Annotated in this window: 109 protein-coding genes, 2 tRNA genes and 1 pseudogene; 62 read left to right on the top strand and 50 right to left on the bottom strand. The window is 63.2% G+C overall.

Translation table 11 applies throughout. The annotated features are described in order from the left end of the window. Nucleotides 1-91 precede the first annotated feature (91 nt). Nucleotides 92-622, top strand: a complete 531-nt coding sequence (locus GSQ88_RS32275; RefSeq protein ID WP_159012214.1) for a GNAT family N-acetyltransferase — start codon at nt 92-94, stop codon at nt 620-622. Between the two features lie 176 nt (nt 623-798). Here the strand turns inward: GSQ88_RS32275 and GSQ88_RS32270 are convergent, their stop codons facing one another. The 4 genes from GSQ88_RS32270 to acnA all read right to left on the bottom strand — a co-directional run bounded on the left by GSQ88_RS32270 (nt 799) and on the right by acnA (nt 5,997). Further along, the gene (locus tag GSQ88_RS32270; RefSeq protein WP_159012212.1) at nt 799-1,170 is read right to left on the bottom strand and encodes a DUF2794 domain-containing protein; all 372 of its coding nucleotides are present in this window, start codon (nt 1,168-1,170) and stop codon (nt 799-801) included. A 447-nt stretch (nt 1,171-1,617) separates the two neighbouring features. Continuing rightward, on the bottom strand, nt 1,618-2,061 hold the full coding sequence (locus GSQ88_RS32265) for an NUDIX hydrolase (RefSeq protein ID WP_159012210.1): 444 nt from the start codon (nt 2,059-2,061) through the stop codon (nt 1,618-1,620). A 214-nt stretch (nt 2,062-2,275) separates the two neighbouring features. Further along, nucleotides 2,276-3,040: a DUF1223 domain-containing protein gene (locus tag GSQ88_RS32260; RefSeq protein WP_159012209.1), complete on the bottom strand. Its 765-nt coding sequence runs from the start codon at nt 3,038-3,040 to the stop codon at nt 2,276-2,278. Between the two features lie 236 nt (nt 3,041-3,276). Next, complete coding sequence (acnA, locus tag GSQ88_RS32255) at nt 3,277-5,997, bottom strand: aconitate hydratase AcnA (RefSeq protein ID WP_159012207.1); 2,721 nt, start codon at nt 5,995-5,997, stop codon at nt 3,277-3,279. A 235-nt stretch (nt 5,998-6,232) separates the two neighbouring features. Between acnA and ccmA the strand changes: the two genes are divergently transcribed. From ccmA to GSQ88_RS32230, 5 genes are all read left to right on the top strand, one after another. Then, complete coding sequence (ccmA, locus tag GSQ88_RS32250; RefSeq protein WP_159012205.1) at nt 6,233-6,838, top strand: heme ABC exporter ATP-binding protein CcmA; 606 nt, start codon at nt 6,233-6,235, stop codon at nt 6,836-6,838. Nucleotides 6,839-7,094: 256 nt separating this feature from the next. Further along, nucleotides 7,095-7,763, top strand: coding sequence for a heme exporter protein CcmB (ccmB, locus tag GSQ88_RS32245; protein WP_159012203.1), 669 nt, complete (start codon nt 7,095-7,097; stop codon nt 7,761-7,763). A gap of 102 nt (nt 7,764-7,865) precedes the next feature. After that, on the top strand, nt 7,866-8,597 hold the full coding sequence (locus tag GSQ88_RS32240) for a heme ABC transporter permease (RefSeq protein WP_159012766.1): 732 nt from the start codon (nt 7,866-7,868) through the stop codon (nt 8,595-8,597). Between the two features lie 4 nt (nt 8,598-8,601). Further along, a complete protein-coding gene (gene ccmD / locus GSQ88_RS32235) occupies nt 8,602-8,781 on the top strand; it encodes a heme exporter protein CcmD (protein ID WP_159012201.1) in 180 nt (59 codons plus the stop codon). Nucleotides 8,782-8,789: 8 nt separating this feature from the next. Beyond that, a complete protein-coding gene (locus tag GSQ88_RS32230) occupies nt 8,790-9,401 on the top strand; it encodes a DsbE family thiol:disulfide interchange protein (RefSeq protein WP_159012765.1) in 612 nt (203 codons plus the stop codon). Nucleotides 9,402-9,503: 102 nt separating this feature from the next. Here the strand turns inward: GSQ88_RS32230 and GSQ88_RS32225 are convergent, their stop codons facing one another. Both GSQ88_RS32225 and ftsY read right to left on the bottom strand, forming a co-directional pair. Then, nucleotides 9,504-10,106: a septation protein A gene (locus tag GSQ88_RS32225; RefSeq protein WP_159012199.1), complete on the bottom strand. Its 603-nt coding sequence runs from the start codon at nt 10,104-10,106 to the stop codon at nt 9,504-9,506. Next, nucleotides 10,107-11,054, bottom strand: a complete 948-nt coding sequence (ftsY, locus tag GSQ88_RS32220; protein WP_159012197.1) for a signal recognition particle-docking protein FtsY — start codon at nt 11,052-11,054, stop codon at nt 10,107-10,109. 28 nt (nt 11,055-11,082) lie between these two features. Here ftsY and GSQ88_RS32215 point away from each other — a divergent pair, with 28 nt between their 5' ends. Both GSQ88_RS32215 and GSQ88_RS32210 read left to right on the top strand, forming a co-directional pair. Beyond that, on the top strand, nt 11,083-11,805 hold the full coding sequence (locus tag GSQ88_RS32215) for an RluA family pseudouridine synthase (RefSeq protein WP_174248170.1): 723 nt from the start codon (nt 11,083-11,085) through the stop codon (nt 11,803-11,805). A gap of 136 nt (nt 11,806-11,941) precedes the next feature. Then, nucleotides 11,942-13,057: a DUF2336 domain-containing protein gene (locus GSQ88_RS32210; RefSeq protein ID WP_159012195.1), complete on the top strand. Its 1,116-nt coding sequence runs from the start codon at nt 11,942-11,944 to the stop codon at nt 13,055-13,057. Between the two features lie 73 nt (nt 13,058-13,130). On the opposite strand, the gene mtaB is transcribed toward GSQ88_RS32210, so the two are convergent. Together mtaB and dapF are read right to left on the bottom strand one after the other, a co-directional pair. Further along, on the bottom strand, nt 13,131-14,408 hold the full coding sequence (gene mtaB / locus GSQ88_RS32205) for a tRNA (N(6)-L-threonylcarbamoyladenosine(37)-C(2))-methylthiotransferase MtaB (protein ID WP_159012193.1): 1,278 nt from the start codon (nt 14,406-14,408) through the stop codon (nt 13,131-13,133). 3 nt (nt 14,409-14,411) lie between these two features. After that, nucleotides 14,412-15,284, bottom strand: a complete 873-nt coding sequence (dapF, locus tag GSQ88_RS32200) for a diaminopimelate epimerase (RefSeq protein WP_159012192.1) — start codon at nt 15,282-15,284, stop codon at nt 14,412-14,414. 209 nt (nt 15,285-15,493) lie between these two features. Here dapF and GSQ88_RS32195 point away from each other — a divergent pair, with 209 nt between their 5' ends. Further along, the gene (locus GSQ88_RS32195; protein WP_159012190.1) at nt 15,494-16,237 is read left to right on the top strand and encodes a GyrI-like domain-containing protein; all 744 of its coding nucleotides are present in this window, start codon (nt 15,494-15,496) and stop codon (nt 16,235-16,237) included. 8 nt (nt 16,238-16,245) lie between these two features. Further along, entirely contained in the window at nt 16,246-16,959 is a 714-nt protein-coding gene (locus GSQ88_RS32190) for an SIMPL domain-containing protein (RefSeq protein WP_159012188.1), read from the top strand. Between the two features lie 198 nt (nt 16,960-17,157). On the opposite strand, the pseudogene GSQ88_RS32185 reads toward GSQ88_RS32190, so the two are convergent. After that, nucleotides 17,158-18,220: pseudogene (locus GSQ88_RS32185) on the bottom strand (MBL fold metallo-hydrolase). A 1,378-nt stretch (nt 18,221-19,598) separates the two neighbouring features. Between GSQ88_RS32185 and GSQ88_RS32180 the strand changes: the two are divergent. The 10 genes from GSQ88_RS32180 (at nt 19,599) to GSQ88_RS36045 (ending at nt 27,831) form a co-directional block, all read left to right on the top strand. Next, nucleotides 19,599-20,264: a hypothetical protein gene (locus tag GSQ88_RS32180; protein WP_159012185.1), complete on the top strand. Its 666-nt coding sequence runs from the start codon at nt 19,599-19,601 to the stop codon at nt 20,262-20,264. A 263-nt stretch (nt 20,265-20,527) separates the two neighbouring features. Next, nucleotides 20,528-22,078: a signal recognition particle protein gene (gene ffh, locus GSQ88_RS32175; protein ID WP_159012183.1), complete on the top strand. Its 1,551-nt coding sequence runs from the start codon at nt 20,528-20,530 to the stop codon at nt 22,076-22,078. 209 nt (nt 22,079-22,287) lie between these two features. Further along, the gene (gene rpsP, locus GSQ88_RS32170; RefSeq protein WP_159012181.1) at nt 22,288-22,620 is read left to right on the top strand and encodes a 30S ribosomal protein S16; all 333 of its coding nucleotides are present in this window, start codon (nt 22,288-22,290) and stop codon (nt 22,618-22,620) included. A gap of 13 nt (nt 22,621-22,633) precedes the next feature. After that, nucleotides 22,634-23,164 carry a ribosome maturation factor RimM gene (gene rimM, locus GSQ88_RS32165; RefSeq protein WP_159012179.1) on the top strand — a complete coding sequence of 177 codons (531 nt, stop codon included), beginning with the start codon at nt 22,634-22,636 and terminating at the stop codon, nt 23,162-23,164. A gap of 73 nt (nt 23,165-23,237) precedes the next feature. Continuing rightward, nucleotides 23,238-24,335 (top strand): zinc-binding dehydrogenase, encoded by a 1,098-nt coding sequence (locus GSQ88_RS32160; RefSeq protein WP_159012178.1) that lies wholly within the window; start codon nt 23,238-23,240, stop codon nt 24,333-24,335. A gap of 9 nt (nt 24,336-24,344) precedes the next feature. Continuing rightward, nucleotides 24,345-25,103, top strand: coding sequence for a tRNA (guanosine(37)-N1)-methyltransferase TrmD (trmD, locus tag GSQ88_RS32155; protein WP_159012176.1), 759 nt, complete (start codon nt 24,345-24,347; stop codon nt 25,101-25,103). A gap of 105 nt (nt 25,104-25,208) precedes the next feature. Next, nucleotides 25,209-25,604: a 50S ribosomal protein L19 gene (gene rplS, locus GSQ88_RS32150; protein ID WP_159012174.1), complete on the top strand. Its 396-nt coding sequence runs from the start codon at nt 25,209-25,211 to the stop codon at nt 25,602-25,604. 371 nt (nt 25,605-25,975) lie between these two features. Next, nucleotides 25,976-27,382, top strand: coding sequence for a 3-isopropylmalate dehydratase large subunit (leuC, locus tag GSQ88_RS32145; RefSeq protein ID WP_159012172.1), 1,407 nt, complete (start codon nt 25,976-25,978; stop codon nt 27,380-27,382). A 103-nt stretch (nt 27,383-27,485) separates the two neighbouring features. After that, nucleotides 27,486-27,689 carry a hypothetical protein gene (locus GSQ88_RS32140; protein ID WP_159012170.1) on the top strand — a complete coding sequence of 68 codons (204 nt, stop codon included), beginning with the start codon at nt 27,486-27,488 and terminating at the stop codon, nt 27,687-27,689. 13 nt (nt 27,690-27,702) lie between these two features. Further along, entirely contained in the window at nt 27,703-27,831 is a 129-nt protein-coding gene (locus GSQ88_RS36045; protein ID WP_283810724.1) for a hypothetical protein, read from the top strand. Here the strand turns inward: GSQ88_RS36045 and GSQ88_RS32135 are convergent. Further along, nucleotides 27,828-28,022: a hypothetical protein gene (locus GSQ88_RS32135; protein WP_159012168.1), complete on the bottom strand. Its 195-nt coding sequence runs from the start codon at nt 28,020-28,022 to the stop codon at nt 27,828-27,830. The genes GSQ88_RS36045 and GSQ88_RS32135 overlap by 4 nt on opposite strands. Before the next feature lie 224 nt (nt 28,023-28,246). Next, nucleotides 28,247-28,585 carry a hypothetical protein gene (locus tag GSQ88_RS32130; protein ID WP_159012166.1) on the bottom strand — a complete coding sequence of 113 codons (339 nt, stop codon included), beginning with the start codon at nt 28,583-28,585 and terminating at the stop codon, nt 28,247-28,249. A 138-nt stretch (nt 28,586-28,723) separates the two neighbouring features. Here GSQ88_RS32130 and GSQ88_RS32125 point away from each other — a divergent pair, with 138 nt between their 5' ends. The 3 genes from GSQ88_RS32125 to GSQ88_RS32115 all read left to right on the top strand — a co-directional run bounded on the left by GSQ88_RS32125 (nt 28,724) and on the right by GSQ88_RS32115 (nt 30,744). Next, complete coding sequence (locus tag GSQ88_RS32125) at nt 28,724-29,131, top strand: metallopeptidase family protein (RefSeq protein WP_159012164.1); 408 nt, start codon at nt 28,724-28,726, stop codon at nt 29,129-29,131. A 142-nt stretch (nt 29,132-29,273) separates the two neighbouring features. Further along, nucleotides 29,274-29,879 (top strand): 3-isopropylmalate dehydratase small subunit, encoded by a 606-nt coding sequence (gene leuD, locus GSQ88_RS32120; RefSeq protein ID WP_159012163.1) that lies wholly within the window; start codon nt 29,274-29,276, stop codon nt 29,877-29,879. Between the two features lie 61 nt (nt 29,880-29,940). Next, the gene (locus GSQ88_RS32115; RefSeq protein WP_159012161.1) at nt 29,941-30,744 is read left to right on the top strand and encodes a hypothetical protein; all 804 of its coding nucleotides are present in this window, start codon (nt 29,941-29,943) and stop codon (nt 30,742-30,744) included. Nucleotides 30,745-30,920: 176 nt separating this feature from the next. On the opposite strand, the gene GSQ88_RS32110 is transcribed toward GSQ88_RS32115, so the two are convergent. Further along, on the bottom strand, nt 30,921-31,799 hold the full coding sequence (locus tag GSQ88_RS32110) for an HpcH/HpaI aldolase/citrate lyase family protein (protein ID WP_159012159.1): 879 nt from the start codon (nt 31,797-31,799) through the stop codon (nt 30,921-30,923). A 99-nt stretch (nt 31,800-31,898) separates the two neighbouring features. Here GSQ88_RS32110 and GSQ88_RS32105 point away from each other — a divergent pair, with 99 nt between their 5' ends. Further along, nucleotides 31,899-32,558: a carbonic anhydrase gene (locus GSQ88_RS32105; RefSeq protein WP_159012157.1), complete on the top strand. Its 660-nt coding sequence runs from the start codon at nt 31,899-31,901 to the stop codon at nt 32,556-32,558. 108 nt (nt 32,559-32,666) lie between these two features. Here GSQ88_RS32105 and GSQ88_RS32100 read toward each other — a convergent pair whose 3' ends face one another. Both GSQ88_RS32100 and GSQ88_RS32095 read right to left on the bottom strand, forming a co-directional pair. Beyond that, on the bottom strand, nt 32,667-33,209 hold the full coding sequence (locus tag GSQ88_RS32100) for a TIGR00645 family protein (RefSeq protein ID WP_159012156.1): 543 nt from the start codon (nt 33,207-33,209) through the stop codon (nt 32,667-32,669). A gap of 127 nt (nt 33,210-33,336) precedes the next feature. Then, nucleotides 33,337-34,371 carry an aspartate-semialdehyde dehydrogenase gene (locus tag GSQ88_RS32095; RefSeq protein WP_159012154.1) on the bottom strand — a complete coding sequence of 345 codons (1,035 nt, stop codon included), beginning with the start codon at nt 34,369-34,371 and terminating at the stop codon, nt 33,337-33,339. Nucleotides 34,372-34,535: 164 nt separating this feature from the next. Here GSQ88_RS32095 and GSQ88_RS32090 point away from each other — a divergent pair, with 164 nt between their 5' ends. Together GSQ88_RS32090 and GSQ88_RS32085 are read left to right on the top strand one after the other, a co-directional pair. Next, nucleotides 34,536-35,342, top strand: a complete 807-nt coding sequence (locus GSQ88_RS32090; protein ID WP_159012763.1) for a hypothetical protein — start codon at nt 34,536-34,538, stop codon at nt 35,340-35,342. A 199-nt stretch (nt 35,343-35,541) separates the two neighbouring features. Beyond that, nucleotides 35,542-35,952, top strand: coding sequence for a hypothetical protein (locus GSQ88_RS32085; RefSeq protein ID WP_159012149.1), 411 nt, complete (start codon nt 35,542-35,544; stop codon nt 35,950-35,952). A gap of 268 nt (nt 35,953-36,220) precedes the next feature. Here the strand turns inward: GSQ88_RS32085 and leuB are convergent, their stop codons facing one another. Further along, nucleotides 36,221-37,333, bottom strand: a complete 1,113-nt coding sequence (gene leuB / locus GSQ88_RS32080) for a 3-isopropylmalate dehydrogenase (RefSeq protein ID WP_159012148.1) — start codon at nt 37,331-37,333, stop codon at nt 36,221-36,223. Between the two features lie 230 nt (nt 37,334-37,563). On the opposite strand from leuB, the gene GSQ88_RS32075 reads away from it, so the two are divergent. Beyond that, a complete protein-coding gene (locus GSQ88_RS32075; RefSeq protein WP_159012147.1) occupies nt 37,564-38,754 on the top strand; it encodes a YbfB/YjiJ family MFS transporter in 1,191 nt (396 codons plus the stop codon). 66 nt (nt 38,755-38,820) lie between these two features. Here GSQ88_RS32075 and GSQ88_RS32070 read toward each other — a convergent pair whose 3' ends face one another. The 4 genes from GSQ88_RS32070 to GSQ88_RS32055 form a co-directional block, all read right to left on the bottom strand. After that, complete coding sequence (locus GSQ88_RS32070) at nt 38,821-39,606, bottom strand: molybdopterin-binding protein (RefSeq protein ID WP_159012146.1); 786 nt, start codon at nt 39,604-39,606, stop codon at nt 38,821-38,823. Between the two features lie 22 nt (nt 39,607-39,628). Next, on the bottom strand, nt 39,629-40,255 hold the full coding sequence (locus tag GSQ88_RS32065; RefSeq protein WP_159012145.1) for a cytochrome b/b6 domain-containing protein: 627 nt from the start codon (nt 40,253-40,255) through the stop codon (nt 39,629-39,631). Nucleotides 40,256-40,470: 215 nt separating this feature from the next. Then, nucleotides 40,471-41,049: a fasciclin domain-containing protein gene (locus tag GSQ88_RS32060; protein WP_159012144.1), complete on the bottom strand. Its 579-nt coding sequence runs from the start codon at nt 41,047-41,049 to the stop codon at nt 40,471-40,473. A 307-nt stretch (nt 41,050-41,356) separates the two neighbouring features. Then, nucleotides 41,357-42,142, bottom strand: a complete 786-nt coding sequence (locus GSQ88_RS32055) for an SDR family oxidoreductase (RefSeq protein ID WP_159012142.1) — start codon at nt 42,140-42,142, stop codon at nt 41,357-41,359. Nucleotides 42,143-42,241: 99 nt separating this feature from the next. On the opposite strand from GSQ88_RS32055, the gene GSQ88_RS32050 reads away from it, so the two are divergent. After that, nucleotides 42,242-43,783: a malonate--CoA ligase gene (locus GSQ88_RS32050; protein ID WP_246785176.1), complete on the top strand. Its 1,542-nt coding sequence runs from the start codon at nt 42,242-42,244 to the stop codon at nt 43,781-43,783. 245 nt (nt 43,784-44,028) lie between these two features. On the opposite strand, the gene hisC is transcribed toward GSQ88_RS32050, so the two are convergent. Beyond that, complete coding sequence (gene hisC, locus GSQ88_RS32045) at nt 44,029-45,102, bottom strand: histidinol-phosphate transaminase (protein WP_159012141.1); 1,074 nt, start codon at nt 45,100-45,102, stop codon at nt 44,029-44,031. A 308-nt stretch (nt 45,103-45,410) separates the two neighbouring features. On the opposite strand from hisC, the gene sdhC reads away from it, so the two are divergent. The 11 genes from sdhC to GSQ88_RS31995 all read left to right on the top strand — a co-directional run bounded on the left by sdhC (nt 45,411) and on the right by GSQ88_RS31995 (nt 54,983). Beyond that, on the top strand, nt 45,411-45,809 hold the full coding sequence (gene sdhC, locus GSQ88_RS32040; protein ID WP_159012139.1) for a succinate dehydrogenase, cytochrome b556 subunit: 399 nt from the start codon (nt 45,411-45,413) through the stop codon (nt 45,807-45,809). Then, complete coding sequence (sdhD, locus tag GSQ88_RS32035) at nt 45,806-46,207, top strand: succinate dehydrogenase, hydrophobic membrane anchor protein (protein ID WP_159012137.1); 402 nt, start codon at nt 45,806-45,808, stop codon at nt 46,205-46,207. Before sdhC ends, sdhD begins: the two co-directional genes overlap by 4 nt. A gap of 3 nt (nt 46,208-46,210) precedes the next feature. Next, nucleotides 46,211-48,052 carry a succinate dehydrogenase flavoprotein subunit gene (gene sdhA / locus GSQ88_RS32030; protein ID WP_159012135.1) on the top strand — a complete coding sequence of 614 codons (1,842 nt, stop codon included), beginning with the start codon at nt 46,211-46,213 and terminating at the stop codon, nt 48,050-48,052. A gap of 154 nt (nt 48,053-48,206) precedes the next feature. Continuing rightward, a complete protein-coding gene (locus GSQ88_RS32025) occupies nt 48,207-48,836 on the top strand; it encodes a class I SAM-dependent methyltransferase (RefSeq protein WP_159012133.1) in 630 nt (209 codons plus the stop codon). Between the two features lie 42 nt (nt 48,837-48,878). Continuing rightward, nucleotides 48,879-49,661 carry a succinate dehydrogenase iron-sulfur subunit gene (locus GSQ88_RS32020; RefSeq protein ID WP_159012131.1) on the top strand — a complete coding sequence of 261 codons (783 nt, stop codon included), beginning with the start codon at nt 48,879-48,881 and terminating at the stop codon, nt 49,659-49,661. A 36-nt stretch (nt 49,662-49,697) separates the two neighbouring features. Then, on the top strand, nt 49,698-50,630 hold the full coding sequence (locus GSQ88_RS32015; protein WP_159012129.1) for a glutathione S-transferase family protein: 933 nt from the start codon (nt 49,698-49,700) through the stop codon (nt 50,628-50,630). A 100-nt stretch (nt 50,631-50,730) separates the two neighbouring features. After that, complete coding sequence (locus tag GSQ88_RS32010) at nt 50,731-51,633, top strand: FkbM family methyltransferase (RefSeq protein WP_159012126.1); 903 nt, start codon at nt 50,731-50,733, stop codon at nt 51,631-51,633. 27 nt (nt 51,634-51,660) lie between these two features. Further along, nucleotides 51,661-52,044 (top strand): VOC family protein, encoded by a 384-nt coding sequence (locus GSQ88_RS32005; protein ID WP_159012125.1) that lies wholly within the window; start codon nt 51,661-51,663, stop codon nt 52,042-52,044. A gap of 95 nt (nt 52,045-52,139) precedes the next feature. Next, entirely contained in the window at nt 52,140-52,625 is a 486-nt protein-coding gene (locus GSQ88_RS32000) for a pyridoxamine 5'-phosphate oxidase family protein (protein ID WP_159012123.1), read from the top strand. Beyond that, entirely contained in the window at nt 52,626-52,865 is a 240-nt protein-coding gene (locus GSQ88_RS35900) for a hypothetical protein (RefSeq protein ID WP_246785174.1), read from the top strand. A 216-nt stretch (nt 52,866-53,081) separates the two neighbouring features. Then, a complete protein-coding gene (locus tag GSQ88_RS31995; protein WP_159012121.1) occupies nt 53,082-54,983 on the top strand; it encodes an OmpA family protein in 1,902 nt (633 codons plus the stop codon). A 328-nt stretch (nt 54,984-55,311) separates the two neighbouring features. Here the strand turns inward: GSQ88_RS31995 and argG are convergent, their stop codons facing one another. The 6 genes from argG to GSQ88_RS31965 all read right to left on the bottom strand — a co-directional run bounded on the left by argG (nt 55,312) and on the right by GSQ88_RS31965 (nt 61,464). Then, a complete protein-coding gene (argG, locus tag GSQ88_RS31990) occupies nt 55,312-56,649 on the bottom strand; it encodes an argininosuccinate synthase (RefSeq protein ID WP_159012119.1) in 1,338 nt (445 codons plus the stop codon). 129 nt (nt 56,650-56,778) lie between these two features. Next, nucleotides 56,779-57,555: a phosphatase PAP2 family protein gene (locus GSQ88_RS31985; protein WP_159012117.1), complete on the bottom strand. Its 777-nt coding sequence runs from the start codon at nt 57,553-57,555 to the stop codon at nt 56,779-56,781. 223 nt (nt 57,556-57,778) lie between these two features. Next, a complete protein-coding gene (locus GSQ88_RS31980) occupies nt 57,779-58,288 on the bottom strand; it encodes a hypothetical protein (protein WP_159012116.1) in 510 nt (169 codons plus the stop codon). Nucleotides 58,289-58,452: 164 nt separating this feature from the next. Further along, nucleotides 58,453-59,652 carry a dual-specificity RNA methyltransferase RlmN gene (gene rlmN / locus GSQ88_RS31975; protein WP_159012114.1) on the bottom strand — a complete coding sequence of 400 codons (1,200 nt, stop codon included), beginning with the start codon at nt 59,650-59,652 and terminating at the stop codon, nt 58,453-58,455. 173 nt (nt 59,653-59,825) lie between these two features. Continuing rightward, the gene (locus GSQ88_RS31970) at nt 59,826-60,449 is read right to left on the bottom strand and encodes an invasion associated locus B family protein (RefSeq protein WP_159012112.1); all 624 of its coding nucleotides are present in this window, start codon (nt 60,447-60,449) and stop codon (nt 59,826-59,828) included. Nucleotides 60,450-60,618: 169 nt separating this feature from the next. Then, nucleotides 60,619-61,464: an SDR family oxidoreductase gene (locus tag GSQ88_RS31965; RefSeq protein WP_159012111.1), complete on the bottom strand. Its 846-nt coding sequence runs from the start codon at nt 61,462-61,464 to the stop codon at nt 60,619-60,621. A gap of 226 nt (nt 61,465-61,690) precedes the next feature. On the opposite strand from GSQ88_RS31965, the gene GSQ88_RS31960 reads away from it, so the two are divergent. Next, nucleotides 61,691-62,665 carry an NADPH:quinone oxidoreductase family protein gene (locus GSQ88_RS31960; protein ID WP_159012109.1) on the top strand — a complete coding sequence of 325 codons (975 nt, stop codon included), beginning with the start codon at nt 61,691-61,693 and terminating at the stop codon, nt 62,663-62,665. A gap of 418 nt (nt 62,666-63,083) precedes the next feature. Next, nucleotides 63,084-63,590 (top strand): hypothetical protein, encoded by a 507-nt coding sequence (locus GSQ88_RS31955; RefSeq protein WP_159012107.1) that lies wholly within the window; start codon nt 63,084-63,086, stop codon nt 63,588-63,590. 3 nt (nt 63,591-63,593) lie between these two features. Here GSQ88_RS31955 and GSQ88_RS31950 read toward each other — a convergent pair whose 3' ends face one another. Continuing rightward, nucleotides 63,594-63,974 carry a YkvA family protein gene (locus GSQ88_RS31950; protein WP_159012105.1) on the bottom strand — a complete coding sequence of 127 codons (381 nt, stop codon included), beginning with the start codon at nt 63,972-63,974 and terminating at the stop codon, nt 63,594-63,596. Nucleotides 63,975-64,074: 100 nt separating this feature from the next. Beyond that, nucleotides 64,075-64,380, bottom strand: coding sequence for a 4a-hydroxytetrahydrobiopterin dehydratase (locus tag GSQ88_RS31945; RefSeq protein WP_159012104.1), 306 nt, complete (start codon nt 64,378-64,380; stop codon nt 64,075-64,077). Between the two features lie 259 nt (nt 64,381-64,639). Here GSQ88_RS31945 and GSQ88_RS31940 point away from each other — a divergent pair, with 259 nt between their 5' ends. Beyond that, nucleotides 64,640-65,989 carry a TAXI family TRAP transporter solute-binding subunit gene (locus tag GSQ88_RS31940; protein WP_246785204.1) on the top strand — a complete coding sequence of 450 codons (1,350 nt, stop codon included), beginning with the start codon at nt 64,640-64,642 and terminating at the stop codon, nt 65,987-65,989. Between the two features lie 92 nt (nt 65,990-66,081). Beyond that, on the top strand, nt 66,082-67,632 hold the full coding sequence (locus GSQ88_RS31935; RefSeq protein WP_159012100.1) for an alkaline phosphatase D family protein: 1,551 nt from the start codon (nt 66,082-66,084) through the stop codon (nt 67,630-67,632). A gap of 174 nt (nt 67,633-67,806) precedes the next feature. On the opposite strand, the gene GSQ88_RS31930 is transcribed toward GSQ88_RS31935, so the two are convergent. Next, a complete protein-coding gene (locus tag GSQ88_RS31930; protein WP_159012761.1) occupies nt 67,807-68,193 on the bottom strand; it encodes a response regulator in 387 nt (128 codons plus the stop codon). Between the two features lie 193 nt (nt 68,194-68,386). Between GSQ88_RS31930 and GSQ88_RS31925 the strand changes: the two genes are divergently transcribed. The 3 genes from GSQ88_RS31925 (at nt 68,387) to GSQ88_RS31915 (ending at nt 72,646) form a co-directional block, all read left to right on the top strand. After that, nucleotides 68,387-69,142, top strand: coding sequence for a Crp/Fnr family transcriptional regulator (locus GSQ88_RS31925; protein WP_159012098.1), 756 nt, complete (start codon nt 68,387-68,389; stop codon nt 69,140-69,142). A 268-nt stretch (nt 69,143-69,410) separates the two neighbouring features. After that, a complete protein-coding gene (typA, locus tag GSQ88_RS31920) occupies nt 69,411-71,234 on the top strand; it encodes a translational GTPase TypA (protein WP_159012096.1) in 1,824 nt (607 codons plus the stop codon). Nucleotides 71,235-71,392: 158 nt separating this feature from the next. Further along, complete coding sequence (locus GSQ88_RS31915; RefSeq protein WP_159012094.1) at nt 71,393-72,646, top strand: flavin monoamine oxidase family protein; 1,254 nt, start codon at nt 71,393-71,395, stop codon at nt 72,644-72,646. A 126-nt stretch (nt 72,647-72,772) separates the two neighbouring features. Here the strand turns inward: GSQ88_RS31915 and GSQ88_RS31910 are convergent, their stop codons facing one another. Continuing rightward, the gene (locus GSQ88_RS31910) at nt 72,773-73,207 is read right to left on the bottom strand and encodes a thiol-disulfide oxidoreductase DCC family protein (protein WP_159012092.1); all 435 of its coding nucleotides are present in this window, start codon (nt 73,205-73,207) and stop codon (nt 72,773-72,775) included. Further along, complete coding sequence (locus GSQ88_RS31905) at nt 73,204-74,112, bottom strand: alpha/beta hydrolase family protein (RefSeq protein ID WP_159012090.1); 909 nt, start codon at nt 74,110-74,112, stop codon at nt 73,204-73,206. Before GSQ88_RS31905 ends, GSQ88_RS31910 begins: the two co-directional genes overlap by 4 nt. 289 nt (nt 74,113-74,401) lie before the next feature. Between GSQ88_RS31905 and GSQ88_RS31900 the strand changes: the two genes are divergently transcribed. Next, nucleotides 74,402-74,911: a GNAT family N-acetyltransferase gene (locus GSQ88_RS31900; RefSeq protein ID WP_100384899.1), complete on the top strand. Its 510-nt coding sequence runs from the start codon at nt 74,402-74,404 to the stop codon at nt 74,909-74,911. Nucleotides 74,912-75,055: 144 nt separating this feature from the next. Next, entirely contained in the window at nt 75,056-75,592 is a 537-nt protein-coding gene (gene ppa / locus GSQ88_RS31895) for an inorganic diphosphatase (RefSeq protein WP_159012089.1), read from the top strand. A 160-nt stretch (nt 75,593-75,752) separates the two neighbouring features. Here ppa and folD read toward each other — a convergent pair whose 3' ends face one another. From folD to GSQ88_RS31880, 3 genes are read right to left on the bottom strand one after another with little or no spacing between them, the layout of a single operon-like run. Continuing rightward, a complete protein-coding gene (gene folD, locus GSQ88_RS31890; RefSeq protein WP_159012087.1) occupies nt 75,753-76,637 on the bottom strand; it encodes a bifunctional methylenetetrahydrofolate dehydrogenase/methenyltetrahydrofolate cyclohydrolase FolD in 885 nt (294 codons plus the stop codon). Between the two features lies 1 nt (nt 76,638). Next, nucleotides 76,639-76,971, bottom strand: coding sequence for a DUF167 domain-containing protein (locus GSQ88_RS31885; RefSeq protein ID WP_159012085.1), 333 nt, complete (start codon nt 76,969-76,971; stop codon nt 76,639-76,641). A 33-nt stretch (nt 76,972-77,004) separates the two neighbouring features. After that, the gene (locus tag GSQ88_RS31880; protein WP_159012084.1) at nt 77,005-77,295 is read right to left on the bottom strand and encodes a YggT family protein; all 291 of its coding nucleotides are present in this window, start codon (nt 77,293-77,295) and stop codon (nt 77,005-77,007) included. A 194-nt stretch (nt 77,296-77,489) separates the two neighbouring features. Between GSQ88_RS31880 and GSQ88_RS31875 the strand changes: the two genes are divergently transcribed. Continuing rightward, nucleotides 77,490-77,565, top strand: a tRNA-Ala gene (locus GSQ88_RS31875). Nucleotides 77,566-77,686: 121 nt separating this feature from the next. Here the strand turns inward: GSQ88_RS31875 and GSQ88_RS31870 are convergent. The 8 genes from GSQ88_RS31870 to GSQ88_RS31835 all read right to left on the bottom strand — a co-directional run bounded on the left by GSQ88_RS31870 (nt 77,687) and on the right by GSQ88_RS31835 (nt 86,920). Beyond that, nucleotides 77,687-78,499, bottom strand: coding sequence for an enoyl-CoA hydratase (locus GSQ88_RS31870; RefSeq protein WP_159012082.1), 813 nt, complete (start codon nt 78,497-78,499; stop codon nt 77,687-77,689). A gap of 90 nt (nt 78,500-78,589) precedes the next feature. Then, a complete protein-coding gene (locus tag GSQ88_RS31865) occupies nt 78,590-79,408 on the bottom strand; it encodes a glutamine amidotransferase (RefSeq protein ID WP_159012080.1) in 819 nt (272 codons plus the stop codon). A gap of 147 nt (nt 79,409-79,555) precedes the next feature. Further along, nucleotides 79,556-80,335 carry an SDR family NAD(P)-dependent oxidoreductase gene (locus GSQ88_RS31860; RefSeq protein ID WP_159012079.1) on the bottom strand — a complete coding sequence of 260 codons (780 nt, stop codon included), beginning with the start codon at nt 80,333-80,335 and terminating at the stop codon, nt 79,556-79,558. A gap of 234 nt (nt 80,336-80,569) precedes the next feature. Further along, nucleotides 80,570-81,076, bottom strand: coding sequence for a tellurite resistance TerB family protein (locus GSQ88_RS31855; RefSeq protein ID WP_159012077.1), 507 nt, complete (start codon nt 81,074-81,076; stop codon nt 80,570-80,572). Nucleotides 81,077-81,378: 302 nt separating this feature from the next. Further along, entirely contained in the window at nt 81,379-82,788 is a 1,410-nt protein-coding gene (locus tag GSQ88_RS31850) for an adenylate/guanylate cyclase domain-containing protein (protein ID WP_159012075.1), read from the bottom strand. A gap of 88 nt (nt 82,789-82,876) precedes the next feature. After that, nucleotides 82,877-84,265, bottom strand: coding sequence for a cytochrome P450 (locus tag GSQ88_RS31845; RefSeq protein ID WP_174248169.1), 1,389 nt, complete (start codon nt 84,263-84,265; stop codon nt 82,877-82,879). Between the two features lie 93 nt (nt 84,266-84,358). Beyond that, entirely contained in the window at nt 84,359-85,252 is an 894-nt protein-coding gene (locus tag GSQ88_RS31840) for a LysR family transcriptional regulator (RefSeq protein WP_159012067.1), read from the bottom strand. A 111-nt stretch (nt 85,253-85,363) separates the two neighbouring features. Further along, nucleotides 85,364-86,920, bottom strand: coding sequence for an FAD-dependent monooxygenase (locus GSQ88_RS31835; RefSeq protein ID WP_159012065.1), 1,557 nt, complete (start codon nt 86,918-86,920; stop codon nt 85,364-85,366). A gap of 55 nt (nt 86,921-86,975) precedes the next feature. Here GSQ88_RS31835 and GSQ88_RS31830 point away from each other — a divergent pair, with 55 nt between their 5' ends. After that, nucleotides 86,976-87,614, top strand: coding sequence for a TetR/AcrR family transcriptional regulator (locus GSQ88_RS31830; protein ID WP_159012063.1), 639 nt, complete (start codon nt 86,976-86,978; stop codon nt 87,612-87,614). A gap of 250 nt (nt 87,615-87,864) precedes the next feature. Here GSQ88_RS31830 and GSQ88_RS31825 read toward each other — a convergent pair whose 3' ends face one another. Next, nucleotides 87,865-88,854 (bottom strand): aldo/keto reductase, encoded by a 990-nt coding sequence (locus GSQ88_RS31825; RefSeq protein ID WP_159012062.1) that lies wholly within the window; start codon nt 88,852-88,854, stop codon nt 87,865-87,867. A 297-nt stretch (nt 88,855-89,151) separates the two neighbouring features. On the opposite strand from GSQ88_RS31825, the gene GSQ88_RS31820 reads away from it, so the two are divergent. After that, on the top strand, nt 89,152-90,840 hold the full coding sequence (locus tag GSQ88_RS31820; RefSeq protein WP_159012060.1) for an MFS transporter: 1,689 nt from the start codon (nt 89,152-89,154) through the stop codon (nt 90,838-90,840). A gap of 79 nt (nt 90,841-90,919) precedes the next feature. On the opposite strand, the gene GSQ88_RS31815 is transcribed toward GSQ88_RS31820, so the two are convergent. Beyond that, on the bottom strand, nt 90,920-91,147 hold the full coding sequence (locus GSQ88_RS31815) for a hypothetical protein (protein WP_159012058.1): 228 nt from the start codon (nt 91,145-91,147) through the stop codon (nt 90,920-90,922). Between the two features lie 269 nt (nt 91,148-91,416). Here GSQ88_RS31815 and GSQ88_RS31810 point away from each other — a divergent pair, with 269 nt between their 5' ends. Together GSQ88_RS31810 and GSQ88_RS31805 are read left to right on the top strand one after the other, a co-directional pair. After that, entirely contained in the window at nt 91,417-92,472 is a 1,056-nt protein-coding gene (locus GSQ88_RS31810) for a polysaccharide deacetylase family protein (RefSeq protein WP_159012056.1), read from the top strand. Between the two features lie 175 nt (nt 92,473-92,647). After that, nucleotides 92,648-95,146 carry a spermidine synthase family protein gene (locus GSQ88_RS31805; protein ID WP_246785172.1) on the top strand — a complete coding sequence of 833 codons (2,499 nt, stop codon included), beginning with the start codon at nt 92,648-92,650 and terminating at the stop codon, nt 95,144-95,146. A gap of 150 nt (nt 95,147-95,296) precedes the next feature. Here the strand turns inward: GSQ88_RS31805 and GSQ88_RS31800 are convergent. From GSQ88_RS31800 to GSQ88_RS31785, 4 genes are all read right to left on the bottom strand, one after another. Further along, nucleotides 95,297-95,372: transfer RNA gene (locus GSQ88_RS31800), tRNA-Thr, on the bottom strand. Nucleotides 95,373-95,470: 98 nt separating this feature from the next. After that, complete coding sequence (locus tag GSQ88_RS31795) at nt 95,471-97,195, bottom strand: heme biosynthesis protein HemY (protein WP_159012054.1); 1,725 nt, start codon at nt 97,193-97,195, stop codon at nt 95,471-95,473. 7 nt (nt 97,196-97,202) lie between these two features. Next, the gene (locus tag GSQ88_RS31790; protein WP_246785171.1) at nt 97,203-98,375 is read right to left on the bottom strand and encodes a COG4223 family protein; all 1,173 of its coding nucleotides are present in this window, start codon (nt 98,373-98,375) and stop codon (nt 97,203-97,205) included. 167 nt (nt 98,376-98,542) lie between these two features. Then, entirely contained in the window at nt 98,543-99,280 is a 738-nt protein-coding gene (locus GSQ88_RS31785; protein ID WP_159012052.1) for a uroporphyrinogen-III synthase, read from the bottom strand. A gap of 268 nt (nt 99,281-99,548) precedes the next feature. Between GSQ88_RS31785 and tsaD the strand changes: the two genes are divergently transcribed. The 4 genes from tsaD to GSQ88_RS31765 all read left to right on the top strand — a co-directional run bounded on the left by tsaD (nt 99,549) and on the right by GSQ88_RS31765 (nt 103,952). After that, on the top strand, nt 99,549-100,622 hold the full coding sequence (gene tsaD, locus GSQ88_RS31780; protein WP_159012050.1) for a tRNA (adenosine(37)-N6)-threonylcarbamoyltransferase complex transferase subunit TsaD: 1,074 nt from the start codon (nt 99,549-99,551) through the stop codon (nt 100,620-100,622). 275 nt (nt 100,623-100,897) lie between these two features. After that, nucleotides 100,898-101,878: an NAD(P)H-dependent glycerol-3-phosphate dehydrogenase gene (locus GSQ88_RS31775; RefSeq protein ID WP_159012048.1), complete on the top strand. Its 981-nt coding sequence runs from the start codon at nt 100,898-100,900 to the stop codon at nt 101,876-101,878. Between the two features lie 181 nt (nt 101,879-102,059). Continuing rightward, a complete protein-coding gene (locus GSQ88_RS31770; RefSeq protein WP_159012046.1) occupies nt 102,060-102,473 on the top strand; it encodes an EVE domain-containing protein in 414 nt (137 codons plus the stop codon). A 189-nt stretch (nt 102,474-102,662) separates the two neighbouring features. After that, on the top strand, nt 102,663-103,952 hold the full coding sequence (locus tag GSQ88_RS31765) for a GGDEF domain-containing protein (RefSeq protein WP_159012043.1): 1,290 nt from the start codon (nt 102,663-102,665) through the stop codon (nt 103,950-103,952). 1,046 nt (nt 103,953-104,998) lie between these two features. Here GSQ88_RS31765 and GSQ88_RS31760 read toward each other — a convergent pair. Further along, nucleotides 104,999-106,168: a DNA topoisomerase IB gene (locus tag GSQ88_RS31760; RefSeq protein WP_159012759.1), complete on the bottom strand. Its 1,170-nt coding sequence runs from the start codon at nt 106,166-106,168 to the stop codon at nt 104,999-105,001. A 461-nt stretch (nt 106,169-106,629) separates the two neighbouring features. Here GSQ88_RS31760 and acs point away from each other — a divergent pair, with 461 nt between their 5' ends. The 3 genes from acs to GSQ88_RS31745 all read left to right on the top strand — a co-directional run bounded on the left by acs (nt 106,630) and on the right by GSQ88_RS31745 (nt 109,779). Then, the gene (gene acs, locus GSQ88_RS31755; RefSeq protein WP_159012042.1) at nt 106,630-108,582 is read left to right on the top strand and encodes an acetate--CoA ligase; all 1,953 of its coding nucleotides are present in this window, start codon (nt 106,630-106,632) and stop codon (nt 108,580-108,582) included. Between the two features lie 27 nt (nt 108,583-108,609). After that, complete coding sequence (locus tag GSQ88_RS31750; protein ID WP_159012041.1) at nt 108,610-109,014, top strand: Kazal-type serine protease inhibitor family protein; 405 nt, start codon at nt 108,610-108,612, stop codon at nt 109,012-109,014. A 252-nt stretch (nt 109,015-109,266) separates the two neighbouring features. Then, nucleotides 109,267-109,779, top strand: coding sequence for a L,D-transpeptidase (locus GSQ88_RS31745; protein ID WP_159012040.1), 513 nt, complete (start codon nt 109,267-109,269; stop codon nt 109,777-109,779). Nucleotides 109,780-109,838: 59 nt separating this feature from the next. On the opposite strand, the gene GSQ88_RS31740 is transcribed toward GSQ88_RS31745, so the two are convergent. Beyond that, nucleotides 109,839-110,078: a DUF1674 domain-containing protein gene (locus GSQ88_RS31740; RefSeq protein ID WP_159012038.1), complete on the bottom strand. Its 240-nt coding sequence runs from the start codon at nt 110,076-110,078 to the stop codon at nt 109,839-109,841. Between the two features lie 181 nt (nt 110,079-110,259). Between GSQ88_RS31740 and GSQ88_RS31735 the strand changes: the two genes are divergently transcribed. Next, the gene (locus GSQ88_RS31735; protein WP_159012037.1) at nt 110,260-111,612 is read left to right on the top strand and encodes an RsmB/NOP family class I SAM-dependent RNA methyltransferase; all 1,353 of its coding nucleotides are present in this window, start codon (nt 110,260-110,262) and stop codon (nt 111,610-111,612) included. 302 nt (nt 111,613-111,914) lie between these two features. Further along, the coding region (locus tag GSQ88_RS31730) for a heparinase II/III family protein (protein WP_174248185.1) at nt 111,915-113,368 on the top strand (1,454 nt) is incomplete at its 3' end.

Below are 113,368 nucleotides of genomic sequence, written 5' to 3'. Positions count from 1 at the left end.
TCAAGCCCCGGCCTAACCGCCGGGGCTTTTCTTTTGCGCGAAGCAAAAATAGTCTGTCGCCATGCCTTCTCCCGAAACGTCTGCTCCCGAAATGTCCGCTCCCGAAATCAGGCCCGCCATCGAGGCCGACCTCGCCGCCATTACCGGGATTTACGAACACGCGGTCCGCCATGGCACCGCGACGTTTGAATTGACCCCGCCGGATCTGGCCGAGATGACGCGGCGCTTCAAGGCGCTGACCGACGGCGAGTTTCCCTATTTCGTCGCAGCGCTCGACGGCCGCGTGATCGGATACGCCTATGCCGGGCCCTACCGGCCGCGGCCGGCCTATCGCTTCACCGTGGAGAATTCGGTCTATCTGGAGCCTGCGATCCACCGGCGCGGCATCGGCCTGCAATTGCTGCGGCGGCTGATCACCGAATGCGAGGCGCGCGGCTATCGGCAGATGATCGCGGTGATCGGCGATTCCGCCAATGCCGGATCGATCGGCGTGCATACCAAATGCGGATTCCAGATGATCGGAACCCATCCCAATGTCGGTTTCAAGTTCGGCCGCTGGCTCGACACGGTGATGATGCAGCTCGCACTCGGCGACGGCGCCACGACGGTGCCGGCTCCGTAGCCCGGATTCAAAATCTCGAAAACAACCCCATGCAAAGTAGAAGACCGTGCCGGCGGATGCTTGAATCGTAGGGTTGGCAAAGCGAAGCGTGCCCACCATTCACGATGCCAATCTACGTGGTGGGCACGGCGCCAAGTGCGCCTTTGCCCACCCTACGATTCAAGAACTAACACCCGCTAAACCACCGCCAGCTTGCGGTCGATCACCAGAAGCACGCGATCGAGCTCGTGGCCGCGGCGCAGGATCAGCCCGGTCGCCGAGATCACGCTGTACATGCCCTGCTTGCGCGCCAGCCGCGGATCTTTTTCGATGCGATAGATCGGCACTTCGGAAGCGCGGCGAAACACCGAGAACACCGCGCGGTCTTTCAGGAAATCGATCGCATAGTCGCGCCACTCGCCATCGGCGACCATGCGGCCATACAGGTTCAGGATACGACTGAGTTCGAGGCGGTTGAACGTCACCCGGCTCGGTAACGGCCCCGCAGCGGTATTGCGCGCCGCCGCGCGGTTCTCGCTTGGATCGGCATCCTCCGACATCGAGCTCATGCTGCATCTCCTGTCATATCGCCGACATGATCGCGCCGACCGGCCGCCGCTGCAAGAGGTCCGTGTCAATGGAGGCAGGATTCGGGAGGCAGAATTCGGGAGCCGGAATTCGCGCAAGGTCCGGTCGCCGGCGGATTGGGGTTTCCGGCCGGAAATGCGTCGTCACGGGATCGTTAGCGGAATCATAATACCGCCCAAATTCCGCCCAGTGCCCGCCGTGCTGGATTGCGAGAAGATACTCCTGCGTTGACCCGGTCCTTTCGGTTCCGGATTCCTCAGCCCCCAGCCCCCCGGGGTCGTCAGGATCGGGTCTGTTCGCAGGAGATAGTTTATCCCCATACTGGGCCAACGCGAGTTGGTCCTTTTTCTTTTGGGGGCAAGATTCTTTTTGGGGCGAGGCGGACGTGTTTCGAGATGTCCCCGCTGCCGCCTCGGCGGCCCACGAACTTAATCGCGACGATGGGCGGACTTGCCGCAGAGCTGCTTGTGCAGGGGCAGCACGTAGTCATCCGTAAGCGGCGCAATCGGGAAGTCACGCGGAGCATCGGGTTCGAGCCAGATCGCCTGTTCGATTTCAGCCGCCGGTTGTACCGCTTGATCGCATTCGACCATGAACAGCGCCGCATCGACCATGACGCCGGCTTCATTGGCGGCCGGCGCCAAAAATTGCCCGAGCGGCACCAGCGACTGGATGTCGACGGAAATTCCGAGTTCTTCTTTCAGCTCCCGCACCAGCGCCGATTGGACAGTTTCGCCGGCATCGATCCTGCCACCCGGTTGCATGAAAATTGTCGTGTGACGCTTCCTGACCAAAAGCGTGCGTCCGTCGGCGCGGACCAGCATGGCGGCAGCGATCCTCAACACCGGCGGATCGATTTCTGGCGTCGGCATCAAAAATTCTCGAAATGAAAAAGGGAAAAGCCAGCGCTGAAATTATCACGCTTCGGCTGATTCGAAAGGGAGTCTGGCCACACGACCGCGCCGGTTGCATCAGCCCCGGTGCATCACCGCGCTGGATACCGGCTTAGACTCCAAGAAAACCTAGAGCGTTTTCGAGCGAAGTGGGTACCGGTTCGCGTCAAGAAAACGCGTCAAAACAAATGCTCTAGTGCAGCAGGGTATAGGCGGCGCCTAGCATCGGGCCGGGCTTTTCGCGATTGCCGTCCTGGACATAGACCGCCGCGGCATCGACGCCCTCACGGGAGATATTTTCCAGCGGCACGGTCCAACTGCTCTGACTGCCGTTCCAGTCACCCACCTTGAGCACGTTGCGCACGACGTTGTGGTAGGTGATCTCCTGGCCGCGATTTTCGCCGCGCGCGATCGAAATCGGCACCTCTTTCGAGACCGAACAAATCCATACCTCGCCGTGCATCGCGCCCAAACCATGGGGGGAAGCCGCGACCGAAACGTTGATTTGCTTGCCGGTCACCGTCATCGAAACCGGCACCGACATGACTTCACCGGCCCCATCGGTCTCGCCGATGGCGCCTTCGATGCCGGCGCGATCGCTTCCGATCACGTGAATGGACCCATTGACGACTGCCTGCGGCGTGTAGACGTCGCGATCGCCGCGCATGTGCGAATAGGCTTTCTGGCGTGCGCTGAACCGCGCATCCGCCAGGGTATCTTTCCAGCCGAGATAATCCCAGTAATCGATCGGCATGCTCAAGGTGATGATCGAGGGATCCCTCGCGAGTTCACCCATCAACTTGTCGGCGGGCGGACAGGACGAGCAACCTTGCGACGTAAACAGCTCCACCACCGCGCGCGGATCGGCCTCGGCTGGACGAATGACGGCGACAATCGCAACGATGCCAAGTGCACCGGACCATCGCGAAATACAATTAGTGGCTGCTATCGCTACCATGCTGGGAACCAGGAAACATCCACGCCGTCGTAACGGAGGCCGTTATTGCTAAAGTCGCTATTACCGAAGTCGCTATTGCCGAAGTCGTCGTTAACCTAACTCGCGGCAGCGCGACTGTCTCATACCGTGCGGACTTGATCGTATTGGCCTTCCTAACGCAAGAAGGCGGCCCTTCATAGGCCGCCTCTTGTTCACCCGCTACTCACTTCGCAGTGAGGCCCTGATCACATTCCGCGCTACGCCGCCAGTTTGCGCAGCACATACTGCAGAATCCCGCCGTTTCGATAATATTCGAGCTCGTCGAGCGTATCGATCCGGCATAGCAGCGATATGCGCTGCACTGCGCCATCGCCGGACGTGATCTCAGCCGTCAACTTCTGGCGCGGCTTCAGGTCTCCCTGCAACCCCCGTATTGTTACGGTCTCGTCGCCCTTCAGGCCGATCGACGTCCACGAGGCGCCTTCCTCGAAGGTCAGCGGCAGCACGCCCATGCCAACGAGATTGGAGCGATGGATGCGCTCGAAGCTCTGACAGATCACGGCGCGGACACCCAGCAACCGGGTGCCCTTTGCCGCCCAGTCGCGCGACGAACCGTTGCCGTATTCGGCACCGGCGAACACCACCAGCGGCACCTTCTCCTGCTGGTACTTCATCGCGGCATCGTAGATCGACATCTGCTCGCCGTCGGGCCAGTGCTTGGTCAAGCCACCTTCGGGAATATTGCCGTCGGCGCCCTTCAGCATGAAGTTCTTGATGCGGATGTTGGCGAAGGTGCCGCGCATCATGATTTCATGATTGCCGCGCCGCGTGCCGTATTGATTGAAATCGGCCGGGCGCACCTGATGCTCCGACAGATATTTTCCGGCAGGCGAGGTCAGCTTGATCGAGCCGGCCGGCGAGATGTGGTCGGTGGTGATCTTGTCACCGAACATCGCCAGGATCCGCGCATCGACCACGTCGACAATCGGCTCCGGCTCCATCTTCATGCCTTCGAAGTAAGGCGGGTTCTGCACGTAGGTCGAACTCATGTTCCAGCGATAGGTTTCGCTCTCGACGGTCTTGATCTTGCGCCAGTTGGTGTCGCCCTTGAACACATCGCCATAGCGCTTCTTGAAGATCGTGGCGGTCACGAACTTCTTCATCACCGCATTGATCTCTTTCGTGGTCGGCCAGATGTCCTTGAGATACACCGGCTTGCCGTCCTTGCCCTCGCCGATCGGCTCGACCGCGAGATCCTTGGTCACCGTTCCGGCCAGCGCGTAAGCCACCACCAGCGGCGGCGAGGCCAGATAATTGGCCTGCACATCGGGGCTGACGCGGCCCTCGAAGTTGCGGTTACCCGACAGCACAGCGGCACCGACGATACCGTTGTCGTTGATGGATTTGGAAATGTCCTCTTGCAGCGGGCCGGAGTTGCCGATGCAGGTGGTGCAGCCAAAACCGATCAGGTTGAAGCCGACCTTGTCGAGTTCGGCCTGCAGTCCGGAATTGGTGAGATACTCCGCGACCACCTGGCTGCCCGGCGCCAGCGACGTCTTGACCCACGGCTTTGCCTTGAGACCCCTCGCCGCGGCGTTGCGCGCCAGCAGGCCGGCACCGATCAGCACGCTCGGATTGGATGTGTTGGTGCAGGAGGTGATCGCCGCGATCACCACGTCGCCATGGCCGAGATCGAAATTGTGATTTTCGACCGCGAAGCGCTTCGAAGCTTCGCCGGGCTTTTTATATTCGCCCGCCAGCGCGGTACCAAAACCTTCGGCGACCGCCGGCAGCGCGACGCGGCCTTCGGGACGCTTCGGTCCGGCCATCGACGGCACCACGGCGGCGAGATCGAGCGTCAGCGTTTCCGTGAACACCGGATCGGCCGACTTGGCGGTGCGGAACAGGCCCTGCGCCTTGGCGTAAGCGGTCACCAGCGCGACGCGGTCGGCCTTGCGGCCCGAGGTCTTCAGATAATCGATGGTCGCGGCATCGACCGGGAAGAAGCCGCAGGTCGCGCCGTATTCCGGCGCCATGTTGCCGATGGTCGCCTTGTCCGCCACCGAGAGAAAATCGAGGCCGGGGCCAAAGAACTCGACGAACTTGCCGACCACGCCCTGCTTGCGCAGCATCTGCGTCACCGTGAGCACCAGGTCGGTCGCGGTGACGCCTTCCTTGAGCTGGCCTTTCAGTTTGAAGCCGATCACTTCCGGCAGCAGCATCGACAGCGGCTGGCCGAGCATCGCAGCTTCCGCCTCGATGCCGCCGACGCCCCAACCGAGCACGGCGAGGCCGTTGACCATCGTGGTGTGCGAGTCGGTGCCGACCAGCGAATCCGGATAGGCGATCTCGAAGGTGCCGGTCTTCTTGCCGACCGTCATCTTCTCCTTCTTGGTCCACACCGTCTGCGCGAGATATTCGAGATTGACCTGATGGCAGATGCCGGTGCCGGGCGGCACCACGGAGAAATTCGAGAACGCGCTCTGGCCCCATTTCAGGAACTCGTAGCGTTCCTGGTTCTGCTTGTATTCCTCGGCCACGTTCTTGCCGAATGCCTTGTTGTCACCGAAGAAGTTCACGATCACCGAATGGTCGATCACCAGATCGACCGGCACCAGCGGATTGATCTTCTCGGCATCGCCGCCGAGCGCCTGCATCGCATTACGCATCGCCGCCAGATCGACCACCGCCGGCACGCCGGTGAAATCCTGCATCAGCACGCGCGCGGGGCGGAACGCCACTTCATGCTCGAGCTTGCGCTTCTTCAGCCATTTCGAGACCGCGACGATGTCCTCTTTCTTGACGGTGCGGCCGTCTTCGTTGCGCAGCAGGTTTTCCAGCAGCACCTTCATGGAATAGGGAAGCTTGGAAATCCCCTTCAGACCATTCTTCTCGGCAGTGGGCAGGCTGTAATAGACGTAGGTCTTGGCGCCAACCTTGAGGGTCTTCTGGCATTTGAAGCTGTCGAGCGAGGTCATGTGAGGCAATCCCAATTTATCGTTGTACCCGGCAAGGGTATCTTGGTACCGTTGTCTTAGCTGGTCATGATGACTTGCGGCGCTAGATCGTGTGCGGCATCAAGTTCCGGCTTATAGAATCTTTTAGAAGCTTTCCAGTGGGGCCGCCACATCGACAAGCGTGTCGCGGCATCGCGCGACCGAAAAATTTGGCTGCGCTACCCACAGGATTCCTTAAGGGCTGTGAAGGGACAAGATGCGGCTCTCGGGGCGCGGTGTGAGATGTGTGCGAGGCGGCCGGGAGGTGCTCTCCGGGCTCGATTTCGAGGTCTCCGCTGGCGAGGCGCTGGCCGTCACCGGCCCGAACGGATCGGGCAAAACTTCGCTGCTGCGGATCCTGGCCGGCCTGCTCGCGCAAGCTGGCGGATCGATCGAACTCGAGGGCGGCGAGGACGAACTGACCCTGCCGGAGCAGTCGCATTATCTCGGCCATCGCGACGCGATCAAACCCGCCTTGAGCGCGCTGGAGAACCTGTCGTTCTGGCGGGATTTTCTGGGCGGCGAAGTCGGCAATCTTGAGCAAAGCCTGAGCCGGGTCGGGCTCGACCATGCCGCGCACCTGCCGGCGGCATATTTGTCAGCCGGGCAACGACGGCGGCTCTCGATCGCCCGGCTCCTGGCCGTGCGGCGGCCGATCTGGCTGCTGGACGAGCCGACCTCGGCGCTCGATGCCGCCGGACAGGCGTTGTTTGCGGATCTGACCCGCGACCACCTCGCGCGCGGCGGCCTTGTGGTTGCAGCAACCCATACACCGCTGGGGATCGAGGCGCGCGAGTTGCGGATCGGAGCAGTTGAGCAATGAGGCACTCCTCGCTGCACCCCCACCCCCGACCCCTCCCCGCAAGGGGGAGGGGAGATTACTCCGCGTCGCTTCCGCATGCTCCGTGGCCGAACGAGAAGTTTCTCCGCGCGAGGGAAGCGCTAAATCCGTTAACTCGAGACAACATTGCGTGTCTGGAGACGATGCCTCTGCTTCCCCCCTCCCCCTTGCGGGAAGGGGTCGGGGGTGGGGGTCAGCTTGCGATGGCGGCCAAGACCAAATCACGACGAGGCCGCGCATGACCACGCTCGCCGCGCTTGTCCGACGGGACATCCGGATCGCCTTACGTGTCGGTGGCGGGGCGCTGATCGGCGTGCTGTTTTTTTTGATTGTGGTGGTGCTGATGCCCTTCGCGATCGGACCCGATTTGGCGCTGCTGACCCGGCTGGGACCCGCGATCCTCTGGCTCGGCGCGCTGCTCGCAAGCCTTTTGACGCTGGACCGGCTGTTCATGGCCGACCACGAAGACGGCTCGCTCGACCTGATCGCGATGAGCCGGATGCCGCTGGAATTGACCTGCGCGGCCAAAGCGTTGGCGCATTGGCTTGCCGCCGGCCTGCCGTTGATCATCGCGACCCCGGTGCTCGGGCTGTTGTTGAATCTCGATGCCGGCGCGACCTTGGCCGTCGCGCTGACGCTGCTGGTCGGAACGCCGGCGCTGACATTTACCGGCATGATCGGCGCGGCGCTCGCGGTCACCTTGCATCGCGGCGGATTGTTGCTCGCGGTGCTGGTGCTGCCGCTGTCGATTCCGGTGCTGATTTTTGGCGTCGCAGCGTCGGAAGCCGCGATTTCCGGCCCATTGTCGTTTGGAACGCCGTTTTCGATCCTGTGCGCGCTCTCGCTGGTCAGCTTTGTCATAGGACCGTTTGCCGCAGCGGCAAGCCTGCGGCAGGGACTGGATTAAAATGGACTGGATTGATTGGACCCGACCGATCAAGGAATTGCGATGCCCAACCAATTGCCTGTGACGCCAGCGACGACTATCAGGATGCCCAAGGACTCCAATATGACGCTGATCGACCTCGCCAACCCCACCAGGTTCTTGTCGCTGACCGCACGTATCCTGCCGTGGCTTGCGGGAGCGACCGCGATCCTGCTCGCGATCGGCCTTTATCAATCCGCCATGGCGCCCGACGACTATCAGCAGGGCGCCACCGTCAAGATCATGTTCATTCACGTGCCCAATGCGTGGCTGTCGATGTTCGTCTGGGGCGTGATGAGTATCGCAGCCCTGGGCACGCTGGTGTGGCGGCATCCGCTGGCCGATGTCGCGGCCAAGGCCGCCGCCCCGATTGGTGCCGCCTTCACGTTTCTCGCACTGGTGACGGGCTCTTTGTGGGGACGGCCGATGTGGGGCACCTATTGGGAATGGGACGCCCGGCTGACCTCGGTCTTGATTTTGTTTCTGATGTATCTCGGCCTGATGGCGCTGTGGCGCGCGGTGGAGGACCCGTCCCGTGCCGCGCGCGCCGCCGCGATCCTTACGCTGGTGGGCGCGATCAACCTGCCGATCATCAAATTCTCGGTCGATTGGTGGAACACGCTGCATCAACCGGCGTCCGTATTCCGGATGGGCGGACCGACCCTCGACCGCGCCTTCTTGATGCCGCTGCTGGTGATGGCGGTGGCATTTTCGCTGCTGTTCATCACCTTGCATATCGCCGCGATGCGCAACGAGATTTTGCGCCGCCGGGTGCGCAGCTTGCAGATGATGCAAGCCAGCCAGCGTTCGGCGTGACGCGATGTCGCTGGGTCCCTATGCGTCCTTTATCGTGACTTCCTATGCACTGGTCACCGCGGTGGTGCTGTTGCTGATTGTCTGGGTCGCGATCGACTTTCGCCGGCAGAAGCAGCGCCTGCGCGAATTAGAGCAAAGCGGCGTCACTCGGCGTTCGGGGCGCACCGCTGCGGATATCAAATGACTGAACGAATGACCGAACCCACGACATCCAACGTCACGCCGTCCGAAGCGTCATCGCCGCGCCGGCTGTGGCTGATGGCTTTGCCGCTGGTCGGCTTTGTCGCATTGGCCGCCTTGTTCTGGTTCGGCTTGCGCGAGGGCGATCCGTCGCGAATCCCCTCCGCCCTGATCGGCCACGCCGCGCCGCAAACCGCGCTGCCGGCGCTGGACGGCCTCGTCAATAACGGCGCGCAAGTGCCCGGACTCGACCCCGCTTTGTTCAAGGGCAAGGTCAGCGTCGTCAATGTCTGGGCCTCATGGTGCGTGCCGTGCCACGACGAAGCGCCCTTGCTGACCAAGCTCGGCCAGGACAAGCGGCTGCAACTGGTCGGCATCAACTACAAGGACGCCCCCGACAACGCCCGGCGCTTTCTCGGACGTTACGGCAATCCGTTCGGCATCGTCGGCGTCGACGGCAACGGCCGCGCCGCGATCGAATGGGGCGTCTACGGCGTGCCGGAGACTTTCATCGTCGGGCGCGCCGGCACCATCGTCTACAAGCTGGTAGGCCCGGTGACGCCTGAGAATTTTGATGTCGTGCTGAAGGCCGAGATCGAAAAGGCGCTGAAGGCGGGTGGGTAGACGTCATTGCGAGCGCAAGCGAAGCAATCTAGGGCCGCACAGAAAACTGGATTGCTTCGTCGCAATGACGGCTTTAGCGCAAGCGCGGGACGACAGAGAGGCTCACCCCTTCGTCACGTCGCCCGCTTCGGCCTCGCTTGCCTCCAGCGACACCGGTTCCAGGCTGTAGCGCTTGATCAGCGGCATCTGGGTGATCGCAAACAGCATGACCAGCGGTGTCACGCCGAATACCTTGAAGTTCACCCAGAAATCGGTGGTCTGGGTGCGCCAGACGATCTCGTTCAGGATCGCCATCGCGAAGAAGAACAGCGCCCAGCGCAAGGTCAGCATCCGCCAGCCCTGCGGCGTCAGGTTGAACATCTGGTCGAACATGATGGCGATAAAGGATCGGCCGAACAACAGCCCGCCGCCGAGGATCGCGGCGAACAGGCCATAGATGATGGTCGGCTTGACCTTGATGAAGGTCTCATCGTGCAGCACCAGCGTCAGCGTGCCGAATACGATGACGATAACGCCGGTGATAACAGCCATGATCGGCACATGCCGCGTCACCATATAGGACGCGATCATCGCGACGATCACCGCGGCCATGAACGCGCCGGTCGCCACGAACAGATGGAATTTGGCGTTGGCGATGAAGAACACCAGCAGCGGGCCGAGTTCGGTCGCGAGCTTGAACAGCGGATGGGGCTGCTTCTTGTCCATTTAACTTTCAATCCCTGCGATCGCCTGAGCGAAATCCCTTGCCGTGAATGGCGCGAGATCTTCGATGCCTTCGCCGACACCGATGAAGTGTACCGGCAGTTTGAATTTTTCCGCCAGCGCCACCAGAATGCCGCCGCGCGCGGTGCCGTCGAGTTTTGTCATCACCAGACCTGTGACGCCAGCGGTACGGTGAAAGGCCTCGACTTGCGACAACGCATTTTGTCCCACCGTGGCGTCGAGCACCAACAGCACGGCATGCGGCGCCGAGGCGTCGACTTTTTTCAGAACGCGAACGACCTTTTCGAGTTCTTTCATCAGCTCCGCCTTGTTCTGCAACCGGCCGGCGGTATCGATCAGCAGCACATCGAACTTGCCCTGGCGCGCCTCGGTGAGCGCTGTAAAGGCAAGGCTCGCGGAATCCGAACCCTGCGCGCCCGCGACAACCGGCGATTTGGTGCGCTCACCCCAAATTTTGAGCTGCTCGATCGCCGCCGCGCGAAAGGTGTCGCCGGCCGCCAGCATCACCTTGCGGCCCTCCGCGCTCAGTTCGGCGGCAAGCTTGCCGATGGTGGTGGTCTTGCCCGAGCCATTGACGCCGACCACGAGGATCACGAACGGCTTTTGCGCGGCATCGATCACCAGCGGTTTGGCCACCGGCGCCAGCACCTTCTCCACCTCGGTCGCGACCACGGCTTTGACGTCGTCGGCCGAGATCGCCTTGTCATAGCGGCCGACGCCGACCGCGGCCGCGATCCGCGCCGCCACCTCGGTGCCGAGATCGGCACGCAGCAGCACGTCCTCGATATCCTCGAGCATCGCGCGGTCGAGCTTGCGTTTGGTGACGAGATCGGCGACCGCGGAACCCAGCGAACTCGAGGTTCGCTTCAGTCCGCTCGACAGCCGCCGCCACCAGCTCAGTTTGGTCTTTTCCGGAGTGGTATCGCTCATGTTGGGGGTGTGTTAGCGGTTTCGCGCCATGAACGAAAGTCACAACGAACGCCTTGATGTTCCCGCATTGACGGCGGAAGAAATCCAGGCCCGCGTGCTCCATCGCGACGGGCTGATGCTGGTGATCGACAAGCCGGCCGGGCTGCCGGTGCATCGCGGGCCCAAGGGCGGCGCCAACCTGGAATCCTCGTTCGACGCGCTGCGATTCGGCCTGCCGCGCCCTCCGGTGCTGGCCCACCGGCTCGACCGCGATACGTCCGGCTGCCTGGTGCTCGGCCGTCATCGCAAGGCGACCGCCTCGCTCGGCCTGCTGTTCAAGCATGGCAAAATTTCCAAAACCTATTGGGCGGTGGTCGAAGGCGGCCCGGCCGAGGACGAGGGCACCATCGACATGCCGCTCGGCCGCCTCAATGCCGAGCGCGGCTGGTGGCAGAAGCCGGACCCGGAAGGGCAAAAGGCCGTCACAAACTGGAAAGTATTGGGCCGTGGTAATGGCCTCAGCTGGCTCGCGATGGAACCCGTGACCGGCCGCACCCATCAATTGCGGGTGCATTCATCTGCCTCGGGCTGGCCGATTGTCGGTGACAATATTTACGGCAACGGTCCGCGCTTCGGCGAGCCGACCCTGCATCTGCATTCCCGCGGCATCGTGATCCCGATCTCGAAAAACAAGGATCCGATAAGCGTAGTGGCACCCGCGCCGGCGCATTTGCACGAACGGCTCAAGGCCTGCGGCTGGAACGGCCAGTAGTTCTACGGTGCAGTTCTCCGGTGCGGGTGCGACATCTGCGACCTCGCGACATTGCTAAACTTTTACCGAACCTTCAGGGGTTCGTCCTACACCAGAGCGTTGGCCGAGAACGGCCCCCAATGGCTCAGGACGAGCAATGCTGCACCCCGCGCGATCGATCGTCGATGAAGTCGAAGCCGCGATCAAAATCGGTTCCCCCGAAAAAGGCCTGGAGACCGTCAAGCGCGTCACCGAGCTTTTCCTGCTCTCCGCCGGCAGCCTGAACGCCGAACAGATCGAGTTGTTCGACGACGTACTCGAGCGCCTGATCAAGACCATCGAGCTTCGCGCCATCGCCGATGTCAGCGCGCGGATCGCGCTGGCCGAAATGAGCGAACAACTGGCGCCCATTGCACAGGCGCCGCCCACCGTGATCCGCCGCCTCGCGCATCATGACGAGATCACCGTCGCCGGCCCGGTCTTGAGCGAATCTCCCCGTCTGAGCCCGGAAGACCTGGTCGAAATCGCGCAGACCAAAGGCGAGCCGCATCTGCTGGCGATTTCCGGGCGCTGGTGGTTGCAGGAAGTCGTCACCGACGCGCTGTTGGCCCGCCATTATCCATCGGTGAGCCGCCGGCTCGTCAAAAATCCCGGCGCGCGGGTTTCGGCAAACGGGTTTGCCGTGGTGGTGGCGCAAGCTGAATCCGATCCCGAGCTCGCGGTCGAGACCGGGATCCGGGTCGATCTGCCGCCGCAGCTTCGTCATCGACTGCTGCGCGATGCGACGGAGGCGGTCCGGGCGCGGCTGTTGTCACGCGCACCGGCCCATATTTTCGAAGAAATTCGCAGCGCGATCGCCAATGTCTCGGCCGGCGTCGAGCGCGAAATGTCGGTGGCGCGCGACTTTACCTCGGCCAGGCGTTTTGTGGCGCAGCTCAAGGACAGCGGCAAACTCACTGAAGCGGCCGTGTTGGCCTTTGCCAAGGCGCGAAAATATGAAGAGACCGTCGCGGCGCTCGCCGTGTTGTCGAAATCCACCATCGAGGTCATTCGTTCCTTGATGCAAAGCCTTCGCGACGACGGTATCCTGGTTCCCTGCAAGGTCGCAGGGCTGAGCTGGGAGACCACGGGCGCGATCCTGGAGTGCCGCTATTCGACCGGCTCGATCGGGCTGCATGAACTGGCCAAGGCCAAGGCCGAATACGCCAAGCTCGCCGCCGACAACGCCCATCGCCTGCTTCGATTCTGGCAGGTCAAGTCGACCTCGCATTAGTCTTTTGTTTTGACGCGTTTTCTTCACGCGAACCGGTGCCCGCTTCGCTCGAAAACGCTCTGACCGGCGCGGCTTACGCCACCGCCGTCAATCGCGCGCCGTCGTTTCCGCTGATGGTCAATTTCCGTACCGCGCCCGGCGTCTCGCCGCTGATATCGACCGGAATGAAATGTTCGGTGCGGCCCTGCACCGCACTTTCGATCAACACGCTGCGCTGATGGCCTAGCTCCGACACCAGCCGCCGCGTCAATGCCGCCTCGCCTGCCGCCCGCAAGCGCCCGGCGCGCTGCTTGATGACATCGCCCGCCACTTGCGGCATCCGCGCCGCCGGCGTGCCCGGTCGTTTCGAATAGGGAAAGACGTGCAGGAAGGTGAGACCGCATTCATCGACCAGATCCTGCGAGCGCGCGAACATCTCCTCGGTCTCGGTCGGAAAGCCGGCGATGATATCGGCGCCGAGCGCGATGTCCGGCCGCAACCGCCGCACCTGCGCGCAAAATTCGATCGCATCGCCTCTGGAATGGCGCCGCTTCATCCGCTTCAGGATCAAATCGTCGCCGGATTGCAGCGACAGATGCAGATGCGGCATCAGGCGTTCATCGTCGGATATCACGTCGAGCAGATCGCGATCAACCTCGATGGAATCGATAGAGGAAATCCGCAACCGTTTCAATTCCGGCACATGACGCAGGATCTGCTTGGTCAGTTGGCCGAGTTTCGGCTCGCCCGGCAGATCCGCGCCGTAACTGGTGAGATCGACCCCGGTCAGCACGATCTCGGCATGGCCGCGCGCGACCAGCGCGCGGACCTGGTCGACCGCGGCGCCCATCGGCACCGAGCGCGAATTGCCGCGGCCATAGGGGATGATGCAAAACGTGCAACGGTGGTCGCAGCCATTCTGCACCTGCACGAACACCCGTGGCAGACCTGCCTTGAATCCATCCAGCAGATGCGGCGCCATTTCGGTGACCAACATGATGTCGGCGACCGCGATCTTCTCGCTGTCGCCGATGCCGAATGCCGGCGCACGCTCGAACACCGCGCGCGCCGCACGCCACGCCTCCCCGCGCATCTTGTCGTCATTGCCGACGACGCGATCGACCTCGGCCATGTCGGCAAACATCTGGGCCTGGGTCTGCGCCGCGCATCCGGTGACGACGATCCGCGCACCGGGCCGTTCGCGCTTGATGCGCCGGATCGATTGCCGGGCCTGCGCCACAGCCTCATTGGTCACAGCGCAACTGTTGATCACGACGGTATCGACCAGGCCCGCTCTCTCGGCCTCGCGCGCGATTACCTCGGATTCAAAGGCGTTGAGGCGGCAGCCAAAGGTAACGACTTCGACGCCCATCACTTAAGCGACGGACGCAAACAAAGCGGGATCGAAGCGGCCCTCATACTCAAAGGTCGCGGTGCCCGTCATCAACACATGGTCGTCACGCTCGCGCCATTCGATCGCGAGGTCGCCGCCGGGCAGCGCGATATTGACGATGCGATTGGCGCGCCTGAGCCTTGCCGCCGCCACCGCGGTCGCACAAGCCGCCGAGCCGCAGGCCTTGGTGAGCCCGGCGCCACGTTCCCAGGTGCGGATCGTGATGTGATCGCGGTCGACGATATGCGCCAGCGTGATATTGGCGCGCTCCGGGAAGATCGGGTGATTTTCCAGCAGCGGCCCAAACCGCGCGAGATCATAGCCGTTGACGTCGTCGACCCAGAAGATCGCATGCGGGTTGCCCATCGAGACCACCGATGGCGAATGCAGCAGCGGGGCATCGATCGGCCCAACCTGCAATTCGATATAGCGGGTGTCGCGAAATTCTTCGGCGAGCGGAATATCCTTCCAGCCGAATTTCGGCGGACCCATGTCGATCGTATAGAGATCGGCGGAGGGGCCCTGCCAGCAATTCAACAGGCCGGCTGCGGTCTCGAAGGTGGCGCTGGCCTGGCCGGTGTTCTCGAACAGCCGGCGCACGACGCAGCGCATGCCGTTGCCGCAGGCGCCGGCTTCCGAGCCGTCATTGTTGTAGATTCGGATGAAGGCCTCGGTGCCCGGCAGCCGCGGCGGCTGCAGCACCATCAACTGGTCGAACGGAACCCCGGCGGGCGAAGCAACCGCGCGCGCTTCCGCCGGCGTCACCGCGGCGGGCTTGTCACGCAGATCGACCACGACGATTTCGTTGCCGATCCCGTTCATCTTGGCAAACGCGTGGTTGGCGAGCGCGCTCATGAAATATCCCGATTTATGCCTGCCTTATATGGCCAGTGATGCCGAATTGGCCAGCCTCCGCCGCAGAGGCGCATGACGTATCTGTCATGGGACGAGAAACGAACTTGCGTGTTAGGTATGGCTATGCTTCGCGAGATTGGGCCGGGACAAGCCACGCAAAGCGGATATGCCATGTCAGATGTCATGTCAGATGCCTTGGAGAACATTGGATGAATTCGATTCGCCGTTTCCGCTCTGCCTTGGTCGCGCTGGTATCGGTAGCCGCGATTTCGCTTGGTTTCGCCCCCGCGCTGGCGCAATCGCCGCCGGCCGCGAGCCCTGCTGCTGCGAGCCCTGCGGCCACCCCGGCTGCTGCCGCGACCCCGACACCGGCCCCCACCCCGGCTCCCTCGGCAACGCCGGTCCCGCCGCCAGCCGAAAACAAATCGCCAGCCGATAGCCCCGCGGCATCCCAGAGCCCTGCGCCGCCGCCGGTCGCGCCGGTCCAGACCGCGGATCCGTTCGGCGAGGAAATCGCGCTGACGCCGAAAAAGGTCGTGATCCTCAAGGGCACCGCCAATTGGGATTCGGCGTTCGACACCTTGATGGAGTCGTTCAAGTCGCTAACGGCCCTGCTCGACAAGCAGAGCATTGCGCGATCGGGCAATCCGATGATCGTCTACACCTCGACCGACGATACCGGGTTCACTTACCTCGCGGAGATGCCGGTCGATCAGGAGCCGAAGAACCTGACCAAAGACATGAGCCTCGGCAAATCCCCCGAAGGCAAAGCGCTGAAGTTTGTCCATCGCGGCTCCTACGACAACATGGACAACACCTACGAGGCCATCACCAACCACCTCGACGACAAGAAACTCGAGGCCAAGGATACTTTCATCGAGGAATACATCACCGATCCCCTGAAGACCGCGGAGGACAGACTGGTGATCAACGTGTTTGTGCCACTGAAATGAGGACAATCATGAACCCTGCGCGACACACCGCATGGCTCGCCGCCGCCATCGGCGCCAGCGCGTTGCTGGCGACGCCGGCCTTGGCGCAGACCGATTTCCCACCGGCGATCACCGTCTCGGGCGAAGCCGCGATATCGGTGGCGCCAGATCTGGCGCAGGTCGAGGCCGGCGTCACCTCGGACGGCAAGACCGCGCGCGAGGCCTCCGAGGCCAACAACGTCACGATGGGCAAAGTGCTGCTGGCGCTGAAGGCCGCGGGCATCGATGCCAAGGATATCCAGACCTCGCGGCTGTCGCTGCAGCCGCAAAGCGCGCCGAACCGCAGCACCACCAATGCCATCGTCGGCTACCGCGCCAGCAACCAGGTCACGGTGCGGTTGCACGACGTCACCAGGGTCGCGAGCACCATCGACCTTCTGGTCGGCGCCGGCGCCAACGATATCGGCGGCATCAATTTCATGGTGTCGCAGGCCTCGAAGCTGCTGGATGACGCCCGCGAACAGGCCGTCGCCGACGCCCGCCGCAAGGCCGATATCTACGCCAAAGCCGCCGGCGTCACGCTCGGCGCGCCGCTCAGCATCTCCGAAGAAGGCTCCCCGGGCCCGGTGTTCCGCGGCAAGATGATGGCCGTAGCGCCGATGGCGATAACGCCCGTCGCACAAGGCGAACAGACACTTTCGGTGAACGTGAGCGTGTCCTGGACGATCAAGCCGGGGCAGTAGTTTTTATCGGTCGTGCAGGCGAAGAAGCCTAAGCAGCTATCTCGGACGTCATCCTGAGGAGCGGCGTCTTCGCCGCGTCTCGAAGGATGATGTTCAGCTCCGTGCTTGCTGCCATCCTTCGAGGCTCGCAAGAGCTCGCACCTCGGGATGCCGTCGAAATAGCTTCACAGCCTCGTTCGCCGGGACGACGAAGAAAAATTAGATCTCCAACACCTGCCCCGGCTTGAGCGCGACAAACCGCTCGCGAGGAATTTTGGCTTCATCGAGTGCGGCGCCCAACGCCTCGGCCGGCGCCTCGATCGCTTCATCGGTCAGTTGAAAGGTGCCGTGATGATGCGCCAGCGCCTGTTGCGCGCCGCAATCGGCCAGGGCCTTCACGGCATCTGACGGATTCATGTGCTGATCGCGCATGAACCAGCGTGGCTCGTAAGCCCCAATGGGCAGCAGCGCCAGCCGCAGCGGCCCATGGGCTTCCCGCACGTTGCGAAAATGCTTGCCGTCGCCATAGCCGGAATCGCCAACGATGTAGATTTTTCCCGCCGGCGTCTCCAGGACAAAACTCGCCCACAGCGCCTTGTTGCGGTCGAACAATCCGCGCGCCGTCCAGTGCCGCGTCGGCACCAAAGTCGCCGCAACGTGATGGCCGAGCTCGACGCGGTCGTGCCAATCGAACGCCTCGGCTTTGATCGCGCGATCAGCCGCGCGCATGGTGATGTCGTTGCCGAGCGGCGTGATCACCCGCGGCGAGAATTTCGCGGCAAGCTTCGACAGCGTTGCGAGATCCAGATGATCGTAATGGCCGTGCGACACCAGCACGATATCGATCGGCGGCAATTTGTCGAACGCGATGCCGGGATCGTTGTGACGCTTCGGCCCGGCGAAGGCCATTGGCGAGGCGCGTTCCGACCAAACGGGGTCCGCCAGGATATTCAGCCCCGCGGTCTGGATCAGCCAACTGGCATGGCCGACAAACGAGACCCGCATTCGCTCGCCCTCGACGCGCGGCGGCGGCGTATCGGCATACGGGCTCGGCACCCATTCTGGCCACTTTCCGCGCTTCCGGCCGCTACCAAGCTGCCAGCGCAGTACCTCCCTGAGAGATTTTGGCGGCGATCCATCGGGATCGAAGAAATGCGTGCCGTCGAAATGGTCGGAGACCGGGCCGGCGTAGGTTTTCATGGGGGAGCATCCAGAACGACGGCACGCCGATCACAACGGCGGCTCCAGCGAGCAGTCCGAGAGGGCGGCGGCGGGGCGAGATTCACAAGTGGGACGAGACTCGCTGCGTAAATTCAACGCAGATCTGCAGGAGCGCCCTGAACGTTTCAAAAACAAGCGAAGTCTGGTAGTACACCGATGCCCGCCTAGGCAGCATCCCTTCTGGAAGGGGACGCGCGGTGTACTAACCAGCTTCTCGGCTCGGGTTGGAATCTCCGCCGTGATCGTCGTGTATCATTGACCGCCGTCGTCCGCAAGGATGGCGGCGGTCTTCTTTTAGCCTGCACCAAGTAAAGTTGCCTGATTTTGGAATTTAGATAGCTATTTGGCCCAGCATATAAAGTTAGTGACCGCTCGGAGCTGAGAACCGCTCGCTCCAATATGATGGGTCGATGGGCACTGGGGCTCTGGTCTGGTCGACCGCCGCACATGAATGCAGGGCACTAACCAACTAGGCTGAGTCAGTTTCAGCTGATTTCAGAGATTTTTATCCGCCCGGAGTTCAATCTGGAGACCACGGCTGGGTGCTCGACGCCTGGCGCGGGTTCGGTGCGATGAGGCGTCTGAATTCTTACCTGCCTGGCGGCCGACCTCGACTGAGGCATCTTAGGAGTATAACTCAGTTTATGTACGTACATGCGCGAAATATAAGTCATATTAACAAGGAAGATAGGCCTACTTAAGAATCTGAGGCGGAGCGGCAGATCGCGGCGTCCGGCGCGATGCGGATGCTGGGCGCAGATCGGGCCGGACTGCAGCACCTGAATGTGGGGCGCCAACCAACTAGGCGAGTCGATTTCAGCTGAATTTAGAGATTTTCGTCGGCCTGGGGTTCAATCCGGAGACCATGGCTGGGTGCTCGACGCCTGGCGCGGGTTCGGTGCGATGAGGCGTCTGAATTCTTACCTGCCGGGCGGCCGACCTCGACTGAGGCATCTTAGGAGTATAACTCAGTTGATGTACGTGCATGCGCGAAATATAAGTCACATTAACAAGGAAGACGGGCCTACTTAAGAATCTGAGGCGGAATGGCAGATCGCGGCATCCGGCGCGATGCGGATGCTGGGCGCAGATCGGGCCGGACTGCGACACCTGAATGTGGGGCGCCAACCAACTAGGCGAATCGATTTTCGCCGATTTCAGGGGTTTTAATTGACCCAAGGTTCAACTTAGAGACCTATGGCTGGAAACTCGACGCCCACTGTCGGCTCAAGAGATTAGGCGGGGCGCGTCCGTTCTGCGCCTCGACGTCAAGTCGATGTAGCTATATAATGAGCTATCTATAGCCGTTTTAGCTAGACTTTTTGGGTCAACCCCTATATGTACCAATTCTTATCGAATATTGTTGGGAGGCTGCCTTGGCTGTTTCGAAGAAAAGGAGTCCTAGTTACCCTAGAATTAGCCTCACCCGAGCGCTCGATATGGTTGATAGAATTTATCAAGCCGCGTTCGATTCTGCCATCGATACTGAAACTTCCCTGAAATTAATGGGTTTTCAAGGGCAATCGGGGCCATCAACTGCGGCTCTGTCATCTATAAAGCAATACGGTCTAATCGAAGGACGGGATCAAGCTATTAAAGTCACACCTTTGGCAGTTAGGATTCTCCATCCATCGAATGACGAGGAAAAAAGCTCAGGTTTGAGAGAGGCCGCTTCGAATCCTCGATTCTATGCAGATATTGAGAAACAATTCGGCGGCCGAATACCGGGAGATCAGGTTCTAAAATCTCAATTGGTTCGTTCACACGGATTCAATCCGAATGGCGCCGACGACTTCATTCGGGTTTTGAAAGAGAACAGGGCATTCATGGAAATGCCGGAGCGTATTGAGGATGGACACACAACGGAACGGGAAGATTCGACGCCTCAACCAGCTTTGAGCAGCAGTCGACCCCTCCATAATTCGGTGAGAATGACATCGCCTCAATTGGGGTCGATCGGTGAGGAATCCTTGCGATTTCGAGTTTCTCCGGAATGTGTTGTCTCGATATTCTTTAGCGGACCCGTTTCTCGTCATGCCATTGAAAAATCGATACAATACTTGGAGTTAGCCAAGGAAAACTATTCAGACCCGCCTGACGATTGATTTGACACGTTGACAGTAATTTCCTAGGTCTCTGCTAATTCTCGAAAAGACGTTCTTTTCGACCCGCCGCCCGGCCCTTGAGGCCGGAGGTCAACGCCCGACAGCGCGATGCGCCCTCGGGCGCAAAAGTGTTTGGAATACCCTCATCCTGAGGAGCCGCGAAGCGGCGTCTCGAAGGATGAGGCCAAGGTGGTCGCCGCCACCTTTCGAGACGCAGGCTAACGCCTGCTCCTCAGGGTGAGGGCCGCAACAGGACGACGCAATTGTTCGACAATCTGTCGGAAAAACTTGGTGGCATTCTCGACCGTCTGACGGGCCGCGGCTCGCTGTCCGAGGCGGACGTCGATGCCGCGATGCGCGAAGTGCGCCGCGCGCTGCTCGAAGCCGACGTCTCGCTCGAGGTGGTCCGCAGCTTCATCGACAAAGTCCGCGAGCAGGCGGTCGGCGCCACCGTGGTCAAATCGGTGACGCCGGGCCAGATGGTCGTCAAGATCGTTCACGACGAACTGGTCGCGATGCTCGGCTCAGACGGCCAGACCATCGATTTCAACGCGGTACCGCCGGTTGCGATCATGATGGTCGGCTTGCAGGGCTCCGGCAAAACCACCACCACGGCAAAACTCGCCCGGCGCCTGACCCAGCGCGACAAGCGCAAGGTGCTGATGGCCTCGCTCGACGTCTATCGCCCGGCGGCGATGGAGCAGTTGGCGGTTTTGGGCCGCGACCTCGACATCCAGACCTTGCCGATCGTGGCCGGCCAGAAGCCGCCGCAGATCGCGCGCCGCGCGATGGAAGCGGGCAAGCTCGGCGGCTACGACGTGGTGCTGCTCGACACCGCCGGCCGCACCACGCTCGACGAAGAAATGATGAGCGAAGCGGCGGAAATCAAAGCCACCGCCAATCCGCATGAAGTGTTGCTGGTCGTGGACTCCCTGACCGGCCAGGACGCGGTCAATCTGGCGCGGTCGTTCGACGAGCGTGTCGGCCTCACCGGCATCGTGCTGACGCGGGTAGACGGCGATGGCCGCGGCGGCGCGGCGCTGTCGATGCGCGCGGTCACCGGCAAGCCGATCAAGCTGATCGGCACCGGCGAAAAGACCGATGCGCTGGAAGATTTTCATCCGAGCCGGATCGCCGGCCGCATTCTCGGCATGGGCGACGTGGTGTCGCTGGTCGAGAAGGCCGCGGCCAATATCGACGCCGAAAAGGCCGCGCGCGTCGCCGAAAAGATGCGCAAGGGTCAGTTCGACCTCTCCGACATGCGCGAGCAGTTGCTGCAGATGGCCAATATGGGCGGCATCAGCGGGCTGATGGGCATGATGCCGGGCATCGCGAAAATGAAGAACCAGATCGCCAATGCCGGGCTCGACGACAAAGTCCTCAAGCGCCAGGTCGCAGTGATCGATTCGATGACGCGCCAGGAGCGCAAGAACCCCGATGTCCTCAAGGCCAGCCGCAAGAAGCGCATCGCCGCCGGCGCCGGGCTGAAGGTCGAGGAAGTCAACAAGCTGCTGAAGATGCACCGCAACATGGCCGACATGATGAAGGCCATGGGTTCCGGCAAGCGCGGCCCGATGGCCGGCATCGCGCAGGCGATGGGTTTCGGCGGTGGCGGCGGCATGCCGTCGCCCGAACAGTTGAAGGCGCTGCAGGAAAAAATGCCGGGCGGCGCCGGTGGCATGCCGGCACTGCCGAAAGATCTTCCCGGAGGCTTGCGCGGCGGCCTGCCAAATTTGCCCGGGCTCACCGGCATCAGCGGCAAACCCAACCTGCCGGGTCTCGGCGGCTTTCCCGGATTGGGGAAGAAGAAATGACCTCTTCCGTCATTGCGAGCCACCGGGTCCGGCCTCTGGCCGGCCCGATGACAGGCTCCGCGAAGCAATCCAGGACCACGAAGAAAGACTGGATTGCTTCGTCGCGGAGCCTGTCATCGGGCGCGCATTTCGCGCGACCCGGTGGCTCCTCGCAATGACGCCTTCGAATTCCAATCGCTAAAATATTCAGACACTCACAGGAGAACCAAATGTCAGTCGTTATTCGTCTCGCCCGCGCCGGCACCAAGAAGCGTCCGGTCTATCACGTCGTCGTCGCCGATTCGCGTTTCCCCCGCGATGGCCGCTTCATCGAACGTCTCGGCCATTTCAATCCGCTGCTGCCCAAGGACAACGAGGCGCGGCTCAAGCTCGACATGGACAAGGTCAAGAGCTGGCTCGCCAAGGGCGCACAGCCGTCGGACCGAGTGACCCGTTTCCTCGATGCCGCCGGTGTCGTGAAGCGCGCCGCCCGCAGCAATCCGGAAAAGGCCGTGCCGCGCAAGGAGCGCAAGGCGGCTGCCGAAGCCGCCTCCAAGAAGTAAGCGTTAGCGCCGCGTGACGGTAGCAGCACCGATTTGCGTCGCCCGTATCGGCGCCGCGCATGGCGTGCGCGGCGCGGTGAAGCTATGGACCTTCACCGAAGATCCGCTGGCGGTGCAGCGCTATGGGCCGCTGTTGACCAAGGACGGCGCGCGTCAATTCGAAGTGACGCACGCCCGTGAGGCCAAGGACCATCTGGTCGCGACCCTGAAAGGCGTCGCGACCCGCGAGGACGCTGAACGCCTCAACGGCATCGAACTCTATATTGCGCGCGAGAAACTGCCCGATACCAGCGAGGATGAATACTACCACGCCGACCTGATCGGGCTCGCCGCGGTGACATCCGCAAATGAGCCGATCGGGCGCGTCATCGCGATCCACAATTTCGGCGCCGGCGACATCATCGAGATCGCGCCGCCCCATGGTGCGACCCTGCTGCTGCCGTTCACCAACGCCGTGGTGCCGACGGTCGATCTGGCGGGCGGCCGCGTGGTGATCGAACTGCCCGCGCAAGTCGACGGTGACGAGCCGGAAGCCTCCGGCTGAGCGGCCCGTTCCGATATTGATCCGCGGCGCCACGCGCTTACCTAATCGCCCACATTTATCGGGGATGATGGATATGGCTCCCACCCACAAGGCTCCCACCCACAAGGCTTGGCGGCTGCACGCCCACAATGATCTGCGATTCGAGGATGTCGAGACGCCGAGGCCCGCGGCCGACGGCGTTTTGGTTGCGATCGAAGCCGGCATGGTGCTGTCGTATACGAATAAGGTGCTGTCGGGCTCGGTGCCCTACAGCCTGCCGCCGATGCCGTTCGTGCCCGGCACCAACGCCATCGCGAGGGTGGTCGCCGTCGGCAATGACGTCACCCATGTGCGCCGTGGCGACCGGGTGTTTCTAAGCCCGCATCTGCGCGGCGATGTGCCGGATCCCGAGCCGCCGCAAATCCTGATCGGCCTGACCGCAACCGTAACTGGCCCGGCGGCGCTGGCGCTACAGGCGCGCTGGCGCGACGGCGTATTCGCCGAAATCGCGCACTGGCCGGCCGCCTGCGTCACCCCGCTGGTCGGGCTCGACGATAGACCCGCGACCGAGCTGATCGGGCTTGCCAAGTTGATCGTGCCGTTCGGCGGCCTGCAGCGCACCGGCCTGCGCGGCGGCGACACCATCATCATCAACGGCGCGTCGGGTTATTTCGGTTCCGGTGCGGTGATGCTGGCGGTGGCAATGGGTGCGGGCCGTGTGGTCGCGGTCGGGCGCAAGCAGACCGCGCTGGAATCGCTGCGCGACGCGTTCGGGCCGCGCGTGATTCCGGCGATAGCCAGCGGCGACGTGACAAAAGACCTCGCCGTCATCCGCCATGCCGCGGGCGGCGGCGCCGATGTCGCGCTCGATCTGTTGGGCGCCGCCAAGAGCACCTCGAGCACGCTGTCATGCTTGCGCGCCTTGAAGCGCGGTGGCCGCCTGGTGCTGATGGGCAGCGCCGAGGCGCCGCTTGAACTTTCGTTCCGCGAGATGCTGGCAAATGATTGGGAGGTGGTCGGCCAGTTCATGTATGCGCGAACCGCGCCGGGTCAGCTTGCAGCACTGGCCGCCTCCGGCCTGCTCGATCTGCGCAAGATCGTCGTGACCAAATTCAAGCTCGCCGACTTCAGGCAAGCCGTCGAGGCCGCCGCCTTGATGCAGGGACTCGATCTCACCGCCGTGGTGCCGTAACGGACAGCGATGACTTCTTCCTCGCCGATCTGGCGCACCACCGTACTGACGCTGTTTCCGGAGATGTTCCCCGGACCGCTCGGCGTCAGCCTCGCCGGCAAGGCGCTGGAATCCGGCCTGTGGGCGCTGGAGGCCCGGGACATCCGGGATTCGGCGACCGATCGCCACCGCAGCGTCGACGATACGCCGGCCGGCGGCGGCCCCGGCATGGTGCTTCGGGCCGACGTGCTGGCGGCGGCGATCGATGCCGCCGAAATGGTCCCGGATGCGCCAAACAGCCGACCCCGCCTGCTGATGAGCCCGCGGGGTCGGCCACTGACCCAGTCACGGGTCCAGGCGCTCGCCGCGGGCCCCGGTCCGCTGATCGTGTGCGGGCGGTTTGAGGGCATCGACCAGCGGGTGATCGAGGCGCGGCACCTCGAGGAGGTTTCCATCGGGGACTATGTGCTGTCCGGCGGCGAAATCGCCGCGATGGCCTTAATCGACGCCTGCGTCCGGCTATTGCCGGGGGTGATGGGCAAACTGGCCTCCGGAACCGAGGAGAGTTTTTCCGACGGACTACTGGAATACCCCCAATATACCCGCCCGCAGACTTTTGAGGGCCGGCCGATCCCGGAAATCCTCACTTCCGGCGACCACGCCAAGGTCGCGGCCTGGCGCCATGCCGAAGCCGAGGCCCTGACCCGGGAACGGCGGCCCGATTTGTGGGTCCAAAGGCCTGCGCCAAAGACTCGCCAAAAACGCCCAAAAAACACGACGGAAGGGTGACAACGCTCCGGGATTGCCGTATAGGAGCGCCAAATCCGTGCAGGATCGATGGACGTTTGCGCAGCCCGCGCTTGGCTGGGCGCGCCGCCAATGGAGATTTCTACAATGAACATTATCCAAGAGCTCGAAAAAGAGCAGTTCGACAAGCTGGCCGCCACCAAGGTCATCCCGGACTTCGGGCCTGGCGACACCGTGATCGTCAACGTCAAGGTGGTCGAAGGCGATCGCTCGCGCGTGCAGGCCTATGAAGGCGTCTGCATCGGCCGCAGCGGCGGTGGCCTCAACGAGAGCTTCACGGTTCGCAAGATCTCCTACGGCGAGGGCGTCGAGCGCGTGTTCCCGGTGATGTCGCCGATGATCGACTCGATCAAGGTTGTGCGCCGCGGCAAGGTGCGTCGTGCCAAGCTGTATTACCTGCGCAACCTGCGCGGCAAATCGGCCCGCATCGTCGAGAAGAAGACCGAGCGCGCTGCCCCGGCGGCGGTCGCCGCTGCCGAGTAATTTTCGGTCCCAACGCGGACTGGACGAAAAAGCGCGGGCTCACCCCCGCGCTTTTTTATTGCGCGTTTGCTGCGGCGCTCGTCGCAAGCGCGCTGGCAACAAACGCATATCGCGCTTAGATACCTCATGTGTTATGAGGCTAGAATGGTTCCAGACCCGACCAGTGTTGCAGGCCAACGCGTCGCGCCGTTCGTGATCGACGATCGCTCGCGGCTGCCTGGCCGTTTCTTCGGCCGGTTTGCGACCTCGGCAACGTCAGAGCTTAGAAGCGCGCTTTAACCGGCGCCGCTGTTTCACTTGCTCGCGCGTCATCGCGCCCACCCGCTCACACGAAATTTCGCTCAACAAAATATATCTTGGAGCTTACGCTCATGTCCAAACCAACCACGCTGTACGACAAGATCTGGAACGATCATCTGGTGCACGAAGCCGATGACGGCACCTGCCTGCTCTATATCGACCGCCATCTGGTGCACGAGGTGACCTCGCCGCAGGCATTCGAAGGCCTGCGCGCCAGCGGCCGCAAGGTTCATGCGCCGGAGAAAACCCTGGCCGTGGTCGACCACAACATTCCGACCACCGATCGCTCCAAGCCCAATCCGGACCCGGAGAGCATCGAACAGATGCGGGTGATGGCGGACAACGCCAAGGAATTCGGCATCGAATATTTCAACGAGTTCGACATCCGTCAGGGCATCGTCCACGTCATCGGCCCCGAGCAGGGTTTTACGCTGCCCGGCACCACCATCGTGTGCGGCGACAGCCACACCTCGACGCATGGCGCGTTCGGCGCGCTGGCGCACGGCATCGGCACCTCCGAAGTCGAGCATGTGCTGGCGACGCAAACTTTGATTCAGAAAAAAGCCAAGAACATGCGGGTCCTCGTCGACGGCAAATTGCCCGACGGCGTGACCGGCAAGGACATCATTCTCGCCATCATCGGCGAGATCGGCACCGCCGGCGGCACCGGCTACGTGCTGGAATATGCCGGCGAAGCGATCCGTGCGCTCTCGATGGAAGGCCGCATGACGGTCTGCAACATGTCGATCGAAGGCGGCGCCCGCGCCGGCCTGGTCGCGCCCGATGAAAAGGCCTACGAATTCCTGAAGGGCCGGCCGAAATCGCCGAAGGGCGAAGCCTGGGACGCCGCGATGCGTTACTGGGAAAAGCTGCGCTCCGACGAAGGCGCGCATTGGGACCATGAGCTGCGGCTCGATGCGGCCAAGCTGCCGCCGATCGTGACCTGGGGCACCTCTCCGGAAGACGTGGTGTCGATATCGGGCTTCGTGCCCGATCCCGACCAGATCTCCGACGAGGCCAAGCGGCTCTCGAAGCATCGCGCGCTGCATTACATGGGGCTCAAGGCCGGCACCAAAATCACCGACATCAAGCTCGATCGCGTCTTCATCGGCTCCTGCACCAATGGCCGCATCGAGGATCTGCGCGCGGCCGCCAAGATCGCCGAGGGCAAGACCGTCAACGGCCATGTCAATGCGATGATCGTGCCGGGCTCCGGCATCGTGAAGGAGCAGGCGGAAGCCGAAGGCCTCGACAAGATCTTCATCAAGGCCGGCTTCGAATGGCGCGAGCCGGGCTGCTCGATGTGCCTTGCGATGAACCCCGACAAACTGTTGCCGGAAGAGCGCTGCGCCTCGACCTCGAACCGCAATTTCGAGGGACGGCAGGGTTTCAAAGGCCGCACCCATCTGGTCTCGCCGGCGATGGCCGCGGCCGCCGCGATTGCCGGGCATTTCGTCGACGTCCGGGAGTGGAAGTAACTCGCGGCATGCGTAGAGATCGAAGCATTCTGGAAACGCCTCGTTAATGAGCGAGGCGCAGACTGGTCTCTTGCGGAGACAGACCTTTCGCAAGGAGCCGGTCATGGCCGACAAACCAGAATTCGTCGATATGATCAGCGAGGCGACGCGCCAGTCGCGCCGTCGCCCGCAGACGCTGATCATCGAGCCGGAGAGCAAGGAAACCTCGCGTCTCAGTCATTGGCCGCCGGATCGGGTGGTGCAGTGGCGGATGGAGAACCTGACGCCGTGGAAGCTCAAATCCTGGAAATTCAAGAATTGGGATTAAGCAGGAATTAAGATTGAAAGCGGCTGCGAAAATCGCAAGCCTTGAAAAATCGAAGTCTCGAAAAATCGAAGCCATGATGGACAAAAAAACAGGCCCGCACATCACGGGCCTGTTTGATGTTGAGCGCCAGCCGAGCGACTAGCGGCAATGCCAGCAGCGCCGATGCCAACGGTGATGCCAACGCACCTCGGTCGTCGCCTGCTTCGAGCTATCCTGGACGGTCGCCGCCGCGCCCGGATTGCTCAGCGACATCGCATTTGCACGCTCGCTCGGCGCGGCCAGAACCAGCAACGCCCCGACAGCCGCAAGTCCCAAAACTTTCGTCACATTCATATTTGTTCTCCATGGGTCCAGGATTTCACGTCCGCGCCGAACTGGCTGAGTAGATCAGCCGTTTCGGCGCGACGCAGGTCGTTGGGCCGAAGCTTGCGACGTGAATGTGAGTTGTCCCCTGCGCCGGGAAATCAAATGCGCGCTGCGCGGTTAGGTTCCCGCCGTACATCGCGTGACGCACAAAAGCGGGTTGGACTTTCGTCTCGCGAGAGAGGCTCTCGGAGCTAACCCGGACGCCAGAAGCAGTTCATCCGCGGCGTGATCACGGTGCCGCTTGGCCGGTGCTCCTCGACATAGGTCGCCGTGCAGTCCCGCACCGCATTGGGTCCCGGGTTGTAGCGCGGATAGACGCCATCGGGTTCGACCTGGTAGCGCGGATAGATCGGCACGCGCCGTGTCGGCCGTGTGCTGCGGCGCGGGATGGAGCGATCGACGGCCGCCGGAGGCTGCGCTTGTGCTACCCGTATCCCGGACGGCGCGGTCTGCGCCCTGGTGCCGGATGCCGGCAGCAACAGAGCTCCTGCAAGGGCGACCCCCATCGCCGCGATCCCGATCCGCGTCATAAGCCCACCCAACTTGTTATGCCACTGCTGTCCGCTTCTAGCATTCGCATCGCGTGGCAGCTAGCTCCCTTCAGCTAGCTCTCTTGGCAAGGGGCCGGCATTCCGATGCGCTCTCAGATCAGAGATTGGACCAACGCGATGTGGACTTCAGCCAAAGCACCCTCCCTGGCCGAAATGGAGGCCATGGCGCACGACATCTTCGAGCGCCTGCCCGCCGACTTTCGCGAGCTATGCGAGGGCGTGGTGATCCGCGTCGACGATTTTCCGACCGATGAGGTGCTCGACGAGTTGGAGGCCGAGAGCGAATTCGACCTGCTTGGCCTGTTCCAGGGCACCGGCCTGCCGTTCCGTAGCAGCCAGGATATCGCCCCACTGCCCAACATGATCTGGCTCTATCGGCGGCCGATCCTGGACTACTGGACCGAGCACGAGGAGACGCTGGGCCATATCGTTCGCCACGTGCTGATCCACGAGATCGGCCATCATTTCGGACTGTCAGACGCGGATATGGAGGCGATCGAGGAACAGGACGATTCCGAAGATTAGCATTGCCGGACGATTAGCCTTGCACAATTTGACCTTTGCCCAAGGCCCCGATGGGGGTAAAAGTACCCCCTGAAGTCGTAGGTTTGCGCCCTTTTGGCTGCAAACCTGTTAGCTGTTCCCTCGCACAGATGAAGATCGGGCCATGGAAAAATTCACCACGCTGGAAGGCGTCGCAGCGCCGCTGAAGATCATCAATGTCGATACCGACATGGTGATCCCGAAGCAGTACTTGAAAACCATCAAGCGCACCGGGCTTGGCAAGGGCCTGTTCTCGGAACAGCGCTACAAGGACGACGGCAGCGAGAACCCCGATTTCATCCTCAACAAGCCGGCCTATCGCAACGCCAAGATTCTGGTCGCCGGAGATAATTTCGGTTGCGGCTCGAGCCGCGAGCACGCGCCGTGGGCGCTGCTCGATTTCGGCATCCGCTGCGTGATCTCGACCTCGTTCGGCGACATCTTCTACAACAATTGTTTCAAGAACGGCGTGTTGCCGATCCGTGTGTCGCAGGAAGACCTCGACAAATTGTTCGACGATGCCGAGCGCGGCGCCAACGCCACCTTGAGCATCGACCTGGCCAGCCAGGAAATCCGCGGGCCCGACGGCGGCACGCTGAAGTTCGAGATCGACCCGTATCGCAAGCATTGCCTGCTGAACGGCCTCGACGATATCGGGCTGACGATGGAAAAGAAGTCGTCGATCGACGATTACGAAGCCAGGGTCAAAACCGAGCGCGCCTGGGCCTGATCTGACCAGCCATTGATCTCATCAGTTATCGATCTAACCAGCTATTTTGGTGACGTTGCGCATGCGGCCGGACGTCGTCACCTTCTGGCACGGTCCGCTCGATGCGCTGCGGCTATTGTGCCTGAGATCGCAGGTCGCCGCCGGTCATAAGGTCACCGTCTATAGCTTCGATCCGCTGGCAGGCTTGCCCGATGGCGTCGGCAATGCCGAGGCCGAGGCGATCCTGCCGCGCGCTTTTTCCGAACGGCTGCGCCCGCCGCAGCCGGATGGCTCGTGGCGGGATTGGACCCTTCTGCAATTTTCCGATTTCTTCCGGATGCGGCTGATGGCGCAGCCCACCGTCGCAGACGATGTCCGCTTGTGGCTCGATGCCGATGTGCTGTTGCTCAAGCCGGCCGCGATCGATCCCGCAAAACCTTACTTTGCCTGGGAGCGGCCGCGCCAGCTCGGCAATTCCGTGCTGTATCTTCCGCCCGGCGATCCGATCGTAGCCGCGTTCGAAGCCCTGATGAAGCAGGACGAACTGACGCCGGACTGGCTGTCGCTGCGGCATCGCCTGACATTTGCGATGCGCAAACTGCGCGGTGGATCAAGGCGCCTGTCGGATATCCGCGTTGCGATCTTTGGCCCCGCGGCACTGACCGCGCTCGCGCACCGCGCCGGCGAGTTACACTATGCGCTGCCGAAGAAATCGTTTTACGCGGTGCATGCCGAACCGAAACTGTTCTTCGAGCGCTCGGATTTTTCCGCATTGATCAATGACCCCGACATCATCGGGCTGCACATTTCGCCCAAGGGCCGCGGCAACACGCAGCCGGTCGCGGGCAGCCTGTATGCGTGGGCGGCGGAGAAGTTTGGGAGCTGAGCGGAACGTTGCTTTTCCCCTCTCCCCTTGTGGGAGAGGGTGGATCGAACGCGCATAGCGCGTTCGAGACGGGTGAGGGGTCACGGCCTCTCGTTATGCGGCGACCCCTCATCCGGCAGCCTACGGCTGCCACCTTCTCCCACAAGGGGAGAAGGGAAGAGACGCGAACTAAATTCTCAATTCCCCATCGCCGCGATGGCGTCCGCGATCGCAATCGTGCGGCGGGCCATGTCGGCGTGCAGGCGTTCCACCATCTGGCCGTCGAGCCGGATAGCGCCGCGCGCGGCATTCTCCGGTTGCTCGAAGGCCGCGATGATTTTGCGGGCCTGGGCAATTTCCTCATCCGGCGGGGTGAAGATGGCATTGCACGCCTCGACCTGGCCGGGATGGATCAGCGTCTTGCCGTCAAAGCCGAGATCGCGGCCCTGGGTGCATTCCTGCCCGAAGCCGTCGACATTGCTGAAATCGCTGTAGGGCCCGTCGAAAATTTCCAGCCCGTAAGCGCGGGTCGCCAGGATGCAATGCGTCATCATCGGAATCATCGCCGCACGGCCCGGCCGCATCAGGATCCGCGTCTCCCGCGCGATGTCGTTCGGTCCGAACACGAATCCGGCCAACCGTGCCCTGGGATCGCGCGAAGCCCCCGCTAATTTGTCGGCGTCGAGCACCGCGCGCGCGGTTTCGATCATCGCCCAAACTTTAATCGATGGGTCGGCATGGACGGCGGCCAGCCGGTCGCCGATCGCCTGGAGATCCTCGACGCTGGAAACCTTGGGAACCAGAATGCCGTCGGGCTTAGCCTGGCCTGCCATCGCGGAATCGTCGACCCACCACGCTGAATCCAGGCTGTTGGTGCGGACCCAGACTTCACGCTTGCCAAAACCCTTGGCGGCGATTGCCTGCGCGATCTGGTCGCGCGCAAGCCCCTTGGCATCCGGCGCCACCGAATCCTCGAGGTCGAGGATGATGACGTCGGCGGGCAGGTTGCGGGCTTTTTCCAGCGCCCGCGCATTGGAGCCGGGCATGAATAACGGGCTGCGGCGCGGACGGATCATGGCTGGGTTTCCTCAGAGATTTCGAACCCGAGGCGATATCACCTCAACGTCGGCTCCGAAAGTCTTGTTCCGGTCATCGGCATATGGTTAGCCTCGGATATGTCGCCATTTCCCCAGCACCTGCTTGAAGGCTACCGGACCTTTACCTCGCAACGCCTGCCGACCGAGCAGACGCGCTACCGCGAATTATCCGAGCGCGGCCAGGCGCCCGCCGTGATGGTGATCGGCTGCTGCGATTCCCGGGTGTCGCCGGAAGTGATCTTCGACGCCGGTCCCGGCGAATTGTTCGTGATGCGCAACATCGCCAATCTGGTGCCGGTGTACCAGCCGGACGGCGGCGCGCATGGCGTGTCGGCGGCCTTGGAATACGCGGTCAGCGTGCTGCGCGTGAAACACATCGTGGTGCTTGGCCATGCGCAATGCGGCGGCATCCGCGCCTTCATCGACGACATCGAGCCGCTGTCGCCCGGCGACTTCATCGGCCGCTGGATGGCGATGTTCGTCAAGCCCGGCGAGACGGTCGCGCAGCGCGGGCACGAGTCCCGGCAGGAGTTTACGACCCGGATCGAAAAGGCCGCGGTGTTTCGCAGCCTGGAAAACCTGATGACGTTTCCGTTCGTGCAGGCCGCGGTCGACAGCGGCGAATTGCTATTGCACGGGGCCTATTTCGGTGTCGCCGAAGGCTCGCTGTTCGTGCTCGATCCGGTGGCGAAGGAATTTCGCGGTGTTGGCGAATTGCGAGTGGCGAATAGCGAATAGAAGGAAATTCCGCTTTCTATTCGCTACTCCCATTCGCCATTCGCTCTAGTCTTTTGTTTTGACGCGTTTTCTTCACGCGAACCGGTGTCCACTTCGCTCGAAAACGCTCTAATGATCGCTGCCCCAGCGGTCCGACAGCGCCAGGATCAGCGCCGATACCACGAACACAATATGGATACCGACCAGCCAGCCCATCTTCTGGGCGTCGAAGGTCGAATCCAGGTTCATGAATGCCTTCAACACCTGGATCGCGGAAATCGCCACGATCGAGGCCAGCAGCTTTTGCTTCAGCCCGGCGAAATCGACCTTGGTCATCCATTCCGGCCAGTCCGGATGGGCGCCGGGATCGATCTTCGAGACGAAATTCTCGTAGCCCGAAAACACCACGATCAGGATCAGATTGCCGGTCAGCGAGACGTCGATCAGGCTGAGCACGCCGAGGATGATGTCGGATTCCTTGGCGGCGGCCGCATGCAGGATGAACTCCCACAGCATCATCATGAATTTCAGCATCAGCACCGCGAGGCTGACGACGAGGCCGAGGTAAAACGGCGCCAGCAGCCACCGGCTGTTGAACAGCACGCTTTCGAGCCCGTGCTCGACGCGCTTGAGATGCGGGTTGGGCCGGTAGGGAGCCGGTTGTTCGCTCATCGCAGTGCCGCCCCGTTCCTTCGCCGCGTAGGGTGGGCAAAGCGAAGCGTGCCCACCATGACATATCCGGACTAGAATGGTGGGCACGGCGCAAGAGCGCCTTTGCCCACCCTACGATGGCTGCTGCTTAGGCCGCCTTCTTCTTGGCGGTGATCAGCTTGCGGTTGATCAGGCACTCGGCAATCTGGATTGCGTTCAGCGCCGCACCCTTGCGCAGATTATCCGACACGCACCACAGCACCAGGCCGTTTTCCACCGTCGCGTCCTCGCGGATGCGGCTGATATAGGTCGCGTCCTCGCCGGCCGCCTCGTAGGGCGTGACATAGCCGCCCGGCTCGCGCTTGTCGATCACCAGGCACCCCGGCGCATTGCGCAGGATGTCGCGGGCCTCGTCGGCCGAGATCGGATTCTCGAACTCGATATTGACCGCTTCGGAATGACCGACGAATACCGGCACCCGCACGCAGGTCGCGGTAAGCCTGATTTTGGGATCAAGAATCTTCTTGGTCTCCATCATCATCTTCCACTCTTCCTTGGTGTAGCCGTCCTCCATGAACACGTCGATCTCGGGGATCACGTTGAAGGCGATACGCTTGGGAAATTTCTTGTTGACCAGATCGCTGTTGGTGTAGACCGCCTTGGTCTGCGAAAACAGCTCATCCATCCCGTCCTTGCCGGCGCCCGACACCGATTGATAGGTCGAGACCACGACGCGCTTGATCACCGCCTTGTCGTGCAGCGGCTTCAACGCGACCACGAGCTGCGCGGTCGAGCAGTTCGGATTGGCGATGATGTTCTTCTTGGTGAAACCGGCGACCGCGGCCGCGTTGACCTCCGGCACGATCAGCGGCACGTCCGGATCCATCCGCCAGGCCGACGAATTGTCGATCACGATGGCGCCGGCGGCACCAATCCTGGGCGACCATTCCTTCGACACGGAACCGCCCGCCGACATCAGGCAGATATCGACGTCGGAAAAATCATAATGCTCGAGCGCTTTGACTTTCAGGGTGCGGTCGCCATAGGACACCTCGACACCCACGCTGCGGCGTGAGGCCAGCGCCACCACCTCGTCAGCCGGAAATTTGCGCTCGTCCAGGATGTTGAGCATTTCGCGCCCGACATTGCCGGTCGCACCGACCACCGCGACTTTGTAACCCATCGTTCACTCTCCGAAGAAAAATGCCTCGCCCCCTCGTGCCACGGAAAGGGAAGAGGCAGCGCTTCTATGCGAGAAACGCCTTTAAGACAACGTAACAGCAGAACCTGGCCGAACTTGATGCCGGCCAGACTTATATCAGGCCATTTTGTGCGCGTGGGCGTTTGATGCAGTCGTTTTCGGGCACCCGTGCCGACCCTCACGATCCGAGCCGGATTCGCTCGGCGCTGACCAGCTTTGCCGACGAATGCTGTGGTACGCTGGCCCGCCTGATCGTCTATGTGGGGGCTCTGGCGCTGCTTGCCATCGTCGGCCTCCATTTCTGGAACGAATTGCCGGCTAGGGATATTGGGCCTACCGCCAAGGCGGCTTGGAGCCCAGCCACCCGCTCTTATCCGGCGTTCGCCGTCAGCCAGCCCGAATCGTTTGAAAAAACAGCATCTTACGAAATTCTTCGGCATCCGGGTGGCGGCCGCAAGGATGTCCTGCGCTGGGCCGCGGCAGCCGAAAAGCCCATAGCCGAGCTCGAAATCTACCGTCCCGGGGATGAGTTAAGCGAATCGGGTCCCGCGCTCGCCGAACTGGCCGACCGGATGGACCCCAATGGCGCCCGCGAGCTGGAAGCCGCAGGCATCATCGACAGCAAATTCGGCGCGGTGACCCTGCTTCGTCTGGCCGGCCTGGCCCGCGGCGACGCGCCAGCCTGTCTCGGCTTCGTGAAACGTCTCGATCAGGCCGATTTGCGGATTTCCGGCTGGTCCTGCCAGGGCGACACGCTGCCCGCCCGGCGTGCGGCGGTCGGCTGTATCTTGAACCGCCTGACCCTTTTGACCGCCGGGAACGACCCGAAATTGGCCGAAACATTCGCCCGCGCCGAGCTCAGGCGCGGGAGCTGCGCCCCTTCCGCGACCGCCGCTGCCGCGGCGAGCTGGGTGACGGAGAACGAAAATCCCCAATTGCGCGGCGCGTTCTGATCCGGCGCGGCTGCCAGGACGCCGGTCGCCGGGATGCTGGTCAGTGTGCCGATCAAGGCGCTGGTTTTCATGCAACTTTTTCACTTCCCCCGGCATTATTGTGAGCCAGTGTGGCCCGATTGACCTTGTGGCCGGATGGCCCCGGCAGTTAAATGACGGGTAAATCGGACACGACGCTCCGCCGGACCATGAGGACATGATGACCCCGAAATTCTCCGCTGCGAGCAAACTCGCGCTGTTGCTGGCCGCCGCCGCGGTTACTGTCGTTGGCCTCGGCCTGACGCCTGCGAGCGCGCAGTCCGCCCCGACGCCGCAGCAGAAGCGCCAGCAGCAATACGACAGAAACGGCCGCCCCTATTACGGCGCCCGCGGCCCCAACCAAGTTTATCAGCAGGGTCCGCATACCCGCGTTTACGTCACCACGCGCTCCTGGCTCGACGCCGGCGTCGAAGTGCTGCCGGGCGACCGCAAGTTCAACGACTACGCCTTCCCGCCGGACCTCGGCTACCCGTCGTTCGCGCGCGAGAACAACAACCGCCCGATCGATCGCGGCCCGATGAACCCGCCGTCGGACATGGGTGGATATCCCACGACCTTCCCGCTGTATTGAGCGGCGACACATTCGCAGACGAAAAATGCCCGGCTTTGGCCGGGCATTTTTTGTGATTGGGAGTCATTTGTGGGACCGCTACAACACTGACTGCGTCGTCCCGGCCTAGCGCGCAATTGCGCGTAAGGCGCCGGGATCCATAATCCCTGGCGCTGATGATTCCGGAAGGCCTCTCCTCACGGCCGAAACGAAAATCCTCGGCGTATGGGTCCCGGCCCCGTACGCGCAATTGCGCGCTAGGCCGGGACGACGGCGGATAGGCCTGCGCTTAGCTGTGCAGCGCCTGCAATTCTTTCAGGATCGCCTCGCCCATCTGCGTCGTGCTCACCACCGTGGTGCCTTCCGATTTGATATCGGCGGTGCGCAGGCCGGCGGCGAGCACTGCGGCGATGGCGGCGTCGAGTCTGTCGGCCAGCGCACCCATCTCGAACGAATAGCGCAGCGCCATGCCGAATGAGGCCAGCATCGCGATCGGATTAGCCAATCCACGGCCGGCGATGTCGGGTGCCGAGCCATGCACCGGCTCATACAGCGCCTTGCGCTTCTTCGTCTTGGCATTGACCGCGCCGAGCGAAGCCGACGGCAACAGGCCGAGCGAACCCGTCAGCATCGCCGCGATGTCGGACAGCATGTCGCCGAACAGATTGTCGGTGACGATGACATCGAACTGCTTCGGCGTCTTCACCAGGTTCATGCCGCCGGAATCGGCCAATTGATGCTCGAGCGTCACGTCCTGGTATTCGCGGGCATGGACCTGCGTCACCACCTCGTTCCAGAGCACGCCTGACTTCATGACGTTGCGCTTTTCCATCGAGGTCACCTTGTTGCGGCGCTGGCGCGCCAGATCGAAGGCGACGCGCGCGATGCGCTCGATCTCATAGGTGTCGTAGACCTGGGTATCGATAGCCCGCTTCTGGCCGTTGCCGATGTCAGTGATCGTTTTGGGCTCGCCGAAGTAAACCCCGCCGGTCAATTCGCGCACGATCATGATGTCGAGGCCTTCGACAATCTCGCGCTTCAGGCTGGAAGCATCCGCGAGCGCCGGATAGCACACGGCCGGCCGCAGATTGCCGTACAGGCCTAAATCCTTGCGCAAGCGCAGCAGGCCGGCTTCGGGCCGCACCTCATAGGGCACACTGTCCCACTTCGGACCGCCGACCGCGCCAAAGATCACCGCGTCGGCAGCCTGCGCCTTGGCCATGGTCTCGTCGGTGATGCTGACCTTGTGCGCGTCATAGGCCGAACCGCCGACCAATCCCTGCTCGGTCTCGAAATGCGCGATGCCTTGCGCGTTGAGCCAGTCGATCAGGCGCTGCACTTCCGCCATCACTTCGGGGCCGATGCCGTCGCCGGAGAGAAGCAGCAGTTTATGGGTCGCCATGGTCCGTTACCTCGGGATCATTGTTGGTTCGTCATTGCCGGGCTTGACCCGGCAATCCAGCATTTTTCAAGATGATGGATGCCCGGGTCGAGTCCGGGCATGACGACGGAGTAAACTCGCGCGCGGAGTGCTAAAACGGCATTGCGCGATTGGCAAGACACCATTGATGACCGCGGCCTGTGCAAGCCGGCCTGCCCCTGCCACAATGGGTTGTTGCTGGAGTATTTCCCTTGCATGCCCCCGAGCGTTCCCTGCCCGCCACGCATGCCGCGCGGCTGATTATGGTGCTGTCGCTGACACCGACGATCGGCCTCGGTATCGGCCGCTTTGCCTATTCGCTGGTGCTGCCGGACATGCGCGATTCGCTTGGCTGGTCCTATTCCGCCGCGGGCTTCATGAACACCATCAATGCCGCCGGGTACCTCGCCGGCGCCTTGATCGCCTCCGCCCTGGTGAAACGCTTTGGGCTGTCCGCGGTGGTGCGCTGGGGAACCGTCGCCGCGGTAGCCTCGCTGGCGCTCTGCGCGCTATCAGGCAATTTTGTCGTCTTGAGCTTTGCGCGCCTGCTCGCGGGCGTGGGCGCGGCGGTCGGCTTCGTCGCCAGCGGCGCGCTGGCGGCGACTATCGCGCAGTCGAAGCCGGAGCGGGCGAATTTTCTGCTGAGTTTGTTCTATGCCGGCCCCGGCTCGGGCATCCTGCTGTCCGGCCTGATCGCGCCCTTCACCTTGCAGGCCTTCGGGCCGGGATCGTGGTGGATCGTGTGGTGGGCGATGACGCTATTGGCCGCCATCATGATCCTGCCGCTGCTGCTGACCCGTTTTGGCGCCAACGCCGAGATCGCCGATCCGACGCCCGTCCGATTCGCAATCCGGCCGGCGCTGATCTATCTCGCCGGCTATTTCCTGTTCGGCGCCGGCTACATCGCCTACATGACCTTCATGATTGCCTATGTGCGCGATGCCGGCGGCGGCGCACCGGCGCAGAGCGCGTTCTGGTGCCTGATCGGACTGAGCGCATTCGCGACGCCATGGATCTGGCGCCGGGTGCTGGCGCTCGACCGCGGCGGCCGCTCGACCGCGATCATTCTCGCCGTCAATGCGGTCGGCGCGGCGCTGCCGCTGTTCGGCCATTCGGTCGTGCTGCTGGCGATATCGGCGCTGGTGTTCGGCGTTTCGTTCTTTGCCGTGGTCGGCTCGACCACCGCCTTCGTCCGCTTCAATTATCCGCATGCGGCGTGGCCGACCGCGATCGCGGCGCTGACGATTTCCTTTGGCATCGGCCAGACGCTCGGGCCCGTCGTCACCGGCGCCATCACCGACGCGTTCGGCAACCTGTCCTATGCGCTCAACGCAGGCGCTGCGATGCTGGCGATGGGCGCGGTTCTGGCGGCGTTTCAGGGAAGATTGGTGAATAGCGAATAGCGAGTGGCGAATAGGGAAGATGCGCGCGAATTTTTCTTTCTACTCGCTACTCGCCATTCGCCCCCATCAACTCCCGCTGAACGAATTATATCCCTGGTCTTCCCAGTAGCCGCCCTTGTAGTCGTTGGTGACTTCCATCGACATCACATATTTCGGATTCTTGAAGCCGAGCTTGGTCGGCACCCGGATCTTCATCGGAAAACCGTAGGCGCGGGGCAGAATCTCGTCGGCGAACTTGAAGGTCATCTGGGTCTGCGGATGCAGCGCCGTGCGCATGTCGAGCGGCGAGTTGTAGCCTTCCTTGTCGGCGCACTGGAACCAGACATATTTCGCGCTTGTATCCGCGCCGATCAGTTTGAGGAAGTCGCGCAGCGGCGTGCCGGTCCAGCTCCCGATCGCGCTCCAGCCCTCGACGCAGATATGGCGCGTCACCTGCTTGACCTGCGGCAGCTTGTAGAGTTCGTCCAGCGTCCATGATTTCTTGTTATCGACGAGACCCCGCACCTCGAGCTTCCATTCGTCGCCGCTGACCTCCGGCGCATCGTCGAGTTCGTAATAGGCATTGAACGGAAACGGTTTTGTAATCGCGCTCTCCGGAAAGGTCGGCGCCAGCGCGTCGGGATTGAAGATCGCCGCCTGTACCGCGTCATTGAATTTCGAGATCTGCGCCAGCAGATTGTCGGCCGAAAAACTGTCGGTGACGTCGCATCCGGTCAACAGCGTCAGCGCGCCGAGGCTGGCGCCGCCGGCGATGAAACGCCGGCGCGCCAGATCTGGCATCGCCCGGGCAGCGTCCTTGACCAACAGCTTCTTGTCGACCCCGGGAATTAAGAGGGAGCGCAAGCGACCCATGATATGTCTCCTCAAGAATGTATTAGCGGCCGATGATCATGGCGCGCAGACTCTTAGGCACCAGCAGCGCCAGCGCGACATGCACCACCAGGAAGGCGCAGATCAGCGCCATGCAGGTGAAGTGGACATAGCGCGCGATATCATAGCCGCCGAATAACGCGGTCAGATATTGCAACTGCACCGGCTTCCAGATCGACAGCCCCGACAACACGATCACAATCCCGACCACGATGATGCCGGCATACAGCAGCTTCTGCACGTTGTTGTATTTCGAGAGGTCGCCATGCGACAGCTTGAAGGTCAGCGCCGCCCTGGTATCGGCAATCACGCCTGACGGCGTGATCGGAAGCAGCTTGCGGCGGAAGCGGCCGGTGGCGAGGCCCGTGATCAGATAGAGCAGGCCGTTGACCATCAACAGCCACATCGCGGCGAAATGCCAGAGCAACCCGCCGCCGAGCCAGCCGCCCAAGGTGATCGACGACGAAAAGCTGAACTTGAACAACGGCGAGGCGTTATAGATTTGCCAGCCCGACATGATCATCACCACGATCGCCACGGCGTTGGCCCAGTGCATGGCGCGGACCCAGGCAGGCTGAATGACTTTCGCGGCCGGGGCCGGGCGGTGATCACTGATGGTCATACTGGACATGGTTGTTCGCTCGCTGGCGTGGATACCCCCCTTATACGCTGGGAACCGGCATTTAGTTACAGCGATGCGGTCCATGGGACCGACGGCGGGCGGCCGTCGACGTTCACAAAAAAGCGAGCCGGGTTTTCCCCCGGCTCGCAATGGCGTGTCCCGAAGGGGCACGTAGGATCAGGACACGTTAGATCGAGATACGTTAGATCAAGATACTTGGGGTCTTACGAGGGCATCAGGACGGTATCGACCACGTGGATCACGCCGTTCGACTGATTGACGTTCGGGATCGTGACGGTCGAGGAACCACCCTTGGAATCGATGATCATCACGGTGTCGCCCGAGCGCTTCACGGTCAGCTCTTCGCCCTGAACGGTCTTCAGCTTCTTGCCGTCGGTCAGGTCGGAGGCTTCAAGCTTGCCGGCAACCACGTGATAGGTCAGGATTTTGGTCAGGGTCGCCTTGTTCTCGGGCTTCACCAGGGTATCGACGGTGCCGGCCGGAAGCTTGGCGAAAGCGGCGTTGGTCGGCGCGAATACCGTGAACGGGCCCTTGCCTTCGAGGGTATCGACCAGGCCGGCAGCCTTCACCGCGGCGACGAGGGTGGTGTGGTCCTTCGAATTGACGGCGTTCTGGATGATGTTCTTCGAGGGGAACATCGCGGCGCCGCCGACCATCACGGTCTTCTCGCCTGACATTTCGCTCTTCATCTTGTCTTGTGCGCTAACGGGCGCAACGATCGTGGCAGTGATGGCGAACGCGCTGAACGCGACGGCCGAAAGCAGAGCAATACGCTTGGACATGGATCATCTCCCGATGAATGGATTGGGTGACCGGCGGGTTTGCCGGATTGTTGACGACCGCGTCGGATGCCTGGATCCGCCTGCGCTGTCGTTGCCCGAGTTACGGGAGGGTTTTGGCGTGGTTTCAGGGAATATATTTTCGACGGTGTGAAACTATTTTTGGGTGACGCCGTTTGCGGCGTCGCTCGACCGTAGTGTAACTCGTCATTGCGAGGAGCGAAGCGACGAAGCAATCCAGTCTTACTTTGTGGCTCTGGATTGCTTCGCTTGCGCTCGCAATGACGGCCTCAATGCTTACGGTTCGTCCTCACGACGCCTTCTGCGCCGGCGCGGGCTCACGATTATGCGGCATCTGAATAAAACCGCGATTGTGGGTCGGGCTGATCAGGATTTCGTTGACGCACACACGAGGCGGCATGCTGGCGACGAAGGCGATGGTGCGGCCGCAATCCTCGGGCTGCAGCATCTTGGCCTGCTCTTCTTCCGACGGCACTTGCGGCCGCAATTTGAGGATCGGGGTTGCGACCTCGCCGGGCGACAAACAGCACGCCCGCAAACCGTTGACGCATTCATCCATGTTGAACGAATGGGTCAGCGCCAGCACCGCATGTTTGGTCGTGGTGTAGGCCGGGCCCGGCATCTTCGAGACGTGACGGCCGGCCCACGATGCGACGTTGATGATGCAGCCATCCTTCTGTCTGCGCATCGCCGGCAGCACCGCGCGCATGCAATACAGCACGCCGTTGAGATTGATCTCGACCAGTTTGTCCCAGCCTTCCAGCTCCATGTCGGCCCAGCTGCGCTTGGGAACATTGATACCGGCGCTGTTAACCAACAGATCGATGCGGCCATGCCTGGCGAGGATATGATCGGCGGCCTTGGACACGTCGGCCTTGTGGCTGACGTCGAGCGGGATCGCCTCGGCCTTGCCTCCGCTTTTCGTGATCTTGGCCACCACCGTATCCAGGGCATCCTGGCGCCGCCCCGAAACCACCACGATCCAGCCGTCCGCCGCCAGCGCTTCGGCGCCGGCTTCGCCGATGCCGCTGCCGCCGCCGGTCACCCAGGCCACGCGTTTCCCGCTATTTGTCATGCAAACTGTCTCCGTTGCTTTGTGAAGGGCGTTTTTGCTAATGAACGCCTCATGATTTACGGCCGATCGGATGCGGCCGTCCGCCCCCTGCAATGATGCATGAACGCACCCCAGAAAACCACCATGAACGCCAACCTGTTTTCTCGCCTGTTTGACGACCTCGACAATCCGGCGCGCCTCGCGATCGAGATGCTCGACGGCACCCGCATCAGCTATGGCGATCTGATCGGTGAGGCCGGGCGGATCGCCAATGTGCTGGTGGCAAGCGGCGTCAAGCCGGGCGACCGGGTCGCGGCCCAAACCGATAAATCAGTGCCGGGCCTCGTGCTGTATCTCGCCACCGTGCGCGCCGGCGCGGTCTATCTGCCGCTCAACACCGCCTACACCCTCAACGAGCTGGAATATTTCCTCACCGACGCCGAGCCGTCGCTGGTGGTGTGCGATCCCTCCAAGGCCGAAGGCATCGCCGCGATCGCGACCAAGATCAACGCCCACGTCATGACGCTGGGCGCCGATGGCAAGGGATCGCTGACCGAGGCTGCGGCCAAGGCCAAGCCCGAGTTCACCACCGTCGCGCGCGCCAACGACGACCTCGCCGCGATCCTCTACACGTCGGGCACCACCGGCCGTTCCAAGGGCGCGATGCTGACGCATGACAACCTCGCATCGAATTCGTTCAGCTTGGTCGACACCTGGCGCTTCACCGACAAGGATGTGCTGATCCACGCGCTGCCGATCTATCACACCCACGGCCTGTTCGTGGCCAGCAACGTCACGCTGTTCGCTCGCGCCTCGATGATCTTCCTGCCGAAGTTCGATCCTGAAACGATCATCAAGCTGATGGCGCGCGCCACCGTGATGATGGGCGTGCCGACCTTTTATACAAGGCTGCTGCAAAGCCCGGCGCTGAACAAGGAATCCACCGCGCATATGCGGCTGTTCATTTCGGGCTCCGCGCCGCTGCTCGCCGACACCCATCGCGAATGGTCGGCGCGCACGGGATTCGCCATCCTCGAACGCTATGGCATGACCGAAACCAACATGAACACCTCGAACCCCTATGACGGCGACCGGGTGCCCGGCGCGGTCGGCCGCGCGCTGCCCGGCGTCTCGGTGCGGGTCACCGATCCCGAAACCGGCAAGGAAATCGCCCGCGACACCATCGGCATGATCGAGGTCAAGGGTCCGAACGTGTTCAAGGGCTATTGGCGGATGCCGGAAAAGACCAAGGCCGAATTCCGCGACGACGGCTTTTTCATCACCGGCGATCTCGGCAAGATCGACGCCGACGACTATGTCCACATCCTCGGTCGCGGCAAGGATCTCGTGATCTCCGGCGGCTTCAACGTCTACCCCAAGGAGATCGAAAGCGAGATCGACGCCATGCCGGGCGTGATCGAATCCGCCGTAATCGGCGTGCCGCACGCGGATTTCGGCGAGGGCGTCACCGCGGTCGTGGTCTGCACCAAGGACGCCAAGGTCGATGAAGCTTCGGTACTGAAAGCGCTCGACGGGCGGCTCGCCAAATTCAAGATGCCGAAACGGGTGTTCGTGGTCGACGAATTGCCGCGCAACGCCATGGGCAAGGTGCAGAAGAATATTTTGCGCGATACGTATTCGAAGATCTACGCGAAGAATTGACGTCCCCATCAAGTCTTCGGGACGCGCGAAAACGCGCTCCTCAGAGCCTATGAAGCTATTTCCGCCGTCATCCTGAGGTGCTCGCCATCTTCGGCGAGCCTCGAAGGATGGTGTTCAGCGCTGTGCTTGCGGCCATCCTTCGAGGCTCGCAAGAGCTCGCACCTCAGGATGACGTCCGAGATAGCTTCGCAGCCTCTCAGGATTTCGCGCGAGCGGTGAAGCCCACGAACAGCGACGCCGCTCCCTCAAGCAGCAGGCGCGCTGCCCAAAATGTCCGACAGCGCCGATAACAGCCGGTCAATTTGCCCGTCGGTGCCCACACTTATCCGCAGATAGTCGGAGATGCGTGGCGCGGAAAAATGGCGAACGATCACTGCGCGTTGGCGCAATGCGGTGGCCAGCGCCGCGCCCTGATGCGCCGGATGACGCGCGAAGACGAAGTTGGCGGAGGACGGCAGCACGTCGAAGCCAAGCCGGACCAATCCGCGGTTTAGCCGTTCCCGGCCTTCGATCACGCGAGCCCGGCTCTGTTGAAAATAGCTTTCGTCTTCGAGCGAGGCGATGGCGCCGGCCTGGGCGGGCCGGCCAAGCGGATAGGAGTTGAAGCTGTCCTTTACCCGGGTCAGCGCCTCGATCAGGTCGGCATCGCCGATCGCATAGCCAACCCTCAAGCCGGCCAGGGCCCGGGATTTGGACATGGTCTGGACGACCAAAAGGTTCGGGTGGGAGGCGACCAGCGGAATCGCGGTCTCGGCGCCGAAATCGACATAGGCCTCGTCGATCACCACGGGAGCGTCCGGATGTTGCTCCAGCAGGGTCACGATCTCGGCCCGCGACAGCGCAATCCCGGTTGGCGCATTCGGATTGGGAACGATGAGCGCGCCGGCCGGCCGGCGATAATCGGCAACGCGGATCTGCATCGCCTGATCGAGCGGCACCGTCTCATAGGCGATACCGAACAGACGGCAATAGACCGGGTAGAAACTGTAGGTGATGTCCGGAAACAGCAGCGGCGCATCATGCTTGAGCAGCGCGGCGAACGCGTGCGCCAGCACCTCGTCCGAGCCGTTGCCGACGAACACCTGTTCGGGGCTGACCTGATGGTAGCCGGCCAACGCCGCACGCAGCGCGATCGCCTGTGGGTCGGGATATAGACGCAGCGTATCGGTCGCCTCGCCGCGTATCGCTTCCAGCGCGCGTGGCGAAGGGCCCAATGGGCTTTCATTGGTGTTGAGCTTGACCAACTCCACCATGCGCGGCTGCTCGCCGGGCACATAGGGTCTCAGATCGTGGGTCAAACTGCTCCAGAAACGGCTCATCTGTCTCGTCCCGTTGTTCGGCTAACAATGACGCGCTGCCGTCTATTACCGCCCGTACAAGAGACCTAGCACAAAGGCCGCGCCTGCTCGCCCCACGTTCATGAATCGTGCTTCAGGCGTACCCGGCCGGGCCGCGCCCCAACGCTTGTCAATGCCTGCAATTGCAAGGCTCATCCGTAGGGATGAATGACGGTTCGCTATTGGTGATTTTGCCCGTTGCACTCGCTGTTTCGACTACGTAAATAGAATTACTCTATCGCGATCCCCGCCGGGCCTGCGCGGGCCCGCCAACAGTCAAAAAGCCGCCGATGACCGCCAGGATCGAACGTCCGCTTTCGCCACATCTTCAGACCTACCGCTGGACGTTGACGATGGCGCTGTCCATCATCCACCGCGCCACCGGCATGGCGCTCTATGTCGGCACCCTGCTGCTGGCATGGTGGCTGATCGCGGCGGCCACCGGACCGACCGCCTATGCCAATGTGCAAGCCTTTACGTCAAGCTTCATCGGACGGCTGATCGTATTCGGTTATACCTGGGCGCTGATGCACCATTTGCTCAGCGGCATCCGGCATTTCGTCTGGGACCTGGGCTATGGCTTCAAGGCCAATGAGCGCGAAGCGCTGACCTGGGGCGCTGCGATCGGCGGCATCTCGCTCACGGTACTGTTGTGGATCATCGCTTACGTGATCGGGGGTGGCCGATGAGTACGCCTGATCCGTCCAAGTCGATGCGCACGCCGCTCGGGCGCGTGCGCAATCTCGGCGCCTCGCATTCCGGCACCTCCGATTTCTGGCGCCAACGCATGACCGCGGTGGCGATGGTGCTGTTGATGGTGCCCGCGATCGTGATCGTGATGATGCTGCTCGGCCGCAATCAGGCCGGCGCGGCGCAGGTCCTCGGCTCGGCGCCAATCGCGATCATCATGCTGTTGTTCATCGTCGCCAGCACCTGGCACATGAAAATCGGCATGCAGGTCGTGATCGAAGACTACGTACATAGCGAGATGGTGAAGCTTGCGTGCGTGATGGCCAATAATTTCTTCTGCATCGCGGTGGCGCTGGCCTCGATCTACGCGATCCTAAAACTGTCATCGGGAGTGTAATCCATGGCCGAGGGCAACGGAAAAACCACGAACGGCGCGGGTGGCCCGGCCACCAACGGCAAGGCCTATCCGATCGAGGATCACACCTATGATGTGGTCGTCGTCGGCGCCGGCGGCGCCGGACTGCGCGCGGTGGTCGGCTGCGGCGAGGCCGGCTTGCGCACCGCCTGCATCACCAAGGTTTTTCCGACGCGCTCGCATACCGTAGCAGCCCAGGGCGGCATCTCCGCCTCGCTCGGCAACATGCATCCGGACGACTGGCGCTGGCACATGTACGACACCGTCAAGGGGTCGGACTGGCTCGGCGACCAGGACTCGATCGAATACATGGTGCGCAACGCACCGGACGCGGTCTACGAGCTCGAGCATTGGGGCGTGCCGTTCTCGCGCACCGAGGACGGCAAGATCTATCAGCGGCCGTTCGGCGGCATGACGCTGGATTACGGCAAGGGCCAGGCGCAGCGCACCTGCGCGGCCGCCGACCGCACCGGCCACGCCATGCTGCACACCATGTACGGCCAGGCGCTGCGGCATTCCGCGGAATTCTACATCGAATTTTTCGCCATCGACCTGATCATGGACGACCAAGGCGTCTGCCGCGGCGTGATCGCGCTCAAGCTCGATGACGGCACGCTGCATCGCTTCCGGGCGCAGACCACGATCCTGGCGACCGGCGGCTATGGCCGCGCCTACGCCTCCTGCACCTCCGCCCACACCTGCACCGGTGACGGCGGCGCGATGGCGCTGCGCGCCGGGCTGCCGCTGCAGGACATGGAGTTCGTCCAGTTCCACCCCACCGGAATCTACGGTTCGGGCTGCCTCGTCACCGAAGGCGCGCGCGGCGAAGGCGGCTATCTCGTCAATTCCGAAGGCGAGCGCTTCATGGAGCGCTATGCGCCTTCCGCCAAGGATCTTGCCTCGCGCGACGTGGTGTCACGCGCCATGACCATCGAAATGCGGGAAGGCCGCGGCGTCGGCAAGAAGAAAGACCACATCTTCCTGCACCTCGACCATCTCGATCCCAAGGTGCTGCACGAACGGCTGCCCGGCATTTCCGAATCGGCCAAGATTTTCGCCAATGTCGACGTCACCCGCGAGCCGATCCCGATCCTGCCGACGGTGCACTACAACATGGGCGGCATCCCGACCAATTTTCACGCCGAGGTGCTGACCAAGAAGGACGGCGACGACAACGCGGTGGTGCAGGGCCTGATGGCGATCGGCGAAGCCGCCTGCGTCTCGGTGCATGGCGCCAACCGTCTTGGCTCGAATTCGCTGATCGACCTGGTGGTATTCGGCCGCGCCGCGGCGCTGCGCTGCGCCGAAAAGCTGACGCCGAACGGCAAGCAGCCGGAATTGCCGGCGGGTTCGGCCGACAAGGCGCTGGGGCGGCTCGACCATTATCGATATGCCGCCGGCGGCACGCCGACCGCGAAGCTGCGCGACAGCATGCAAAACGTGATGCAGAATAATTGCGCGGTGTTCCGCACCGGCGAAATCCTCAATGAAGGCCAGAACCTGATCCACAAGGTTCATGGCGGCATCGGCGACGTGTCGGTGAGCGATCGTTCGCTGGTATGGAATTCCGATCTGGTCGAGACACTCGAATTCGACAATCTGATCGTGCAGGCGGTGGTAACGATGGACTCAGCGGCGAACCGCAGCGAGAGCCGCGGCGCCCATGCGCGGGAGGATTTTCCCAACCGCGACGACAAGAACTGGATGAAGCACTCGCTGGCGTGGATCGACGAGGCCGGCAAGACCTCGATCGATTATCGCCCGGTGCATGATTATACCATGACCAACGACGTTCAGTATATTCCGCCAAAGGCGCGGGTGTACTGATGACAGTTCGCCTTGAGGATGCTGTTATATGATTTTTCAGGAGCAACTTCCGCTCCAAAGGATCTTTATGGCACATCAAGATTATTCCTCGCTCACCATAAACAGTCCTAATCCGGTCAAGCGGTGGAGCCATCGAACGCGATTTAAGGTCGCGTTGGGAATCATCGATCCCCAGCCCAACGACAGCATCCTGGATTACGGCACCGGCGACGCCTTCACCCTCAAGCTGATCAAGGAAGCGCAACCCTCGGCGAAGTGTATTGGTTACGATCCGTTTCTGGACTCGGCCGCGCACGAGGTGAAGGCGACATACCCCGACATCGAGCTGTTGACGGAGTTCGCGCCGCTGAAGGGACAGAGCTTTGCCAAGGTGCTCTGCTTCGAAACGCTCGAGCATTTTGACGGCCGCTTTCTGGAAACCCGGCTCGACGAACTGACCGGCCTGGTGGCGCCACAGGGACGTCTCGTGATCTCGGTACCGATCGAAATCGGCCCGGCGTCGCTGTTCAAGAATGCCGTTCGGGTGCAGATGGGCAAGGTGCACCCTGGAACGACCTTGGCCAAGGTGGTGCAAAGCACCTTGTACCAACGCAATCTCGGACGATCGGCGGCCGACACCGGCGGCTACATCAATTCACATGTCGGCTTCGACTATCGCAGTCTGCTGCCTCTGCTGGAAAAGCGAAACTTTCGTCTGATGCAGACGTCGTTTTCGCCGCTGGCGGGTTTTGCGACGGATGCGGTAAATAGCCAGATATTCCTGCGATTTCTACGTAACACGTAGAAGCTCTGACAACGGACGGCCAAGGCGAGAAGGATTTGTTTGATGGTTGAATTCGCACTGCCCAAGAATTCGAAGATCACCGGCGGCAAGGCCTGGCCGAAGCCGGCCGGCGCGACCGAGACGCGCGAGTTCAATGTCTATCGCTGGAATCCGGACGACGGCAAAAATCCCAGTGTCGATACCTATCACATCGACACCAGCGATTGCGGCCCGATGGTGCTGGACGCCCTGATCTGGATCAAGAACCACATCGACCCGACGCTGACCTTCCGCCGCTCCTGCCGCGAAGGCGTCTGCGGCTCCTGTGCCATGAACATCGACGGCCAGAACACGCTGGCCTGCACCAAGTCGATGCACGACGTGAAGGACGGCGCGGTCAAGGTCAATCCGCTGCCGCATCAGCCCGTGGTCAAGGATCTGGTGCCGGACCTGACCAATTTCTACGCCCAATACGCCTCGATCGAGCCGTGGCTGAAGACCACGACGCCGACGCCGCAGAAGGAATGGAAGCAGAGCCACGAGGACCGCGAAAAACTCGACGGCCTCTACGAATGCATCCTCTGCGCATGCTGCTCGACGTCCTGCCCGAGCTATTGGTGGAATCCCGAGCGCTTCCTCGGCCCTGCCGCGTTGCTGCAGGCCACCCGCTGGGTCAAGGACAGCCGCGATGAAGCCACCGGCGAACGGCTCGACAATCTCGAGGATCCGTTCCGGCTCTATCGCTGCCACACCATCATGAACTGCGCCAAGGCGTGCCCGAAGGGCCTCAACCCTTCCGAGGCCATCGCCGAACTCAAGATGAAGATGGTCGAGCGCCGGATCTAAACGGATCGTCATCCCGCGCGGGCATGGAACAATCCCATGACGACCACATTCCCGATCATCCTGCACCATTTCGAGCAGTCGCCGTTCTCGGAAAAGATCAGGATCGTGTTCGGCCTGAAGAACATCGAGTGGCATTCGGTGCTCATCTCGCGGATCATGCCGCGTCCGGATTTGATGCCGATGACCGGCGGCTATCGGCGCACGCCGGTGATGCAGATCGGCGCCGATATCTACTGCGACACGCAATGCATCCTGCGCGAGTTGGAGCTGCGTTTTCCCGAACCCACGCTGCTGCCGAGCGGATATCGAGGCCTGGCATCGGCCAGCGCGATGTGGGCCGACCGCTCGTTCTTCCAGAACACCGTCAACCTGGTGTTCGGCTTGCTGGCGGACAAGGTCCCGCAGGACTTCATCGCCGACCGTGAAAAGCTGCGCGGCGCCAAGTTCGACGTCGCGGCGATGACGGCGGCGATCCCGCAGATGCGCGATCAGTTTCGCGCCCATGTCGGCTGGATCGAGACCCAGTTGGCCGATGGCGGACCCTGGCTGGGTGGCGACAAGGTCGGCCTTTGCGATGTGCACGCCTACATGAACCTGTGGTATGTGCGCACGAATCTTCCCAATGCCGACGCCATGCTCGCGGAATTTGGCCATACGCGCGCATGGGAGGCGCGACTACGCGCGGTCGGCCATGGCCGCCGCTCGGGCGAGATGTCGACCGCCGCCGCGCGCGAGATTGCCGCGGCCGCCGCGCCGCGAACCGTCGAATTGTCCGACCCCAACGATCCGAACGGCCGCAAGCCCGGCGACCGGGTCGAAGTCGTGCCCGACGACTACGGCAAGATCAAAGTGGGCGGCGAGATCGTCGCGCTCTCTTCGCAGCATATTGCCATTCGCCGGCATGATCCGCGGGCCGGCGAGGTTATCGTGCATTTTCCGCGCGCCGGCTTCCTGATATTGCCTGCCTAGGGGTCTCGCTTCCCCGCTGGTAACAGTGCAAGGCTTCGCGCAGCGGAGTGGCCTACGACGGCCCCGACCGATGGCGTTGGAGTCGCCGGCAAAGTCGGCTATGCATGCGGCGCTTTTTCGGAAAGCTTGCCGCGAGGACTTCTTGACGACACCGACGCATCCGCTCGCCCCTGCCGCGATCGCCGCCAACGACCTGGCCGCGTCGCCATTCGGGACGTTCACACCCAACGCGGTGCAAGCCGCGGTGATTTCGCTGGCGCAACGCTCGCGGTTGAAGCGCGGCGCCTTCCGTCCGATGTTGTCGCGGCTGGTCAATCTGCTGCGTGCGGGACCGGTCGACGTGCCGTACCAGGGCGCATCGTTTCGCTTCTATCACCAGGCCAGCGCCACCGAGCGCGGCGCCTTGTTCAATCCCGATTACAACATCGAGGAACTGGATTTCCTGCGGGCGCATACGCCCGTCGGCGGCGTGTTCGTCGATGTCGGTGCCAATGTCGGGACCTATGCGATGCCGCTGGCGCGCCACGTCGGCGAGAGCGGAAAGGTGATCGCGATCGAGCCGCATCCCGTCACCCATGCGCGGCTTTCGTTCAACCGCGCGGCGTCCGGCTTCACCCAGGTTGTCTTGGTGGCGGCTGCGGCCGGCGACGCCGACGGCGAATTGATGATCGAAACCGACGGCGACAATCTCGGCGCCAGCCACATCGTGTCGGGCGAACGTACCGGCAATGCCATCACGGTGCCGTCGCTGCGGTTGCAGCGGATTCTCGGCGACGCCGGCGCTACCCATGTCGATGCCCTCAAGATCGATGTCGAAGGCTATGAGGACCGCGTGTTGACCGGCTTCTTTCAGGAAGCGCCGTCGTCGCTATGGCCGCGCGCGGTGGTGGTCGAACACCTGTCGCGCAACGAATGGCTCGCCGACTGCATTGCCGACATGCGCGCGCGGGGTTACGCCGAGACCGGCAAGACCCGCAGCAATACCTTGCTGGTGAAACAATAATCGCATTGCAAAACGCAGGAGATTTCGATGCTCGACCACATCGGCTTTCCGGTTTCCGATTACGAACGCGCCAAGGCCTTCTATCTGAAGGCGCTGGCGCCGCTCGGCTACAGCCTCATCATGGAAGTCTCGCAACACCAGAACGACCACCCCGCGGCCGGCTTCGGCGCCGACGGCAAGCCTGATTTCTGGATCGGCGGCGAAGGCGGCCTGGACAAGCCGCTGCATGTCGCGATCCTCGCCAAAGACCACGCGACCGTCGACGCGTTCCACAAAGAGGCGCTCGCGGCAGGCGGGCGTGATAATGGCGCGCCCGGCATTCGCGCGCATTATCATCCTAATTATTACGGCGCCTTCGTGCTTGATCCCGATGGCCATAACATCGAGTCGGTATGCCACGCGCCGGAATGACCGGTTCCATGCCATCCCGGCCCAGGAACAGGAACATCGCCGCTTCCGGCCCGTTGTCGCCTCCAGAGCCGCTGTAAAAGCTGATGGAGCGAAACATGACCAATGACAATGCACGCGATGTAGATCGCGCCTGGGAACTAATGAAGAAGATCGGCTTCGCGATGCTGGTCACCCATGACGGCGACAAGCTTCGCGCGCGGCCGATGAGCGCGTTCCTGGAACGCGAAAATAATGCGATCTATTTTCTCACCGACGGGCGGCGTCACAAGGACGAAGAGATCGCGCGCAATCCTGGCATCAACCTGTCTTTTGCCAATGCCAGCGATCAGAAATATGTCTCGGTCACCGGTACCGCCGTGGTCTCCAATGATCGCGCCAAGATCAAGCAACTGTTTTCGACGCCCGCAAAAGCGTGGTGGGACAGTGCCGAGGATCCCAATATTCGCGTTCTGAAAATCGTGCCTGACGATGCCGAATTCTGGGACACGCCGGGCTCCGTTATCAGTTACGTGAAAATGGCGACCGCCGCCGTCACCGGTTCGCGGCCCGAGATTGGCGACAACCGCAAGGTCACGCTGTAGATGCCGATCGAGCCCCCCGAAATTCCGCCCGCGACGCCCGGCCATCCGACCGAACCGCCGCAAGAAAGTCCGCCGGGCAATCCTCGGCCGGAGATTCCGGTGCCGATACGCGAGCCCGGCGAATCACCGCGACCTGAGGAATTACCGGGCCAAATGCCGGAAGAGCTGCCGGTGCGCGGGCCGCCGGGGCCATCCGCGCCCAATCCTGCGGCTGACAAAATGTCGCAGGGGACGACGTAAGACTTCATGAAATCCTTCTTATGCAAGAAGTCCTTCTTATGAATGCGTCATGAATAATTGCGCATGCAAGCTGTTGCGCGAATGAAATAAATAGCGTCTGCGTTTTATCGTCCGCCACAATCCGGCCTAACGATTCGCCGTTGATCGGCACGCCGACGTTTTCGGCGAATGAAGAATCCTTACATCGCTCAGAACCTTTCCGGGGACTCACATCAAATGACACACCTTCGTCTCGTGCTGCTTGCCTCAACGGCGTTGACGGCGCTGCACTTCGTCAGCACGCCGTCGCACGCGCAAACCGCTCCGATCGTCGTTGCACAAGCTCAAGGCGAACTCGGTCCTGACGGAAAACCGAAGCAGCCGCCGAAGGGCGCGCCGCCACATGCCGCACCGCCCGCCGCCGCGCCACATCCCGCGCCGCCGCCGGCAGCCGCGCCGCATCCTGCGCCTGCTGCGCCTCCTGCCGCACGCCCCGCGCCTCCGCCTGCGCCGCCCCCGCATCCCGTGGCGCCGCCTCCGGCCGCGCCCAAGCCTGTCGCCCCACCCGTAGCCGCACCTCCGCCGCACCCGGCGCCGCCGGCCGCCCCGCCGCCGCACGCTCCGCCCCCTGCCGCAGCCCCGGTGCGTCCCGCGCCGCCCGCGGCAGCACCAGTGCCAGTTGCGCCAAAGCCGCCGATCGCCCCCAATGCGGCGCCCGCGGGACAGCCTCACGAGCACGAGCGGGAACGGCCCCCAGGAACCCCAGCAGCCCCAGGAACTCCGGGCACGCCGCCGAACGGTGTCAAAGCAGCGCCTGCAACGCCAAACGCTGCTCCCGCACCAGGTGCGGCACCAGCGGGTCAGCCGCACGAGCGCGAACGGCCTCCGGGAGCAGGTGCTCCGGGAACCGCTGCTCCTGCCGCTACGCCGCCAGTAGCCCCTGTGGCGCAGCCCCCGGCAGCCGCGCCGAACGCGGCCAGGCCTCCGGCCGCAGCCCCAAATGCGGCCCCCGCCGCGCCGGCGCCGAATGCGCCCGCAGGCCAAGGCGGACGCCCGCCTGGAGCCGGACCAGGACAAGGCGCTGGTGCTGGACCCGGCGGCGCGCCGTTCGCCCGTCACGCCCCGCCGACCGTCACTGCGCCTTTGCCGGCGGCGCCCGTGCCGGCCGCGGCCCTGACCCCGATTGCGCCGGGCGCCGCGCGCCAGGGGCCGCGCAACATGGATGGGTTCCGTGCCGACCGGCATGAAACCCAGGAAGGCGGCCGCACCGTCTTTACGGAGCCGGGCCGGGTCATTGTGGTCGATCCCAGCGGTCAGTCCTTCATCCGCCACGACGAGGATGAGCGCTTCCGTTACGGCGCGCGCGACATCCGGACCGAGCGGGTCGGCAACGAAAACCGCACCATCGTGATCCGTCCCGACGGCTCGCAGATCATCACCGTGGTCGGCGCCGACGGCCAGTTGCTGCGCCGGATCCGACGCGATCAGCAGGGCCGCGAGATCGTCATCATCGACAACAGCTACCGCGACCCCGGCGCGGTCGGCGGCTACTATGTCGACCTGCCGCCGCCGGTGATCAGCATTCCCTATGATCACTACATCGTCGACGCCGACGTAGCACCGCCCGACCTGATCTACGACACCATGGAAGCGCCGCCGGTGGAGCGGATCGCACGGCGTTATTCGCTCGACGAAATCCGCTACAGCCCCTCGGTCCGCCAGTTGATGCCGAGCATCGATCTCAACACCATCAACTTCGAAACCGGATCGTGGGAGATTCCGCCGGATCAGGCGGCGCGGTTGCAGTCGATCGCGGACGGGCTCAACCGGGCGATCCAGCGCAACCCGCGCGAGGTGTTCCTGATCGAGGGCCACACCGACGCGGTCGGCAACCCCGTCGACAATCTGTCGCTGTCGGACCGGCGCGCCCAATCGGCCGCCGAACTGCTGACCTCGCAGTTTGGCGTGCCCGCCGAAAACCTGACCTCGCAGGGTTACGGCGCGCAATATCTCAAGGAACAGACCGACGGGCCGAGCCGCATCAACCGGCGTGTCACCGTCCGCCGCATCACGCCTTTGCTCAACGGCGGAACGGCCTCGCTGCCGCCCCCGCCTCCCGGCACCGTGCCGCCGCGCTAAATTGCGGCGATCGACTGAAACGCAAAATGGCCGGGAGCAATCCCGGCCATTTTTGTTTGAGTTCGTCATTGCGAGCCAACGGGTCGGGCGAACGCCGCCCGATGACAGGCTCCGCGAAGCAATCCAGGGCTAAAGGCAAGGACTGGATTGCTTCGTCGCTTCGCTCCTCGCAATGACGGAATTCGTCGTCCCGGCCTCCGTGCCGGGACCCATACGCCGTGTCATCTCGTTTCGGCAGTGAAGCAAATGCCTTCTGCAATCACCAACGCCAGGGGTTATGGGTCCCGGCGCGCAGGCCGGGACGACATGCAGATGCGCCCCGCGCGCTTCAGCCCTTGTCGCTGTCGAGCTTGAATATCTCGGAACCTTCGCCGATCGAGAGCAAACCCGTCTGCGAATAGAGATCGAGCTTGGTGCGGGTGTCGGCGATGTCGAGGTTGCGCATCGTGAGCTGGCCGATGCGGTCGGCCGGTGTGAACGGTGCATCCTCCACCTTCTCCATGCTGAGCCGTTCCGGCGCATAGGTCAGATTGGGGCTCTCGGTGTTCAGGATCGAGTAGTCGTTGCCACGGCGCAGTTCGAGCGTCACCTCGCCGGTGATCGCACGCGCGACCCAGCGCTGCGCGGGTTCGCGCAGCATCAGCGCCTGGGAATCGAACCACCGCCCCTGGTAGAGCAATCGGCCAAGGCGCATGCCGCTGATCCGGTGTTGCTCGATGGTGTCCTCGTTGTGGATGCCGGTGAGCAGACGTTCGTAGGCGATGTGCAGCAGCGCCATGGCGGGCGCCTCGTAGATACCGCGGCTCTTGGCCTCGATGATGCGGTTCTCGATCTGGTCGCTCATGCCAAGCCCATGGCGGCCGCCGATGGCGTTGGCCTCGAGGAACAGCGCGACCGGATCGGCGAAGGTCTGGCCGTTCAACGCGACCGGCTGGCCCTCCGCAAAACGCACGACGACCTGCTCCGCCTTGACGTTGCAGTCGTCGCGCCAGAACGGCACGCCCATGATCGGATTGACGATCTTGATGCCGCTGTTCAGGCTCTCGAGATCCTTGGCCTCGTGGGTGGCGCCGAGGATATTGCTGTCGGTCGAATAGGCCTTTTCGGCGCTCATCTTGTAGGCGAAGCCACTGGCGGTCATGAACGCCGACATCTCGGCGCGGCCGCCCAGTTCGTCGATGAACTGCTGGTCGAGCCAGGGCTTGTAGATCCGCAGGTTCGGATTGGTCAGCAGGCCGTAACGGTAGAAGCGCTCGATATCGTTGCCTTTGAAGGTCGAGCCGTCGCCCCAGATATTGACGCCGTCTTCCTTCATGGCCGACACCAGCATCGTGCCGGTCACCGCGCGACCGAGCGGCGTGGTGTTGAAATAGCTGATGCCGCCGGTCGAGATGTGGAAGGCGCCGGATTGGATCGCGGCAATGCCTTCGTGCACCAACTGGGTGCGGCAATCCACCAGCCGGGCTTTCTCGGCGCCGAACTCCAGCGCTTTGCGCGGAATCTCGTTGTAGTCGGTCTCGTCAGGCTGGCCGAGATTGGCGGTGTAAGCAAAGACGCGGGCGCCCTTTTGCTTCATCCACAACAGCGCCGCACTGGTGTCGAGACCGCCCGAGAAGGCGATGCCGACTTTTTCGCCTTTGGGCAGACTTTTCAGGATCGTACTCATCAAACGTCCAATCGATCGAAAATTGTAAATGCCAAGCGTGGCTTGCAGGTCTTGGCCCGAGTGCGCGAATAACAAATTTCGCAGCCTTGGGCACGCGTTTAATGGCCGCTTGCCTAACAATGAGGTCGCTTAGGCGGAGGGAAGCGGGCCCACGTCGCGTCCGCGCCAGCGCTGCCGCATGCGGTAACCGGGCCAGGCGAACCGGGTCAGCGCGCGGTCGACGCCCTCATCGGTGAGGCGGGTACGAGGCCAGCGATAGATATAGCCATGGACCAGCCAGATCACCAGAAACGTCACCAGGCCGGCGGTCGCGACATCGGTGAAAAAGTGCCCACCGAACGCCATCCGGAGCACGCTGGTGGTCACCCCGAACAGGGTGGCGGCGCCCAGCGCCAACGGCCGCAGGGCCGGAGGCGCCAGTACCGCGGGCGCGATCGTCCAGAATGCGGTGGCGCCCTCGCCGGAGAAAAACGAACAGTTGCGCGCGCATGTGCCGCGCGGATCCCACCACGCCACGAACGGCTGGGGTCCGTTGAATTGCTCAACCACCACCGGACGCGGGCGGCCCCAATAAGACTTGAAGGTAAGGTTGGTGAGAATCCCCGCGGCCAGCAACAGCGTCACCAGCAGGAAGGCGATCGCGCGGCCTGACATCAGGAGCCGCCGCTCCGGCCAAAGCAGCTTGATCACCAGCGCCCCGAGGGCCGGCAGAGCGAGCCCCCACGCAATCCACATCGCGGCATCGCGTGCCAATGCGGCGGCGCCGTTGAGCTTCAGCGGAAACGAAGCGGTCGCCGGATCGTAAAACAGCGCCGCGAGTTTGAGATCGAACTCGGGATAAATCCCAAACAGCAGTTCGATCACAACCGTGAGCGCGAGGGCGATAAAAAGTCCAGTCCGGTTCATGGCGGGGGTTTAGCCGAGGGTGTTTGGGATGGGAAGAGGCGGAAAGTCCAGTCGAATTGCGGCCGTCATCCTGAGGATGCGCGCTCTTGCGCGCGTCTCGAAGGATGGCCGCAAACACCGTGCTGAACACCATCCTTCGAGACGCGGCGAAGACGCCGCTCCTCACGGGTGAACGCAATTGCGTTCATCCCGGGGATGACGTCAGAGATAGCTTCACAGGCTCTCAGGATGACGGCGGCCCGTCAATTTGCGGCCGCGAATGCGAGGGCAGCGGTGGGGGCGGCGTCAGCGGGCGCGGCGGCTCGCGCCAGGCGCCGGCGTTGCGGCCCGCGATCATCCAATAGACCACGCCGGCGACGATGCCGGCGCCGGTCATGATTTCGAGATGCCGCCGCACGATGCCTTCGAACCGGAACGTCGAGGTATCGAACGGCACCAGGCCGAGATAACAGGCAAGCCCGACGATGCCGCCGCCCACCGCGTAGGTCAGCGCGGCCCTGACATAGAAGGCTTCGGTGATCAGCACCACGATCATCGCCGGCAATAAGGCAAAGCCGCTGATGAAGATGAACCCGAAGCCGACGATGATGTTCAGCGTGCCGGGATCGACCGGACCTGCCCCGAGATCGCTGAATTCCGGAAACAGCACCGCGCCGACCACGATCATTCCCGCCACCAGACAGGCAGCGAGGAAGCCAAATAAAATGACGAACAAACGGCCGATCAGTGCCATGTATCAATCCGAAGCAACGTTTCGTGACCTCATCCTGAGGAGCGGCGTCTTCGCCGCATCTCGAAGGATGAGATGTTCAGGTGGCCATGGTTCGAGACGCGCGCACCGGACAGCGCAAGTGCGCTGCCGGAGAGCGCGCTCCTCACCATGAGGGCCCGTTGTTCTCAATCCGTCATCGCCATGGCGCGCAGCGCCTGGCGCTCGCGGGCCGACAATTTTTCGGTTTCCGATTTCAACTGGCCGCAGGCGGCGAGGATATCGCGGCCGCGCGGCGTGCGCACCGGCGAGGAGTAACCGGCGTTGAAGATATATTCCGAGAATTTTTCGATCTGGTCCCAGTCCGAGCACTCATACTTCGAGCCCGGCCACGGATTGAACGGAATGAGATTGATCTTGGCCGGGATGCCGTTCAACAGCTTCACCAGCAGCTTGGCGTCATCCATCGAATCGTTGACGCCTTTCAGCATGACATATTCGAAGGTGATGCGCCGCGCGTTCGACGAACCCGGATAATCGCGGCAGGCCTGCAGCAATTCGGCGATCGGATATTTCCGGTTCAGCGGTACCAACTCGTTGCGCAACTCGTCACGCACCGCGTGCAGCGAGATCGCCAGCATGACGCCGATCTCATCGCCGGTGCGGGCGATGTTCGGCACCACGCCCGAGGTCGACAGCGTGATGCGGCGCCGCGAAATGCCGACGCCTTCATTGTCGGCGACGATCAACAGCGCATCGCGCACCGCCTCGAAATTATACAGCGGCTCGCCCATGCCCATCATCACCACATTGGTGACGAGACGGCTGCCGGTCGGGGTCTCGCGGTCGGCCCAATCGTTGAGGCGATCGCGCGCCACCATGATCTGGCCGACGATCTCACCGGCGGTGAGATTGCGCACCAGCCGCTGCGTGCCGGTGTGGCAGAACGAGCAGGTCAGCGTGCAGCCGACCTGCGAGGAGACGCACAGCGTGCCGCGATCGGTTTCCGGAATGTAGACGCACTCGACTTCATGCGCCTTCTCGACCGCATCGCCGCTCGGCAGACGCAACAGCCATTTGCGGGTGCCGTCGTTGGAAATCTGCTCGGCCACCACTTCGGGCCGCGCCACGGTGAAATGCTGCTCGAGTTGCCCGCGCATGTCCTTTGAGATGCTGGTCATCTCGTCGAACGCCTTGGCGCCCCGGACATAGATCCAGTGCCAGAGCTGCGCGATGCGCATCTTGCGCTGCTGCGGGGGAACCCCGATCTCGCCCAGCCGCTCGGCGAGCTCCGCGCGCGACAACCCGACCAGCGACGGCTTGGCCGGCGGCACGTAGCTTTCGAGCGCGACCTTTTCCAGCGGCGCTATGGCAGTTGAGAGCGTCATAAAATCACACGAGATGGAGAACAATGTAGGGTGGGCAAAGCGAAGCGTGCCCACCGGCGGCGTCAATGGTGGGCACGGCGCAAGCGCGCCTTTGCCCACCCTACGATCTGCTACCAGATAAGGCTTTCGGGCCCCTCAAACAACGGCATTCTCTGGTTAATCCGTCCTAGCGCCTAGCGCCGGCAGTCCTGCGCGAGCCGGTCGAGCGCCTGGGCAAGGCCCTTCATCGAGAAGGTATCGATCGTCTCGGTGCCCTTGGCCGACACGCCCTTGACCACCACATCGGCGGACTTGCGCATCGCCTCGACCATCCGTTCTTCCTCGGCGGCGTTCTTGATCCAGAGCCCGTCGCCCTGGGTGTACATCGCATAGCTGCCGCCACCGACTTCCAGGGTCGATTCCGACCCCGGCTTTAGCGTGTAGCCGATCATGATCGACACTTCGTTGGTCACTTTTTCCGCCGGACGCGTCGAAACGAACGCATAGGCCGGATCGCGCGGACGATTGGCCGGATTGGTTTTCGACGAAGAGGGTTTTGCCAGCGCGAAACATACCTTCTTGCCGTTCGGCGTCGCGCTATAGGCGCCCCAGGTGCCGAACTGGCCGATCAATGTCGGCTCCACGCCACCGGTGACGGCAGCCGCCACGGTCGCTGCCGCCGGCTTGGCCGCCGCAGGCTTGGCTGACGCGGGATTAGCTTGCTTGGGAGAGGACGCGCTTTGCGCGTGCGCGGGGATCGCAACCCCGCACACCAGCAAACTCGCGACCACAATTGTCAGGATTCGCCGCACGGACATGACCTGATCTGGTTCCCTCATCATTGTGACCTGAAGATGGCCCGATAGCGTGTCGTCGCCCGACCGATGGATAGCGGGGAAATGCCTTTTTGGGAAGGTAGTTACGCCATCCTGTGAACATCGCATCCGCGGCCGCGGCGACGCCGGTGTGGCATCGTTCAAACCTGGTCTAACCGTCGCCTTTGGCGCGGCTTGCGCGATGCTTTTCCCATTGCGCATCGGTCCACTGCAACAGATCCTCGGCACCGGAACTGCGCAAATGCGCCCCGCCATCCTGCACCACCATCTCGCCATTGATGTAGCCGGCGGCGTCCGAAATCAGGAAGCTCGCGAGATTGGCCAGTTCGTGATGTTCGCCGGACCGCCCGAGCGGATTGCGCGATGCCCAGTTCCCGTCACGGCCTTCGGGGCGAAGCTGGCCCGACGCACCCGCGGTCGGAAACGCGCCGGGCGCGATCGCCACCAGGCGCACGCCCTTCGGCCCCCACTCCACCGCCAGGCTTTTGGTCATCGCCAAGACCGCCGACTTCGCCATCGCCGACGGCACCGTGAAGGCACGGCCAGTCACGGTCGACGTCGACAGGATGCTCAGCACCACGCCCTTGTGTCGGGCTTCGATCCAGCGTTTGCCGGCGGCCAGCGTGCAATACATCGTGCCATGCAAGGTCGGCGCGAGAATGGCGTCCACGGCGCGAAACGACATCTGCTCGGTCTGCGCGATGAAGGTCGCGGCCGCGTTGTTGATCAGCACGTCGATCGGCGCCTCGCGCCAGATCGTATCCATCATGGCATCGACCTCCGCGCCATCCCTGATATCGCACCGCGCCACCGCGACCTTGCCGCCGAGTTCGCTGCGCATCTGGCCCGCGGTCGCCTCCAGCAATTCAAGCCGGCGGCCGCAGATGATCAACTCGGCGCCAAGCTCGACAAAGCGACGTCCCATCGCCGCCCCCAGCCCGGAACCTCCGCCGGTGATCAGAATACGTTTTCCAGCGAGAAGATTTTTTTCAAACATCGTTTGAATCCTTTTCGTGGCATCCGTGCCCAATATCCGTCATTGCGAGCGCAGCGAAGCAATCCAGGGCAAAAAAGCAAGGACTGGATTGCTTCGTCGCTGCGCTCCTCGCAATGACGGAGGGGGCGATGCGTTCCAAAAAAAGCCGAATCAGATTGTAGCCCGGCATCAAATCCGGCATGAAGCATTCAGCTTCTTTTGTGCGTCCGAAACGTAAGGTGTGTCCATGAAAGCCATCCTCTGCTCGCAATATTGCCAACCCGACGATCTCGTGCTGGCCGATGTGCCCGATCCCGTCGCCGAGGCCGGCCAGGCCGTGATCGCGATCAAGGCGGCGGCGCTGAATTTCTTCGACATCCTGATGATCCAGGGCAAGTACCAGATCAAGCCGCCGTTTCCGTTTTCACCGGCGGCGGAAGTCGCAGGCGTGATCGAAAGCGTCGGCGCAGGTGTCACCGACCTCAAAGTCGGCGACCGCGTGGTGGCGTCCTGTGGCCACAATGGCGCGCGCGAAAAGATCGCGCTGCCGGCCAATTCCATCGTCAAGATTCCCGACAATCTGGATTTCGACCGCGCCGCCGGCATCATCATCATTTACGGCACCGCGCTGCACGCGCTGGAAGACCGCGCCAGCCCGAAGCCCGGCGAGACCCTGGCGGTACTCGGCGCCGCCGGCGGCACCGGTTTGGCGGCCTGCGAACTCGGCAGACTGATGGGCCTCAAGGTGATTGCGTGTGCGTCCTCTGACGAGAAGCTTGAATTCGCCAAGGCGCATGGCGCCGAACTCGGTCTGAACTACGCCAAGGAAGATCTGAAGGAAGGCTTGAAGCGGCTCACCGGCGGCAAGGGCGCCGATATTATTTTCGATCCGGTCGGCGGAACTTACGCCGAGGCGGCGCTGCGCGCGATCGCGTGGGAAGGGCGCTTCCTGGTGATTGGATTTGCCGCCGGCGACATTCCGAAGATGCCGCTCAATCTGGCGCTGCTGAAAGGCTGCGACATCCGCGGCGTGTTCTGGGGCCATTGGGCGCGGCTCAATCCGGAAAAGAACCGCGCCAATCTCGAGAAGCTCGTGAAGTGGACCGCGGAAGGCAAGATCTCATCGCATGTCGATCGCACCTTCCCGTTGGCGCAAACCGCCGACGCCTTGAAGGTGCTCGCGGGCCGCAAGGCGATGGGCAAGGTGATCCTGCATCCGTAACGGTCGCACGCGGGAGAACGTGGCGCTGCGAACGTCGTCCTCAAGCAACGGCCTTGCCGTCATCCCCGGGATGAACGTAATTGCGTTCATCCCGTGAGGTGCGCGCTCTCCCGGCAGCGCACTTGCGCTGTCCGGTGCGCGCCTCGAAGGATGGCCGCAAGCACAGAGCTGAACACCATCCTTCGAGACGCGCGCAACGGCGCGCTCCTCAGGATGACGTCGGTTGTACGGCTTCACCCAACCTTGCCCAAATGAAACCTAGATATCTCCCAAATCGCGCGGATCGGCGTCGTCTTTTGGGCCGATTCACCGCGCGATGCTGCTTTCCGTGACAGGGGGCGCTGGTGGGCGACGAAACTAGCGACAGCTGATGCGTCGAGCGCCCCCTCGTTACGCGATATAATGGGGAAGCATCACTATGACGGAGACCGCCAAGCGGGCTCGATCGGATGATCCGATCAAAAATGGATTCGGCAGATCGCGGGACGACTCCCGGTTTGCGCCCAAACCGGGCGCCCGATTCCGTAGAACGAAATTAAACCTGGAATCGGAGGATTCGCTGCCGCTGTTTCTTTCCGGCCCGACCGACGACGACAGGCCCACACCTTCTGGCAAATCCCGGGAACAGCACTTCGATGAAACAAGCGGGCGAACCTCGCCGGTTTCACGCGGCGTCATCACGACGGGACTTCTCGCGGCGTCCGCGGTAGCCGTTGCCTGTGTGATTTTCTCGCTGCAAGACCGCGACCGTCGCGCCGTGATCGCGCATGCGAGCGCTTCACTGACGCCCGAGCAACTGGCGCCGGTCGATCAGCCCCCGCCGACCCGCGAAGCGATCGCCGCCGCATTCAAGGCCGAGTTGCACAATCAGTTGAAGGTCAATCGGCCCGCGACGATTGCGCCGCCGTCCCCAGACCAGCCGTAAGCGTTACGAAATTTCTGCCTCGCCCGCGCCTCGCTTCAAGGCGGCGCGGGCGGCGTCGCGATGCTCCGGAGTGATGTGAGCCGCGACCAGCCGGATCGCGGTGGCCAGCACCGCTGCGTCATCGGTGAAGCCGAGCACCGGCAGCATGTCCGGGATGAAATCGAACGGCAGGATGAAATAAGCCAGCGCGCCGAGCAGCGTCGCCTGGACATGACGCGGCGTGTGTTTATCGAACGCGCAATAATACGCCGCGAGCAAATCCTCGGCGAACGGCAGTTTGGTCACCACGCGCTTGAACTTCACCCAGAAGCGCTTGCGGACGCTTTCGCGGTCTTTTGCCAGCCGGTCGGCCGGCTCAAATCCCATGGTGTGTTCGCTCGCCATCGCCCTTGCCCGGCTTTTCGAAAAGCCGCGCTAAATCGCCGCGGCCAACAGCCATAAAGCTGGGGACGTCGCGCCATCCTTGCAAGATCGCAAAACTGTCTCAGGCCACCCCGAGCTGGCCCGCGATCGCGTTCATGGCCTTGGCGAGTTCGATGTCGAGGGCGGTGACACCATCGGCGTCATGGGTGGCGAGCACGACCTCCACGGTCTTGTAAACATTACGCCATTCGGGGTGATGGTCGCTTTTCTCCGCCACCAAAGCGGCGCGCGACATGAACCCGAAGGCCTCGTTGAAATCCTTGAACGCAAAGGTGCGCGCAATGGCCTCACGGCCCGGCGTCTCGGTCCATCCGGGCAGGCCTTTGAGGGCCTGGTTTCGTGCCTCCGCCGACAGCCGTTCCGCCATAACGTTCTCCCATTCCACGTCATGTCTCACCCTAACACCGAAGGGGCGGCCCGGGATCCATCGCCCGGCCAGTAACCATGACATAGATGTAACCCACCGAAAGACCCGAAACTTGTTACAATCCCGGCCGTATTCCGTTGGCGGCGATGAAATCGATCCCGGCACATCAGCCAGGGATTTGTACCGAGGCTATAGCCATTCGATGACCGAAGGTCCGGACCTCGAACAGGTGCCGACATCGCGCCCCGGACCGCGGCCGATGACGTTCGTCATGCTGGCGGGTATCCTCGCCATCATCGGCACGCTCGCCGCCGCCTACTACTTCGCGACGCGGCCGGAGATCCTGCGAATCGCGGTCGGTCCGGCCAACAGCGACGACGTCAAGCTCGTCCATGCGCTGTCGCAGGGCTTTCGATCGCATGGCTACATCCGCTTGCGTCTGGTGCAGACCGATGGCGCGGCCGAGAGCGCGCAGGCGCTGGCCAACGGCAAGGTCGATCTCGCCATCATTCGCGGCGATCTCGACGTGCCGAAGAATGCGCAAGCCGTGGCGACGCTGCGCAAGAACGTCGCGGTGCTGTGGGTGCCGCCCGCCGCCAAGGGCAAAGGCAAGAAGGCCGGCCCGAAGATCACCAAGATCGCGCAGCTTGCCGGGCGCCGCGTCGGCGTCGTCGGCCGTACGCCTGCTAATGTCAATTTGCTCAAGGTGATCCTGCAGCAATACGGCATCGATCCCGCCAAGGTCGAGATCTCGCAATATCCGGCCAGCGAGATCGCCGAAGCGATCAAGAGCCAGAAAGCGGACGCCTATCTCGCGGCCGGACCGGTCAACAGCAAGATCACGACGGACGCGATCACAGCGTCCACGCATGACGGCGGCACGCCAACCTTCCTCGCGATCGATACCGCCGAGGCGATCGCACAAAACCATCCGAATTACGAAGCCGCCGACATTCCCGCCGGCGCCTTTGGCGGTTCGCCCGACCGGCCCGACGATGCGGTGAAGACGATCAGCTTCGCGCACCACATCGTCGCGCGAAAGGATATGTCGGATTCGACCATCGCCGCCTTCACCCGGCAATTGTTCGCGATCCGGCAGTCGGTGATGGCGGAGTTCCCGCTGGCGGCCAAGATCGAAACGCCGGATACCGACAAGGACGCGGCGATCCCGGTGCATCCGGGCGCCGCGGCCTTTGTCGACGGCGAGGAAAAGACCTTCCTCGATCGCTACGGCGATTACATCTGGTGGGGGCTGATGGGCCTGTCGGCGATGGGTTCCGCCGGCGCCTGGTTCGCGGGCTACCTGAAGAGGGACCAGCGTAACACCAATTCGACGCTGCGCGACCGGCTGTTGGAGATGCTGTCGGCCGCGCGCCAGAGCGATTCCACCGAAGAACTCGACCGCATGCAGTCCGAGGCGGACGGCATCCTGCGCGAAACGCTGCAATGTTTCGAGCACGGCGCCATCAACGAGGGCGCCTTGACCGCCTTCAACATCGCGTTGCAGCAGTTCCATAACGCCGTCGCCGACCGCAAGGCGCTGTTGATGAGCATGCCGCACAGCCTGCAACGGTCCGGCGCCCAGCTCCGGGCAACCGCGGCGCTGTAGACAAGCTTCGGCGTTGTAATCTCGCCGTCATCAAGTTTTCCTATAGCGGTTCCAAATCCCAATAGCGGCTCCATACTCGGCCGAGGCCTCGCATGACGATCAAAATTTCCCGCCGACGCTTCCTCTCGACCGCCACCGCGACCGGCGCCGGTCTCATCGCGATGCCTTATCTCAGCCGCGCCGCCGACCGGCCGCTGGTCACCCATGGCGTGCAGTCCGGCGATGTCAGTGTCGACGGTGGTGTGGTGTGGTCACGCGCCGACCGGCCATCGCAAATGATGGTCGAGGTCTCAACCACCGAATCCTTTGCCAATGCGCGGGCGCTGCCGCCGATCGCAGCGCTCCCAGAAAGCGACTTCACCGCGAAGATGCTGCTGGAAAACCTGCCCGGCGGACAGGACATCTTTTATCGCGTGCGGTTTCGCGACCTGTCGCATCCGGACGTTTCCAGCGAGCCGGTGGTCGGTCGCTTCCGCACCGCGCCCGCCGACCGCCGCGACGTCAGCTTCGTCTGGGGCGGCGACGTCGCCGGACAGGGCTGGGGTATCAATCCCGACGACGGCGGCATGGTCACCTACGCCGCCATGCACAAGCACCGGCCGGATTTCCTGATCCATTCCGGCGACACCATCTATGCCGACGGCATCATCAAGGAAGAAGTGAAACTCGCCGACGGCAAGACCTGGAAGAACATCACGATCCCGGAAAAGGCCAAGGTCGCCGAGACGCTCGACGAGTACCGCGCCGCGCACAAATATAATTTCCTCGACAACAATGTCCGCGCCTTCAACGCCGACGTGCCGATCTTCGTGCAGTGGGACGACCACGAGGTCACCAACAACTGGTCGATCTCCAAGCAGCTTCCGGATACGTACAAGGTGCGCGATATCTCGCTGCTCGCCGCGCGCGCTTCCCGCGCCTTTCACGAGATGTATCCGATGCGCGAGAGCATCGTCGAACCGGGCCGGGTCTACCGCACGCTGAATTACGGCCCGCATCTCGACGTCTTCATGCTGGACGAGCGCAGCTATCGCGGCGGCAACGGCCCGAACCAACAAACCACTTACGGCCCCGACGCCTACTTCATCGGCCCCGATCAGTTCGCCTGGCTGAAGCGCGCGTTGCTCAATTCACGCGCGACCTGGAAGGTGATCGCCTCCGACATGCCGCTCAGCCTGATCGTCTATGATGACGCCGCCAACAAAAAGGGCTCGGAAGCGTTCGCGCAAGGCGACGGCCCGCCGCGCGGCCGCGAGTTAGAGATCGCCGACATCCTGCGCTTCATCAAGACATCCGGCGTCACCAACACGGTGTGGCTGACCGCCGACGTGCACTACACCGCGGCGCATTACTACAGCCCCGACAAGGCGCAGTTCCAGGAATTCGAACCGTTCTGGGAGTTCGTCTCCGGCCCGTTCCATGCCGGCACGTTCGGACCGAACGAGCTCGACAATACCTTTGGTCCCGAAGTGAAGTTCGTCAAAGCGCCGGACGCCGGCAAGGAAAACCTGCCGCCGTCGGCCGGCTACCAGTTCTTCGGTCATGTGCAGATCGAGGGCAAGACCGGCCGCATGACGGTGACCTTGCGGGATCGCGCCGACGTCGCGCTGTGGTCGACCACGCTGGATCCGAAGCTGGGCTGAGCGAAAAATTACGGGCGTCATCCTGAGGGCCTGTGAAGCTATCTCCGACGTCATCCTGAGGTGCGCGCACTTTCTTGCGCGCCTCGAAGGATGGTGTTCAGCGCAGTGCGTGCAGCCATCCTTCGAGGCTCGCAAGAGCTCGCACCTCAGGATGACGGTGGAATTTCGAACCCATCAGCCACCCGCGCCGCCCCGTCGCAGCGCCGCCTCAAGCGCTTCGGTCGAACACGGTTTCGGCAGCCGTGGCCGATCGGAAAAGGCTGCGGGAATGCCGGCGGCGGTGTCGTAGCCAGTGACGAAGACGAACGGAATCTTCAGCGCGTCCAGCCGTTCGGCAATCGCAAAGCTCTTTTCACGGACCAGGCCGACGTCGAGCAGCGCAAATTGCGGTGGGCGATCGGCAATCAACTGAAGCGCGGTCGCCACGCTGGCGGCGGTCCGGACCGTCTTCACCCCCAGAGCAAGGATCGTGTCCTCGAAGTCGAGCGCGATGATCGGATCGTCCTCGACGAGCAACACGTCGTCGGGAACAGCAGGCATGCTGGGAGAAGCAGGTTCCATGATCTTGCCAGGTTGGATCAACGGGTTGGATTGGTCGAATAAATGGCCGTCCATTGCCGAAGCCTCACTGCAGCGCGCCCCAAGCGGTTCCCGAATTGAAACCACCACAGCCCATTTGCGTTGTCTGTTCACTTGTGCACACAGCAAATGAAATTCATCGGCTATCGTCGCCGCGGAAACACGGGAACTTGCGATGCCTGCGCTCAATCGATCCACCGCCGACGCCGACGACCGGCCGTTCAATAATCTGCTGCGGCGACTGAATCCGAGTGATTTTGCGCTGATCGCGCCGCATCTGACCCACGAAGAGGCCGCGGCCAATGAGCTGCTCTACAACCCCGGCGACGATGTCGGGACGGTCCATTTCCCCTGCGGGCCGAGCCTTGCGACCTTCATGGTCGCCAACGAGGATGGCCGCGACCTCGAAACCATTCTGGTCGGCCGCGAAGGGGCGGTCGGCGGCATTGTCAGCGAGGGCTATCTGCCGGCCTACACCCGGATCGTCGTCAAGTTCGGCGGACCGTTCGTGCGCCTCAGCGTCGGAAAACTGGAGGCCGCGAAGCTAAAATCCAACACCTTGCGCAACGTCTTCGCGCGCTATGCCGATTGCATGCTGGCGCAGATATTCCAGTCGACCGCCTGCAATGCGATCCATTCGATCGAGCAGCGCACCGCGAAATGGATCATTTCGGCGATGGAGCGCACCGACGGCGATAATGTCGTGCCGCTGACGCATGAACAATTGTCGACGCTGCTGGGGGTGGGCCGCAGCTACGCCAGCCGGGTCATCCAGGTGTTCAAGGCCGAGGGCGTGCTGGATACCCGCCGGGGCTCGATCCTGGTCCGGAACCCGGACGCGCTCCGGCTGCGGGCCTGTCGTTGTAACGAATCCGTCAAAAACCACTTCGAAGAGGTGTTGCGTGGGGTCTATCCCAGCGAGGAGACCTGATGCGGCCGGGTGCGGCCTCATTTTGAGGCGAAAATCGGTCAATCAATCTGGCAACAAATCATTGATTTTTGGCGTTTTCTGACTATATTGCGCTGCAACGCGTAGGGTTTGCCCGGTCCTTTTGGCCGGGCTTCCTTTTTGGGGCGGTGAGCGCCCTGCGAATTTCAGGTTTTCTTGAGCGTGATCCGGAAAAGTGGGTCCCGGTTTTCCGGTGAGATCGTGCTCCAGCCGTGGCCTGGACTGAATAGGCCTAGTCAGAAGAAGAGCTATGAACCTTCGTAACATCGCCATCATCGCCCACGTCGACCACGGCAAAACCACTCTGGTCGACAAGCTGCTCCAGCAATCCGGCACCTATCGTGACAACCAGCGCCAGGTCGAGCGCGCGATGGATTCCAACGATCTGGAGCGCGAGCGCGGCATCACCATTCTGGCCAAGTGCACCTCGGTGCATTGGCTCGACACCCAGATCAACATCGTCGACACCCCGGGCCACGCCGATTTCGGCGGTGAAGTGGAACGCATCCTGTCGATGGTCGACGGCGTGATCGTGCTGGTCGACGCCGCCGAAGGTCCGATGCCGCAAACCAAATTCGTGGTCGGCAAGGCGCTCAAGCTCGGCCTGAAGCCGATCGTCGCCATCAACAAGGTCGATCGTCCGGACGCCCGCATCACCGAAGTCGTCAACGAAGTGTTCGACCTGTTCGCAGCGCTCGACGCCACCGACGATCAGCTCGACTTTCCGATTCTGTACGGATCGGGCAAGAACGGCTGGATGGGAATGACACCCGATGCGTCCCACGACGCCGGCATGCAGCCGCTGTTCGATCTCGTGATCAAGCACGTGGCGCCGCCCGTGGTCGAAGAAGGCCCGTTCCGGCTGCTCGGCACCATCCTCGAGGCCAACCCCTATCTCGGCCGCATCATCACCGGCCGCATCGCATCCGGCTCGGTCAAGCCGAACCAGGCGGTGAAGGTGCTGTCGCGCGACGGCAAGGTGGTCGAAACCGGCCGCATCACCAAGATCCTCGCCTTCCGCGGACTTGAGCGGCAGCCGGTCGAATTGGCTGAAGCCGGCGATATCGTCGCCATCGCGGGCCTGCCCAAGGGCACCGTGGCCGACACCTTCTGCGATCCGAGCGTCGAGACGCCGATCCAGGCGCAGCCGATCGACCCGCCGACCGTGTCGATGTCGTTCATCGTCAACAACTCACCATTGGCCGGCACCGAAGGCGACAAGGTTACCAGCCGTCTGATCCGCGACCGCCTGTTGCGCGAGGCCGAAGGCAACGTCGCGCTGCGCGTGGTCGAGGCTGCCGACCGGGATTCGATGGAAGTATCGGGCCGCGGCGAATTGCAGCTCGCGATCCTGATCGAGACCATGCGCCGCGAAGGTTTTGAACTGTCGGTTTCGCGTCCCCGCGTGGTGTTGACCAAGGACGAGAATGGTCAACTGCTGGAGCCGGTCGAGGAAGTCGTCATCGACGTCGATGAGGAGTTCTCCGGCGTCGTCGTGCAAAAGATGAGCGAGCGCAAGGCCGAGATGATCGAGATGCGCCCGTCCGGCGGCAATCGTCTGCGGCTGGTGTTCTACGCGCCGACCCGCGGCTTGATCGGCTATCAGGGCGAACTGATGACCGACACCAAGGGCACGGCGATCATGAACCGCCTGTTCCACAACTACCTGCCCTACAAGGGCGACATCCAGGGCCGCCGTAACGGCGTGCTGATCTCCAACGACCAAGGCGAGGCGGTGGCCTACGCCATGTTCAAGCTGGAAGATCGCGGCCCGATGATGATCGAGCCGGGCTGGAAGGTCTACAAGGGCATGATCGTCGGCGAGCACACCCGCGACAACGATCTTGAAATCAACATCCTCAAGGGCAAGCAGCTCTCCAACATTCGCACCACCTCCAAGGACGAAGCGGTGCGTCTGACCCCGCCGATCCGGATGACCCTGGAAAAGGCGCTGGCCTATATCGAGGAAGACGAACTGGTCGAAATCACCCCGAAATCGATCCGCCTGCGCAAGCGCCACCTCGACGCCAACGAGCGCAAGCGCGCGGAGAAGACCAAGGAAGCGGTGGCGTAAGGCGACCGCTAGAATCGAACACAGATACCGTCATGGCCGGGCTTGTCCCGGCCATCTACGTCTTGGATACTGGGAAAGTAAGACGTGGATGCCCGGGACGTCTGCGCAAAGACGCGCTTTGCGCTTTAGCCCGGGCATGACGAAACGATAGACGCCCTATGTCCCTTCCCTCCTCCATCGATGTCGCCATCATCGGCGCCGGCGCCGCCGGCATCGCCGCTGCGCATGCGCTGCAAAATTCCGGTCTCTCCGTCATCGTGCTCGAAGCGCGCGACCGGGCCGGCGGCCGCGGCCATACCATCATGGCGGCGCCCGGCATCGCCTTCGACCTCGGCTGCGGCTGGTTGCATTCGGCCGACAAGAACCGCTTCGTCACCATCGCCGAACACCTGAATTTCGAGATCGACAAGACCCGCCCGCCGTGGCGCGAGCAGAGTTTTGATACCGGGTTTGCGCTCGCCGAGCGGATGGATTTCATCCGGGCGCTCGACGCGTTCTATGACCGCGCCGAGCAGGCTGCAAAGACGGCGATCGCGAGCGGCCACGATCCGGCGGCGAACGACTATCTGGAGCCCGGCAACCGCTGGAACCCGATGATCGATGCGCTCTCGAGTTACATCAATGGCTGCGAGCTCGATGCCGTCTCCATCCTCGACATGGACGCCTATGAGGATACCGAGATCAACTGGCGCGTACGCAACGGCTATGGCGCCATGATCGCGGCCTATGGCGCCTCGTGCCCGCTGGCGCTCAATTGCGACGTGAGCCTGATCGATCATTCGGGAAAGCGCCTGCGGATCGAGACGTCGCTCGGCACGCTGGAGGCCGGCAAGGTCGTCGTCACCGTGCCGACCAATCTGATCGCCGACGAAGCCATTCGCTTTCACCCCGCGCTGCCCGCAAAAGTCGACGCCGCGATCGGTCTGCCGCTCGGCCTCGCCGACAAGGTGATGCTGGCGCTGGACCAGCCTGAAGCGCTGCCGAAGGACGGCAGTCTGCGCGGCGCCACCATGCGCACCGCGATGGGCAGCTACCATTTGCGGCCGTTCGGACAAGCCGCCATCGAAGGCTATTTCGGCGGAAGTTTTGCGCGCGAATTGGAAGACGCCGGCCCCGGCGCCTTCGCCGCGCAAAGCATCGACGAGATCGCAGCCCTGCTCGGCAATGATTTTCGCCGCAAATTAAAACCGCTGGCGGAATCGCGCTGGGCTCACGACCCCTACGCGCGCGGCTCCTATTCACACGCACTGCCCGGCCACGCCGGAATGCGCGCGGTGCTGGCCGCGCCGGTGGATGGCCGATTGTTCTTTGCCGGAGAGGCCACCTCGCCGAACTTTTTCTCGACGGCGCATGGGGCAAGAGACTCAGGCGAGCGGGCGGCCGGGGAAGTGATCGCTTCGATGAAGGGATAAGCCGTCATTGCGAGGAGCGCAGCGACGAAGCAATCCAGTCTTTCTTTGCGGCCTTGGATTGCTTCGCGGAGTTTATCATCGGGCGGGCGTTCGCCCGACCCGTTGGCTCGCAATGACGGATGGAGCCTACTCTAGCACCCTCGCCCTCATCGCCGCGTCGGGCAAAAAGCATTCCTCGTACTTCCCGAATATCCGATAGCGATTGCGCGCGACGAGACTGTAGACGGCGTTGCGCAAAAACTTCGGCACCAGCCGCAACGCGCGCGCCCATCGCCAGCCTGGCAGACTGGACAGCACCGTCAGCGCCGCGTCGGATTTGAAATACGCGACGCCACCATGGATCACGGCGTTGGTATCGGGGTCATGGGGATCGATGCCGAAGGCCTGCGCCAGCCGCGTGCCATAGCCGGACTGGATCGCGGTGAAGCGAAAGCGCGTTTGGGTGTCGCGCGCGGCGATGAAGCGGATCCAGCGCGAGCAGAACACGCAGACGCCGTCGTAGAGAATTACATCATCATCCGGCCATTGGTTCGATGCGCCCAAAACCGCCGCCTCCTTCATTTTTTCTTGGCCGATTTCACGGCGCCCGCCTTGATCGCGGCATCCAGCACCGGACCGAAAACTTTTTCTCCGCCATCGCTCTCCGCCAGCCAGTGCCCCTCGCCGCCGAACGCCGGCAGCACGCGAAAGTCGACCTTGTCGCCGCCGGTGCGGAAGGCGTCGGCCATCTGCTTCGAAATATCAGGCGAGAAGTAGCTGTCATTGCCCGCCACCAGCCAGATCACCGGCACCCGCGCCTCGTCGCCGAATTCGCGCGCCGATGCGATCAGCGTGTGCGGCGCGCAGACCTGATTGGGTGCGTCATTGGCATGGCCGCCGCGTCCCGGCGCGAAGGCGATGATCGCCGAGATGAGCTTGGGGTCTTCGCCGGCCATCGCCAGCGCGCCCCACGCGCCGGCCGAGTGCCCGACGATGATCGTGCCGTCGTGCCGGACAAAGTGCTGGCCGAGCAGATAGTCGAGCGCGGCCTTGATCGAATCCGCGGTCGCATAGCCGGACCTCGAATAATTGGCCTCGTCGCAGCCGCCTTGGTCCTCGAGATATTTGCCGCCGGTCGCGCCATGGCCGGGCCGCTCCGGCACCAGCACGGCGTAGCCCCGCGCCACCAGATACGCGGTCAGCGCGCGGTATTCCGGCTGCGGCGTTTGCGCGCGGCGCAGCACATTCTGCGTCGAGGCATGCGCAATCACCGCCAGCGGAAACGGTCCATCGCCGGGAGGGCGAAACAGCAGCGCGTGCGCCGCGAGGTCGCCATCCGGCGACGGCACCAGCCATTGCTGCTTGCGGGCCGGCTCGCCTTCCGCGCCCTGCGCGCCGAGGCCTGCTTGCGCTTGCGCGCCATGGATACCGGCAAAAGCGAGCGTGACGAGTGCAACTAGCGCGAAGAGGGCCTTGAACAATTGCATGAATTTACCTTGAGGCGAGGGAGCACCGGAATGGAGCGGCCGGAATAGGCAATCGGCCGGCACACTAGCGGCGGCGAATCAAATCGGCGCATTTTTTCGTGAAGGCTCCCCGCCCAAAACGGGATTTGGCCGCCGATGCACCGCCAACTGGCAGCCAATGGCCCCTTGGGGCGCCCCGTTGTCCTTTTTCGGTACAGCGAATGGAAAAACTGATGCAAGAAATCCACAGGTTAACCGATAATTAAGGATGGACCTTGAAGACGGCGCGCTGACTTGCTTTGATTAGGTCATGAGCACAACCCTGATCGAGGTTCGACCGGCCAAAGCTGCGGACGCAGCCGCGGTGGCGTCCACCCATGACGAAGCCTGGCGCTCGGCCTATCAGGGCATCATTCCCGGTGCCGAGCTGGAGAAGCTGATCAACCGCCGCGGTCCGCAATGGTGGGACAGCGCGATCCGCAAGGGCAGCCGCGTCAGTGTGCTGGTGTTCGGCGACAAGGTCGCAGGCTACGCCAACTATGGCCGTAACCGCGCCCGTAGCCTGCACTTCGAGGGCGAGATCTACGAACTTTACCTTCGCCCGGAATTCCAGGGCCTGGGCTTCGGCCGCCGGCTGTTCACCGCCGCCCGCCGCGACCTGCTGCAAAGCGGCCTGAAAAGCATGGTGATCTGGGCGCTCTCCGACAACGATCCGGCGACGGAGTTTTATCGTGCCCTCGGCGGCCGCATGGTGGCGCGCTCGTCCGAGAAGTTCGGCGCCAAGTCGCTCGACAAGGTCGCCTTCGCCTGGACCAACTAACTCCAGGCTTTTTGCTACGATTGTCGTTGCGGGGCTTGACCCGGCAATCCATCTTTTTTTAAAGCGGCCTTTGAAAGCGCGACGGATACGCGGGTGGAGCCCGCGTATGACGGTTGTGCTAATCCCGCAGCAACGGAGCCATCCATGCGCATTGACGCCATCTCGATCGGACTGGATCCACCGCGTCAGGTCAACGTCATCATCGAAGTGCCGGTCGGCGGCGAGCCTATCAAATACGAGATGGACAAGGAGGCCGGCACCCTGGTGGTCGACCGCTTCCTCTATACGGCGATGCGCTATCCCGGCAATTACGGCTTCATTCCGCATACGCTGTCGAACGACGGCGACCCCTGCGACGTGCTGGTCGCCAACACCCGCGCCATCGTGCCCGGCGCCGTAATGAGCGTGCGGCCGGTCGGCGTGCTGCTGATGGAAGACGAAGCCGGCGGCGACGAGAAGATCATTGCGGTGCCCTCCTCGAAGCTGACCCAGCGCTACGACAAGGTGAAGACCTATAGCGACCTGCCCGAGATCACGCTGCAGCAGATCCAGCACTTCTTCGAGCACTACAAGGATCTCGAACCCGGCAAATGGGTCAAGGTACTGCGCTGGGGCGGGCCTGAGGATGCCTTCAGGCTGATCGAGGAAGGCATGGAACGCGCGAAGGCGAAGGCGAAGTAGTTTTCGTGTCCCGGACGCGGTGCAGCGTCCTTCACGATGCACCGCAGAGCCGGGACCCACACTTTTCTGCAAATCGCTCCGTGACGCTCGATGGGTCCCGGCTCTGCGGCGCACCGCTCCGCGCTGCACCGCGTCCGGGACACGCGCCCCCCCGCGAGGATCACACCCCCGGCTTGGGCAATCCGGCGATCGCGCAGGCGGCGCGCAGGGTGTTGACCAGCAGGCAGGCCACCGTCATCTGACCGACGCCGCCGGGCACCGGCGTAATCGCGCCAGCGACCTTCAAGGCTTCGTCAAAGGCGACATCGCCGACCAGGCGGGCCTTGCCGTCGGCACCGGGCAGCCGGTTGATGCCGACATCGATCACGGTAGCGCCCGGCTTGATCCAGTCGCCGCGCACCATCTCGGGCTTTCCCACCGCAGCGTAGACCAGGTCGGCCTGGGCGCATAATTTCGCCAGATCGCGCGAGCGCGAATGCGCGATCGTCACCGTCGCGTTTTCATTGAGCAGCAATTGCACCAGCGGGCGCCCCACCAGATTGGAGCGGCCGATCACGATGGCATTTTTGCCCTCGAGCGAGGCATGCACGCTTTTGGTCAGGATGATGCAGCCGAGCGGGGTGCAGGGCGACAGTGCCGCCAGCCCGCCGGCGAGGCGCCCGGCATTGCTGGGGTGCAGCCCGTCGACATCCTTGGCGGGGTCGATGGCGTTGATGACGGTTTCGGTATCGAGCGACTTGGGCAGCGGCAATTGCACCAGAATGCCGTGCACGGCGGGATCGCGGTTGAGCCCGCCGATCAGCGCCAGCAGATCGGCCGGCGCGACATCGGGCGGAAGCCTGTGCTCGAACGAGGCCATGCCGGCGGCCTGGGTCTGCTTGTGCTTGCTGCGGACATAGACCTCGCTGGCGGGATCGCTGCCGACCAGCACCACCGCCAGACCGGGCGTCAGCTGATGGTCCCGCTTGACCCGCGCGACCTCGTCGGCGACGCGGGCACGAAGTTCGGCGGCAATGATCTTTCCATCGATGATGCTGGCCGTCATCTCAGTCCTTTGTGTCCAATTTCGCTGCGATTGCCTTGCGCAAGGACTCACCCAGCATCCTGGGATCGCCGTCGACGGCGACCTGCTTGAGACGCGACGTCGCGCCAGCCAACAGTTTTATCCTGGCCCTGGGCACGCCGAGCACTTTGGCGAGCAGTTCCGTCACCGCGCGGTTGGCCTCGCCGCCTTCGGCGATGGCGCGGACGCGAATCTTGACCACGGCACGGCCGTTGGCGAGCGTCTCGATGCCGTCGATGTCGTCACGGCCGCCGCGCGGCGTCACCCGCAGCGCGATGCTGATGCCTTGGGTGGAATAGCGCCAAGGTTCCCTCAAGGTTCTGCAACAATCAGCGATCCATACGCGCGATCAGAACACCGCCGGATAGATGTAATAGACGATGACCTTCTGGATAAACATGATGATCAGGATCAGGATGATCGGCGAGATATCGAGGCCGCCGAGATTGGGCATGATCCTGCGGATCGGCGCCAGAAACGGCTCGGTAATCCGATACAGGAACTCGGCGACGGCCGACACGAACTGGTTGCGCGTGTTCACGACATTGAAGGCAACCAGCCAGGACAGGATGGCTGACGCGATCAGCAGCCAGACATAGAGATCCAGAACAATAAGAACGATGTCGAGAACGGCGCGCATGGTGGGCTTACTCGCAGGTTTCGGTCCAGATTCGGCTACCGGGTAAATATCGGTTCCGCCCCGCCCAAACAAGGGAAGTCCGGGCCAAACCGCCCGGAAAACAACGATTTCGGCGTTCTTGACTTGCCCTTGATGCGGATTGTAAATGGCGCCGACTGCTGGCTGCCCCAAGACGTGTTAGGGGCGGCCGCGGAGGGGCCATAGCTCAGCTGGGAGAGCGCGTCGTTCGCAATGACGAGGTCGGCGGTTCGATCCCGCCTGGCTCCACCACGCTTCGCCCTTCGGGCTACGCGTGGCGCAGCCACGAAAGACTGAAAGGCGAAGCGTGATGCCCGGCATAGCCCGAAGGGCGACGACGGGCTGAGTTCATCGCCACCTAACCGCCCCCCCCCTACTTCCCCGTAAATCGTGGCGGCCGTTTTTCCATAAAGCTCGCGACGCCTTCGCGAAAATCGCTGCCGCGCAGCGCCACCAGCATCTCGCGGTTGGCGTCGATGGTGGCTTCGGCCAGCGTCTGGAACGGCACGTCGTACAGCTGCCGCTTGATCACCGCGATCGCGCTTGGCGAGACGAAGTCGGCGAGGTCGCGCGCGTAGGCATAGGTCTGCTCGCGCAGTTGCTCGGGCGGATACAGCCGATTGACGAGACCGATGCGCAGCGCCTCATCGCTTTGCACCCGCCGCGCCGACATCAACAGATCGAGCGCATGGGCGTGACCGACTAGGCGCGGCAGCATCCAGCTGATGCCATGCTCGGCGATCAATCCCCGGCGCGCAAAGGCGGTCGTGAACACGGTATTGTCGGCGGCAAAACGAAGATCGCAATACAGCGCATGCACCAGGCCGATGCCGGCGGTGGCACCGTTCAGCATGCCGATCACGGGCTTTGCGATCGACGGATAATACGCATAGCGCGCCTGCCAGTCCGGCCGGCGGTTCATGTCGAACGGCGGCACGTTCGCCGCGCGCCTGACATCATCGGGATCGAGACCCTTCAGCGCATCCATGTCGGCCCCGGCGCAGAACGCGCGGCCGGCGCCGGTCAGCACGATGACACGCACATTGTCGTCGGCGCTGGCGGCTTCCATGGCATGGCGAACGTCACGCTCCATGATCGGCGTCCACGCATTCATGCGGTCCGGCCTGTTCAAGGTGATGGTCGCGATCTTCTCGCTCACCTCATAGAGAATATGCTGATAGGTCACGGCGATCTCCCTGATGTTTTTTGTTGATTGAGCCTATTCAAAGCGCGGACCGTAGATGGGGTAACTCTAGCGCGTTCGCGATACCGCGCGCTATTCCGCGGCTTGGGACATCACCGACATCGGCATGCGGGCGCGCCAGCCGTCGAGGAAGCGGTTCAGCCAGGCGCGTTCGATCACGTCATGCTGTGCCCGATCGGCGAAGTGATGATGGCGCTCCCGCGCGCCCGGCAGCGCGAGGCGCTCGCAGCCGCGCGTGGTCCAGCGATGCATCATCGCGTAGGTCACGTCGGGATGGAACTGAAAGCCGAAGGCGTGGCCGGCCTGGATCGCCTGCACCGGAAAGTCGCTTGCCTCCGCGAGCAGTTCGGCGCCGGCCGGCAGCTCAAATCCGTCGCAGTGCCAGTGATAGACATGGTCCGGCCAGCCCGGGCAGGCCGCATGGCCCGCCGCCGTCGGCCGGATCGGATAATATCCCATCTGCGCGCGGCCTTGCGGATGCGGCGCAACCTTGGCCCCAAGCTGCTTGGCCAGCATCTGGGCGCCCAAACAAATTCCGAGAAACGGCCGCTGTTCGCGCAGCGGCACCGCGATCCAGTCGATTTCCCGGCGCACGAAATCATCGGGATCGTTGGCGCTCATGGGCCCACCGAAAATCACCGCGCCGGCGTGATCGTCGAGTGTTTCCGGCAGGGCATCGCCAAACCGCGGGCGCCTGATGTCCAGCCCGTATCCGAGCGCCCGCAGCACATTGCCGACGCGCCCCGGCGTCGATGTTTCCCGGTGCAGCACGATCAGGATGGGCAGCAAAGGCGACACTGGTGATCGCAAGGGCGACACAGGCGATGCCGACAGCCTGCCGGGGAAACGCAGGACGGCTTCGGTGTTGGCTTCGATCGGCGGAAGCGACATCGTTCTTCAGGCTTTTCCCGCCGGGACAGACGCGAAGCGTTTGCCCGGAGATCACGCGCTCAGGGCCGGAATCATACCTAAGCAAACGTTAATTTCGTATGAGCTTGGACCGTCTTCGAAGCAAATCGCGGGCCAGAATGCGGCCTATCAGCGTTTTCGGAGCTGAAAACGGCCGACCGCCGCCAGGATAAATCCGCGCGGAAACAGCCGCAGCAGGAACGGCACGACCTTGATGCCGAGACCGGGCAACACCACGCGCTGGTTGGCCATCAGCCCGCGATAGCCCTGTTGGGCGACCTCGGATGCCGGAACATTGAGGATCGCCGAATCAAATCCAGGCGTGTATCCGGCCCGCACCTGAAACTCCGACGGGACCGGGCCGGGACACAGCGCGGTGACGCGCACGCCGCGGGCCGCGAGCTCCTGCCGCAGCCCCTCGGTGAACGACAGCACATAGGCCTTGGAGGCGTAATAGACCGCCATCCCGGGCCCCGGCAGAAAGCCGGCGATCGAACCGACATTGAGAATGCCGCCGCGATGCCGGATCAGGCTGTCGGAAAACCGCAGCGAAAGGTCGGTCATGGCGCGGACATTGACGTTGATGATGTTGAGCTGCTCGGCGCGGTCTAGCTCGATCGCATTGCCGAACAGGCCGAAGCCCGCATTATTGACCACGAACTCGACCTCGACGCCTTCGGCGGCCAGCGCCGCGGCGATTTGATCGCCGGCATCGGGTTGCTCGAGATTGCATGGGATCACGATCGGCGCCGCGCCGCCGGCCGCCTTGATCTCGTCGGCCAGCGCGGCCAGGCGATCGGCGCGACGTGCCACCAGGACCACGCGATGGCCGTTCGATGCGAACACGCGCGCCAGTTCTGCACCTATTCCCGCTGAGGCTCCCGTAATCAGCGTCACACGCTCGGTCACGTTCAATGCTCTAAACTTCGTTGGCAAGGATGGGCGCTGGCGCGCCGGGATGAGGGGTACGGTTTAGGCGGGCTACGCGTCACCCGCAAGTCACCCCCCGGCATGGCGGCGTGATCAATTGTATTTACAGGAATTGAACAGCAATATTTCCGAGCCCAAGCGAGGCCCAGACGGCCCACAAGTCAATAAATTAAAGTTCCGTCATGTCGGGTCGCGCGCATTCGCCGCACCGCATCATATTGCGGCATCCGCGACATCCGAGCCGCCCTCGGCCGGCGCCGATGGCCGCCGTTCGGCCACACGATGCTTAAGCTCGATCCGGTCGCGCGCCGACACGCCCAACAGATCGGCGGCGCGCCACAGCACATTATCCTCGAACTCGCTGACCTGGCCGTCGGCATAAACCAGCTCCCACATCATTTCGACGATGCGAAGCCGGCCCTGCTCGTCCACCGAACGCATGATGACGCTGGTGAAATGATAGAGATCGACCGCCTCGCCCTCGACCAGCGTGGCCGACGCTATCAATTGATCCGCGGTGCCCGGATCAAGCGCGAAATGAGTTTCCAACAGCCCGTGAAGCTTGCGCTTCTCCACGTCGGTTGGTTCGCCATCGATCGAGATGACGTGGATCAGCAGCGCCGTCGCCGCAAGGCGGAAGCCGGTGTCGTCAAACTTCCGGTCGCTGTGCGCGGCTGGAGAAACAACATCGGCAATGAATTGGCGTAGTCCGTCGAGCATCGATCTTCCAACTAGTTGAGGGCCTCGGCCGCCACGAAATGAAGGCCAATGATGGCCTGTCGTGACCGATATATGGTTCAGAAATCCAACCCGCGCAATCCGCGCCGGTTCCGGCGCAAGCATTACGTTTAGGCAATATGCGGAGCGCTCAAGCACGTTCCCCGGATGCTACGCAACGCGCCGCGTCTCGCGGCGTGATGCGTTGCTGATCCGGGGTCCACCACTGACACGTGGGTCCCGGTTCTGCGGAGCGGCATAAGAATGCCGCACCGCGCCCGGGACACGGCATCCGCCGTTTCGCCCTACGGTATCTCGTACACCACGATCTTGTCGGCGATGCCGCGCAGGGCCGCCTGCTTTTGAATCGGCGTGATCGCGGCCTTGTCGAGGATCGCGGCGACCGCCGGCGCATCGATCACCGGTCCGGTGATGTGGATCGCCTGCGAGGTCGAGAGGCCCTGCACCCGTGCTGCGATGTTGACGGTCTGGCCGAAATAATCCTGCCGTTCGTTGAGCATCACGGCGAGGCACGAACCCTCATGGATGCCGATCTTGACCACGAGGTCCCTGGTACCGCGCTCGACATTGAGCCGTTCCATCGCCGAGCGCATGCGCAATCCCGCGGCGAGCGCCTGCTCCGGCCGGTTGAAGGTCGCCATCACGGCATCGCCGATGGTCTTCACCACCGCGCCTTTCTCCGACGAGATGATCTCCAGCAAAGCGTGGAAATGCGCCCGCACCAGATCGAACGCGGCGAGATCGCCGACCCGCTCGTACAGCGCGGTCGAGCCCTTGAGGTCGGTGAACAGGAACGTCAGCGAGGTGATCTTGAGGCGCTGGTCGATCGTGAGATTGTCGGCCTTGAAGACGTCGCGGAAGGTCTGGTTGGTCAGCATCCGCTTGGCCGTGATGAACGGCTTGCGCTTGCCGAGCAGATGATGAAGCGCGTCGGCGGCGACAAGCACCGTCGGCAACGCGCGCACACCGGCATGATTGTCGAGCGACAGCAATAGCGGGCCGGGACGCAGCACCGTGGTTTCGACCGGCGCATATCTTTTGTCATAGACCAGCGATAGATGCTGTGGATCGGTGGTCGGATCGCCCTGCACGTCGATGAAATGCGCGGCATGCGTCACAGGCTCGAAGATGATGATGAATTGCGCCGGCAATTGCAGCGACAGCGTGGTCTTGTCGCCGGCCGGCAATTCGAGCGCCCTCAGCATCACCTCGTTGGACAGCGAGGCGAACGATTGCTCGTCGAAATCGACGCCGGAGCTCCAGAATATCTGCTTGAAATAATCCGCGATCGGCAGCGCATTGGGATCGTGCGCCGCGATGCGCCGGACACGCGGGCTGACGGTGAAGGCGACTTCGACCTGCTCGTCGACCGAGGCCTCGTAATTGCAGGCGCATAGGCCGCAATGATAGTCGTCGCTGCGCAGCGATTTCAGCGTCGAATGGGCGTCGAGTACGCCGCCGCAACCCGGACACAGCACGTTCCAGGTCAGTTCGAACAGGCCAAGCCGCGAGGCGTGGAGAAAGCCCGAGATCACCTGCTCTTCGTCGAGCCCGGTCCGCTTCGAAAAATCCAGCAGGTTGACCCGATTAAGTTCGTGATCCGCGCCGGTCTCGATCAACCGCTCGATGGCGTCGGCGACCGCGGGATCGGCCGCCTGCTTCAATGCCGTAAATTGTGCCTTGGTGTCGCTCATCAGGTGTATGTAGGGCGGATTGCAGCCGCATCCAAGTGATGTCCGGATGACAGTTTTGCGGGTGACGATTTAGCCTGTGGCTGTCTTGTCAGCGCGGCATGATCCGGAACATCGGCGAGCGCTCGGGTTGCGTCGTGACGATCCCGATCGGCATCAGCGGCGCCTTGTCGAGCAGCTCGACGCGAAACGCGCCGATCATCTTGGCCAGCGCCAGGGTCGCTTCCACCAGCGCGAAATGCGCACCGATGCAGACCCGTGCGCCGACGCCGAACGGCAGATAGGCAAACCGATCCGGCGCCGGCTCGGGCGCCATGAAGCGCTGCGGCACGAAGGCGTTGGGATCGCGCCAGAGCTTCTCATGGCGGTGCAGCAGCCACGGCGCGATCAGGATCACGTCGCCCTTCTTGACCGGCAGCCCGGCGATTTGATCCGGCGCCAGCGCCGCGCGCGCGATCAGAAACGCCGGCGGATAGAGCCGCATCGTCTCGTCGACCACCGCGCGGGTGAATTTCAACCGCTCCAGATCGAGCCCGCCGTTGACGGTTGCGCCCTTAACTTCGCTCGCGACCGCGTCCTGCGTCTCCGGATCGAGCGCGAGCAGATATAGCGACCAGAACAATGCGGTGGCGGTGGTCTCATGGCCCGCGAGAATCATCGTCGCCACCTGGTCGCCGAGCTGCTCGTCGCTGAAGGCTTGCCCGGTCTCGGGATCGCGCGCGGCGTCCATCAGGTCGAACAGGTCGCTCGATGGCGCACCGGCCGTCTTGCCGGCGGCGCGGCGCTCGGCCATCAGCATCGCCACGAACGCGGTCCAGCGCTTGCGGAAGCGGGCGCGGGAAAAATCCTGCGGGGTCGGCCAATTCAGCGGCAACAGCAGATCGAGAAAATGCGGCCGCGCCAGCCGCGCGCCATATTCCATCACGAAGTCGCGTAACGCAGCGCCATGACGCTCCATGCCGAACGAGAACATGGTGCGCCCGGCGATCTCGAGCGTCATGCGCTGCATCGCTTCGCGCAGATCGACCGGGCCGCCGCAGCTTGAGCCAAGCTTCGCGATGGTCTCGTCGGTGGCCGCGATCATGTGCGGGATCAGCGTCGTGACCGCGCGCGGCGTAAAGGCCGGCGCCAAAGTGCGGCGCTGGTGTTTCCAGGCCCGTCCCTCCGCAATCAGAAGACCCTCGCCGAGCACCGGCCGCAACACCCGGATGCCGGGCGGGGTCCGGGTGTAGTTCTCGTAATTGTCCACCAACACATGCCGGATCGCATCCGGCGTATTGAGGATGAAGCTGCCGTGACCGAAGAAGCGACCCTGGATGATGTCCTCTTCATAGGCCCGCTGGCCCCAGGTCCCGATCACGCTCTTGCGCATCGCCGAGATCCGCCCGAGCACATTCATGCTCTGCGGCGCGCGCGGCGGGCTTGGCGGCACCAGCGGCACGCGCGGGGCTGGGATGTCGTAGGCTTCGGCAATGCTCACGGTCGGCCTCGTCAAAATGGTCTGCGACCGAACCATAGCGCTTTTGATCGGACGGTTGGTGGCCATTATGAGGCAGCGCGGCGCGCGGTCCTCTCAGGCGCGATAGCGCAGCGCCTCGACCAGCAAGGCGAAGGCGGCCGAAGGCTCGCGCCGGCTGGGATAATATAAATGGTAGCCTGCAAATGACGGGCACCAGTCCTCCAGCACGCGGATCAGGCGCCCGTCCGCGAGCTGTTGCGCGACCTGGTCCTCCATGACGAAGCCGAGCCCGAAGCCGGCGGCGGCCGCGCGGACGATCATCCGGGTACTATTGAAGGCCAACTGTCCCTCGACGCGCACGCGCAGCTCGCGACCGTCCTTCTCCAATTCCCACGCATAAAGACCGCCGGCGCTGAGCAGGCGCAAATTGATGCACTGATGCAAGGCCAGATCCTGCGGCGTGCGGGGTATCGGACGTTGCGCGAAATAGCCGGGCGAACCGACCACCGCCATGCGTAGGTCGGGACCGATTCGGGTGGCGACCATGTCGTTGGCGAGCGCCTCGCCCAATCGGACGCCGGCGTCGAACCGCTCGGTCACGATGTCGGTAAAACTGGAGTTGACGTCCAATTCAACGTGGATGTCAGGATAATCGGCCAACAGTTTTTCGAGCGCGGGCCACACAACATTGGTGGCGGCGTGCTCGGACGTGGTGATGCGGATTCGCCCCGCCGGCTTGTCGCGCAGTTCGCCCAGTGAGGCGAGTTCGGTGCCGATGCTGTCCAGCGCCGGCCTGAGCGTGCCGAGCAGCCGTTCGCCGGCCCCGGTCGGGGCGACGCTCCGGGTGGTCCGGGTCAAGAGCCGCACGCCAAGCCGCGCCTCCAGTCGCCGGATGGTGTGGCTCAGCGACGATTGCGAGGTGCCGAGCTTGGCGGCGGCGCGGGTAAAACTGCGTTCTTCCGCAACCACCAGGAAAGCGTTGAGATCGACCAGCTCCTCGCGCTGCATTCATGAACCTCTGATATAATTCCAGGCGGTTTATAGCAGCTAACCCTCACAATGCCGCGCGATTAAAGCATCCGAGGGTCGGTGACTCCGATGCCGGCCCAACAGACTGCCTCAGGCTGCGGCGGATTCAGTTCGCACCATGGACGCATGATCGAGCGTTGGATTGAACCAGCGCCGCAGCGCTTCCTGCAATCCGTCGGTGCTGTTCGCCTCGCCGGCCCAGGCAATGCAGGCATCGGGACGGATCAGCATCGAAGGCCCGGTATCGACGGCGACGCAACGTATCTTTGGCGTGCAGGCTGCCACGAGCCTGGAAGCCTTGCCCTCGGTCGAGGCGTCGAGCAGAACGCCGCTGCCATCCTGCATGAGGTCATAGAGCTTCGCGCCATCGCTGGGCGAAAGCTGGTTGATCGGCCTGTCACCGATCACGCGGCCGACGTCGTCGCGCTCCGAACCGAGATCGTAACGGATCGAAAGGCCGCTCATCATCTCACCGATCAGCCGGTTGACGTCATCCGATAGCATCAGGTTCGCCACGACCTCCCGCATCGCACCGGATTGCGGATCTGGCCGCATGATCGCGGTCTGGGCAAGGGTATTGGCCAGAACGGCTTCGGCGACGGGTCGCCGCTCGGCAGTGTAGCTGTCGAGCAGGCTTTCGGGCATTTCGCCGCGAACGACCGCGGCGAGCTTCCAGCCGAGGTTTGTCGCGTCGACGAGCCCGAGACCCAGGCCCTGACCGCCGAACGGCGAATGGATATGCGCCGCGTCGCCGGCAACAAACACCCTGCCTCGGCGGTAGGTATCGACCAGCCGGGTATTGTCGGTCCAGCGGCTGGCGTTTTCGAACGCTTTGACATGAACATCCAGGCCGCTGACACGACGCAACACGGCTTCGAACTCTTGGTGTGTGACCGGAGCGTCCCGATCTTTCGGCGGCCCGCTGAAGTCCATCATGAAGACACGACCGAGCAGGAACCCGAACATGCCGCCCGATGTGTAACGAAAGCCATGGGGTAACCGGCACTCAGGATGCTCGACCTCTGCGAGCGCCTGGTACATCGTCAACGTCGGATCCGAGCCGGGGAAATCGAAGCCGGCCAGTTTGCGGACCGCGCTGCGTCCACCGTCGCAGCCGACCAGCCAGGAACAGCGGACATGGCCTTCGCCGGCGGGAGAGGCCCACGCCACATCGACGCTATCGGCCCGTTGCACCAGGCCGGTCACATCACATTCACGGCGCTGCTCGATCCCGAGCGAGCGCGCCCGATCGGCCAGCATGGCCTCGATGGCTTGCTGATCGACCGGGCTGCCGCGCCGTTCCGGCTCCTTCTGCGCGTCCGTTCGGATCAGGATCAGACCCGCAAAGTGGCCGCTGTACTTGGTATACTTTGGTTCGCCACTACCGAGGCCCGGCGCGCTTGGCGCGGCGAACTTCTCCATCGCTGACAAGCTGCGCGCCTGCGCGGCGCCGATGGCCGCGGCCATGCCGCGACGCCGCAAGGCTTCGATCCCGAGAGGTCCGATCCCTCCTGCCTTCAACACCATGCTTAGGGCGGCCAGACGCTCCAGCACGAGAACCCGCGCCCCGCCCAAGGTCAGCTCGATGGCGGTCAGCAGGCCTACCGGCCCTGCTCCCACCACCACGACATCGACCGAATTTTTCATGGATTAAATCCTAATATGTACTTAGTACATATTTAGATATGGTATAAGCCGTCTCATGTCAATTCCATCCGACCGCCGATCCCGTAAGCGCCTCGCCACGCGACAGGGCATCTCCGACGCCGCCACGCAGCTGTTCATGGAGCGGGGCTTCGATCGCGTGACGGTGGACGAGATCGCGGAGGCCGCCGACGTCGGGCGGATGACGGTGTTCAACCACTTCCCCCGCAAGGAGGACATGTTCTTCGATCGTGACGAAGAAGGCCGCGAGATCCTGCGCGAAGCCTTGCGCAAGCGCGATCTCCGTTTCCCGCCGACCGAGGCCTACCGTCTGCTCGCGCATCGGCTGATTGCCGAGCGCAGCCCCCTCTTCAGTTTTAACCCGCAGGGCCAAGGCTTCATCGAGACCATCGAGGCCAGCGAAACCCTCAAAGCGCGGGCCCGGGCGATCCGTGACGAACTCGCCGAGGTCGTCGCGGTCGCGTTATCCGAATGCGTCGGGCGAGACCCCACAGATCCCGACGCCCATCTGGCGGCCGGTCTGCTGCTGGCGATCTGGACCGTGGCCTTCCTCCAGGCGCATCGGATATTTCGGCAGACGAAAGATGCAGAACAAGCGAAAACTGCCTTTCTCGCTACCGTCGATAAAGGGACCATCGGCCTGAAAGCGACGATGGCCGGCACGCCTTACGCGTGAGCGATTCGGGCACTGCGCTCACTCATCTTCTGCATGCTCGGGACGGTTGAACCGGCAAGAGAGTCTGTGAAGCTAATTCGGACGTCATCCTGAGGTGCGAGCCCTTGCGAGCCTCGAAGGATGGCCGCATGCACGATGCTGAACAGCATCCTTCGAGGCGCGCAAGAGCGCGCACCTCAGGATGACGGTTCCGGTGTGTCCCCGCAAGAGCGGGGCGAGGGAGCAGAACCGGGCTCTCGCCTATTTCCGATCAGCGGCCGATGGTCGCCATCAGGTGCGCGGGGTATCGCTCGCCCTCGACGGCGATGTCCGAGAGCGCGCGCTTGATCGCGCCGAGATCGCCGGTGGTCAGCTCGAGATCGGCGGCCGCGATGTTCTCCTCGAAGCGGGCAAGCCTGGTGGTGCCGGGGATCGGCACGATCCAGGGCTTCTGCGCCAGGATCCAGGCCAGAGCGATCTGCGCCGGCGTGACTTTCCTGTCGCCGGCGATGCGCTTCAACAGATCGATCAACGCCTGGTTCTTTTCCATCGCTTCCGGCGTGAAGCGCGGCAGCAGCTTACGGAAATCATTCTCGCCGAGTTTCGTGTCGGCGCTCATCGCACCGGTCAGAAAGCCCTTGCCGAGTGGGCTGTAAGCGACGAGGCCGATTCCGAGTTCCTCACAGGCCTCGAAGATGCCGTTGCTCTCCGGGCCGCGCGTCCACAGCGAATATTCGTTCTGCAGCGCGGTCACCGGTTGCACCGCATGCGCGCGCCGCACGGTCGCAGCAGCCGGCTCAGACAAACCGAAATGCCTGACCTTGCCCTCGGCGATCAGCTCTTTGACGGCGCCCGCCACGTCCTCGATCGGCACATTGGGGTCGACGCGGTGCTGGTAGAACAGGTCGATCACCTCGATGCCCAGCCGTTTCAGCGAGGCCTCCGCGACCGCGCGGATCTGCGCGGGGCGGCTGTTCATGCCGGCCATCTTGCCGTTCTCGATGTTGAAGCCGAACTTGGTCGCGATCACCACCTGCTCGCGCACCGGCTTCAGCGCTTCGCCGACGATCTCCTCGTTGGTGTAGGGACCATAGACCTCGGCGGTGTCGAAGAAATTCTCGCCGCGCTCGACCGCCTGGCGGATTAGCGTGACGCTCTCCGCCTTGCCCAGCGAATGGCCATAGCTGAAATTCAGGCCCATGCAGCCGAAGCCGATCGCCGAAACTTCCAGATTGCTCTTTCCAAGCACGCGCTTTTTCATGGTCTGTCCTCCGATTGGCCGGCCGCCGGCCGTCCTGATGTCTTAGAAAATAGGCGCTCCCCACCGATCGATTAGCCGCAACAAACCGCATGAAGTCATATCTGTAATTCATCAATGCTCAGGCGACCGCCGCCGCGGCCGGATGATCTTCCGTGATCTTTCAGTGGGTTATCAGGGCCTTGCGGCCGTTGGTGGCTACCTCGGCACTGGACAGCGAAGGAGTTTCGCGGGCATCAATCCAGGAGGGAATCACAGGGCCACCGACGCCCGCGATCGCAAGGCCAGACGGAACGGGATATGACGGACCAGCCGGAGCGCTCCAAATTTGCCGCTGACAGCCTCGCGGCACCGCTGCGGCATTCGGTATTCCGGCGGATCTGGCTGGCGAGCCTGCTGTCCAACCTCGGCCTGATGATCCAGGCGGTCGGCGCGGCCTGGGCGATGACCCAAATGACGTCGTCCGCCGACAAGGTCGCGCTGGTGCAGACCGCCTTGATGCTGCCGGTGATGCTGATCTCGATGCCGGCCGGCGCCATCGCCGACATGCATGACCGCCGCATCGTCGCGCTGGTCTCGCTATCGATCTCGCTGTCCGGCGCAACGGTGCTCACCGCGCTGTCGTGGTTCGGCCTGGTCACGCCGCCGATCCTGCTGGCGCTGTGTTTCGTGGTCGGCAGCGGCATGGCGCTGTTCGGACCGGCCTGGCAATCCTCGGTCAGCGAGCAGGTGCCGGCGGAAACGCTGCCCTCGGCGGTGGCGCTGAACGGCATCAGCTACAACATCGCGCGAAGTTTCGGACCGGCGATCGGCGGCGTGGTGGTTGCCGCCGCGGGCGCGGTCGCAGCGTTCGCGGCCAATGCGGTGCTCTATCTGCCGCTGCTGGTCGTGCTGTTTCGCTGGCGCCGCGTCACCGCGCCGTCGCGGCTGCCGCGCGAGCGGCTCAACCGCGCCATGGTCTCGGGCGTGCGCTATATCGCCAACTCGCCCTCGATCCGTATCGTGCTGGCGCGAACCTTCGTGACCGGCATCTTCGGCGGTTCGGTATCGGCGCTGATGCCGCTGGTGGTGCGCGACCTGTTGCATGGCGGCGCACAGGCCTACGGCATCATGCTCGGCGCGTTCGGCATGGGCGCGGTGATCGGTGCGCTCAACATCGGCGAAGTGCGCAAGCGGATGACCGGCGAGGCCGCGGTGCGCACCTGCGCGCTGACGATGGGCGTCGCGATCGCGGCCATCGGATTAAGCCGCGAGCCGGTGCTGACCGCGGCGGCGCTGGTGATCGCGGGCGCGGTATGGATGCTGGCGGTCGCGCTGTTCAATATCGGCGTCCAGCTCTCGGCGCCGCGCTGGGTGGCGGGCCGCTCGCTCGCGGCGTTCCAGGCCTCGATCGCCGGCGGCATCGCGATCGGAAGCTGGGGCTGGGGCCGCCTGACCGACGCCGCCGGCGTGGAAACCGCGCTGTTGGTTTCGGGCGGGCTGATGTTTTTGTCGCCGCTGATCGGATTGTGGCTGCGAATGCCGCGGATCGGCGGTCGCGACGGCGAAGCCGAGGTGCTGGCCGATCCGGAAGTGCGGCTCTCGCTGACCGGACGCAGCGGGCCCCTGGTGGTCGAGATCGAATATCGCGTCGCGCAGGACAACGCCCGCGCCTTCCACAATGTGATGCAGGACGTGCAGCTCAGCCGCCAGCGCAACGGCGCCTATGGCTGGTCGATCGCGCGCGACATCGCCGATCCCGAGCTCTGGACCGAGCGCTATCATTGCCCGACCTGGCTCGATTTCCTGCGCCAGCGCAACCGCGCGACGCAATCCGAACGCGCGCTGCACCAGCGCGCCATCGACTTTCACATCGGCCCCGACCCGGTGCGGGTCCGCCGCATGCTGGAACGCCCGTTCGGATCGGTGCGCTGGAAGGAAGAAACGCCCGATGGCGCCGCCGGCGACGTCCTGCCGGTAGTCGCAACGGCGGCGGGGAGCAGCACGTAGTTTGCCGTCATTCCGAGGCGCGCAATTGCGCATCCTAGCCCACGCCAAGCGGCGCATCCCGGAATAACGAAAGCGAAAATCACTGCCCGTGGTCGACCAGCACCTGGTTGCAGGCCTTGCTGATCCGGGCGCGGTTTTGCTGCAGGCAGGCCAGCACCGCATTGTCTCCATTATTCATCACCGCCCGGCAATGGCGGGTGACGTCGCGGGCGCAGGCGTCGTGCCCCGGTTGCTGCTGCTGGGCCGAGGCCGCCGAGACCCAAAAGCCGGTCAGGACAAGCGGAACGATCACAAGAAATCTGGCCATCTGGTTGGTCCTCACACGCCTCAATGAATGGAAACGAATTCGCGCAGCTCCACGCTGTTAGTATCTTTGAGAGCGTTTCGGGTTCCACCGCATGGTGAAAATTAGTTGGCGGAACGGGGCGTCGTTGGCAGGACGTTAACGTCTATTTCTCATTAATGACAGGGATGCGAGAGGCGGGCGCGGCGTGGGACATTCGCGAGGTCGGCCAAATGCCGACATCGCGAAGCGGGCACGCGGTCATAACTTTGAGTGTGTAGAAAGAGTAAATCATGCGTAATGCGTTAGGCTTGTTGTTGGCATGCGTTGTTTCGGCCGCCGTGATCGCTGGTGTCTGGTTCTGGACCGCTTCGCCGCACGCCGAATTGTCATCCGCCCCCGCGACCGTGAAGGCCGCGCAAGCCGATCGGCTTCCAGCCAGCGCCAAATCCGCCGACGATGTCGAAACGACCGCGGCGATTTCCGGCAAGCCCGGCTCGCCCGCGACACCGGCCGCGAGCCCGGCCATGGCGGTCGTAGCGCAGCCGGCCGCAGCACCTTGCGCCAATCCGGATGCGCTCGGCGTCAGCCGCATCGTCGAAGTCGATACCACCGGCGGGCCCGGCTTCGGCTTCGAGCATTTCAAGCAGCTCGATTTTCTGGCCGACAAGGAAGTCGTGCTGACCTTCGATGACGGTCCGTGGCCGGGCAATACGCCCGCGGTGCTCAAGGCGCTGGCGGACCAGTGCACCAAGGCGGTGTTCTTTTCGATCGGCAAGCATGCGAGCTATCATCCGGAAATCCTCCGGCAGGTGCTGGCGGCCGGCCACACCGTGGGAACGCACACCTGGTCGCATGCCAATCTGAACAGCAAGAAGATGACCGACCAGCAAGCCAAGGACGAAATCGAGAAGGGCATCAGCGCCGTAAAGATAGCGCTGGGCACCGCGCCCGCACCGTTCTTCCGCTTCCCCGAACTGCAGCACGGCCCGGCTTCGGTGGCTTATCTCGGCACGCGCAATGTTGCGATCTTCTCCTGCGATATCGACTCCTTCGACTACAAGCGCAACAACACCCCCGCAAAGGAAATCGAAACCGTCATGGGTGGGCTCGCTAAGCTCGGCAAGGGCATCATCCTGATGCACGATTTCCAGAAGCACACCGCCGAGGCGCTGCCCGAATTGCTGCGTCGCCTCAAGGCCGGCGGTTACAAGATCGTGCTGATGAAACCCAAGGGCACGCTGGAAACGCTCGCCGAGTATGACGACATGGTGCAGAAGGAAGGCAGCAAGGTCGCGGTCTCCAGCGGCCGCCCCGTCGCCAGCGTGGTGCAGACGGTTTCGCAGTAAGGGATACGCCTTGATCGCACCGAGTCGTGCCGGAGCTACCCGCTGATTCCGGCACCACGACGACGCGGGTTCGGCGCTCGGGCCCACCTCAAGGCGTTGTTAGGAAGTTTCCTGCAACGTGCACGGGCTCTGACCGCGTCGCACGGATGGCTCAAGCCTCCTGAGGATCTTCACCTTGCAGGCATTCCCCAGAATTACCGGCCGCCATTATCTGGCGATTTTCGTGTTGGCGTCGGCCACTTTGTCCTATCAGATCCTGATCACGCGCTTTTTCAGCGTGATGCTGTATTACCATTTCGCCTTCGCCGCGATTTCGCTGGCCATGCTCGGCATGACGCGCGGCGCGATGGAGGTCTACAACAAACCTGAGCGTTATGCGCCGGAGCGGGTGGGAGCGGAATTCGCCCGCCACGCGTCGTGGTTCGCGATCACAGGCGTCGGCGCCATGATCGCCTTCCTGTGCGTCCCGCTGGTGATCCCATCGGATTACGTGCTGGTGGCGCTCGCGATCACGACTATCGCCTTTGTCGGCCCGTTCACCGAAAGCGGCGTGTGCATCACGTTGCTGCTCACCCGTTTGCCTTATGGCGGCGGCTGGCTCTACGCGGCCGATCTCGCCGGCGCAGCCATCGGCTGCCTCGCCGTGATCTTCGTCTTGCTGGTGGTCGATCCCGTCAGCGCCACGTTCGGAATCGGCGCCCTCGCGGCCGGCGCCGGTTTTGCGGTGGTGCGCGGCAGCGGCGAGGTCCGCAGCCTGCGTCTGAGCGGGACGGTCGCGCTGACGTTTTTGGCGGCGACCGTCGTACACACCGGACTCGACGTATCGGGTAAAGGCCATCTCGGCGTGTTCTGGGCCAAGGGCTCGGAGCAACTGGGAACGCTGTTCGAACGCTGGAATACCTATTCGCGGGTAAGGGTGACCGCGTACGGCGTGAGCGCGCCGTTCGGTTGGGGTTTTTCGCATATCCCCGAGATGAAGATCGACCAGGACCATCTCGACATCGACGCAGACGCGGCAACCGTCATCACCCGCAACGATGGCGATGTCGGCAAGCTTTCTTATCTCAGGGACGACGTTATCAATTCCGCCTATCTGGTGCAGCCGCCGGAAGACGTCGCCGTGGTCGGCGTCGGCGGCGGACGCGACGTGCTGTCCGCGCTCTATTTCGGCGCCAAGCACATCCACGGCATCGAGATCAACCCCGCGATCTTCGAGGTCCTGACCGACAAATTCGCCGATTTCTCAGGTCATCTCGATCGCCGGCCCGGCGTGTCGCTGGTCAATGCCGAAGCCCGCAGCTACATCAACCATTCGTCCGACCGATATGACCTGGTTCAGATCTCGCTGATCGACACCTGGGCTGCGACCGCCGCCGGCGGATTGACGCTGACGGAAAACCGGCTCTACACAATCGAGGCATGGAACGACTTCTACCGGGCGCTGAAGCCGGGCGGAATGTTGTCGGTATCGCGCTGGTACGAGCCGGACGCTCACCGCGGCGAATTCTATCGCCTGGTCGCGATCGCAGCCGAAGCGCTGCAGTGGCAGGGCGTGGCCGCAGCCGATCTCGTCAACCATGTCATCGCGCTGAATGTCGGCGGTATCGTCACCGTGATTACCCGCCCTGACGGTTTCACGCCGGCGCAATGGCAAGGTGCGCGGGCGCGGCTTCAGGCCCAGGATTTCAAGATATTGCTGGGCCCCGACGTCAGTTTCGACAGCGTCACCTCGACGATGATGGCCGGCAAGGCCGACGCGGCATTCTTCGCTTCGCTGCCGCAAAATGTCAGCCCCTCGACCGACGACAATCCGTTCTTCTTCTATACTTCGCGGTTTACGGATTTCTTCGGCAAGCCGCTGTCGACGCTGTCGTACAACAACAACGCGGCGATCAGCATGACGCTGGCGCTGATCGTGACCGCACTCCTTGCCTGTCTTTATTACATCGTCGTTCCCTTCATCCGGCTCGCGAGGCGGACGCCGCTGTCGGTGCTGACGCCGCCGGTGACGTATTTCTGCGCGATCGGGATGGGTTTCATGCTGATCGAGATCTCGCAGATGCAGCGGCTGATGGTGTTTCTCGGCCATCCGGTCTACGGGCTGAGTGTGGTGCTGTTCACCATCCTGCTGTTCGGCGGCATCGGAAGCACCACGGTGGGCGCGCATCTGCCGCGGCCGGGCGCCGTCATCGCCAGGGTCGCGGCCCTGCTGACGACGCTGGCGGTGGCCGGGTTCCTGACCCCCTCGCTCACCATTTGGGCGCGGTCGGAAGCGACCGAGATGCGCATCCTATTGTCGGTGCTGCTGCTGGCGCCGCCGGCGTTCTGCATGGGCATGATGTTCCCGTTGGGCTTGAGCATCTGGCGCCGTCATTCGGAGTTGTTGCCGTTCTTCTGGAGCGCCAACGGCATCACCTCGATGTTTGCCTCGGTGCTGGGCATGGCCTTGTCGATCGAGTTCGGCATCGCCCACACCTACGCCCTCGGTGTGGGTTTCTATTCGGTGTGCGGCGTGATGGTCGCGATCGGCCGCCGGGCGGCCCGCGTCGAGATGTCTTCGGGATCGCAAGCTCATGATGGCATTGCCGCCGTCGCGGCCGCACCGTCGATCCAGCCGACGCAGATGGAACCGCTCGCTCCCGCGGCGCGCGCCAATTCAGCACATGCGAGCTAAAGCTTGCCCGGTTTGGCGGTGTTGACGGTCTCGTCCGTGAGTTACCCGCCACGGCCGTGAACGGCAGCGGGCAGCACAACGTAAAACGGCACTGTTTTCAGTGCCTTGCATGCTCAAAGCGGACGGCGGAGAACGGCAGCGGATGATACTTGGTGCCGCAAACAGGACTCGAACCTGTGACCCCGTCATTACGAATGACGTGCTCTACCAACTGAGCTATTGCGGCGAACCATGGCGCGGCTTCGGCAGCGGGCCGAAAACGCCCGCACCTGATATCGGGCGCGCCGCGATTTTGCAAGAAAAACGGGGCCTCCTGACCGGAACCTATCCGCCCCAGCGCGACAAAAACCCGCGCCAGCCGCCGGTCTGGCTGGTGGGGTGGATCGGTTCGGCGAATTCGCTGCCGGTCGCCTCGTCGTCGATCCCGGGGTCGTCGGGCGCCCGCACGATCGGGATCACCGCCGGAATGTTCGATAAGGCGGCCTTGGGCTGATCATGCCCGGCAAGATCTTGGCGCGCGCGAAACAGAGGCGCGGGCTGAGGCGGCTCGGCTGGGGGCGGCGGCGCGGCGGGTGCCGGTTCCGGCGCCAGTGTGACATCAGGCGAATTATCCTGTGGCGCCGCTGCGGTAGGCTCGATCGGGGCCACAGCGGGCTCCGCGGCAGGCTCGCTCGCGATGGCAGCCGGCGGTTCGCGCCGTGGCGCCGGCGGCGCCAGCATGGCTTCTTCAAACGGCGACGGCTCGATGGTGGCATTCTTGTCGGACGGCAATGCCGCGAGCGGCGCCTGCCAGACAAAGGCATCGAGCCGGCCGGTCACCGGCGATACCGGCCGCCAGGTCGAGGAGACATAACCGTCCGCGGTCCATACCGGATCATGCAGCGCCCGCACCGCGCGCAGGGTCCAGGCCCGCGCCCGGCCGCTATCGCCATGCTCGGTGCGTTCGATCTCGGCCATCAGCATCGCGACCCGCTGGGTCGGCGCGGCGATCAACGGCGCCAACGCCTCACGGGCGCGGACATATTCCGTGGCATCGATCGCGGCGCGCGCGAGCGCCAGCGCGCTTTCCGGATGACCCGGCGCCTTCGCCGCCAGCGTCTCCACGCGCACCAGCCGCTGCCGCGCGGAATCGCCCAGCCTGACATGGGCGTAGGCATCGGCCAGATCCGGATGCGGCTGCGCAAGCCACGCCGTCTCGACGATCCGCATCGAGCGCCGGATTTGATGCGCCTCGCTCTCATATTTGCTCGCGAGCACCGCGGCCGGCACCAATGTCGGCGCCAACTTGACCGCTTCCATCGCGGCTTCGCGCGCGCGGTCGCGATCGACCGTTTCCAGTTCCAGCGCGCGCGCGGTCAATAGCACGCCGCGCTGGCGCCGATACGCCGCTTTGTCGATCAGTCCCGACGACAAATTGGTGTCGAGGATCGCCAGCGCCCCGCTCCAGTCGCCCTTGGCGCAGCGGAACCCGAGCACCGCATGCGACGCCCAGGTCGAGGCCGGCGCGAGTTTCAAGGCTTCTTCCGCGATCGTCACCGCGGCGACCGGATCGTCGGCACGCTGGGCCTCGACGAACAATCCGCGCAAGCCCAACAACCTTGTGTCCTCACGCTCGGCCATGGCGCGAAAGGCGCGCTGCGCCCCGCCACGATCGCCATCAAGCTGCGCGGACTGGGCATGCAGCAACAGCGCCAGCGGATCCTGGCTTGCGTGACGGCGCGCAACTTCGGCATGGGCGCGGGCCGAGGAAGAATCGCCATGGCCGATCGCGAGCAGACCTTGCGTGATGGCGTGGCGGCCGCGCGCGAGGCGGCGCTCGCGCCGGCTGCGCCGAATGCCTTTCGGCATACGCCACAGCGCCAGCAATATCGTCCAGACCAGAATCGCCGCGGCAATGGCAATGCCGAGCAACATCACGAACACAGGCACCGTGGGATGAGCGCGCCAACCGCCCCAATTCATCACGACTTCGCCGGGCTGATCGGCAACCCATGCCGCGCCCCAGCCTGCGAACGCAATCAACAGCAGAAACAGAATGATCCTGATCATCGAAGGCCTATTGCGCGGGTTTGGCGAGCGACGCCATGGCGTCCGTCGCGAATTGGCGCGCCGCGGCGAGCGCCGCATCGCGCGCATCGGCCTTGTCGAGCCAGGATTGAGCCGCGGTGCGCTCCTCCAGCGGCAGCGTCTTCAATTCACGCCGCGCCTCGTTGGAATCGTTGCGCAGCGCCGCCGTCGTGACCCGCGCGACAATCGCGCCGCGATCATTGCCGACCGCGTCGATGCGCTCGATGCGGACCAGTTTTGCAGCACCCGCCCTCAGCCGATCGACAATATCGGGACTGACGCTGTCATTCTCCAGCACCGGCGGCGGCGACAGTTTTGGCACCAGCGTGAGCAGCTCGCGGCTCAGGATGGCCGCGGTCGGCACGCCATTGCCAGCAAAGCTCTCGAGCGAATTCAGCGCCGCGTCATCAGGGGCCAGCGATTTCGCCGCGCTCAGCGCATCCTTGAAGGGTTCGCCCTGCCGCACCGAAAGATCAAGCAGCGAGGCGACCACGACCCGGCGCAGCGCTATGTCATCGGCCGGCTTGGCGTTTTGCGGCGCGGTCGCGGCATGCACCGCGCTTTCGATTTGATCGAGACGCGCATTGATCGCGGACAGATCGACTGCCGCAGCAGTAGCGTCGACCGGCGCGGCAGTGGAATTGGCCGCACTGGAACTGGCGACGAGTTTTTCCGACTGCGCCCGCGTTGCGGCGAGTTCATCGCGCAGCGAGCCTTGCGATTTCTCCAGCGCCACGATCCGCGCCACCGTCGCCGGATCGGCTGCCGGCTTGCTGACCTTCTGCTCAAGGCCGGCGACGCGCGCAGCGATACCATCGACCGCGGCGACACTGACTTGCGGCGTCACGGGTGCCGGCTGAACCGCGGGCCAGCCCAGCACCCAGCCGACGCCGATCACCAGCGCTGCCGCGACCGCGCCCGAAACCGGCGCGATCACCCAAGGAGAAATCGGAGCAGCTGTCGGATGCGGCGGCTCGGTGGCGGCCGATTCCGCCGCCACGGTTTCGCCTGATCGGGCTTCCTCGGCTCGAGGCTCGTGTGAAGCGCTCTCGGGCGCGGCATCGCCGACCGGATCGCGGGTTTCACTGGATACCTCTGACGCCTCAAGGTCGATGGTGGGCGGCGCACGCCTGGCGCGGCCGAAATCCTGTGGCGGCGCCAAGTCTTCTCGAGATATGTCTTGTTGAGATGTGTCTTCTTGAGACGTGTCTTGAGGTGATTCCTGAGGGATTCCCTGGGGCCGTTCTTCAAGGCGATCATCGGCCATCGCGACTGTTCCTCATTCTGTCCTGGCTGGACCCTACCAGATTCGACGCTCTCTTAGCGCGATCAGGGGCGTAACGCACGCATCAGCGCCTCCAATAAGGCATTTTCATCGGGCCTGCTCGCGGTCAGGACCTGCGTCGCCCCGGCATCGCGGACCACCGAGGCCACCGCGTCGGAGATGCAGCATTGCGGTATCGCGAGCGCCGAGATTTCGACGCCGGCGGTTCGCGCTGCCTGCAAAAAGGCACGGGCGCTGCGCCGCGAATAATGCAGCACCGCGGCGATCTGGTTGGCCGCAAAACCCTCACGGGCCGCGGGCGGCAGTTCGGCGACCGGAATCATCCGGTAGGTGGTGTGGGTGACGACGGTAAAACCGCGCTCGCCGAGGTCGCCGGCGAGATCGCGCGCCAAATCGGCTCCGGCGAGATAAAGCAGCGTGCCGGCTTTCTTCAGACGTTTCGCCTTGACGCTGGCGAGCACGGCGTCACGCAAGGCGGCGACGCCGCCATCGGCGGCGATGACATCGCCAAAACCGGCGTGGCGGGCGGCCTGCGCGGTGTGTTCGCCGACCGCGAACAACGGCAGCTTGAGCAAGCGTTGGCCTGACGGGTGCCGCTCGAAGCCGCGCAGCGCGTTGGCGCTGGTGACGATGACCGCATGATAATGCGCATCCGAATCGTCCTGGAAGGCGAGCGCCTCGAACCGCAGCATCGGCGCCAGCAGCACCTCGAAGCCGCGCGCGTGCAAGGTCGCGGCGGTCGCCTCATTGTCCGGGTGCGGGCGGGTTACGAGAACAGCCATGCGTTAAACCCTCTGCCGCCGCTCGGAAAATTGCACTCCGAGACCCCATAATGCTACTGGATACAGTGGATCAACCTCATCCTGAGGATGCCCGACGAAGCGTAGCGAAGGCGGGCGTCTCGAAGGATGGCAGCTTGCACGGCCGTCATCCGCGGCCATCCTTCGAGACGCATCGCTCGCGCGATGCTCCCTCAGGATGAGGTCTTTTACTACGCAAACGCCGCTTTCGGCACTAGCGCAAGGGCTCAAATTGGCTAATGAAAAGTGGATGCTTGTGCTGGGCATCGAGACCACCTGCGATGAAACCGCCGCCGCCGTGGTCGAGCGCCAGGGCGATGGGTCGGGGCGGATTCTGTCCAACATCGTGCGTTCGCAGACCGAGGAGCATGTCCGCTTTGGCGGCGTGGTGCCGGAGATCGCCGCGCGCGCCCATGTCGATGCGCTCGACGGCATCATCGCCGCCGCGATGAAGGAGTCCGGTTTGCGCTTTTCGCAACTGTCGGCGGTCGCGGCCGCCGCGGGGCCGGGCCTGATCGGCGGCGTCATCGTCGGCCTGACCACGGCGAAGGCGATCGCGATGGTGCACGACACGCCGCTGATCGCCGTCAACCATCTCGAGGCCCACGCGCTGACGCCACGACTGACCTGCGCGCTGGCGTTTCCCTATTGCCTGTTCCTCGCCTCCGGCGGCCATACCCAGATCGTCGCCGTCACCGGCGTCGGACAATATGTCCGGCTCGGCACCACCGTCGACGACGCCATGGGCGAAGCCTTCGACAAGGTCGCAAAGATGCTCGGGCTGCCGTATCCCGGCGGGCCGGAAGTCGAGCGCGCCGCGCGCGGCGGCGATCCCAAACGATTTGCATTTCCCCGGCCGATGCTCGGGCGTCCGGATGCGAATTTCTCGCTGTCGGGATTGAAGACCGCTGTGCGCAACGAGGCCAGCCGGCTTGGCCCTTTGGAGCCGCAGGACATCGCAGATCTCTGCGCCGGCTTTCAAGCCGCGGTACTGGAATCGACCGCTGATAGACTGAGCGTCGGCTTGCGGCTGTTTCACGAGCAATTCGGTCCGCCACGAGCGCTGGTCGCCGCCGGCGGCGTCGCCGCCAATCAGGCAATCCGTGGCGCATTGCAGGATGTAGCCGCCAAAGCGCAGACCACGCTGATCATCCCGCCGCCTGCGTTATGCACCGACAACGGCGCGATGATCGCCTGGGCCGGCGCCGAGCGGCTGGCGCTCGGCATGATCGACACCCTGGACGCGCCGCCCCGCGCCCGCTGGCGGCTCGATGAAAATGCGATCGTGCCCGCGGGGTTTGCCAATACGCGGGCGGGGTTTTAGAGACGCCGATGGACAAGGAATCGCAGCACGCCCGGAACGAAGCGCCCCCACCCCAACCCTCCCCCGCACGCGGGAGAGGGAGTAGGCGGCATTCGCCGCAAACGCATGCCCTAAACCATTCGGGCAACAGCTACGCGTTTATCGGCCCCGCCCACCACACAACGAAGCGCGCCCCCTCTCCCGCTTGCGGGGGAGGGTTGGGATGGGGGATGGCCACGGGCTCGGCGTCGCGCATGGCTTTCCTCACCCCCCGATCAAAAGGATAGGGCCCTCCAATGCCGTCCTTTAACTCCGTTGCGGTGATCGGAGCCGGTGCGTGGGGCACGGCGCTGGCGGGTGTCGCCGCGCGGGCCGGACGCGATGTCGTGCTGTATGCGCGGGATGCGGCGCATGCGGCACACATCATTGCGGCACGCGAGAATCCGAGGTTGCCGGGCGTGCGGCTCGCGGCCGATATCACGGTGACCACCGATCTGGCGCTGGCAGGACGCGCCGATATCATCCTGATCGCCACGCCCGCGCAACATTTACGCGGCGCGGCCAACGTACTCGCGCCGTATCTTGCGAAGGGCACGCCGATCATCGCCTGCGCCAAAGGCATCGAGCGCGGCACGCACAAATTCATGACCGAGGTGATCGCGGAAGCCGCGCCCCATGCGACGCCCGCGATCCTGTCCGGACCCGGATTTGCCGACGACGTCGCGCGCGGGCTTCCCACCGCGGTGACCTTGGCGGCACATGATGAAGCGCTCGCCAGCGCATTGGTGCAGGCGCTGGGCTCTTCGACGTTCCGGCCCTATCACTCGACGGATATTCGCGGCGTCGAGATCGGCGGCGCCGCGAAGAACGTGCTGGCGATCGCTGCCGGCATCGCGGTCGGCCGCAAGCTCGGCGCCTCGGCGCTGGCGGCGCTGACCACGCGCGGCTTTTCGGAACTGGTGCGGCTCGGCCATGCCTGCGGCGCGCGCAGCGAGACCATGGCCGGGCTGTCGGGCCTGGGAGACCTGATCCTGACCTGCTCCAATCAACAATCGCGCAATTTCGCGCTCGGCATCGCGCTCGGCCGTGGCGAAGCGCCGCCGCCGGGAAAACTCGCCGAGGGCGAATTCACCGCGCCGGTGCTGATCGAGCTCGCGGTTTCGAAAAATATCGATATGCCGGTATCATCGGCGGTCGCCGCGATATTGAACGGCGCGGTTACCATTGACGCAGCGATCGAAGGCCTGCTGACGCGGCCATTCAAGGCGGAGGGATAACCTTCACTTCGTCATGCCCTGCGCAAAAGCGCGAAGCGCGTCTTCAGTCTCCTTGTCGCGGGCATCCACGTCTTGATAATAGTGTTGAAGGAAGACGTGGATGGCCGGAACATAGGCGAGCGGAAGCGACGCCGTCCTTCGGACGGCTATGTCCGGCCATGACGAATAGAAGAGGGACGACATGAATTATTGGCTGGTGAAGTCGGAGCCCTCGACCTGGTCGTGGGATCAGCAGTTGGCAAAAGGCGCCAAGGGCGAAGCCTGGACCGGCGTGCGCAATTTCACCGCGCGGCAAAACCTCGTGAAGATGAAGAAAGGCGACCGCGCCTTCTTCTATCATTCCAACGAGGGCAAGGAGATCGTCGGGATCGCGGAGATCATCAAGGAGGCCTATCCCGACCCGACCGACAAGACCGAAAAATTCGTCTGCGTCGACATCAAGGCCGACAAGCCCCTGAAGATTCCGGTGACGATGGCCGCGATCAAGGCCGACAAGAAGCTCGCCGAAATGGCCCTGGTAAAATATTCGCGGCTGTCCGTGCAGCCGGTGACTGCGGACGAGTGGAAGATGGTCTGCAAGATGGGCGGGCTTTAGGGCCGCCACCTCAATAGGTATTATAAAACCTCTCGCTCCTCCCCGGTCCCCGCCCCTCCCCGCAGGGGAAATTTAGCATTTCAGGCGCTTACTCCAAACCTTGCGGCCAGAATAACGCCGGGAGAGGAACAGGTTTTGAAATCGGGTGCCAGCAGCCTGAGCCCGACACCGCTCGACGACACAGCGAGCGTGTCCATAACGCCCGCTCTCGAAGCCGAGACCGAACGGCTGCTGTCGCAACGTACCCGCGATATCCGGTTTTCTCCCGAGATGATTCTGGCCTACCGCCAGAAGGAATGGCCGCAGCGAAGCAAGATTTCGCGCGCATGGATGATCTGGGTCGCGCTGATCAGCATGGCGTTCGTGCCGATCAGCTACCTTCTCGCTCCCGAATTCCTAGTCCTCACCACCCTTATCAGCGGGCTGCTGGTTCCGGCCCTGCACGCCTGTGCCTATCTGGTCTGGCGAAAGCCCCGCAGCGCCACGGTCGAAGGCCTGTCGCTGCTGCTTCTGATGATCAGCGTCATGATGGCTTACGGCTTCCTCGCCGCCGCGGCCGGCGGCACCGACGATGAGCGTTTCCTCACCTGCATCATGTATGTGAACACCATCGCGATCGTGGTGTTCAATGTCGACTATGTCTGGACGCTGGCCCTGATGGCCTGCTCCGCGGCCACCTTTTTCGGCTTTGAAATCTTCAATCCCGCGATCGACCTCAAGGAAGCGATCGGCACTACGGTGTTTTATGCGATGGGAATCTATGCGGCGACCGTCGCGCGCAAGACCCAGTCGATCCTCGCTCGAAAAGCCTTCCTGATGTCGCTGCGCAGCGAGTTTCGCAGCGACGCGCTGAAAAGCGCCAATCATCAGTTGGAAATCCTGGCGACACACGACCCTCTCACCGGGTTAGGCAATCGCCGCTCGGCGACCGACCTGATCGAGAAGCTCTGGCGCGATCCGACGATCTCGAAAGCCAGTATCGCGTTCATCATGGCCGATATCGACTGGTTCAAGCGGCTGAACGATACCGCCGGCCACGCCGCCGGCGACGAGTGCATCAGGCGCGTCGCCATGACGATCGAGGATTCGGTGCGGTTGGGCGAAGACGCCGTCTTTCGCTATGGCGGCGAGGAATTCCTCGTCGTTCTCGCGCACGCCTCGCCCGATCTGGCCTGGACGATCGCGGAACGCATCCGCTGCTCGGTGCAGGCGCTCGCCATCGTCAATCCTGGAACTGATCCCGTCGACGGTTCGGACAATTTGGTGACGATCAGCCTCGGCGTCGCGTTCGCGCAAGAAGCTGCCGCGCCGGAGACCGTCGCCAAATGGGCCGACGACGCCCTCTACGACGCCAAGCGTGGCGGCAGGAACATCGTGTTCTTGTCGAACGCTCACGCCGCCGACGATTCGTGCCATTTGCAGCCGCTGCCGCACAGCCCCGGCAGTTCGGCGACGAATTCCATCGGGGTTGTGGCTTAGGCTATCCTCGCTTCGCACAGCCAACGCGCGCTCCTCACCATGAGGGCACCAACGGTCAAAGTAGTCTTCGCTTCTCCGCTTATGCAGAGGGGAAGAAAAACACTTCGGGCGATCAAATAACCTTGACAGCGATTGCCGCTACTCCGGTGAGTTGCCCGTCGTGCCAATGTGTCGCAGCAAATCGTTGTTGATCGTGAGGGCAAATCACCTTCACTTCTTACGTCATCCCGCACCGCAAGAGGGGCGTTTCGCGATCGCCACGGACGTTGGGCGCGGGGAGCGATGGACGCGAGAGTGCCGCGAGACGAACGGCACTGACGCGTACGGCAAAGTCGTGTGGTCCTGACGCCCCGATGGCAGGTGTCAAATTCTTGGGAAGCTCACGCTTCTTGGGAATGACGGTGACAAGCAAGCCAGGTCTCGCCGGGGAGAGCACGGAATAAGCCGTAGAACCATTGCGCAGGGAAGGCCGGAGTGTTTCCGCTGAACCTGTATGCTCGTGTGCGTTTTTGTTTGCTACTTTTGCACACGGGACGCGGGTGCAGCGCGCACCCGGTCTTCCCTGCGCCCTCTCTTGAGGGTCGCACTGCGCCCTCTCTTTTTGGGGCGAACGAATTTGCAAAACTCGGGCGCAGTGTGTCGCGAGAATGCAGGGTTGTGTTTGGTGATCGTAGCCCGGATGAGCTCTTGCGATATCCGGGTCTTCGCCGCGGTCCCGCATATCGCAAGAGCTCATGCGGGCTACAGGCTATCAATGTCATTGCGAGGAGCACTTGCGACGAAGCAATCCAGCTCTTCCCTGTTGCATGGATTGCTTCGCTAACGCTCGCAATGACGGTCGTTGATGATTGGTCGTTTGAAAATTGAATCGAAAGCGTGAGGCGAGCGAGCCCTGCTTACTTTCCCCTCTCCCCTTGTGGGAGAGGGTGGATCGACGACGCGAAGCGGCGGCGAGGCGGGTGAGGGGTATCAGCCTATCGTTATGTCGCGACCCCTCATCCGGCGCTTCGCGCCACCTTCTCTCACAAGGGGAGAAGGAAGAAAGGTTACGCCGCCGCGGCCGTCACGACTTGCGCCAGGAGCTGCTCGCGCTTGGATTGCGAGCGGTAGCCTTTCATGGTCGCGGCGAAGCGCTCGAGGATGCCGTCTTCGAACGCGGTGACGATGGTGTCGTGCACATAGCTCTTGCGGCAGATCGCCGGCGTGTTCGACAGCTCATCGGCGGCGGCGCGGACCGCTTCCAGTACCTGCTTGTTGCGGCCGCGGGCGCTGGCGGCGGGCGAAATGCGCGACAGCGATTCCAGCACCACGGCGGACGCCATCAGGGTGCGGAAATCCTTCAGCGAAATCTTGATGCCGGCGATCTCGCGCAGGAACGCATTCACCGTGGTGGTCGAGGCCGCACGGACCACGCCGGAATTGTCGCGGTACTGGAACATGCGCTTGCCGGGCACGGTGCGCAGGATGCCGATCGCGCGCACCAGCTTGGCGGCGTTGCATTCCTTGCGCGTGGCCTTGCCGCCCTTGGCCTTGAAGGTCAGCACCACATTGTCGTCTTCCAGCGTGACGTTGGATTTCAGCATGGTGGTGGCGCCGCGGGTGCCGTTGAGGCGCGCGTAGGATTCATTGCCGGGCCGGATCGCTGTGCGCGCGATCAATTCGATCACCGCCGACAGCGCGAATTCGCGGGTCGGGGTGTCGCCGGACAGATGCATCGACACGTTACGGCGGATTTTCGGCAGCGCCGCGACCAGCTTGCCCAGCCGATGCGCCTTGCGCTGTTCGCGGACCTTCTCCCAGTCGGCGTGGTAGCGGTATTGCAGCCGGCCCGCGGCATCGCGGCCGACGGCCTGCAAATGCGAGGTCGGATCCGGCGAATAGCGGACTTCCTGATAGGCCGGGGGCACCGCCATCGAATTCAGGCGCCGGATGGTGCCGACATGCCGGATCGGCGTGCCATTGGCCCGAATGAAGGAATAGCTCTTGCCGCGCTTGATGCGCCGGATGGTGAGTTCGTTCTGATCGCCGAGCGTCAGGCCAAGCTCGCCGGCCAAATCTTCAACGGAGGTTTTGGCGACGATGCCAGTGATGGCGGGCTTGGTCGCGCCGCGCGCCTTGACCGGCGTTTTGGGCAGTTGCCCGAGCGCTCGCGCCAGCGCCACGGCGGGATCTGCGGAAACGGGCCGCGTAGCCTCGAAATTCTGCTGATCCATCATAGCCATAGTTCGCCTGCTTCACCTGTGCTTCCGGTAATGCCCGTTGTTATGGCTTGGTTCCGGCGGGACGCTCTGGCCCCGGGGAGGCCATTTAGGGGGTAAGCCAGCCCATTGCGAGTCCCGAATCTGTCGCAGGAGGTTTCCAGATACCGGTCATGGCTCCCATTCGCGCGATAACGTTGATTTAAGGCTGCGGCGAAACGCGAAAGTGATGGCTTCGGGAGGATGGACCGACGACGACCGGGGCCGCGACCGCCGCGATCTAAAGCGTTTTCGAGCCAAGTGGGAACCGGTTCGCGTGAAGAAAACGGGTCAAAACAAAACCGCACCGACCAAGGTCGGAGAGGTTTCCGCCTTGTCGCGAGGCAGCGCGGCGACGCATAATCAAGACAACGATCAAGAGGGCTGGTGGCCGCCAAATCCACCCTAATGGTGCCGCCGGTTGGAAGGGGAGAATGACGATGTCCGAGAAGATTTACGACGTATCCGCGGAATGGGCCAAGCGCGCCTTTGTCGACCAGCACAAATATCAGGAGATGTATGCCCGCTCGATTTCGGACCCGAAGGGATTCTGGACCGAGCAGGCCAAGCGCATCGACTGGATCGAGCCCTTCACCAAGGTGGAGAACACCTCCTTCGCGCCGGGCAATATCTCGATCAAATGGTTCGAGGACGGCGTGCTCAACGTCGCCGCCAATTGCATCGACCGCCATCTGGCCAAGCGCGGCGACCAGACCGCGATCATCTGGGAAGGCGACAACCCCTCCGAGTCCAAGCACATCACCTATCGGCAGTTGCACGACGAAGTTGGCAAGATGGCCAACATCCTGCGCACGCGTAACGTCAAGAAGGGCGACCGCGTCACGATCTATCTGCCGATGATTCCGGAAGCCGCCTACGCGATGCTGGCCTGCGCAAGGATCGGCGCCATCCACTCGGTGGTGTTCGCGGGCTTCTCGCCCGACAGCCTGGCCCAGCGCATCGGCGACTGCCAGTCCAAGATCGTGATCACCGCCGACGAAGGCTTGCGCGGCGGCAAGAAGGTGCCGCTGAAGGCCAATGTCGATGCTGCGATCGCCAAAAGCGGCGGCGTCGATTGGGTCGTCGTGGTCAAGCGCACCGGCACCCCCGTCGAGATGAATCCGTCGCGCGATTTCTGGTACCACGACGCGGCCGAGATGGTAACGACGGAATGTCCCGCGGAGCCGATGAACGCGGAAGATCCGCTGTTCATCCTCTACACCTCGGGCTCCACCGGCCAGCCCAAGGGCGTGCTGCATACGTCAGGCGGCTATCTCGTCTTCGCGTCGATGACGCACCACTATGTGTTCGATTATCACGACGGCGACGTTTACTGGTGCACCGCCGATGTCGGCTGGGTCACCGGCCACAGCTACATCCTCTATGGACCGCTGGCCAACGGCGCGACCACGCTGATGTTCGAAGGCGTGCCGAACTATCCCGATCATTCGCGATTCTGGAACGTGATCGACAAGCACAAGGTCAATATCTTCTACACCGCGCCGACCGCGATCCGCGCGCTGATGCAAGGCGGCGACGAACCCGTGAAGAAGACCTCGCGCAAGAGCCTGCGCCTGCTCGGGAGCGTCGGCGAACCGATCAATCCGGAAGCCTGGGAATGGTATTATCGCGTGGTCGGCGACGAGCGCTGTCCGATCGTCGATACCTGGTGGCAGACCGAAACCGGCGGCATCCTGATCACGCCGCTGCCGGGCGCCACCAAGCTCAAACCCGGTTCGGCGACGCAGCCGTTCTTCGGCGTGGTGCCTGAAATCGTCGATGCCGACGGCAAGGTGCTGGACGGCGAAACCAGCGGCAATCTCTGCATCGCAAGGTCGTGGCCGGGGCAGATGCGCACCGTCTATGGCGACCACGCCCGCTTCGAGCAGACCTACTTCTCGACCTACAAGGGCAAATACTTCACCGGCGACGGCTGCCGCCGCGACGCCGACGGCTATTACTGGATCACCGGCCGGGTCGATGACGTGATCAACGTCTCCGGCCATCGCATGGGTACCGCCGAAGTCGAAAGCTCGCTGGTGGCGCATGAGGCGGTGTCGGAAGCCGCCGTGGTCGGCTATCCCCACGACATCAAGGGCCAGGGCATCTATGCCTATGTGACCTTGATGAACGGCAGGGAACCTAGCGACGCCTTGCGCAAGGAACTGGTCGCCTGGGTGCGCAAGGACATCGGTCCGATCGCCTCGCCGGACCTCATTCAATTCGCGCCCGGCCTGCCCAAGACCCGCTCCGGCAAGATCATGCGCCGCATCCTGCGCAAGATTGCCGAAGACGAGCCGGGCAGTCTCGGCGATACTTCAACCTTGGCGGATCCCGCCGTGGTCGATGATCTGGTGGCACATCGGCAGAACAAGAAGGGCGCGGAGGGGTAGTTCCTCCGCGGGCAGAGAGAGGGGCTCATGCGGTTGCATCTCGGACGTCTGGTCTTGGCGGTACTCGTTGTCGTATCCGGCGCTGCGCTGGGCTCGCCCCGCGCGGGCGCCGCCAATCTCGACGAGGCCTGCGGCGGCCCGCAGAAAATAACCTGCAACTCGGCGCTTTATTGCCAGCTTCCGGCCGGGCAATGCAGCAGCCCCGATACCGCCGGTACGTGCCTCAAGGCGCCCGACTTCTGCATGCGGGTTTCCCGGCCGGTGTGCGGCTGCAACGGCAAGACCTACGCCAACGAATGCGAAGCCCGCAAAGCCAGGGTCGCGATCGACACGACTGGGGCCTGCAAGAAGCCGCCAGCGGCGGAAGGTGCGCCGGCGGCCAAGCCCGCGGCAAAGAAAAAGAAGAAGAAAACTCCGGCACCAGCCCAATAGGCAAGGTCACCGAGGACGCCTCACGGCATCGTCAGCGCTCGCCGGGCGTTTCCCGGCGAGTGTTGTTTTCAAGTCATTTACTTTAATTCGAACATTTTCTTACCTCACCCCCGCCAAATTCATCCAACGGCCCGCGTGGAAACCGCCTGGTTAAGGCACGCGGTTAAAAATACGTAGGCAAGCCGGCGTTTCGCCGAGGTTTGAGATTTTTGACCGCTCCGCTGGGGCGGTAGTAGCGAACTGGAGAACATAATGTCGCTGAGGATTGCGGTGGCGCTGGCAGCCACTATCGGGGCGGGCGTGTTGATGTCGGGCGCGGCCCAGGCGCGGCCGGACATGGTCGGCTTCCGGGGCGATTATTCGCCGGGAACGATCGTGGTGAAGACCAATGAGCGCCGGCTTTATCTCGTGGTCGATCCCGGTCACGCGATGCGCTATCCGGTCGGCGTCGGCAAGGCCGGCAAGCAATGGGCTGGCGTCACCCAGATCGACGGCAAATACCGCAGCCCGGCCTGGTCGCCGCCCGCCGAGGTCCGGCATGACAAACCGTCGATCGCGAGCGTGATTCCGGGCGGTTCGCCGCACAATCCGATGGGCGTCGCCGCGATGACCTTGGCCGGTGGTGAATATGCCATCCACGGCACCAACGTGCCGAATTCGATCGGCGGCTTCGTCTCCTATGGCTGCATCCGGATGTATAACGAGGACATCAGCGACCTCTACCAGCGCGTCTCGGTCGGCACGACCGTGGTGGTCTCACGCTGATCCGACGACTTCACGACCTTCAAAAGCCGCGCCTCGGCGTGGCTTTTTCGTCTCCGGCCTCAAAAATCCGAGGCGATACCTTTATTTTCCCAATCCCCGAAGCGGGTCGGTTCCGGCCCCTTCGGCCCCTGCAGCTCTTTTGCCAGCGGGTGAGCCTTGGCAGCGGTGGCTTGCCGCCGCGCTTCAGCTTCGGCGAGCGCGCGCTTGGCGGCCTCGGGCAGCGGCTTGCGTTCCGGCTCAGATGCAGTAGCCCTGAGCAACGAAGGATCGGGCGGCGAGGGCGAGGGATCCTGGGGCATCTTTTGCGGCTTTCAGCGAGAACTCGTATTCAAACCTTCGGCATCCAGATCATACCTGAACTTTGAAATCATGAAGGCGATTCTTATATTTGGCATATTCGCATGCGAGAGCAGTGCACCCCTCCGATGGTAGCCTTGTTCCGCCAAGCCGCCGTCACCGCTTCCGAGATGTTCCCAAGCAATGCCTCCTCAACGATTCGCTTTGCCAACCGAAGTGCCTGGTCTCGCGGCGCGGCGGATCGCAGCCGATATTCTTGACGGCGTGCTGCACAAGCACCGCCAGCTCGACGATCAACTCGACGGCGCCGGCGCGCATCCCGGACTGAAGACGCTCTCCGATCGCGACCGTGCCTTGATGCGGCGGCTGGTGGCGACGATCCTGCGGCGGCTCGGCACCCTCGGCCATGTGCTGTCGCGGCTGCTCAATCGCGGCATTCCGACCGACGCGCCGCGCGCGCAGAGCGCGCTGTTGATCGGCGCCGCGCAGATTCTCTGGATGGATGTGCCCGATCACGCCGCGGTCGACCTGTCGGTGCGGCTGGTGCAATCGGACCGGCGCGCCGCGAAATATGCCGGGCTCGTCAACGCGGTGCTGCGCCGCTGCGCGCGCGAGGGCGAAGCGCTGATCGCAGAGGTCAAGGCCGAACGGCTCGATGTCGCGCCATGGCTGCTGCAACGCTGGACCGCCCATTACGGCGAAACAATTGCCCGCGACATCGCCACCGCGATCGGCCATGAGCCGTCGCTCGACATCACCGTGAAATCGGACACCGCGCAATGGGCGACGCGCCTGCATGGCGAAACGCTGCCGACCGGGTCGGTGCGCACGCTGCTGCAAGGCTCGGTGACGATGCTGCCGGGATTCAGCGAGGGCCAATGGTGGGTGCAGGACGCCGCCGCCGCATTGCCGGTCCGGCTGTTCGGCGACGTCGCCGGTAAAAACATCGCCGATCTTTGCGCGGCGCCAGGCGGCAAGACCGCCCAGCTCGCGCAAGCCGGCGCGCACGTCACCGCGGTCGACCGTTCCCCAAACCGCATGGCACGGCTGCGCGACAATCTGGTTCGGCTCGCGTTGGAGGCCGAAACCGTCGTGGTCGACGCCGCCGAATGGCCGGGCGGCACCAATGGCGGCAATTTCGACGGCATCTTGATCGATGCCCCCTGTACCTCGACCGGAACCATCCGCCGCCACCCCGACATCGGCTGGCTCCGGCAGGAAGCCGATATCGCCCCGCTGGTCGCGCTGCAGCAACGGTTGCTGCAGCGGGCGGTCACTCTGCTGCGGCCCGGCGGCACCCTGGTCTACTGCACCTGCTCGCTGGAACCGGAAGAAGGCGAACAGGCCGTATCGACCTTTCTCGCCGCTGAGCCGTCGATGCGCCGGGCGCCGGTCGAGGCCGGCGAGGTCGCGGGCCTCGCCGAGATCCTGACCGCGGAAGGCGATTTGCGGACCCTGCCCAGCCATTTACCGCGGGACGAGCCGAGGCTGAGCGGGCTCGACGGCTTTTACGCCGCGCGGCTGGTTAAATCATGATTTTGCACTGTATTTTCAGACCGAGTCGTTGATTCGCGTACTTTCAAGATGGTGTCTTGACCGCGTTTCCGGATTAAAAGGATTCGCAAGATTCCCTCCCGACCGAGTGTGCGGCTTTAGAAGTTCTTTTCGCCTCCGGAAGCGAAGAGGACTTCTGAACCGGACCCATACTCGAATCATGTTTTCCTGGCGTCCCCTCGAATCCGAAGTTCGCTAAGGGGGTGACGCAATTTCGAGCGAACTTCGGGACACTTAGGCAAGGCGTGTCGGTCGCTCAACGCAGACGCATTTCGACGCTGATCATGGGCCGCTTCGCGCGGAACATGATGGCGCGCGCAAGTGGCGGCTCGGTAGCGCTGTCGCGGCTGTGGCCCGGCCGCGCCGATCGGCTGATCATCGCACCGCACGACCTGCGCACGGCCGACGCCACCCGGGCCGCCGAAATCTATGCCGGCCGCTTTGTGTTCGCCGGCAAGATCGTCACCTGCCACGGACGCTCGATCTTCGATCTCGAGCCGCCATCGGAAGATTGGGAGGTGGCGCTACTCGGCTTCGGATGGCTGCGGCATTTGCGCGCGGCCGATACCGCGCTGACCCGCGCCAATGCTCGTTCGCTGGTCGACGACTGGATGTCGAATCCTGCGAAGAAACGCCCGGTGAGCCGCCGCGCCGACGTGATGGCCCGCCGCGTGATCTCGCTGTTGTCGCAGGCCCCGCTGGTGCTCAGCGACACCGACAGCAAATTCTACCGGCGCTATCTGCGCGGCCTGACCCGCGATATCCGCCATTTGCGCTACGCCATGCTCGATATGCCCGACGGCGTGCCGCGGCTGCAGGTGGTGATCGCGCTGTGCTACGCCTCGCTCTGCCTTGCCAACCAGGCGCGCCACATCCGAGGCGCCACACGAAAACTCTCCGACGAGTTGGCGCGACAGATCCTGCCCGATGGCGGCCACATCTCGCGCAATCCTGGCGCGCTGATCGAGCTGTTGATCGATCTGTTGCCGCTACGGCAGACCTTCGCCGCCCGTAACATCGCGCCGCCGCCAGCCTTGTTGAACGCGATCGACCGCATGATGCCGATGCTGCGTTTCTTCCGCCATGGCGACGGCAGCTTCGCGCTGTTCAACGGCATGAGCAGCGCGCCTTCCGATCTCCTGGCAACGCTGCTCGCCTATGACGATGCGCACGGCGCGCCGATGGCGAACATGCCGCATACCGGCTTTCAGAGGCTCGATGCCGGTGCGATGACCGTGATCGTGGACACCGGCCCGCCGCCACCGGCGAATGTCAGCCACGACGCCCATGCCGGCTGCCTGTCATTCGAGTTGTCGTCAGGCCTAAGCCGGATCGTCATCAATTGCGGCATGCCGTCGACCGGCCGCGACAATTGGCGGGTGTTCGCGCGCAGCACGCCGGCGCATTCGACGCTGACTTATCACGAGACGTCGTCGTGCCAATTCGTCGAATTGTCGGCGATGAAGCGGCTGCTGCAGGGATCGCCGATCATTGGCGGGCCGACCCATGTCGAGAGCTATCGCGAGGCGGTCGCCAATGGCGAGCTGCTGACCGCCTCGCACGACGGCTATCTCGCGCGCTATGGCGTCGTGCATCGCCGCGTCTTGATGGCCTCGCATGACGGCTCCAGGCTCGACGGCGAGGACACGCTGGCGCCGGCGCCGGGCGCCCGGATCAAGGGCCACGATACCGACTATGCGCTGCGGTTTCATCTGCACCCGTCGGTGAAGTCGAGCCG

The organism is Bradyrhizobium sp. S69, from assembly GCF_009766005.1.
Classification (GTDB): Bacteria; Pseudomonadota; Alphaproteobacteria; order Rhizobiales; family Xanthobacteraceae; genus Bradyrhizobium.
The sequence above is the reverse complement of the archived record's forward strand: the minus strand, read 5'-3'. Positions and strand labels throughout refer to the sequence as shown.

Coding starts and splice junctions, on each gene's coding strand:
- GSQ88_RS31940 (WP_246785204.1), top strand. CDS start 64,640: ATGACGTTCGTCATGCTGGCGGGTATCCTCGCCATCATCGGCACGCTC.
- GSQ88_RS31950 (WP_159012105.1), bottom strand. CDS start 63,974: ATGGCGAGCGAACACACCATGGGATTTGAGCCGGCCGACCGGCTGGCA.
- GSQ88_RS32020 (WP_159012131.1), top strand. CDS start 48,879: ATGGTTGAATTCGCACTGCCCAAGAATTCGAAGATCACCGGCGGCAAG.
- GSQ88_RS32055 (WP_159012142.1), bottom strand. CDS start 42,142: ATGACAAATAGCGGGAAACGCGTGGCCTGGGTGACCGGCGGCGGCAGC.
- GSQ88_RS32000 (WP_159012123.1), top strand. CDS start 52,140: ATGACCAATGACAATGCACGCGATGTAGATCGCGCCTGGGAACTAATG.
- GSQ88_RS32100 (WP_159012156.1), bottom strand. CDS start 33,209: ATGAGCGAACAACCGGCTCCCTACCGGCCCAACCCGCATCTCAAGCGC.
- GSQ88_RS31855 (WP_159012077.1), bottom strand. CDS start 81,076: ATGCTCGACGGACTACGCCAATTCATTGCCGATGTTGTTTCTCCAGCC.
- GSQ88_RS31960 (WP_159012109.1), top strand. CDS start 61,691: ATGAAAGCCATCCTCTGCTCGCAATATTGCCAACCCGACGATCTCGTG.
- GSQ88_RS31850 (WP_159012075.1), bottom strand. CDS start 82,788: ATGAGCGACACCAAGGCACAATTTACGGCATTGAAGCAGGCGGCCGAT.
- sdhA (WP_159012135.1), top strand. CDS start 46,211: ATGGCCGAGGGCAACGGAAAAACCACGAACGGCGCGGGTGGCCCGGCC.
- GSQ88_RS32260 (WP_159012209.1), bottom strand. CDS start 3,040: ATGGTAGCGATAGCAGCCACTAATTGTATTTCGCGATGGTCCGGTGCA.
- GSQ88_RS31985 (WP_159012117.1), bottom strand. CDS start 57,555: ATGAACCGGACTGGACTTTTTATCGCCCTCGCGCTCACGGTTGTGATC.
- GSQ88_RS32060 (WP_159012144.1), bottom strand. CDS start 41,049: ATGTCCAAGCGTATTGCTCTGCTTTCGGCCGTCGCGTTCAGCGCGTTC.
- GSQ88_RS31770 (WP_159012046.1), top strand. CDS start 102,060: ATGAATTATTGGCTGGTGAAGTCGGAGCCCTCGACCTGGTCGTGGGAT.
- GSQ88_RS31980 (WP_159012116.1), bottom strand. CDS start 58,288: ATGGCACTGATCGGCCGTTTGTTCGTCATTTTATTTGGCTTCCTCGCT.
- GSQ88_RS32110 (WP_159012159.1), bottom strand. CDS start 31,799: ATGATCCGTCCGCGCCGCAGCCCGTTATTCATGCCCGGCTCCAATGCG.
- GSQ88_RS32135 (WP_159012168.1), bottom strand. CDS start 28,022: ATGAATGTGACGAAAGTTTTGGGACTTGCGGCTGTCGGGGCGTTGCTG.
- hisC (WP_159012141.1), bottom strand. CDS start 45,102: ATGAGCCGTTTCTGGAGCAGTTTGACCCACGATCTGAGACCCTATGTG.
- GSQ88_RS32090 (WP_159012763.1), top strand. CDS start 34,536: ATGCAGTCGTTTTCGGGCACCCGTGCCGACCCTCACGATCCGAGCCGG.
- GSQ88_RS32115 (WP_159012161.1), top strand. CDS start 29,941: ATGCGGCCGGACGTCGTCACCTTCTGGCACGGTCCGCTCGATGCGCTG.
- GSQ88_RS32050 (WP_246785176.1), top strand. CDS start 42,242: ATGAACGCACCCCAGAAAACCACCATGAACGCCAACCTGTTTTCTCGC.
- argG (WP_159012119.1), bottom strand. CDS start 56,649: ATGAGTACGATCCTGAAAAGTCTGCCCAAAGGCGAAAAAGTCGGCATC.
- trmD (WP_159012176.1), top strand. CDS start 24,345: ATGACTTCTTCCTCGCCGATCTGGCGCACCACCGTACTGACGCTGTTT.
- tsaD (WP_159012050.1), top strand. CDS start 99,549: ATGCTTGTGCTGGGCATCGAGACCACCTGCGATGAAACCGCCGCCGCC.
- GSQ88_RS32225 (WP_159012199.1), bottom strand. CDS start 10,106: ATGGACAAGAAGCAGCCCCATCCGCTGTTCAAGCTCGCGACCGAACTC.
- GSQ88_RS31745 (WP_159012040.1), top strand. CDS start 109,267: ATGTCGCTGAGGATTGCGGTGGCGCTGGCAGCCACTATCGGGGCGGGC.
- GSQ88_RS31740 (WP_159012038.1), bottom strand. CDS start 110,078: ATGCCCCAGGATCCCTCGCCCTCGCCGCCCGATCCTTCGTTGCTCAGG.
- GSQ88_RS31945 (WP_159012104.1), bottom strand. CDS start 64,380: ATGGCGGAACGGCTGTCGGCGGAGGCACGAAACCAGGCCCTCAAAGGC.
- GSQ88_RS32240 (WP_159012766.1), top strand. CDS start 7,866: ATGACGCTGATCGACCTCGCCAACCCCACCAGGTTCTTGTCGCTGACC.
- GSQ88_RS32180 (WP_159012185.1), top strand. CDS start 19,599: ATGGTTGATAGAATTTATCAAGCCGCGTTCGATTCTGCCATCGATACT.
- GSQ88_RS31785 (WP_159012052.1), bottom strand. CDS start 99,280: ATGGCTGTTCTCGTAACCCGCCCGCACCCGGACAATGAGGCGACCGCC.
- GSQ88_RS32190 (WP_159012188.1), top strand. CDS start 16,246: ATGAACCCTGCGCGACACACCGCATGGCTCGCCGCCGCCATCGGCGCC.
- GSQ88_RS31830 (WP_159012063.1), top strand. CDS start 86,976: ATGTCAATTCCATCCGACCGCCGATCCCGTAAGCGCCTCGCCACGCGA.
- GSQ88_RS31775 (WP_159012048.1), top strand. CDS start 100,898: ATGCCGTCCTTTAACTCCGTTGCGGTGATCGGAGCCGGTGCGTGGGGC.
- leuC (WP_159012172.1), top strand. CDS start 25,976: ATGTCCAAACCAACCACGCTGTACGACAAGATCTGGAACGATCATCTG.
- GSQ88_RS32270 (WP_159012212.1), bottom strand. CDS start 1,170: ATGAGCTCGATGTCGGAGGATGCCGATCCAAGCGAGAACCGCGCGGCG.
- acs (WP_159012042.1), top strand. CDS start 106,630: ATGTCCGAGAAGATTTACGACGTATCCGCGGAATGGGCCAAGCGCGCC.
- GSQ88_RS32230 (WP_159012765.1), top strand. CDS start 8,790: ATGACCGAACCCACGACATCCAACGTCACGCCGTCCGAAGCGTCATCG.
- GSQ88_RS32010 (WP_159012126.1), top strand. CDS start 50,731: ATGCATGCGGCGCTTTTTCGGAAAGCTTGCCGCGAGGACTTCTTGACG.
- typA (WP_159012096.1), top strand. CDS start 69,411: ATGAACCTTCGTAACATCGCCATCATCGCCCACGTCGACCACGGCAAA.
- ppa (WP_159012089.1), top strand. CDS start 75,056: ATGCGCATTGACGCCATCTCGATCGGACTGGATCCACCGCGTCAGGTC.
- GSQ88_RS31965 (WP_159012111.1), bottom strand. CDS start 61,464: ATGTTTGAAAAAAATCTTCTCGCTGGAAAACGTATTCTGATCACCGGC.
- GSQ88_RS32070 (WP_159012146.1), bottom strand. CDS start 39,606: ATGGGTCGCTTGCGCTCCCTCTTAATTCCCGGGGTCGACAAGAAGCTG.
- ccmA (WP_159012205.1), top strand. CDS start 6,233: ATGCGGCTCTCGGGGCGCGGTGTGAGATGTGTGCGAGGCGGCCGGGAG.
- rlmN (WP_159012114.1), bottom strand. CDS start 59,652: ATGACGCTCTCAACTGCCATAGCGCCGCTGGAAAAGGTCGCGCTCGAA.
- GSQ88_RS32195 (WP_159012190.1), top strand. CDS start 15,494: ATGAATTCGATTCGCCGTTTCCGCTCTGCCTTGGTCGCGCTGGTATCG.
- acnA (WP_159012207.1), bottom strand. CDS start 5,997: ATGACCTCGCTCGACAGCTTCAAATGCCAGAAGACCCTCAAGGTTGGC.
- GSQ88_RS31995 (WP_159012121.1), top strand. CDS start 53,082: ATGACACACCTTCGTCTCGTGCTGCTTGCCTCAACGGCGTTGACGGCG.
- GSQ88_RS31750 (WP_159012041.1), top strand. CDS start 108,610: ATGCGGTTGCATCTCGGACGTCTGGTCTTGGCGGTACTCGTTGTCGTA.
- dapF (WP_159012192.1), bottom strand. CDS start 15,284: ATGAGCGCGCTCGCCAACCACGCGTTTGCCAAGATGAACGGGATCGGC.
- GSQ88_RS31880 (WP_159012084.1), bottom strand. CDS start 77,295: ATGCGCGCCGTTCTCGACATCGTTCTTATTGTTCTGGATCTCTATGTC.
- GSQ88_RS31735 (WP_159012037.1), top strand. CDS start 110,260: ATGCCTCCTCAACGATTCGCTTTGCCAACCGAAGTGCCTGGTCTCGCG.
- folD (WP_159012087.1), bottom strand. CDS start 76,637: ATGACGGCCAGCATCATCGATGGAAAGATCATTGCCGCCGAACTTCGT.
- GSQ88_RS32275 (WP_159012214.1), top strand. CDS start 92: ATGTCCGCTCCCGAAATCAGGCCCGCCATCGAGGCCGACCTCGCCGCC.
- GSQ88_RS32210 (WP_159012195.1), top strand. CDS start 11,942: ATGCTGCACCCCGCGCGATCGATCGTCGATGAAGTCGAAGCCGCGATC.
- rpsP (WP_159012181.1), top strand. CDS start 22,288: ATGTCAGTCGTTATTCGTCTCGCCCGCGCCGGCACCAAGAAGCGTCCG.
- GSQ88_RS31840 (WP_159012067.1), bottom strand. CDS start 85,252: ATGCAGCGCGAGGAGCTGGTCGATCTCAACGCTTTCCTGGTGGTTGCG.
- GSQ88_RS31930 (WP_159012761.1), bottom strand. CDS start 68,193: ATGGAACCTGCTTCTCCCAGCATGCCTGCTGTTCCCGACGACGTGTTG.
- GSQ88_RS32005 (WP_159012125.1), top strand. CDS start 51,661: ATGCTCGACCACATCGGCTTTCCGGTTTCCGATTACGAACGCGCCAAG.
- sdhC (WP_159012139.1), top strand. CDS start 45,411: ATGACCGCCAGGATCGAACGTCCGCTTTCGCCACATCTTCAGACCTAC.
- GSQ88_RS32015 (WP_159012129.1), top strand. CDS start 49,698: ATGACGACCACATTCCCGATCATCCTGCACCATTTCGAGCAGTCGCCG.
- GSQ88_RS31795 (WP_159012054.1), bottom strand. CDS start 97,195: ATGATCAGGATCATTCTGTTTCTGCTGTTGATTGCGTTCGCAGGCTGG.
- GSQ88_RS32065 (WP_159012145.1), bottom strand. CDS start 40,255: ATGTCCAGTATGACCATCAGTGATCACCGCCCGGCCCCGGCCGCGAAA.
- GSQ88_RS31820 (WP_159012060.1), top strand. CDS start 89,152: ATGACGGACCAGCCGGAGCGCTCCAAATTTGCCGCTGACAGCCTCGCG.
- GSQ88_RS31970 (WP_159012112.1), bottom strand. CDS start 60,449: ATGTCCGTGCGGCGAATCCTGACAATTGTGGTCGCGAGTTTGCTGGTG.
- GSQ88_RS32125 (WP_159012164.1), top strand. CDS start 28,724: ATGTGGACTTCAGCCAAAGCACCCTCCCTGGCCGAAATGGAGGCCATG.
- GSQ88_RS31905 (WP_159012090.1), bottom strand. CDS start 74,112: ATGCAATTGTTCAAGGCCCTCTTCGCGCTAGTTGCACTCGTCACGCTC.
- GSQ88_RS31815 (WP_159012058.1), bottom strand. CDS start 91,147: ATGGCCAGATTTCTTGTGATCGTTCCGCTTGTCCTGACCGGCTTTTGG.
- GSQ88_RS32085 (WP_159012149.1), top strand. CDS start 35,542: ATGACCCCGAAATTCTCCGCTGCGAGCAAACTCGCGCTGTTGCTGGCC.
- rplS (WP_159012174.1), top strand. CDS start 25,209: ATGAACATTATCCAAGAGCTCGAAAAAGAGCAGTTCGACAAGCTGGCC.
- GSQ88_RS35900 (WP_246785174.1), top strand. CDS start 52,626: ATGCCGATCGAGCCCCCCGAAATTCCGCCCGCGACGCCCGGCCATCCG.
- ftsY (WP_159012197.1), bottom strand. CDS start 11,054: ATGAGCGATACCACTCCGGAAAAGACCAAACTGAGCTGGTGGCGGCGG.
- GSQ88_RS31915 (WP_159012094.1), top strand. CDS start 71,393: ATGTCCCTTCCCTCCTCCATCGATGTCGCCATCATCGGCGCCGGCGCC.
- leuB (WP_159012148.1), bottom strand. CDS start 37,333: ATGGCGACCCATAAACTGCTGCTTCTCTCCGGCGACGGCATCGGCCCC.
- sdhD (WP_159012137.1), top strand. CDS start 45,806: ATGAGTACGCCTGATCCGTCCAAGTCGATGCGCACGCCGCTCGGGCGC.
- GSQ88_RS32095 (WP_159012154.1), bottom strand. CDS start 34,371: ATGGGTTACAAAGTCGCGGTGGTCGGTGCGACCGGCAATGTCGGGCGC.
- GSQ88_RS32265 (WP_159012210.1), bottom strand. CDS start 2,061: ATGCCGACGCCAGAAATCGATCCGCCGGTGTTGAGGATCGCTGCCGCC.
- GSQ88_RS31925 (WP_159012098.1), top strand. CDS start 68,387: ATGCCTGCGCTCAATCGATCCACCGCCGACGCCGACGACCGGCCGTTC.
- leuD (WP_159012163.1), top strand. CDS start 29,274: ATGGAAAAATTCACCACGCTGGAAGGCGTCGCAGCGCCGCTGAAGATC.
- GSQ88_RS31900 (WP_100384899.1), top strand. CDS start 74,402: ATGAGCACAACCCTGATCGAGGTTCGACCGGCCAAAGCTGCGGACGCA.
- GSQ88_RS31910 (WP_159012092.1), bottom strand. CDS start 73,207: ATGAAGGAGGCGGCGGTTTTGGGCGCATCGAACCAATGGCCGGATGAT.
- GSQ88_RS32160 (WP_159012178.1), top strand. CDS start 23,238: ATGGCTCCCACCCACAAGGCTCCCACCCACAAGGCTTGGCGGCTGCAC.
- GSQ88_RS31955 (WP_159012107.1), top strand. CDS start 63,084: ATGACGGAGACCGCCAAGCGGGCTCGATCGGATGATCCGATCAAAAAT.
- mtaB (WP_159012193.1), bottom strand. CDS start 14,408: ATGGGCGTCGAAGTCGTTACCTTTGGCTGCCGCCTCAACGCCTTTGAA.
- GSQ88_RS31835 (WP_159012065.1), bottom strand. CDS start 86,920: ATGAAAAATTCGGTCGATGTCGTGGTGGTGGGAGCAGGGCCGGTAGGC.
- GSQ88_RS31760 (WP_159012759.1), bottom strand. CDS start 106,168: ATGATGGATCAGCAGAATTTCGAGGCTACGCGGCCCGTTTCCGCAGAT.
- GSQ88_RS32140 (WP_159012170.1), top strand. CDS start 27,486: ATGGCCGACAAACCAGAATTCGTCGATATGATCAGCGAGGCGACGCGC.
- GSQ88_RS32105 (WP_159012157.1), top strand. CDS start 31,899: ATGTCGCCATTTCCCCAGCACCTGCTTGAAGGCTACCGGACCTTTACC.
- GSQ88_RS32130 (WP_159012166.1), bottom strand. CDS start 28,585: ATGACGCGGATCGGGATCGCGGCGATGGGGGTCGCCCTTGCAGGAGCT.
- GSQ88_RS31810 (WP_159012056.1), top strand. CDS start 91,417: ATGCGTAATGCGTTAGGCTTGTTGTTGGCATGCGTTGTTTCGGCCGCC.
- GSQ88_RS31865 (WP_159012080.1), bottom strand. CDS start 79,408: ATGTCGCTTCCGCCGATCGAAGCCAACACCGAAGCCGTCCTGCGTTTC.
- GSQ88_RS32215 (WP_174248170.1), top strand. CDS start 11,083: ATGAACGAAAGTCACAACGAACGCCTTGATGTTCCCGCATTGACGGCG.
- ccmD (WP_159012201.1), top strand. CDS start 8,602: ATGTCGCTGGGTCCCTATGCGTCCTTTATCGTGACTTCCTATGCACTG.
- GSQ88_RS31825 (WP_159012062.1), bottom strand. CDS start 88,854: ATGAAAAAGCGCGTGCTTGGAAAGAGCAATCTGGAAGTTTCGGCGATC.
- ccmB (WP_159012203.1), top strand. CDS start 7,095: ATGACCACGCTCGCCGCGCTTGTCCGACGGGACATCCGGATCGCCTTA.
- GSQ88_RS31935 (WP_159012100.1), top strand. CDS start 66,082: ATGACGATCAAAATTTCCCGCCGACGCTTCCTCTCGACCGCCACCGCG.